The 84,328-nt window shown below is 67.3% G+C and carries 74 protein-coding genes, 1 tRNA gene, 1 rRNA gene and 1 pseudogene; 32 read left to right on the top strand and 45 right to left on the bottom strand.

What is annotated here, in order from left to right:
* Positions 1 to 271: 271 nt before the first annotated feature.
* The 7 genes from EUC46_RS06565 to EUC46_RS13385 all read left to right on the top strand — a co-directional run bounded on the left by EUC46_RS06565 (position 272) and on the right by EUC46_RS13385 (position 5,274).
* A complete protein-coding gene (locus EUC46_RS06565) occupies positions 272 to 613 on the top strand; it encodes a hypothetical protein (protein WP_128773386.1) in 342 nt (113 codons plus the stop codon).
* Positions 614 to 616: 3 nt separating this feature from the next.
* Positions 617 to 1,396: a hypothetical protein gene (locus tag EUC46_RS06560; RefSeq protein WP_128773385.1), complete on the top strand. Its 780-nt coding sequence runs from the start codon at positions 617 to 619 to the stop codon at positions 1,394 to 1,396.
* Between the two features lie 17 nt (positions 1,397 to 1,413).
* Positions 1,414 to 1,824: a hypothetical protein gene (locus EUC46_RS06555; RefSeq protein WP_128773384.1), complete on the top strand. Its 411-nt coding sequence runs from the start codon at positions 1,414 to 1,416 to the stop codon at positions 1,822 to 1,824.
* Positions 1,821 to 2,603: a ParA family protein gene (locus EUC46_RS06550; RefSeq protein WP_128773383.1), complete on the top strand. Its 783-nt coding sequence runs from the start codon at positions 1,821 to 1,823 to the stop codon at positions 2,601 to 2,603. The genes EUC46_RS06555 and EUC46_RS06550 overlap by 4 nt, the downstream gene beginning before the upstream one ends.
* Positions 2,604 to 2,618: 15 nt before the next feature.
* A complete protein-coding gene (locus tag EUC46_RS06545; RefSeq protein WP_128773382.1) occupies positions 2,619 to 2,987 on the top strand; it encodes a hypothetical protein in 369 nt (122 codons plus the stop codon).
* 87 nt (positions 2,988 to 3,074) lie between these two features.
* Positions 3,075 to 3,944, top strand: coding sequence for a tyrosine-type recombinase/integrase (locus EUC46_RS06540; RefSeq protein ID WP_128773381.1), 870 nt, complete (start codon positions 3,075 to 3,077; stop codon positions 3,942 to 3,944).
* A gap of 361 nt (positions 3,945 to 4,305) precedes the next feature.
* Positions 4,306 to 5,274, top strand: coding sequence for an NlpC/P60 family protein (locus tag EUC46_RS13385; protein ID WP_128773380.1), 969 nt, complete (start codon positions 4,306 to 4,308; stop codon positions 5,272 to 5,274).
* 135 nt (positions 5,275 to 5,409) lie between these two features.
* On the opposite strand, the gene EUC46_RS06530 is transcribed toward EUC46_RS13385, so the two are convergent.
* Positions 5,410 to 6,846, bottom strand: a complete 1,437-nt coding sequence (locus EUC46_RS06530; RefSeq protein ID WP_241655439.1) for a MinD/ParA family ATP-binding protein — start codon at positions 6,844 to 6,846, stop codon at positions 5,410 to 5,412.
* A 545-nt stretch (positions 6,847 to 7,391) separates the two neighbouring features.
* Here EUC46_RS06530 and EUC46_RS06525 point away from each other — a divergent pair.
* From EUC46_RS06525 to EUC46_RS06515, 3 genes are read left to right on the top strand one after another with little or no spacing between them, the layout of a single operon-like run.
* A complete protein-coding gene (locus EUC46_RS06525; protein WP_241655440.1) occupies positions 7,392 to 7,799 on the top strand; it encodes a MobC family plasmid mobilization relaxosome protein in 408 nt (135 codons plus the stop codon).
* Positions 7,796 to 9,550, top strand: coding sequence for a relaxase/mobilization nuclease domain-containing protein (locus tag EUC46_RS06520; RefSeq protein WP_128773378.1), 1,755 nt, complete (start codon positions 7,796 to 7,798; stop codon positions 9,548 to 9,550). Before EUC46_RS06525 ends, EUC46_RS06520 begins: the two co-directional genes overlap by 4 nt.
* A 50-nt stretch (positions 9,551 to 9,600) precedes the next feature.
* Positions 9,601 to 10,005 (top strand): DUF4913 domain-containing protein, encoded by a 405-nt coding sequence (locus tag EUC46_RS06515; protein ID WP_164918766.1) that lies wholly within the window; start codon positions 9,601 to 9,603, stop codon positions 10,003 to 10,005.
* Between the two features lie 12 nt (positions 10,006 to 10,017).
* Here EUC46_RS06515 and EUC46_RS06510 read toward each other — a convergent pair whose 3' ends face one another.
* The 8 genes from EUC46_RS06510 to EUC46_RS13455 form a co-directional block, all read right to left on the bottom strand.
* Positions 10,018 to 10,752 carry a hypothetical protein gene (locus tag EUC46_RS06510; RefSeq protein WP_128773376.1) on the bottom strand — a complete coding sequence of 245 codons (735 nt, stop codon included), beginning with the start codon at positions 10,750 to 10,752 and terminating at the stop codon, positions 10,018 to 10,020.
* Between the two features lie 28 nt (positions 10,753 to 10,780).
* Positions 10,781 to 12,442 (bottom strand): type IV secretory system conjugative DNA transfer family protein, encoded by a 1,662-nt coding sequence (locus EUC46_RS06505; protein ID WP_128773375.1) that lies wholly within the window; start codon positions 12,440 to 12,442, stop codon positions 10,781 to 10,783.
* Positions 12,420 to 13,637, bottom strand: a complete 1,218-nt coding sequence (locus EUC46_RS06500) for an ATP/GTP-binding protein (protein ID WP_241655438.1) — start codon at positions 13,635 to 13,637, stop codon at positions 12,420 to 12,422. The genes EUC46_RS06505 and EUC46_RS06500 overlap by 23 nt, the downstream gene beginning before the upstream one ends.
* A 266-nt stretch (positions 13,638 to 13,903) precedes the next feature.
* The gene (locus EUC46_RS06495) at positions 13,904 to 15,397 is read right to left on the bottom strand and encodes an SCO6880 family protein (protein ID WP_128773374.1); all 1,494 of its coding nucleotides are present in this window, start codon (positions 15,395 to 15,397) and stop codon (positions 13,904 to 13,906) included.
* Positions 15,394 to 16,644, bottom strand: a complete 1,251-nt coding sequence (locus EUC46_RS06490; RefSeq protein ID WP_128773373.1) for a TrbL/VirB6 family protein — start codon at positions 16,642 to 16,644, stop codon at positions 15,394 to 15,396. The genes EUC46_RS06495 and EUC46_RS06490 overlap by 4 nt, the downstream gene beginning before the upstream one ends.
* A gap of 56 nt (positions 16,645 to 16,700) precedes the next feature.
* The gene (locus EUC46_RS06485) at positions 16,701 to 17,384 is read right to left on the bottom strand and encodes a DUF8175 domain-containg protein (protein ID WP_128773372.1); all 684 of its coding nucleotides are present in this window, start codon (positions 17,382 to 17,384) and stop codon (positions 16,701 to 16,703) included.
* A 64-nt stretch (positions 17,385 to 17,448) separates the two neighbouring features.
* Entirely contained in the window at positions 17,449 to 17,757 is a 309-nt protein-coding gene (locus EUC46_RS06480) for a hypothetical protein (protein ID WP_128773371.1), read from the bottom strand.
* Between the two features lie 47 nt (positions 17,758 to 17,804).
* Positions 17,805 to 18,368, bottom strand: a complete 564-nt coding sequence (locus EUC46_RS13455) for a DUF6668 family protein (RefSeq protein WP_421701428.1) — start codon at positions 18,366 to 18,368, stop codon at positions 17,805 to 17,807.
* A gap of 130 nt (positions 18,369 to 18,498) precedes the next feature.
* Between EUC46_RS13455 and EUC46_RS06475 the strand changes: the two genes are divergently transcribed.
* A complete protein-coding gene (locus EUC46_RS06475; RefSeq protein WP_128773370.1) occupies positions 18,499 to 19,191 on the top strand; it encodes a hypothetical protein in 693 nt (230 codons plus the stop codon).
* A gap of 58 nt (positions 19,192 to 19,249) precedes the next feature.
* Here EUC46_RS06475 and EUC46_RS06470 read toward each other — a convergent pair whose 3' ends face one another.
* From EUC46_RS06470 to EUC46_RS13445, 4 genes and pseudogenes are all read right to left on the bottom strand, one after another.
* Positions 19,250 to 20,086, bottom strand: a complete 837-nt coding sequence (locus EUC46_RS06470; protein ID WP_128773369.1) for a hypothetical protein — start codon at positions 20,084 to 20,086, stop codon at positions 19,250 to 19,252.
* Between the two features lie 60 nt (positions 20,087 to 20,146).
* A pseudogene (locus tag EUC46_RS13520) lies at positions 20,147 to 20,338 on the bottom strand (helix-turn-helix domain-containing protein); the annotation flags it as partial.
* Positions 20,331 to 21,389: a helix-turn-helix domain-containing protein gene (locus EUC46_RS13450; RefSeq protein WP_164918765.1), complete on the bottom strand. Its 1,059-nt coding sequence runs from the start codon at positions 21,387 to 21,389 to the stop codon at positions 20,331 to 20,333. The pseudogene EUC46_RS13520 and the gene EUC46_RS13450, both read right to left, overlap by 8 nt.
* A gap of 47 nt (positions 21,390 to 21,436) precedes the next feature.
* The gene (locus EUC46_RS13445; RefSeq protein WP_164918764.1) at positions 21,437 to 21,745 is read right to left on the bottom strand and encodes a helix-turn-helix domain-containing protein; all 309 of its coding nucleotides are present in this window, start codon (positions 21,743 to 21,745) and stop codon (positions 21,437 to 21,439) included.
* Positions 21,746 to 21,827: 82 nt separating this feature from the next.
* Here EUC46_RS13445 and EUC46_RS13295 point away from each other — a divergent pair, with 82 nt between their 5' ends.
* On the top strand, positions 21,828 to 22,199 hold the full coding sequence (locus tag EUC46_RS13295) for a helix-turn-helix domain-containing protein (protein WP_338324471.1): 372 nt from the start codon (positions 21,828 to 21,830) through the stop codon (positions 22,197 to 22,199).
* Here EUC46_RS13295 and EUC46_RS06450 read toward each other — a convergent pair.
* Positions 22,159 to 22,232, bottom strand: a tRNA-Met gene (locus EUC46_RS06450). The two genes, EUC46_RS13295 and EUC46_RS06450, sit on opposite strands and share 41 nt — an antisense overlap.
* Positions 22,233 to 22,477: 245 nt before the next feature.
* A complete protein-coding gene (locus EUC46_RS06445; protein WP_128773366.1) occupies positions 22,478 to 22,639 on the bottom strand; it encodes a helix-turn-helix domain-containing protein in 162 nt (53 codons plus the stop codon).
* A gap of 64 nt (positions 22,640 to 22,703) precedes the next feature.
* On the opposite strand from EUC46_RS06445, the gene EUC46_RS06440 reads away from it, so the two are divergent.
* Complete coding sequence (locus EUC46_RS06440; RefSeq protein WP_128773365.1) at positions 22,704 to 23,588, top strand: SDR family oxidoreductase; 885 nt, start codon at positions 22,704 to 22,706, stop codon at positions 23,586 to 23,588.
* Positions 23,589 to 23,703: 115 nt separating this feature from the next.
* Here EUC46_RS06440 and EUC46_RS06435 read toward each other — a convergent pair whose 3' ends face one another.
* Entirely contained in the window at positions 23,704 to 26,967 is a 3,264-nt protein-coding gene (locus EUC46_RS06435) for a UPF0182 family membrane protein (RefSeq protein WP_241655437.1), read from the bottom strand.
* Between the two features lie 224 nt (positions 26,968 to 27,191).
* Between EUC46_RS06435 and EUC46_RS06430 the strand changes: the two genes are divergently transcribed.
* On the top strand, positions 27,192 to 27,770 hold the full coding sequence (locus EUC46_RS06430) for a PPA1309 family protein (protein WP_128773364.1): 579 nt from the start codon (positions 27,192 to 27,194) through the stop codon (positions 27,768 to 27,770).
* Between the two features lie 174 nt (positions 27,771 to 27,944).
* Here the strand turns inward: EUC46_RS06430 and EUC46_RS06425 are convergent, their stop codons facing one another.
* Complete coding sequence (locus tag EUC46_RS06425) at positions 27,945 to 29,423, bottom strand: zinc-dependent metalloprotease (RefSeq protein WP_128773363.1); 1,479 nt, start codon at positions 29,421 to 29,423, stop codon at positions 27,945 to 27,947.
* Positions 29,424 to 29,705: 282 nt separating this feature from the next.
* Here EUC46_RS06425 and EUC46_RS06420 point away from each other — a divergent pair, with 282 nt between their 5' ends.
* Together EUC46_RS06420 and EUC46_RS06415 are read left to right on the top strand one after the other, a co-directional pair.
* Positions 29,706 to 30,770 (top strand): YlbL family protein, encoded by a 1,065-nt coding sequence (locus tag EUC46_RS06420; protein ID WP_338324470.1) that lies wholly within the window; start codon positions 29,706 to 29,708, stop codon positions 30,768 to 30,770.
* A gap of 206 nt (positions 30,771 to 30,976) precedes the next feature.
* The gene (locus EUC46_RS06415) at positions 30,977 to 31,885 is read left to right on the top strand and encodes a thiamine biosynthesis protein ThiF (RefSeq protein ID WP_128773361.1); all 909 of its coding nucleotides are present in this window, start codon (positions 30,977 to 30,979) and stop codon (positions 31,883 to 31,885) included.
* Between the two features lie 13 nt (positions 31,886 to 31,898).
* Here EUC46_RS06415 and EUC46_RS06410 read toward each other — a convergent pair whose 3' ends face one another.
* Together EUC46_RS06410 and nudC are read right to left on the bottom strand one after the other, a co-directional pair.
* A complete protein-coding gene (locus EUC46_RS06410) occupies positions 31,899 to 33,995 on the bottom strand; it encodes an ATP-dependent helicase (protein ID WP_128773360.1) in 2,097 nt (698 codons plus the stop codon).
* Between the two features lie 147 nt (positions 33,996 to 34,142).
* Positions 34,143 to 35,243 carry an NAD(+) diphosphatase gene (nudC, locus tag EUC46_RS06405; RefSeq protein WP_128773359.1) on the bottom strand — a complete coding sequence of 367 codons (1,101 nt, stop codon included), beginning with the start codon at positions 35,241 to 35,243 and terminating at the stop codon, positions 34,143 to 34,145.
* 144 nt (positions 35,244 to 35,387) lie between these two features.
* Between nudC and EUC46_RS06400 the strand changes: the two genes are divergently transcribed.
* Entirely contained in the window at positions 35,388 to 36,635 is a 1,248-nt protein-coding gene (locus tag EUC46_RS06400) for a cysteine desulfurase family protein (RefSeq protein ID WP_128773358.1), read from the top strand.
* Positions 36,636 to 36,729: 94 nt separating this feature from the next.
* Here the strand turns inward: EUC46_RS06400 and EUC46_RS06395 are convergent, their stop codons facing one another.
* Both EUC46_RS06395 and EUC46_RS06390 read right to left on the bottom strand, forming a co-directional pair.
* A complete protein-coding gene (locus EUC46_RS06395; RefSeq protein ID WP_128773357.1) occupies positions 36,730 to 37,734 on the bottom strand; it encodes an Fpg/Nei family DNA glycosylase in 1,005 nt (334 codons plus the stop codon).
* A 3-nt stretch (positions 37,735 to 37,737) separates the two neighbouring features.
* On the bottom strand, positions 37,738 to 38,202 hold the full coding sequence (locus tag EUC46_RS06390) for a ribose-5-phosphate isomerase (protein ID WP_128773356.1): 465 nt from the start codon (positions 38,200 to 38,202) through the stop codon (positions 37,738 to 37,740).
* Between the two features lie 88 nt (positions 38,203 to 38,290).
* Between EUC46_RS06390 and EUC46_RS06385 the strand changes: the two genes are divergently transcribed.
* From EUC46_RS06385 to pepN, 4 genes are all read left to right on the top strand, one after another.
* On the top strand, positions 38,291 to 40,528 hold the full coding sequence (locus EUC46_RS06385; RefSeq protein WP_128773355.1) for a M13 family metallopeptidase: 2,238 nt from the start codon (positions 38,291 to 38,293) through the stop codon (positions 40,526 to 40,528).
* 302 nt (positions 40,529 to 40,830) lie between these two features.
* Positions 40,831 to 41,742 (top strand): hypothetical protein, encoded by a 912-nt coding sequence (locus EUC46_RS06380; protein WP_128773354.1) that lies wholly within the window; start codon positions 40,831 to 40,833, stop codon positions 41,740 to 41,742.
* Positions 41,743 to 41,759: 17 nt separating this feature from the next.
* Positions 41,760 to 42,836: an LCP family protein gene (locus EUC46_RS06375; protein ID WP_128773353.1), complete on the top strand. Its 1,077-nt coding sequence runs from the start codon at positions 41,760 to 41,762 to the stop codon at positions 42,834 to 42,836.
* 228 nt (positions 42,837 to 43,064) lie between these two features.
* Complete coding sequence (gene pepN / locus EUC46_RS06370) at positions 43,065 to 45,656, top strand: aminopeptidase N (protein WP_128773352.1); 2,592 nt, start codon at positions 43,065 to 43,067, stop codon at positions 45,654 to 45,656.
* Positions 45,657 to 45,818: 162 nt separating this feature from the next.
* On the opposite strand, the gene EUC46_RS06365 is transcribed toward pepN, so the two are convergent.
* Positions 45,819 to 47,180: a PTS transporter subunit EIIC gene (locus tag EUC46_RS06365; protein WP_241655436.1), complete on the bottom strand. Its 1,362-nt coding sequence runs from the start codon at positions 47,178 to 47,180 to the stop codon at positions 45,819 to 45,821.
* Between the two features lie 239 nt (positions 47,181 to 47,419).
* Here EUC46_RS06365 and EUC46_RS06360 point away from each other — a divergent pair, with 239 nt between their 5' ends.
* From EUC46_RS06360 to EUC46_RS06350, 3 genes are all read left to right on the top strand, one after another.
* Positions 47,420 to 48,193: a GntR family transcriptional regulator gene (locus EUC46_RS06360; protein ID WP_128773350.1), complete on the top strand. Its 774-nt coding sequence runs from the start codon at positions 47,420 to 47,422 to the stop codon at positions 48,191 to 48,193.
* Between the two features lie 163 nt (positions 48,194 to 48,356).
* Positions 48,357 to 48,587 (top strand): PTS sugar transporter subunit IIB, encoded by a 231-nt coding sequence (locus tag EUC46_RS06355; protein WP_128773349.1) that lies wholly within the window; start codon positions 48,357 to 48,359, stop codon positions 48,585 to 48,587.
* Positions 48,584 to 49,048, top strand: coding sequence for a PTS sugar transporter subunit IIA (locus EUC46_RS06350; protein WP_128773348.1), 465 nt, complete (start codon positions 48,584 to 48,586; stop codon positions 49,046 to 49,048). Before EUC46_RS06355 ends, EUC46_RS06350 begins: the two co-directional genes overlap by 4 nt.
* Before the next feature lie 103 nt (positions 49,049 to 49,151).
* On the opposite strand, the gene malQ is transcribed toward EUC46_RS06350, so the two are convergent.
* Both malQ and EUC46_RS06340 read right to left on the bottom strand, forming a co-directional pair.
* The gene (gene malQ, locus EUC46_RS06345; protein WP_128773347.1) at positions 49,152 to 51,311 is read right to left on the bottom strand and encodes a 4-alpha-glucanotransferase; all 2,160 of its coding nucleotides are present in this window, start codon (positions 51,309 to 51,311) and stop codon (positions 49,152 to 49,154) included.
* A gap of 382 nt (positions 51,312 to 51,693) precedes the next feature.
* Entirely contained in the window at positions 51,694 to 51,969 is a 276-nt protein-coding gene (locus EUC46_RS06340) for a PTS sugar transporter subunit IIB (RefSeq protein WP_277750482.1), read from the bottom strand.
* Positions 51,970 to 52,198: 229 nt separating this feature from the next.
* On the opposite strand from EUC46_RS06340, the gene ptsP reads away from it, so the two are divergent.
* Together ptsP and EUC46_RS06330 are read left to right on the top strand one after the other, a co-directional pair.
* Positions 52,199 to 53,896, top strand: a complete 1,698-nt coding sequence (ptsP, locus tag EUC46_RS06335) for a phosphoenolpyruvate--protein phosphotransferase (protein WP_128773390.1) — start codon at positions 52,199 to 52,201, stop codon at positions 53,894 to 53,896.
* Positions 53,893 to 54,846, top strand: a complete 954-nt coding sequence (locus EUC46_RS06330) for an acyl-CoA thioesterase (protein ID WP_128773345.1) — start codon at positions 53,893 to 53,895, stop codon at positions 54,844 to 54,846. Before ptsP ends, EUC46_RS06330 begins: the two co-directional genes overlap by 4 nt.
* A gap of 77 nt (positions 54,847 to 54,923) precedes the next feature.
* Here EUC46_RS06330 and EUC46_RS06325 read toward each other — a convergent pair whose 3' ends face one another.
* The 8 genes from EUC46_RS06325 to EUC46_RS06290 form a co-directional block, all read right to left on the bottom strand.
* Complete coding sequence (locus tag EUC46_RS06325; RefSeq protein WP_128773344.1) at positions 54,924 to 55,622, bottom strand: ABC transporter ATP-binding protein; 699 nt, start codon at positions 55,620 to 55,622, stop codon at positions 54,924 to 54,926.
* 1 nt (position 55,623) lies between these two features.
* Positions 55,624 to 56,742, bottom strand: coding sequence for an ABC transporter permease (locus EUC46_RS06320; protein WP_338324469.1), 1,119 nt, complete (start codon positions 56,740 to 56,742; stop codon positions 55,624 to 55,626).
* A gap of 110 nt (positions 56,743 to 56,852) precedes the next feature.
* Entirely contained in the window at positions 56,853 to 58,040 is a 1,188-nt protein-coding gene (locus EUC46_RS06315) for an FtsX-like permease family protein (RefSeq protein WP_128773342.1), read from the bottom strand.
* A complete protein-coding gene (locus tag EUC46_RS06310) occupies positions 58,037 to 58,915 on the bottom strand; it encodes a DUF6273 domain-containing protein (protein ID WP_128773341.1) in 879 nt (292 codons plus the stop codon). The genes EUC46_RS06315 and EUC46_RS06310 overlap by 4 nt, the downstream gene beginning before the upstream one ends.
* Positions 58,916 to 58,972: 57 nt before the next feature.
* Complete coding sequence (locus EUC46_RS06305; protein WP_128773340.1) at positions 58,973 to 59,386, bottom strand: DUF4418 family protein; 414 nt, start codon at positions 59,384 to 59,386, stop codon at positions 58,973 to 58,975.
* Between the two features lie 248 nt (positions 59,387 to 59,634).
* The gene (locus tag EUC46_RS06300; protein WP_128773339.1) at positions 59,635 to 60,324 is read right to left on the bottom strand and encodes a hypothetical protein; all 690 of its coding nucleotides are present in this window, start codon (positions 60,322 to 60,324) and stop codon (positions 59,635 to 59,637) included.
* Between the two features lie 274 nt (positions 60,325 to 60,598).
* A complete protein-coding gene (ettA, locus tag EUC46_RS06295; RefSeq protein ID WP_128773338.1) occupies positions 60,599 to 62,281 on the bottom strand; it encodes an energy-dependent translational throttle protein EttA in 1,683 nt (560 codons plus the stop codon).
* Between the two features lie 164 nt (positions 62,282 to 62,445).
* Positions 62,446 to 63,333: a CPBP family intramembrane glutamic endopeptidase gene (locus EUC46_RS06290; protein WP_128773337.1), complete on the bottom strand. Its 888-nt coding sequence runs from the start codon at positions 63,331 to 63,333 to the stop codon at positions 62,446 to 62,448.
* 431 nt (positions 63,334 to 63,764) lie between these two features.
* On the opposite strand from EUC46_RS06290, the gene EUC46_RS06285 reads away from it, so the two are divergent.
* A complete protein-coding gene (locus tag EUC46_RS06285) occupies positions 63,765 to 64,454 on the top strand; it encodes an ABC transporter ATP-binding protein (RefSeq protein WP_241655435.1) in 690 nt (229 codons plus the stop codon).
* Positions 64,455 to 65,020: 566 nt separating this feature from the next.
* Here EUC46_RS06285 and EUC46_RS06280 read toward each other — a convergent pair.
* Both EUC46_RS06280 and prfB read right to left on the bottom strand, forming a co-directional pair.
* Positions 65,021 to 66,682: a hypothetical protein gene (locus EUC46_RS06280; protein ID WP_128773336.1), complete on the bottom strand. Its 1,662-nt coding sequence runs from the start codon at positions 66,680 to 66,682 to the stop codon at positions 65,021 to 65,023.
* Positions 66,683 to 66,843: 161 nt separating this feature from the next.
* A complete protein-coding gene (prfB, locus tag EUC46_RS06275; protein WP_128773335.1) occupies positions 66,844 to 67,965 on the bottom strand; it encodes a peptide chain release factor 2 in 1,122 nt (373 codons plus the stop codon).
* Between the two features lie 78 nt (positions 67,966 to 68,043).
* Here prfB and EUC46_RS06270 point away from each other — a divergent pair, with 78 nt between their 5' ends.
* Both EUC46_RS06270 and EUC46_RS12715 read left to right on the top strand, forming a co-directional pair.
* Positions 68,044 to 68,484, top strand: coding sequence for a GntR family transcriptional regulator (locus EUC46_RS06270; protein ID WP_241655434.1), 441 nt, complete (start codon positions 68,044 to 68,046; stop codon positions 68,482 to 68,484).
* 59 nt (positions 68,485 to 68,543) lie between these two features.
* Complete coding sequence (locus EUC46_RS12715) at positions 68,544 to 68,978, top strand: hypothetical protein (protein ID WP_206645922.1); 435 nt, start codon at positions 68,544 to 68,546, stop codon at positions 68,976 to 68,978.
* 55 nt (positions 68,979 to 69,033) lie between these two features.
* Here EUC46_RS12715 and EUC46_RS06260 read toward each other — a convergent pair whose 3' ends face one another.
* Positions 69,034 to 69,945, bottom strand: a complete 912-nt coding sequence (locus tag EUC46_RS06260; protein WP_128773334.1) for a LysR family transcriptional regulator — start codon at positions 69,943 to 69,945, stop codon at positions 69,034 to 69,036.
* Positions 69,946 to 70,017: 72 nt separating this feature from the next.
* On the opposite strand from EUC46_RS06260, the gene EUC46_RS06255 reads away from it, so the two are divergent.
* Positions 70,018 to 70,362 carry a CBU_0592 family membrane protein gene (locus tag EUC46_RS06255; protein WP_128773333.1) on the top strand — a complete coding sequence of 115 codons (345 nt, stop codon included), beginning with the start codon at positions 70,018 to 70,020 and terminating at the stop codon, positions 70,360 to 70,362.
* 119 nt (positions 70,363 to 70,481) lie between these two features.
* On the opposite strand, the gene EUC46_RS06250 is transcribed toward EUC46_RS06255, so the two are convergent.
* The 7 genes from EUC46_RS06250 to EUC46_RS06220 form a co-directional block, all read right to left on the bottom strand.
* Positions 70,482 to 70,937, bottom strand: coding sequence for a pilus assembly protein TadG-related protein (locus EUC46_RS06250; protein ID WP_128773332.1), 456 nt, complete (start codon positions 70,935 to 70,937; stop codon positions 70,482 to 70,484).
* The gene (locus EUC46_RS06245; RefSeq protein ID WP_206645921.1) at positions 70,934 to 71,371 is read right to left on the bottom strand and encodes a peptidase T4; all 438 of its coding nucleotides are present in this window, start codon (positions 71,369 to 71,371) and stop codon (positions 70,934 to 70,936) included. Before EUC46_RS06245 ends, EUC46_RS06250 begins: the two co-directional genes overlap by 4 nt.
* Positions 71,368 to 71,790, bottom strand: coding sequence for a TadE/TadG family type IV pilus assembly protein (locus EUC46_RS06240; RefSeq protein WP_241655433.1), 423 nt, complete (start codon positions 71,788 to 71,790; stop codon positions 71,368 to 71,370). The genes EUC46_RS06245 and EUC46_RS06240 overlap by 4 nt, the downstream gene beginning before the upstream one ends.
* Before the next feature lie 136 nt (positions 71,791 to 71,926).
* A complete protein-coding gene (locus EUC46_RS06235) occupies positions 71,927 to 72,121 on the bottom strand; it encodes a hypothetical protein (RefSeq protein WP_128773330.1) in 195 nt (64 codons plus the stop codon).
* A 27-nt stretch (positions 72,122 to 72,148) separates the two neighbouring features.
* Complete coding sequence (locus EUC46_RS06230; protein ID WP_128773329.1) at positions 72,149 to 73,081, bottom strand: type II secretion system F family protein; 933 nt, start codon at positions 73,079 to 73,081, stop codon at positions 72,149 to 72,151.
* The gene (locus EUC46_RS06225; protein WP_128773328.1) at positions 73,078 to 73,929 is read right to left on the bottom strand and encodes a type II secretion system F family protein; all 852 of its coding nucleotides are present in this window, start codon (positions 73,927 to 73,929) and stop codon (positions 73,078 to 73,080) included. The genes EUC46_RS06230 and EUC46_RS06225 overlap by 4 nt, the downstream gene beginning before the upstream one ends.
* A complete protein-coding gene (locus EUC46_RS06220; protein WP_128773327.1) occupies positions 73,929 to 75,185 on the bottom strand; it encodes a TadA family conjugal transfer-associated ATPase in 1,257 nt (418 codons plus the stop codon). Before EUC46_RS06220 ends, EUC46_RS06225 begins: the two co-directional genes overlap by 1 nt.
* 246 nt (positions 75,186 to 75,431) lie before the next feature.
* Here EUC46_RS06220 and EUC46_RS06215 point away from each other — a divergent pair, with 246 nt between their 5' ends.
* Positions 75,432 to 76,640: a phosphotransferase gene (locus EUC46_RS06215; RefSeq protein ID WP_128773326.1), complete on the top strand. Its 1,209-nt coding sequence runs from the start codon at positions 75,432 to 75,434 to the stop codon at positions 76,638 to 76,640.
* 94 nt (positions 76,641 to 76,734) lie between these two features.
* On the opposite strand, the gene EUC46_RS06210 is transcribed toward EUC46_RS06215, so the two are convergent.
* Positions 76,735 to 80,214 (bottom strand): ATP-dependent DNA helicase, encoded by a 3,480-nt coding sequence (locus tag EUC46_RS06210; protein ID WP_128773325.1) that lies wholly within the window; start codon positions 80,212 to 80,214, stop codon positions 76,735 to 76,737.
* Positions 80,211 to 83,663: a UrvD/REP family ATP-dependent DNA helicase gene (locus EUC46_RS06205; RefSeq protein ID WP_128773324.1), complete on the bottom strand. Its 3,453-nt coding sequence runs from the start codon at positions 83,661 to 83,663 to the stop codon at positions 80,211 to 80,213. The genes EUC46_RS06210 and EUC46_RS06205 overlap by 4 nt, the downstream gene beginning before the upstream one ends.
* A 285-nt stretch (positions 83,664 to 83,948) precedes the next feature.
* Between EUC46_RS06205 and EUC46_RS06200 the strand changes: the two genes are divergently transcribed.
* Positions 83,949 to 84,164 carry a DUF3107 domain-containing protein gene (locus EUC46_RS06200; protein ID WP_128773323.1) on the top strand — a complete coding sequence of 72 codons (216 nt, stop codon included), beginning with the start codon at positions 83,949 to 83,951 and terminating at the stop codon, positions 84,162 to 84,164.
* Positions 84,165 to 84,246: 82 nt separating this feature from the next.
* On the opposite strand, the gene EUC46_RS06195 is transcribed toward EUC46_RS06200, so the two are convergent.
* Positions 84,247 to 84,328 (bottom strand): 16S ribosomal RNA (locus EUC46_RS06195); the annotation flags it as partial.

The following is an 84,328-nucleotide window of genomic DNA, read 5'->3' as shown; positions in this document are numbered from 1 at the left end:
GATCGGCTTCCCCGTCTCCTCAACGATCCGGACAGCTCCCTCACGGAACTCCCGGTCGTACTTCTTCCGCTTCTCTGACATCACCACTCCTTATAGCTGATGCCTCTACGGTCCGGGGGGAACCTCACACCAGCCCACACCCCACCGGATGGGGCACCACCCCCACCCCCGAAGAAGGCCTATGGAACCGCCGAGGCTGGGCAGGACGACCCCACTAACACCCCACGACACGCCACCTAAAACAACACGTTCTGTCCTATAACCCTCAATCATGGCGTCGCTCTTCGGGCTGACTCTTGACGCCTTCGCGCCCACCCGTGCCGCTGATGGCTCATGGACCCCCGCCCCGTACGTGCCGGGAACGCAGAAGTCCCCGGCACTTGCTGGTGCCGGGGACTCCGCTCTCGTGGCGGGGGCAGGATTCGAACCTGCGACCTCCGGGTTGCGGGCTGTGCGCGCCCTCATTTGCACCGTTGAGCACGTCCAGCTGCGGCTTTACTACTACTGCTGGCGTTTGTCCCGAACACCAGCAGTCGAGACAAACGCCAGCAATGCCGCTAACGCCAGCAATGATGCCCGCCGGCTCGCCGTGATCACCGCCAAGGGTGCGTGAGTCATGGGCACTCAGACCACCACGAAGAAGGACAAGAACCTGGTCCGCCAGCTGCTGGCGATCGCCGGCGACCCCAGCGCGTCCCAGAACGAGCGCGACCAGGCCCAACTGCGGGCATCCATGCTCATGGCCCGCCTCATGATCAACGAACTCGACCTCGACGACGGCAACACCGAGCAGATCACCACACGAGACATCATCGTGATGGGAGGACCAACAACTGCCTCCTCCACCCAGGCCGCCGCACTCCACAGGATCGCCCGCGCCGCAGGCGCCTCCACATACAGCACCCTGCGCCTCCGAGAGACGCGCGAACGGGGCCGAGGCCCCCACATCGTGGTCCACGTCGTCGGCTACCCCTCCGACCTAGACCAGCTCATGCCGCTCCTGACCGCTGTCCAGGCCCATGCCGCCGTCGGCTGGCGAGCGTGGACCCGCACCAACCCTCGCCGGTACAAGCCCATGAAGCCCGCGACCCGACGGGCCACCCGCGACGGCTACATCCTGGGATGGGGCGACGCCATCGCCACCCGGATGCGGGCCGCCCGCGCCAACACCATCGCCCAACGCGACCAGGACACCCCCACCGGCAGCGCCTCCACCGCCCTCGTGGTGCGCAGCCGCGACCAGCGCATCACCGACTACCTCAACACCCTGGGACTTATCCCCGGGAAGACCCTCAACCCCGACTACCGCGCCTACCACGACGGCCAGCGCGACGCCCAGGCCTCGGGCCTGGGAACCAACCCCAACACCATCACCCACCGTGACCAGGACATGTAACCACCCTTGGAGTCTTCATGAACCACACGACCCAGCCCAGCCGGCCCAATCCCATGGTCGGTCTCCAGCAGATCCAGCAGGCCTGTCAGGACATCGACTACCGCGTCTCTGGTGATCACTCGACCTGGGACGCCTACCACGAAGGGCAGCACGACCTGGCCGCGACCATCGAGGACATCCTCGACAGCGTCCAGGCCACCACTACCGTTCTGTCATTCATTGATGTCCTCCTCCTCATGGAGGCCGTGGACCGCCTGGCCGACGACCTACGCGCCCAAGTCGCCAACGGCGACACCAGCGTCCAGGCCGACCTGGAGCGCACCGACCATCTCAGCCACATGCTCACCAACGCTGCAAGCATCGAGCTCACCCAACCAGCAGCCACCACACCCAGCGGCACCCACAACCTCTCCAAGGAAGCCTCATGACACCACATATCCTCGCCATCGCCAACCAGAAGGGCGGGGTCGGCAAGACCTCCACCACCCTGGCCCTGGCCCACAACCTCGCCCAGGACGGCCGCGTCCTAGTGATCGACACCGACCCACAGGGCAACGCCACCGACATCCTCGACGCCGACATCAGCGCCGAGTCCATCACCCTCCACGACGTCCTAGCAGCAGTCATGGACCGCTCCGTGGACACCGGCGCCATCACCAACGCCATTACCCCCGCCTCCCCCGCCTGGAGCGGCATCGACGTCGTGCCCGGCACACGCGCCCTAGCCGGCCTGGAGGCCATCACCACCATCGGCCGCGAGGCCGCCCTGCGCACCGCCCTCGACGGCGCTACCCACGACTACTCCCATGTCCTGATCGACTGCCCACCGGCCCTGGGAGTCCTCACCGTCGGGGCACTCGTGACCGCCGACGCCGTCCTGGCCATCACCGAAGCCCGAGCCTCATCCGTGGCCGGCCTGGCCGAGCTCATGGACACCATCACCCTCACCCAGACCCACTACAACCCCCACCTCTCTCTGGCCGGTATCGCCGTCAACCGCTACCGGCCCGACCGCCAAGACACCACCGCCTGGCGCCAGGTCCTGACCGACACCTACGCCGACCTCATCCTCGGCGAAATCCCCGAGCGCGACATCGTCGCCAAGGCCGCCACCAACCGCGTCCCCGTCCCCGCTTCCGAACGCGCCGGACGCGACTACACCGCCGCCATCCACCACCTGGCCACCCGCCTCCTGCCCCACCACTGAAAGAGGACCACCCCCGTGAAAGCCCCCACGCCGCGCCCCCGCAAAGCCCCCCTCGTCCCCAAAGCCAACACCCCCGACCCCGCCCTCATCGGCGCCACCAGCGTTGCTGGCAATGCCGCTAACGCTGGCGTTGCCAGCAACGCCAGCGCCACGGCCGGCGCCCCTACGGTCAAGATCACCGTGCGCATCGACGCCGCCACCGCCGCCAAAGCCCGTACCGCCTACCGCCTGAGCCTGTCCGAGCTCGAGCAGACCCCATCCAGCTTCTCGGCCTGGGTCGCCGGCGTCATCGCCGACGCCGTAGCCACCGCCGAAGCCGCCCACGGCCCCCTGACCCCCACCCCCACCGGCGTCCTACCCACAGGCCGCCCCACCGGCCGATAACCTAATCACCAAGGAGGAAACATGAGCGCCGTGCCCTGGCCCCGCCTCTAGACCCACGCCGGCTGGCGACTTGGGATGCTGCGTGCTATGAGCACACTCCCCATCCCCGTCCCCGTGCCCTGGTTGGGGCCCTTGGAGCACTTCGAGACCACCATGCGCGCCGCCGGCATGCGCCCGGCCACTATCGCCACCCGTGCCCGCCACATCCGCCGCCTGGCCCGCACCATCGGCGCCCCGCCCCACGCCATCACCCCCAACGCCCTACTGGAATGGGCCGGCAACCAGGACTGGGCGCCGGAAACCCGCCACGCCTACTACGTCTCCATCAAAGAGTTCTACGCCGCCATGGGGGCCGATCCGTCACCCGCGGCCGTCCTGCCCTCGATCAGCCGGCCCACACCCCCACCTCGCCCCACCCCAGAGCATGTCTTCGCCCAGGCCCTAGCCCGGGCAGACGAGCGCACCAGGGCGATCCTGACCCTGGCTGGCTGCCTGGGGCTGCGCTGCGCCGAGATCACCCGCGTCCACCGCGACGACCTGGCCGACGGCCCCATGGGCGCCACTCTGATCGTCCGTGCCAAAGGCGGCCACGACCGAGTCCTGCCCTTAGACGACCAGCTCGCCTCCCTCATCCGGCGGCGCACCCAGGCCAGCCCTGAGGGCTGGGCCTTCCCCTCACGCGACGGCGGACACATCCACCCCCGCTGGGCCTCCAAGCTCGCCTCCCAGGTCCTCCCACTCGGCTGGACCCTCCACTCCCTTCGCCACAGGTTCGCCACTGTCGCCTACCAGGCCGACCGCGACATTCTGGCCATCCAGCGCCTCTTGGGCCACTCCTCCGTAGCCACCACCCAGCGCTACACCGCCCCGGCCCTCAGCGCCATGCGCGCTGCCATCACCGCCGCTCATCCCGCCACCGCGACAATCCCAGAGCCACGGGGGCGCTGGGCGAGCTGACCCCGGGTTGGTGCCGGTGGCTGGGGTCCGTAGGGCCCGGCCGGGCACGGCGGGCGGTGCCCGTAACCGGTTACCTGCCGCTGCCGCCTAGCACCCGGCCGGCTGAGCTGGGTCGTGCTCACCGACCGTCGTGGTCAGGAACAAAACCAAGTAAAGAGGCAAGGCTGACCTCGGGTGGTGGGTCACCGCCATCGCACACCTCGCTTGCCAGATCACGCACCCCCACTGACAGCACCACCGTCAGCGTTAGCGGCATTGTCGTTGTTGCTGGCGTTGCCAGCGTTGCTGGTCTTCATGATGTCTGCGGCGGTGGGGGTGCGCGCACGGAGCACGTAGGTGGTGACGTGCTTGGAGGGTCGTGATGAGAAAAGGACTGCTGGCTGCTCTTACTCCCTTGTTGTTCATAGTGCCAATGATGGTCGGTGGTAGTGCCGATGAGGGTGGCGAGAGCCTTGGTGGGGAGAAGACTTCTACTCCTTCTGCTGTCAGTGGTGTTCCTGCGGAGTATCGGGAGGCGGTTATCCGGGCGGGGGCTGTGTGTGAGCAAATTTCCGCTCCCGCAATCGCAGCCCAGATCGAAGCGGAGTCGGGGTGGGATCCCAAAGCGCAATCGTTGGTCGGGGCGCAAGGGATCTCGCAGTTCATGCCCGAAACGTGGGATAGTCATGGTAAGGACGGGGACGGGGATGGTCAGGCAGATGTGTGGAACCCGGCCGACGCGATCTGGTCCCAGGCGCACTATATGTGCGAATTGTCTGGGGCGATCGCAGAGATGATCGAGAACGGTGAGGTTCAGGGCGACCCCTTGGAGTTGACTCTTGCGGCTTATAACGCGGGTATTGGTACAGTTCAAGAGGCGCGAGGTATTCCCCCGTACCCGGATACCCAACAGTATGTTGCGGCGATTATCGAAACGATGCCTCGGTTCATGCCCAGTCAAGGTCAAGAGACTAGCGAGGCCGGCCCTGTAGCAGCTATGGCGATCAGCACGGCCCGCAACTATATTGGCCTGCCCTACGTGTGGGCCGGCGAGTCCGGTGCTGGCATGGACTGCTCGGGCCTAACCATGCTCGCGTACCGGGCCGCGGGTGTCGAGCTGACGCACTCCTCGCGTGTCCAGTATGGGGAAGGCACGCAGGTGCCGGTTGACCAGGCCCAGCCCGGTGACTTGCTGTTCTGGTCTCATGACGGGACTCAGAACGGTATCTATCACGTCGCCCTCTACCTGGGGGAAGGCCGGGTTATTGAGGCACCAACCTTTGGGATGGAGGTGCGCGAGGCAGCGGTGGACCACCAGGAGTTAATGCCCAACGCAGTCCGTCCGTACTAGAGCGGATTGAATCGACGGTGGCCGAGGCGTCTGGTGGTAGTGCGAACGCGGTTGGTCCCGCCTCGATGCGGGACCAACCGCGTTCTTCGATTACAGGGATGCAGTGTCCTTCTGGTTGGGTGTTGTGTGAGCGTGTTATCCGAGTGTTTGAGCGAGCGCGGCCGCGGCTGCGAGCCAGGCGCGGCGGGTGATGGGCGCTAGTGAGTCGAGGGTCAGTGGTCGTCCGGCCATTGCGGGGTCGTAGGGGATGCCGACGGCCGCGCGGGCGATAGAGGAGAAGGTCTTGACGAGTTCGTGCGGGCCCGGTTCGGCTTTGGAGCCTTGAGAGACGATGACCAGTGCCTGGTCGGCGAGTTGTGCCGAGTGCTGGTCGTCGCGGCTGAGTTCGTCGAGCAGGAGTCTGGCGGATTCAGCGTGTTCGGGCCGGGTGATGGTTGGGACGACCAGGGCGTCGGCCTTGGCGATCATGGCTCGCCAGGACAGTGTTGTTTCGTCGTTGCCTGAGTCGATGACGATGACGCGGTAGTAGCGTTCCAGCACGTCGTGGACGCGCAGGAACGTCGCCGCGTCTCCGTCTCCTGATGCTGCCAGGACTTCGGGGCGTGATCGGAGCACGTCGAAGCGGTCGTCGCGTTGGTGGTGGGTGAAGCGTGCGATCTCGGCGGCGCGTGCCGTCGGTGATAAGAGGTGATCAATTTCGGGGAGGAGATCGATCACGGAGTTGTCGTGAGGTCCTGTCTGGGTTCGCCAGCCCAGGGTTCCCCTGCTGGGGTTGTTGTCCCAGGCGACGACTCCTGTGCCGCTGTTACGGGCCAGGATCGCGGCGAGAAGGATTGTTGAGGGGGTTTTCCCGGCGCCGCCTTTACCGTTGACTACTGCGATGGTTCGTGGTCGTGGCCAGTGCTGGGATACTAGAGCGATGTCGGCGCGTTCGGCGCGCTCGTGTGTTGAGGGCCGCAGGTGAAGCCCGAGGGTGTTGAGGATGCCGCGCACTCCGTTTTTCGCGGGTGCTTCATTGGCGATGTCTTCCAGAAGTGTTTGTTGGCGGAGTGCTGCTTGGCGTTCGCGTCGGGTTTGGGTGTGTGCGTGGGGTGTCTCGGTGATCTCTGGCTCAGGAGATGCTGGCGACCCTGTGGCGAAGGGAGTGGAGGGTCCAGCCGAGTGGGAGGACCTGGGAGGCGAGCTTGGAGGCCCAGCGGGGGTGGATGTGTCCGCCGTCGCGGCTGGCGGGGGTGTGGCTGGGGGCGCTGCCATGGTGGTGATGGCCGGGTTGGATCTGGTGGGTGTGGTGGCGTGCGGGTCGTGGGTCTGGTCCTCGATCTCGTCCGACCCGGCCATTGGTTCGGCGGCTGAGATTGTTCCGTCCGGGTTGATGGCGATGGTGAAGTCGCCGTCGGGGTCGGTGCACGTTGCGATGATGGTCTCGTCCAGATCGGCGGCGCGGTTGATGAGAATGTTCTTGACTTTGTCGCGCGCATCGTTCAGGTCGGTTCCGCGTACCGGCCGCATGACGTCCCCGACGCTCATTGATCCGCTTCCCGCAGCGGACAGATTGATTGTTGCTTGCAGCACGGTTACTCCTTCGGTGCGTTATTTGCGTCGTGTCGGATCCGTGGGAGTCGTACGGGATCGATGAGCCCGGCGCGCGTTAGGTCCCGCTTGGCCCACCCGGCTCTCGTTGCTTGTTTCCACAGCTCTTTGTAGGTGTCGATGGCCTGGACCATTGATTCCTGGGCGGCGCTAAGGTTGCGCGCCAGTGTTGTTCGCGTCTGCTCTTGGCCTAGAAGCGCGTCAATCGGATCCATGTTTCCTTACCTTTGCTGTAGGGGTTGCGCCCACCGGGCGCGTCACCACCTACGTGCGGTGTGCGCGCACAACCCACCTGCCGGTGTGGTCAGTTGCGATAGATGCGCGCTACGGGCGCGCATCCCGGACCGAACCGAACCTCACACCCAGCCGCTGGCACGCATCGACGCGAAGGGAACCGTTACACAGAGCAAGATGGGACTTAGCACCTGTGCTAAGTCGATTTCCGGTGGACGATGATCGTCCGCCGGGGCACACTTGTCGTGTGGTCCCTACGGGTCGCTGCGCTGGCGGGAGGTTGAGTCGTGACGATGTCGAGTAGTGAGCGCAATATTGCGGCGCGTCATGATCGACGCCGCTCTCCGCGTCTGCGGGGTGGGCAGCGGCGGTCGAGGTTGACGGTGTATTTATCGCCGGCGGATCGCGAGCTTCTTGAGCTTCGCGCGCAGGTCTCGGGAGAGTCCATGGCGAAGTTCTTGGTCGATGGTGCGCTACGGCCGGTGAGCGCGGACGGGGTTGATGCTGGCCGACTGGGTGAGGTGGTCGCGCTGTTGCGCTACTATCGTCGTCAACTCGCGGGAGTCGCGACGAACCTGAACCAGGTTGCGCGTCACGCCAACACGATCAGTGAGGTTCCCTTCGACTTCGACGATGTCGTGGCGCAGGTCCACCAGCTGCATGACGACATTAACGAGATCTTGGCGAGTGTGCGCCGATGATCGCGGCAATCGTTGACGGGGGGAACACCACGGGATTGGTGTTGTATCTCGTTGGTCCGGGCCGAGCGAATGAGCACGCCTCACCACACGTCGTGTCCGGTTCCGATGTGATCATGCGCCGATGGGGATCCTGGGAGGAGCTGTCGGCTTCCCAAGGATATGAGTTGGCTCGTTTCGTCGACCAGTTCATGACCGAAACTGGCACTCGACCGACCGGCCCGCGGCGCGGGTTTGATCACGACGCCGGGCGGCGCGTGATCAGTAAGGCAGATGCCCCCAACCATGTGTGGCATTGCTCGTTGTCGCTCTCACCGCAGGACGGACCTTTGTCGGATGATGCGTGGCGGCAGATCACCGCCGAGTTCATGGAATCCATGGGGTTCACCGGCGTTGACGGGAAGGCGCCGTGCCGATGGGTGGCCGTGCACCACGGACGATCTAAGAACGGTGGGGATCATGTCCACATCGTGGCCAATATCGTGCGCGAGGACGGGACGAAGTGGTCGAACTGGCAGGACCAGAGACGTGCCGGTCGAGCCGTCAATGCGATCGAGCACCGGCACAACCTAACAGTCATCGAGGCTCGCGAGCATTCCCGTGGTGCGCGCGCCGATTCCACTGCTGATCTGCGGGTCAGTGCGCGTCGCGGCGAGGAGCGCACCGACCGTCAGGTGTTGGAGCATCGTGTGCGAGCCGCTGCGACCGCGGCGAGGAGCGAACGCGATTTCGTGCTGCGTTTGCGCGGGGTGGGTGTGCGTGCCAGGCCCCGGTTCGCGCGCGGGCGGACCGACGTCGTGGTCGGTTACTCGGTCGCGCTGCACAGGCCTGACGGGCAGGCCCAGTGGTACGGGGGTGGGCGCGTCGCCCGTGACTTGACACTTCAGCGTTTGCGCGCCAGATGGCCGGACACGCCGCACTCGGCACAGCAGGCCGTCGACGCGTGGCGTGATGCGTGGCGGGGCGTGCCGCGCCGTACCGGCATCAATCGTTCCCAGGTCGTGGCCACGGCGCGGGCCTTGAACACTTATGCGGATACGCTTGGCGGTATTGACGCGACCGATCCGGTCGTGCTCGCTGACGCGACCCGTGATGTGGCCGGATTGCTGTCCGCGCAGGCGCTTGCCGAACGTGATCCCAAAGCCCGTAGAGTCCTGGAGCGGGCGGCCCTCACCGCGGGTCGGGCCGCGCAAACCCATCATCGTCCGGCACCGGTGGCGCCGGTTCCGGGCGCGGTGGCCATGGCGGCGTCGGTGGCCATGTCAGCCACGATGAATCGCCAGGCCAATCCTGCGGTCCTGGCCGTCCAATCCCTAGCGCTACTGCGGTCGTTGGCCGATCTTTACCATGCCGCACAGCAGGCCAGGACCGCCCAGCAACTGCTCGCCGAAGCGACCACAGCTTTAGAAGCCGTGAGCAACGCACCCTCCAGCACCCATGTCGTCGCAGCCGTCGGGGCGCCGTCCGCGCCGCAGCGCGCCGGCCGGGCGCCCGACCCCCAGCCGGAGACCACACCACCACACCGGCAGGAGCAGGACGCGGCAGCTGGTCAGCGCTCGCCACAGATTGCCGGCGGCCCACCGGTGAGCGGGGTCAGCCAAGCACACGCCGACCGCATCCGTCGTATCACCGAGATCGTCGGGGCGCCGTCCGCGCCGCAGCGCGCCAGCCGGGCGCCCAGCCCCCAGCCGGAGACCACACCACCACACCGGCATGGTGACGGCGTGGTGAAGAAGAACAGCCGGCGCAGATGACCATCCTGCTCGCTCGCCGAGATCGTGCGCCCACGGAGCACGAGCAGAGTATGAGCGAGACGAATGAAGCAGACACGGTCGACGATGCGCCGATTCCCGAGCTCCAGTTCCCAACACTCGATAAATTCGTTGAGAACTTCATCTGTGTGATTTATGAGAGAGGGGTGAGTCCCACCAGCGGGTGCTGGTGCCCTCAGTGGTGGAACCACCCTGAGGCCCATTTCCGTCTCATGAGTCTGTGGCAGGCATGGGAGCACATGCACGCCAACAACGGACCGTTAGCGGCCGCCCAGTGGCTGGTGAGCTACGCTGACCCGATCATGAATCAGCTTGTCAGTCCCCGAGGACCATTCCGATCGTGCTCCCCGTCCAAGGGGCACAACCAGTGGCCCGAGCACCCCGACGGGATTCTTCCCTGCGACGCGCCACCGAAGGGGCTGTTCACCCCCCGGTGAAACACCCTTCCATCACGCGCGCCGTGTTTGAGTCCTCGATTGGTGGGGTGAACTCTTCTCGGGGCTCTTAACCTTGGCCGCTGGCCTCGCCGGGGCGCTGGCCCGGTGCGCCGGCTCGTGCAATGCACGGTCGCCAGCCACCGCCGAGCGCACTGCTTGGGGATCATGACCCTCTTTCAGCTTCTGTTTCGCCCACGCATCGCGAGCAGCCGTCGAATCCCAATTAGTATTGGACGATACTTGCGGTTCGGCGGGCTCCGGCATCATCTCTCGTGGCTCGTTGTCGAGAGCTTGATTCGCTTGCTTGTTCTCCTCATCGGTCAGTGTCGGGGAGACCTCGGCGATCATGCTCGCGGGCACGTCGCGCCTGTGAACGGGCGTCAGCGAGGTCAGTTCTGTGCCCCATCGCGCCAGCGCCTCCTTTCGGCATCGCTGGGCCACCTGACGCGCCAAGGGGTCGATGTCCTCGAACCGGGTGGCGAGTCCGTGGATGAACGCCGCGTCCTGGGGTTTGGCTTTGTCCCAGAACTTGTCATCCAGACCGGTGCGTAGGGCGGCGCTGGCCATTATGCGCTGTTGTCTGATGGTTTCTTGGACCCGTCGAGCCTGCGCAAGTGAATCACGTCGCGCATTGTCGAGTTGCTGGCGGCGTTTCTCAGCGAAGAAGCGACCGATCTGCATTGCAACTTGGAAAGCCATGCGCGCCTCACGGGCAACCGCTGGCGTCACTTCATCATGTTCACTCATTATTGTTTCTTTCTTGAATCTCTTTCAATCAGAGTTCCCAGTACGGGATAAGACTCGTCAGCACGGGCTTGATGCCTGACGCCAGGACCCAGGCCCTCCCGGCAGGGAGGGACTGGAGGTCGGACACCGTGGCGATCTGCCGTTGCTGAGACTCCTTGGTAACAGTTTTCGACCATCCCTGACGCGATCTGTTGATCTGTTTCGAGTCGATCCAATATGACCCTAATAGTTCGGAAAGGTCTGCGAGGAACACCTTCTCGGAAACACCGCCGCCGTAGACTTTGACGTTCGCGGCACTCCATAGTTTCTTGACTCCATCCTCACCCCATACTGAGGCCCCCTGGGACCAAGATTGTAGAAGCGTATCCACACAAATCCCCCTGGACCCAAAATGGGAATACATGCTCGGCAGTTCGCTCCAACGGCAGACGTTAGCGGCCTCGTCGAGCATGATGAGCAAAGGCGTGGTCAGCCGGCCAGTGGAGCTTTTTCTAGCGTCATTGACGGCCGCTTCGGTGACGGCGACGGTCAGGGCCGTCACGATCGGTGCGGCGCTCCGGCGGCCTTCCTGGCTCAGACAGTAGAGCGTGTCATTGCTCCTGACGAGATCTCCTGGATCGAACTGGGTGAGGAAGGGCTGAGGGGTAACCCAACGCATCGCCTGCTCGTTGAGCAGGAAGTTCATTATGGTCGAGGCCGACCCGAATACCCCAGAACGGGTCTCGGGGACCAGGTTGAGGATACCGTCAACGGTTTGCGCCATAAGGTCCTCGCCGGCGTCACGCAGAATACGGGCTGGCTCCCGGTCGGTTTCGTCGTTGAGCCACCGATGCAGCTCAGTGATGGGGCGCCCTGCACGTGCAGCCGCCAGGAGCAGACCGGAGATGAGGTTCCGGGCGGCGGCGTCGAAATACGCCGAGACCTGAGCCCCTGGTTCTCTGGTAGTGTCGGAGAAAATCTTCGCCAGTGCTTCAGCCTGCATGGCATCAGTGACATAGGCCATGATGTCCCACCACCACTGCTGACCAGTGTCGGCGAGCCCCTGCGGGTCGAAGACCCACACGGTGCCTCGCCGACCACGCGCTGCCTTGGTAGCATCGAGGATGTCCCGTTTGTTCGACGTGGCCACGACGGCCCCGGGAGCCTTGAGAATTCGCGGCACCACCCACCGCGTCGTTTTGCCCGTGCGCGGGCCGGCGATCACCACACAGACGTCTTCGAACGATGACCAAAGCCACCTGGCGCCAGCCACCGCTCGCCCGATTGGCAGACCGATTCCCTTGTCCACGTCGACGCCGAGCCGGCGGGCCTTGGCCGTCACGTCCCGCTGATTCAACGGTGCCGTGTCCACGCTCCGCCCCGTCAAGCGCGCTGCACCGTCGCCGCGGCGCCGGCGCTGGCGCCGACCACGACGCGCCACACGCCACACCATCGGCGCCGCAGCCATCACCACGCCGATCGTAATTACGCATCCCCACAGGCCGGATGTGGGCGTGATCTGTCCCCGTGCCAGGACGACGATCGCCGCGAACGGGTTCAGCGGCATACTCGCACCCGCCCACCAGGCCCACACCTGAGACCCCAGCATGAAGGAAACTGTCATCCATGCACCGACCACCAAGCCGTAGGCGATCGCGATGCTCGATGGCGCCCACCCACCCATCTTTTCACGCATCGTCATGGTCGCCATCGAGTTGTTGTTTCGCCGCCCACCGCTTATTGGTATCCGATAATGTTCGCTCCGGCTGAGCGAAATCGACTTTAAACGATATCCCCGGCGCACCCGATGTTTTCATCAGGAATTTTCCCAGTCCGGCCGGTGGCAGCGCATCCTGGCTGAACGGGTCATATCCACCTTGAGCGCTCCAACCACTCAGACGATCCTGCTCCGCCTGTGAGAACTCGAACACACCCGTGAGCAATGGCATTTCTTTGGCCGGCAGGGCGCCCAAGAACAGCATTTTCGAGCGCTCAACGAATCCTTGTGCTTTGACCCTGTCCTCCTCAGACGCCAGGGTCGAGAAATCAGCCATAGAATGCGTAATCATCATCTGCCCGATCCCGATGGTGCGATTCAAGCGGGTCAAGGAATCGACCCGCTCGACCATGCCGGAGGAGGCCTGGAGGATACGCCACAATTCGTCCATGACCAGCGAGTAGCGACGCCGTGGCGCCGCTCCAGCATCGGCCAGGGCCTGAGAAACCTCAACAGTCGCAAAACCATAGGACCAGCAGGACAACAAAACCGCCGCTTGGATGTCGGAATGCTCGTGCATGAGCCCATGCACATCGAAAACTACGGAGCGATCCATCCGCATCGGGACGGTCTCGCGCGCAGCGAAGATGCCTCCCATCCGTCCTCGCAGGAGCGCCATCAACGAGACTTCGAGTTCCTCGGTCACTTTGCGATACCGTTTGACGTCACCCCGATCCAGGGCCACCTGTCTCAGCTCGGCCGGCGCATCTCGAATGACTTGCAGCAGGTCAGACAGAGCCGGTCTGTCCCCGCGCTGCTCCAAAATGTTCACTGCTTCATCGATCACGATCTCCTCCCGGTTCCCGGGAGGTTCTCGACGCATGATCTGAATCAGAGACAGGACCATGTTCTTCTTGCGCTCGTGCGCGGCCTTAAGTAGCGCCGACCGTCGGTCGGAATCACCTCCCAGCGCCTGGGCAGCGTGATCCACGTTGCCGGCATCGAGCGGGTTGATCCCACCCTGGCCGTGACCGATCGTGATCACTTGCCCCCCGAGCGCTTCAATCAGATCCACATAATCGGGCTTAATATCCCCCAAAATCATTGAGTGAATCCCCATATCGGCATGGGAGGCAACAATGCGTCGCACCAGGGACGATTTACCGACCCCGTTCAGGGCCAGGACCATGGCCGACGGTGCTGAGATCAGGCCGCGCTCAAACCATGAGATGTGATCGGCGCACAGGAATCCCACTCCGTCCAGGACCCGCCCCAGGGGCGCCCCGACCGTTGGAGGGGCGCCCCCACTAATCAGTGGCCACAATCCGCACACCTGAACCGATGTGCCCCTCCACGGCTCCATCCTCGGCATTGCCGCCACGCGCCCACTGCCCGGCCCCGATGGCTCTCGACGCCTATCGGCCGTCCCCAGCAGCCAACTGCCCAGGTCCACGCTCACCACCCCCCAATAAGACGCTGTCGTGTCGGCGGCATCCCCAACGGCAACCCCATCGCGAACGCGGCGTCTTGAGCCCCATAGGCGGGGCGCACCAGCAAATGAGAGCCCGCAGCCCCAGCCACAACCGCCGCTGAAGCGGTCTCCAACCGATCGGTGTCGTCCGGACCCGACGACACCGTCGCCGTGATCACCACCCCGAAATCGATGACCGCCGCCCCGGCCGATTCCTCCTGAGACGTCCTGCGCGCCTGAGCGACCTCCCGCTTCATGCGCTCGGTCGGACGTTTAGACATGCGCTGTTGAGCCTCGGCCTTGTCCACATCGCTCTCCACCACATCCGGCGCCCGGGCAGGATCCATCGGCTGATACAGCACAGTGACACGTTTAATCTCCACGTCCCTGCTGACCTCGAGGACACGCTTGAGGACCCGCGCCTGAACGACCCCACGCGGAGGCCGGCTCATCACCCACGACCGCGACACACCGGAGTCGTGCCGGTAATGGTCCCAGCCGGCCTCCGCGCTCACCGGCCCGGCCTCCGACCAATCCAGGTCGATCACCCGCCCAGCCGTCACGGCCTGCTCGAACACCATCGATGACTCAGGATCAAAAGCCTCACGCACCAGCCGCACCATCTCCGCGGCCCTGAGCAGGTGAACCGCCCCATCCCCGGACTCGACAAGATTCTGCGTCAAACCCGGCAGGCGTGTGGCAATGTCCTGAACAGCACGAGCATGCCCTCCCCGTCCAGTCATACTCCCAGGATCGAACGACAACGTCACCCACGTGCGAACCTCGACCCCAGTACCGGCCGCGGCCGCCACAACGTCATCAACTATTTGGCGCCCCAGCACAGGACCCTCAGGGTCACGGCGCGCGGTGACCTCACGGCGCAGACGCTGCCCCGTGTCAGGACTCGTCTCCACCGTCACGGTCGCTCCCACGATCCCCGTCTCGTTGGCCAAGTCCGCCAACTGCAACCCCCACAAGGCAACCTTGCGCTCGATCGCATCCCGATCGACCAGGTCCTCTCCCGCCGGAGCCAACGCCATCGGGACCGTCAAACGTCCATCACCATGCCGAATCACGGTGAAAGGGCGCCCCCAAGCATCCTCATGCTCACTCACGGTCAAGGCCCCGAGCAGCCCGGGCAGCCGGCACTTCCCCGAGCTGTGCCTGGACGGGTCCAGCAAGCCCGCACGAAAAATATTCGTTTTCTTCCGGCGAGCCCTTCTAAACACGGCCCGTTCCTTTCGTCTGTCAAACCAACTCAGCCCGAACTTGTCTCGGATCGTGGCCAGAACCGCGACCAGAACCACCGGCGCACCCAAAATGAACAGCCATCTCATCCCCATCGTGATCTCAACAATCACTAAGACCACAGACGCAGCGAACAAGACCAAGGTCTGCCCCACCGTGAACTTAGCCAGACCAGCAGGACGGCTCACACGCCAGCCGCCGTACGTGACCACCGCTGTCTTGTCGCTCATCTGGCTACCTCCCCGGCACCCGACGCACTTTCACCGGTGGCTTCCTCGGTCGTGTCCACAACCACATCCGCCCCCTTCTGAGCCACCTGCAACCCGGCCATCACCACCATGGCAGCGCCCCCAGCCACACCCCCGCCAGCCGCACCCGACGCACCCGCACTCGAAGCGCCCGAAGCGCCACCACCGCCCGCGCCAGCCGCACCCGACGCACCCGCACTCGACGCGCCCGAAGCGCCTCTTGCAGTACCAGAAGCACCCGATGAGGCATCCGCTGAACTACCACCGGCGCCGGGCCGGCCCCTCGCCCCAGTCGGTCCACTGTCCCCGTCGTCGCCTGACGAGCCCGACGATCCCCGCCCCGAGGACCCTCCCGATCCACCGCTGCGAGTAACATGCACCGCACCGGTCGCCACCGCGCCGGCTCCACCAGCCAGCACTGCAGCGCCCGACCCCGACGCAACCGCGCCAGCCGCAGGCACGACGAACTTCACCAAGGCCGGCAACGCCATGGCCGCCATCACCATCAAAATAATTCCCTGGATGAAACTACCCAGATCATCCATTGCCGTGATCGAGTTCGAGGTCACTAATTTAATCGCGACCCCATAAATAATCGCCGCCGCCGGTTTCATGAGCGCGAACGCCACGGTCCAACCGATGATCTTCGATAGCCACTCCTTCCCCCAGTCAGTGAGCGCCGCCGCACTCGCCAAAGGAATAATACCGGTGATCAACACCAGCATCGCCGACCGGACAAACATCAACCCCATCTGGATGAGGTTCGCAATAATCCCGCAAATCCCACCAAGGATGATCGTCAGCCACCCGACCCCAGTCGGAGACACGCTCGTGATCACCAGCAGCTTCGTGGCGAAACTACCGTTCATGTCATCAACGGCCTCGGTAAGGAACCACGTACTCAAACCATCCGAAATGTTAATCGCTAACTGTGTCACAGTGGCCGCAAGACCACTGATAATGATCATGCGCAGAACACCGCCCACTATTTTGCGGATCTCCTCACCGCGCATATTCCACATCACGTAAATGCTGGCAACCATGATCGACCCGATAAGAAGCACGCCGGATATCCATTCGGTCGAATCAACGACATAAGCTGTTGCCGACGACTCCGACGACACATCCGGGGTTTCCATGTCCACCCAGAAGGTGCCAACCTTCGCTAACGCCTTGTCCAACGCCTCAAGGGTCGACCTCCCCCACATCGCGACAATGTTCTCGGCCACCTTCTCAGCAGTCTCTTCGGCTTTGCACTCAACTTGCCAAAACCAACAATCCGACATTATCGGACTACCCAGGCTGTAAAAGCGTCCGTAGACGTCTCTGCTTGTTCGCCCCACGAATCATTCGCAGGAGTCTCCACCTTCCAGTCCCCAGATTCCCACACCATGACCAGCGGCCACGACACGAGTTGGAGAACATCAACCGATTTCGACGTCAGGACCGTGACCAGAACCTCGTCACTGCTCCTGACCTCGACCTTGTAACCCATAATCGCAAACGGAGAGGACACCGACCCGTCCCACCCCACCTCAACCTGAGACGCCAACCGATCCCGATCAGACCCGGGGACCATGAGGGCCGTGATCACGTCCGGAAGCTTTTCCCGCGCCGAGAACCACCTCATGAAATTCACGGCCGCAACAACCGCACCCGTTGGCGAATGAGCAAAACAATGACTCACCTCACCATCCTCAATAACACCCGGACCAACACCCTCAACCACCGGCGCCGTGACCGTCTGACCGACCCTGACCGACTTCATAGGCAACGGCCCAGTAGGAATGGACTGATCACCGGCATCCAGGCCGCACTCCGACACCGATTCAGGCGCCGTTGACTCGGTAGCCAACTCCACGGACTCTTGGGTCCCCTGCTGACCACCAGCACGGGCGCCCCCGCCGTCCGACGCTCTTGGATCAAAGACGATCCACACCCCCATACCCACGACGAGGACGACAAACACGAGACCCGCTATGAATCCCCGACTCTTGAACAACTCCGCTAACGGCCCACTATTCGAGCTCATATCACACCCCCGTCAACGCATAACCGATGCCGGTAGCCCCACCGAGGAGCCCGGCGCCAATCGCCACGAGCCCGATCCTGTTAATAATCTCCTCAGCGCCGCCACCAATACGACCCGTAGCGTTCAGAATAAAAATTATCCCGATCGTCACAATAGCGACGACACACGCAATGCCACCACCCCACATAAGGTACCCCAAAACCGTCTTAACATCAGCCGCGATGCCCGGCGGCTCCACGGGAGAGGCATCAACCAACGGAGCGACAAAAGCATAAAGCGTAAGCGCCGCCCTGGGAATACTACTGATCATGACTGTCATCCTTCCTTCTCCTGTTCTGACAGCGACTAACAATTGCACTATTGAATTGCGCTAAGAATTCTTAGCGCCCGCTTCGGAATCGACGAGGTCTGCACCCCACCCTCACGCCACGCCCCCACCCAGGGAACCATCAGGCTCGACGGGAAAGCCCCCGAAATCAGCGCCTTGTCCTCGCGCAGGACTCGTGGCAGACGCCCAGGCGCATCGGCGACCCACACCACACCCGCCAAGTCCACCCCGGGCACACCACCACCAGCCCACTGCACCGCAGCACTTTGCGCCGCACGCATCCCCGCATGATTCGTGCGCGCCACAATCCACACCCTGGACACACCCTTAGCCGGCACCGGCCAGCCCGTGCCCGCCTCAGCCACACCCGAAACCAACGCCACCGTGCTCGTCCCCGCACCCCCATGAGCCCCAACCACCCACACACGCCCCTCAGCCACCTCGACCAACGGCAACCCATCATCAACCTCAGGAACCTCAGCCACCGGCAACCACGAACGCACCCGCACCCCGGGCTCCTCCAAACCCGCCCGCCCGGGCTCCTCCAAGCCCGCACCCGCATCCTCATCCAGATCCAGCCACGGATTCACCATCGTCATCAGGGGCCACCTCCCTATAACCCCACGTAGACCGTGCGCGCACCACACCCGCCAAGAATCAGACCAACACCCAACACCGTCGAGTACCGTGACACCAACAGGCGAATAAACTAAGGAGAAACAAATGCTCGGGGACGAATCAGTCGGCAGCGTCGCCACGATTCACCACAGCTGGGCAGTCACCCACGGACCCCACCCGAGCACCACCGCCTACTGCCCCCTCACCCAAGCCCGCCACGGCGCCGCCCGCACCGAGTTCCATCGCCTCCTCCAACCCATCCCCGATGACGCGACCGACCTCTACACCCGCCTCGCCGACATCGCCGTCATGATCCCCAAGCAGTGCGCCACCTTCTGGTACCGCCTCACCGCCATCATCGAAACCCCATGGGTTCGAGCCGATCACACCCCCCAGTCCCAACTCCTGGCCATCGCGCACCAGCAGATGAAAACCCACACCAGACCCACCATCATCGGAGACCACCCGAACACCACGGCCCCGATCACCCCCGACCTCGACCTCGCATCACGCAACCTGTGGCTCGTCACCCTCGACGGAGACGACCCCAACGGCCCCGACGACATCTGGTCCAGCCCCATCGTCGACCACGACACCACAACTCTCACCCAAGCCCGCACGCTCTACATGTCGATGGCCGAACAGATCAACGAGGACAACCCCCCAGACCCCGACCCCGTCGACGGCATCATCTTCTGGCACAGCATCCAAGCCAGCGCCGAGACCCCATGGATCCCCGAGACCCACCACGTCGACCCCCTCAACCTCATCACCCAGATCCACACCCACCACCCCTAATATGACCTACATCACATTCTGTGCTGAGTGCCACAATGTCACCCAGACAATTGTGACGTCACTCACGCTTGCTGTAGGCACGAGCGACCCTGCACGCACCCATCGCTAACTCATCCTCACTCATCTGCACCACCGGAACCTGCGCACCCCGACGAGAACCCACCAACAACGTCATCCACGCCCGCGCACACGCAGGAGACGCCCCCAAATCCTCCAAACGCGGATCCTCACCCGCCAACGTGTGCCGCCGAGACGCCCCACGAAGCGACAACTCCGCGACCCGCCGCGTCCCAGCCCACGCGATCGTCTCACTCATCCCAGCCCCCACCAGGGCCGCCACAACACCAGACAACACGGTTTCGAAATCATCCAACGCCACCACCGAGCGCCGAACCACCGCCCCCGGAAGATCCACGCCACCGTCGGTCAGCAACGCCGGATCCACTGTGGAGACCGACACCCCGTCAGGCAATCCTTCATCCCGACCACGACGCGCCTCCCGACGAGTCAGCGCCGTCCACATCGCCCACGGCCGATCCGCCATCACCACACGACGCGTCTCCAAACGCAAAACCTCCCACGCCGAAGACATCGTGTCCGCCTTCGCCTCATCCCGACTCAACCGAGCAAACCGGATCCCGTCCCTCACCGCCCCCGACAACTGACGCTCAACCGCGCGATCCAAACTCCGGCACACCACCCCAACATCCTCGCCACCAGCCCAATCCTGCGCGACCGCCCCGACAATCGCGTCCCGCAAACCCTCATCATCAGCCGTCGCGACCCACCGACCCTCCGGATCAATCTCCGGCAAAGCGAACCGATACACCCTCACCGCCGACTCAGCCTCCTCGACCTCATCCAAAGGCTCATCAACAGGCAACAACCGCAGCACCGACGCCGCCTGCCGCCCACCAACACGCCGCCGGCGCCGCTCCAACACACCCCGAGCCTCCAAACCCGCCAAAGCCCGCAACACCGACCGACGCGACCTACCCGTCGCACCAGCCAAATGATCAACCGCGACAATCGCCTCACCACGCCAATCCGCTAAACGCGCCAACTCACCAACCACCAGGGACTCCGAGGGCGTCAACCCCACCAAACCCCTCGCCCACACAAGCCACGACACACGCACATCACTCATCACAAACTCCCACACGAAGAATGTCCGCAGCCCTCCGAGCAAGCGCCAAATGATCCGCACCCGGCATCTCAAGCCGAGCCTCCTCAAAAGCCCGGCCAAAAGCCGGATCCCCCCGACGAGGCCGCTCAGCAGCCAACGCCTCCGACCGACGCCGCGCCAACGCAAAACGCTCATCATCAGACATCCCCAACCGATCAACCGCCGGCGATCCCCGCATCGGCGCCAGATCCGGCGCCACATTCACCCGCAGCCGGTGCGCCACCAACGACGACAAACGCCCCACCGACGCCGGCAGCCGCTGATCCATCACCCGCATGATCTCCTCCGGACGCCACCCCGCATCCAACCGCTCAACCAGCAGCCCAGCCACCACCCGAGCCCCCTCAGGATCCAGAACCCTCATCCGCTCAGGCAGGCACGAACCCAGCAGGTGAACCGCCCCACCCGGCCCCGCCGGAGCCGGACCCCGCCCACCAGTCTGGGACGAATGTCCCGGGTCCTCGGGTGCCGGACCAGACCCAACCAACGGCGCCCCGCGCGCTGGAGACTCCTCGCGGTCAAGCTCGGTCTGGTCTGGTGGTTCTAATGGTGGTTCTTCCTTTATAGGTAGCAACCGGCCACTGTTGGCCGGTTGCGACCGGCCAACAGTGGCCGGTTGCGCAAGAGGCCAATCTGGCCGGTTGCGCAAGAGGCCAGATTGGCCTGTTGCCGGAATCTCAACAGAAACACACCCCCCGGGCGAGTTATCCACAGACTCGTCGTCCGACGAGTCATCGCAAGAGGCCAGATTGGCCTGTTGCCCGGATTCCAACGAATTCTCACCAGCATCCACCACGGCACCCACATGAAGCTGATACCCATTCGACCGCCGACCCCACGACGAAGACCTCGCCACAGGGGTCAAAAGTCCCAGACTCCGGAGCGTCGCGATATGCCTCCGCACTGTCCGCTCGCCCATCTCACAACGCTCCGCGATCGCCGCCTGCGACGGCCAGCACCAACCATCGTCATCCGCCTGATCCGCCAACGCCGCCAACACCAACTTCGGCATCGGACCCGCCCCCATAACCGACCACGCCCATGCCGACGCCACCACACTCACGACGGATCACCCCCACCAGCAGGCGACGACATCGCCGCCGACCACAAGCGACCCTGTCCAGGCATCTCAACCGGACCCGCAGCATCAGCCGACCCCGCAGACGCAGCAGAGGCGACCACTGGCGTCAGCAGAGCCTCAATGTCGGCTCGTCGGAAGTACTTGCGTCCGCTCGGAAGCTTGACGAAGGCGAGTGCGCCCTGCCGAGCCCACCTCAAGACCGTCTGCGCTGACGTGTCAGGGAGGAGCTCAGCGACTTCAGCCGCCGTGAGCAACTCGCCTTCTCCGTAAGGATTCTTAACTGCCATGAACATGATGGTACACGGCTACATGCGTAAGATCCATCACGAGGATGTTGACGATCTTAATCGTTCATGACAGAGTTGAACCATGATGAACGAACGGCTCCTCACCCCTCCTGGCACACTGAGCGCCGACGCGGCGCTTGGTATGACGATCAACCAGGTGATGTTTCACCAGGGCATTACTCGCGCAGAGCTTGGGCGGCGCATCGGTATGTCCGGTCCGTCGATCTCCCTCAAGCTCCGAGGGCAGGTGGGATGGAGCCTGGCCGATCTGTATGCAACCGCTGAGGCTCTTGGGGTCAACGTCGACTCGCTCATGCCGTCTTACAGCGCGCAGGCAGGTTTCACGCCAGCGCCCTACGTGCCGGGAACGCGGAAGGCCCCGGCACCTGATGGTGCCGGGGCCCCCGGTCTCGTGGCGGGGGCAGGATTCGAACCTGCGACCTCCGGGTTATGAGCCCGGCGAGCTACCGAACTGCTCCACCCCGCGTCGGCCAGATAACAATAGGCCAACCTCGCTGCCGGCCTCAAGTCTGAGGTACGTGCTTTGCCTCACCTTCAATCGGCTGCGGCCGAGCGGCCCCATTGCCGCGCCCCTCAGATCGCCTCCGGCACAGTCACGCCCCATAAGGGCGCTCGCCGCTTCCAGCGCCTGTTCCTGACCCAAACCTCCTAAAAGCTGCCGGCCGCTGGTGATGCTCCTATGGGCGTCAAGGGGTGGTGAGGCGATAGTGATTAGTGGCGGTAGATGTTGGCGAGGATGGTGCCGAGGCGGGTGCCGCGTTCAAGTTCGCTAATGCGGGCCGGTGAGGTGTTCAGGTCAGTGGCGGCCTGGGCGAGGGTCGGGCCTCGTTGGTGTCGTCGGCCACGTAGGTCGTCGGTAGGCGGGGTGGTCACAAACGAGCAAAATGTCGCGAAATGCGAGGGAGGTTATGCTCGCCGTCTGAAGGAAGGAACCCTCATGACTCAGATCACCGTTGTCATCGGATCCGGATCCATCGGGCAGGCGATCGCCCGCCGCGTCAGCGCCGGACGTCACGTCCTGCTCGCCGATGTGCGACAGGAGAACGCCGACGCCGCGGCGCAGGTGCTCGCCGACGCCGGCTTCAAGACATCCACCGCCGTCGTGGACGTCTCGTCCCGGGAGTCCGTGCGCGCCCTCGTAGAAACGGCGAACGCGCTCGGCGAGATCACCGGCGTTGTCCATGCCGCCGGTGTCTCGGCCAGCCAGGCCTCGATCGAGCAGATTCTTCACGTCGACCTCTACGGCACCGCGCTCGTCCTGGAGGAGTTCGGCCGGGTGATTGCCGCGGGCGGCTCTGCCGTGGTGATCTCCTCCCAGTCCGGCCACCGCCTGCCCTCACTCAGCGCCGAGGCGGACCGCGCTCTCGCGACCACCCCGGTCGACGAACTGCTCTCACTGCCCCTGCTCCAGCCCGGGCAGCTGCGCGACGGCCTGCACGCGTACCAGATTTCCAAACGCGCCAATGTGCTCCGGGTCCAGGCCGAGGCCGTGCGATGGGCCGAGCGCGGGGCGCGGGTCAATGCGATCAGCCCCGGCATCATTATCACCCCGCTCGCCCTCGACGAGCTGAACGGCTCCAACGGTGCCGGGTACCGGCGCATGATCGAGCTCTCCCCGGCCGGCCGTGCCGGGACCCCCGATGAGGTCGGCACCGTGGGCGAACTGCTGATGAGCGACCGCGGCTCGTTCATCACCGGCAGCGACATCCTCATCGACGGCGGCAGCACCGCCTCCCATTTCTACGGGCCCCTCGCAGGCCTCGCACCCACACCCGGCAGCGGGGACGAAGACCGGCCCGGGGAGAAGAGCAGTCGACGCTAGTTCGGGCGTTTGGCGACAATCCGCTCGTAAATGACGTGCCTGGTGTCCCCAACAAGACTTTCTTGGGGACACCAGGCACGACCGGCGCTGCAGCGCAGCGGCCCGCGCGGGCGTCTTACCCGCCCATGCGCTGTTGAGCGTCGATGGCTCTGGTAATGGCGTCGTCGAGCTTGTCCTGCGCCACGCCGTAGGCGGCCCAATCGCCATTCTTCAAAGCGGTGTCCGCTTCGGTCATTGCCGCCTGGGCGTCAGCCAGGGCCGTATCCAGGTCGGTCTTGGGGTCCCCCGTCCCGGCTGAGGCGGAGGCGGCGGCGCTAGGGGTGGGCGTCGGGCTCGGGGCGGTGCCGGCGGCTGCGCTGGGGGCGTCCGTGGGCGCAGTCTCAGCCCCCTGAGCGACCGCGTCGGCGTCAGAGGTGTCGTTCGCGGCTCCAGCGTCGCCGTCGACAACCTGCTCCCCAGTTGTCGCGCCGGAGTCCCCGCCGAAGATCTGGTCGAGCGCCTCTGAGAGCGTGTCCGCGAAACCGACCCTGTCGCCGAAGGCCACCAGTACCTTGCGCAGCAGCGGGTACTGCGTGCCCTGGGATGACTGGACATACACCGGTTGGACATAGAGCAGTCCACCGCCCACAGGCAGGGTCAGCAGGTTGCCCTTGATCACCTGCGAGCCTTGTTGGGAAAGCAGGTTGAGGGCCGGTGAGGCCACTTGGTTGGAGTCGAAGTTGTTCTGCACCTGACCCGGGCCCGCCACGTTCGAGGAACGCGGCAGCTCCAGGAGTCTCAGCTTGCCGTAACCGGGGTTGCGCACCCCCGGTTGGCCCGTGGCCGTCTCGGAGTCCACCGCCAAGAAACCGGTGAGCACATTGCGGTCGGTGTTCCCGCCAATGATGTAGACGCTGGACAGGGAGAAGGAGGCGTTCTCCTGGTCCGGCATCTTCAAGGTGAGGTAGTAGGGGGCCTGGGCGCCGTCACCATCCTTAGTGGGGTCGTCGGGCACCTTCCAGAAGTCGCCGCCGGAGTAGAAGTCCTCAGGGTCGGTGACGTGGTACCTGGCCATGACAGTGCGCTGAACCTTGAACAGGTCCTCGGGATAGCGCATGTGCGCCATGAGGTCGGCACTCATCTCACTCATTGGGGTGATCGCCCCCGGGAACACCGACTCCCAGGCCCGCAGGATCGGGTCGTTCTCATCCCATTGATAGAGGGTGACCGAGCCGTCGTAAGCGTCCACCACGGCCTTAACAGAGTTGCGCACGTAGTTGGACTCCGCGGGCGCCCCCAGCAGGGCAGTCGAGCCGGTGGTGGCGTCACTAACGGTGTCCTCAAGGGATTCGTGCTGGGAGTAGGGGTAGTTGTTGGAGGTGGTGTACCCGTCAACAATCCACACCACGCGCCGCGGGGTATTCGGGTCATCATCGTCGTCAACGACCGCGGGGTACGGGTTGCCGTCCAGGGTCAGCCACGGCGCCACCTTGGCCACTCGCTCGGCCGGGTTGCGGTCGTAGAGGATCTGGGAGCCGTCCCGCACCTCCTGGGAGAACAGGATGTTCATCTCCTGGAACTTCACCGCGTAGAGCAGACGGTTCCAGGGGTTGGACACATCCGGTCCGCCGTTGCCGGCGAAGGTGGTGTTGACCTGCCCCGACTGCGCTGTGTCGTCGGGGTAGTCCAGTTCGCGCGGGTTGCCGCCGTCGTCGCCCCCGACAATGGAGTACGACGGGGAGCTCTGGCCGAAGTAGATTCGCGGCTCGTAGTCCCCCAGGTCGCCGGTGGAGGGGATGCCGCCCTCCCAGAAGGAGGGGACACCGCCAGAGGCCACGGTATTGCCGTAGGCGGTGACCACACCGTAGCCGTGGGTGTAGACGGTGTGCTCATTGATCCATGTGCGCTGCCCGGCGTCCAGGCCATCGAGGTTGAGTTCGCGCACCGCAATGACGGTGTCGCGGCTGCTGCCATCGACGACATAGCGGTCCACGTTCAGGGACGATGAGAAGGAGTAGTACTGCTTGTTCTGCTGAAGCTGGCGGAAGGTGGCGGACACCAGGTTGGGATCCAGGAGCCGAATGGAGGTGGTGGATTCCGCGTCGGCCAGGAGCTGGCCGGCCTCGGCGGTGGTAGTGGCGTCGTAGGCGGTGATCTCAACCCCGTCCAGGCCGTAGGCGGCCAGGGTGGCCTTAATGTTCCGGTCGATGTACTGGGCCTCTTCACGCTGAGCGTTGGGGTCCACGACGAACTTCTGCACCGCCAGCGGGTAGACGACCCCAATCAGCAGCGAGGAAACGACCATGACCGCTACGCCGGTGATCGGCAGCCTCCAGGACGAGGAGCGCACCGAGAATACGAAGAGCACCGCGATAACCACGGCGATCGCCGCAAGGATCCCGTTGGCGGGGATGACGGCGTTGACATCGGTGTAGGTGGCGCCGTCGAACTTGGGATTCGAGGCGTACAGGGCCGTGTAGCGCCCCAGCCAGTGCCTCGCCCCCTCCAGCAGGGAGAACAGGGTGAGGAAGACCGCCAGGTGGACGCGGGCCGCACGAGTGAAATGGGGCTGGCGCACCACGGAAATGCCGCCATACAGGTAGTGGACGACGACGCTGGCGAGCCCGGCGAAGATCACCACGCGCGAGAGATAGCCCACCAGGATGGAGAGCACCGGCAGGATGAAGACGTAGAAGGACACGTCCAGACCGAACTGGGGGTCCTTGACCCCGAAGGGCTCGGCGTTGAGCGCAAGCAGGATCTCCCGCCAGTGAGGCGCGAGCTCCCAGGCCGCTCCCAGCAGCGCCAGGACCGCGGGTACGCCCCAGCCCAGGGGGCGGCGCAGCGGTTCGATGGCGGTGCGGTAGGCCTCCAGGTTCCGGGCCGCCTCATCGGTGGGGAGACTTATTTCGCGCGCCCGGTAGGCGCTGAACATGGCCCCCAGGATGGCCAGGAACATGACCAGGAAGCCGACAATGAAGAGCACGCCGGTACTGATCCACTGGGTCCACAAGACGCGGGCGAAGCCGAGCTGGTTGTACCAGAGCACCTCCGTCCAAACCTGGGACAGGAAGACGATGATCACCCCGGCGGCCAGGAGGATCCCAATAGTGGTGGCCAGGGGGCCCGGCTGGCGCCGGTCGGGACCGCGGCCCGAACGGGGGGTGCGGGGCCCCGAGGGGGATCCGCCCTTGGGCTCTTTCTTCTCGGACTTGGAGCCGGAACCCTGCCGGGCGCCAATGCGCGACCAGGCCTCCGCCCGGGCGAAAAAGCCCGAGCGGACCCGATCCTCACGACTACTGCTGGCTCGGTCGTCCTCAGTGCCGCCCTCATCACCCTCGCCGTCAGGCGAGGTGGAGTCGGGCAGGTCAGTGGGCTCGTCGTCGGACCATCTGCTCACGGTCACGCTCCGTCTCAGTTGTACGGCTCTGGTACAAGATCCTCCGACGCCGGGGACGCCGGACCCGCACATCGTCCCATAGGCGGTCAAGGTCACAAAACTCGGATGGACAGCACCTGCCTCTGGGATGCGCCGGCCGGGCGGCAGTACTCCCCTCGACTCCTCCCGCCCCACCGGCTTCGAGCCTCCACAGGGGCGCGCCAACTGATGCGACCATGGGGTGCATGGCTGATGATCCTCTCCCGCCTCGCCCCATGTCCGCCCCTGCTCGCCAGGCGGCCCTTGTCCGCTGCGTGGTTGATATTGAGGAGTACGTCGCCCAGCGCGGTTGGGACGCCGCCGTCGGTGTTTTCGCGCTGGTGCGCACTGCTGGGGCACTGGCGGCCGACCCCCGCCTCGCCGGGTTGTTGGACCGTTCGGCGCGGGAACAGGCCGCGGTCGACCCAGAATCGTTGACCGCCATCGAGCAGGAGGAACTGCCCGCCTCAACCGACCTGGAGGATCTGCTCGGGCAGCTGGCGTGGCCCAACACTGTCGATGGCGCGGCCCTGAGCGTGGAGCGGATCATTGTGCCCCCGGCCGCCGAGAAGGAGGCCGCCTCAATCACCGACGCCCAGGAACGCCTAACTTTTCTCACCTCCCATCCCGGGCGCGACGAGGTGCGCATAGTTGTGGGCGTCCTGCGGGGCGGCCCGTCCTGGTGCGCCCTGCGCACCCGCTCCCACGACTCCCCCGGGCAGGTGGTACAGGGCCCCGACGTGGTCCCGGGCCTGGTTGAGGCGCTGCGCGCCACTCTGGCCTGAACCCCACCCGCCTGGGCCCATGCCCGCTTATGACGGGTTATGACGGGCGCCCGGAACTGGGGGCGCGCGGCGTCGCGATTACGGTGGCCACCGAGCGGCCCTGACGGGTACCGGGACCGGGAGGCGGGGCGGGCCCCGGGAAAAGCAACCGGCCGCCTCCCAGTCTCCTTCTGGCTACTCGCCCGGGGCCCGCCCGGGAGGATCCTCGGGCCCGTCCAAGCCCTCGGAGGAGTTCTCGTCAGCCTCCTTGGCGCCCTCGGCATACCCCAGGGTCCCATCCAGCAGGGAGGCGAGATCGGCGTCCATCTGCGCATCCATGTCCTGGGCGGCCCGGCGCAGCACGAGGAAGTCGTTGGGGTTGGTCAGCTCGGCCGCTGTGGGGATCACATCGGGATGGCGCCAGTAGGCGTCCCGCTCCGCTTCCCCGACCTCGGCCCCCAGCAGCCGCCACAGTTCGGCGGCCTCCCGGGCGCGCCGGGGCCGGAAGGTGAGCCCGATGAGCCGGGAGAAGACCTGCTCGGCGGGCCCGCCCTGAGCGCGGCGTCTGCGCACCATCTCCTGCAGGGCCATGGCGTGAGGAAGGTGGGGGGCGGTGGCGCGGGCGGTGACCACCTCGACCCACCCCTCCACCAGCGCCAGCAGGGTCTCAAGGCGCTCCAGGGCGCCGCGTTGGGCCGGTGTCTCCTGGGGGGCGAACATGCCGCCCTCCAGCGCCGCCCGCAGTGCCTCAGGATCGTTCGGGTCGACCTGGGTGACCGCCGCCTGGACGGCCTCGTGGTCAATGCGGATTTCGCGAGCATAGGCCTCGACCGCCCCGAGGAGGCCCCCACGCAGCCAGGGCACATGGGCGTACAGGCGCGCGGCGGCCGCCTCACGAACAGCGAGGAACATGCGCACCTCCTCCTCTGGAGCCTCTAAGCCTTCGGCAAAAGCAGCCACATTGGCGGGCACCAGGGCGGTGCCCGGCTCCCGTGTCAAGGGCAGGCCCACGTCAGTGGAGGCCACCGCCTCACCGGCGAGCTCACCAATAGCGTGTCCGAGCTGGAGACCGAAGGCGGCACCGGCCATGGAGCGCATAATCGATCCCAAGGCCCCCATTTGGCGGGCGGCCTCGCCCATGGACTCGGGTATCTCCCTGATCTGGTGCTCCAGGGCCTCTGCCAGGGCCCTGGTGGCGGCTCCGGCCACGGGAGCGCACACTTCCCGCCACACCGGCACGGTCCGCTCCACCCAGTCCGAGCGGCTCCAGGCCTCACGTGCGCCAGGGGCCGGCATAAAGTCGGTGACGGTGTCCAGCCACAGGTCTGCCACGGTCAAGGCCTGACGGGCGGCCTGGGCCTGGGTCGCGGTAATGGCCGGGTCGCCCTTCCCCCGGGCCTCCTGGAGCGCCAGGTCCTTGCCCATGGTCCAGTTGACGGGCTCAGAGTCAGCGGAAGCGAGCATCTGCTGGAACTGGGCTTGTAGGGCCATGCGCTGGCCGGGGCTGAGTTGAGAAAGGTCCCCCATGCCGCTCATGCGGGCCAGGTCGGCCGGGTCCACACCTGAAGAACGCAGGGCGCCTACGGCGTCAGCGGCCGTTTGCTCACCGAAGAGGGAGGAGAGTAGCTCCTCGATCTGGGCGAAGGGGTCCTCGCCGTGGCGGTCTTCGCTCATGTGGTTCCTCTCCTTGGATGGGCTGGAGGTGGTGAAGGCGGCCACCAGGCGCCCCGACGGCGAGCGGCCTCCTTATGCACCCACGATCCTGCCACGTCTTCCTGAGCGCAAGCCGTACGCCGACTGTGACCGCCGATGGATTGTGATCGCCGGTAGGGCTTTCCATACCTCATGGGCCATGATGGAACCGTGAGTGACGAACCGGATAGTACCGATACCCACGCTCTTGAGAATTCTGGTCCGGGGCGCCCACCTCGCCGGTGGCGGTTCCTGACACTGCTGATGCTCGTCAGCCTCCTGGTTGCCGGGCTGGTCGTCGCGGCCGCCACAATCCCGGTCAACAAGGTTATTGAGGCTCCCGGCCCCACCTGGAACGTGCTTGCCGACTCGGGGACCGAGGGCGAGGGGGACCTGCTGACCGTTACCGGCACCACCACCTATCCCGCCGAGGGGGCTCTGCGCATGACAACGGTTTCGGTGCTGGGGTGCCCCGGCTACCCCGTGACCACGTTCGACCTGATCAGGGCCTGGTTGGACCCTGATGCGGTGATCCTGGACCGCGACGAGGTCTGCCCCCAGTCCCTGACCGCCGAGGAGATCAACGAGGTCAATCAGGCGCAGATGACCAACTCCCAGGACGACGCGGTCATCGCCGCCCTCATGGAGAGCGGCGCGGCTACCTCGATGACCCTGACCATTGAGAGCGCCTCCGCCCAGGAGCTCCAGTCCAAGGTCGTTCAAGGGGACGTGCTGACCTCGATAACACCCGCGGGAGGCGAGACCACCACCATCACCACCTACGCTCAGCTGCGCGCCCTCATGGAGACCATTGATCCGGGCACCGAGGTGGTCCTGGGCGTCACCCGCCAGGGGCAGCCCCTCGGGATCACACTGACCACGCAGACCCCGCCCGCGAAGGATGGGCGCTCGGGATCAATCCTGGGGATCAACCTGTCAGTCAAGGTCGACTCCGAGATCAACGCGACCTTCTCGCTGTCCGACGTAGGCGGGCCAAGCGCCGGCACCATGTTCGCCCTGGGGATCATTGACAAGATCACTCCGGGCTCCCTGACCGGGGGCCAGGACATCGCCGGCACCGGCACCATCACCATTGACGGCACGGTGGGGCCGATTGGCGGCATTGTTCAAAAGATGGCCGGAGCCCGCAAGGACGGCTCGAGCTATTTCCTGGCGCCGGTGGACAACTGTTCGGAGGTCGTGGGACATGAGCCCGACGGCCTGGAGGTCTTCGCCATTGCAACGCTCCACGATGCAGTCCTCGCCGCCCAAGCCATTGCCGAGGGCGACACCTCCTCCCTGCCAACCTGCCAGTCGACCGGCGGCTGACCATCAATCGACCGGCCCAATTAACCCAATTGACCGGCCGGGACTGCCTCACCCCGGCCGGGACTGCCTCACCCCGGCCGGCGGCGTCGGCCACCGTCGTCAGGAGTTTTCCACAGGCCACGGTTTGAGGCTGGCGTACTGCGCCCCATTGATGTCAAGCTCCTTCCAGCGGTCCTCCCCTGCGGGCTGCCGTGAGGAGAACAGTGATGCGCGTCCGCGGAAACACCCCGGTCCTATGGCGCGGCCAGGGCGAGAGCCAACTCGGCGCTGAACCCGGCACGGCCCTGGTCCTCACCGGCCTGTCCCCCCGCGAGCAGCAGTTCCTGGACCGCCTCCACAACAGCCTGGAGCCGGCCGCGCTTTACCGCAACGCCCGTTGGGCGCGGATTCCCGTGGCCCGTGCCCGCGAACTCGTCGCCGAACTGACGGGGGCGGGCGCCCTGGCGGACAACACCGAGGAGCCCGTCTCACCCGACGAGGTCTACTGGGACCGTCTAGTAGACAGCCACCGCAAGCGCAGTGCCGCCCTGGAGGGGGCTGTCGTGGCTTTACTCGGCGTCGGGAGCCTGCTGCGGGAGACCGCCTTGCTATTGGCCGAGTCGGGGGTCGGCACCCTGCTGACCGATGACCGGCCCCTGGGAGCCGCCCTGGCGGCTGACTGGCCCTTGGTCAAGACCCGGGCCCCTCTGCGCCATCATCCTGACCTGGTAGTCACCCAGGAGGCGCATGTCATAGATCCAGTGCGCGCCCGCGGCCTGGCTCAGGCAGGGGTGGTGCACCTGCCGGTGACGGTGCGGGAGGTCAGTGTGCGGGTGGGGCCCGTAATCCGTCCGAATGAGCCGGTGTGTTCGACCTGCCTGGACTTGTGGGAGAGGGATGCCGACCCGAGTTGGCCGGCACTGGCCACCCAGCTGCGCACCATGGCCCCGCCTGCCACCGAGCGCCTCCTGACCCACCAGGCGGCGGCCCTGGCGGCACGGGCGGTCATTGAGGTGCTCACCACTCCGGGGGCCTCCTGGCGGGGAAGAAGCGTGGAACTCAGCGGCGCCGAGCCATTGGGGGTGGTGCGCGCCTGGGACCCTCACCCTGAGTGCCTGTGCTCCTCCCTGACCTGAGCCGGCCCCGCCTTCACTGCTGGGCGGCGTGCTCGCCAATGAGGGCCAGAACCGCCGGACCGTACTCCTGGAGCTTGACGGCCCCGACTCCGCGGATGAGGGACAGCTGCGGCAGGGTGGCGGGCTTGGCCACGGCGATGGAGCGCAAGGTGGCGTCGGCGAAGACCGTGTAGGCGGGCCTGGAACGCTCCTTGGCGGCCTCGGCCCGCCAGGCGCGCAGCACCTCGAACAGGGCTATGGTGGCCGGGTCATTGTCCTGTTCGAAGTCGACGGCGGCCTGTTTGGCGCGGGCCCTGGGGGAGTCTCCGCCGGCGCCGGGGCGCCGGGGCCTGCGGGCGCCCGGAGCCGGCCAGATGCCATCCAGGAACCGGGTGGGTTTGCGGCTGGCCCGCCCGCCCGGAGTGCGGGCCCGGGCACAGGAGATGACCAGGTGCTCCCGAGCCCGGGTGACCCCCACGTAGAGCAGGCGCCGTTCCTCCTCCACGGCTGCGGGCGTCTCCGCCAGGGAGATCGGCAGCAGACCTTCGCTGGCGCCAATGAGTAGAACAGCATCCCACTCCAGCCCCTTGGCGGCGTGCAGGGAGGACAGGGTGACGCCCTCGACAGTGGGGGCGTTCTGGGCGTCAGCGCGCTCGGCGAGCTCGGCCACCAGGGCCTCCAGGGTGGCGCCGCGCTTGGCGGAGAGCTCATCGGCCAAGACGACCAGGGCGGCCAGGGAGTCCCAGCGCTCACGCACGGCGCCCCGGGGGGCGGGTGGTTCCTCGCTCCATCCTTCACGGGCCAGGACCATGCGAACGTCGCGGCCCAGGTCGCCTGTCAGAGACGCCTTCTCAGTGCGGGCGGCACCGCGCAGCACCACCATGGCGCGCTTGACCTCCTCGCGCTCGAAGAAGCGCTCGCCCCCACGTACCAGGTAGCCGATGCCGGCCTGGGTCAGGGCCTGCTCGACGGCCTCGGACTGGGAGTTGGTGCGGTACAGGACGGCGATCTCGGACAAGGGCACCCCGGCGGCGCGCAGGCGCTGCACCTGGGCGACGACCCCGGCGGCTTCGGCGACGTCGTCGTTGTGGGTCTCAAAGCGCACGTCCGGACCGCTGGGGCGCTGGGCGACGAGCTCGACGGAGCCCCTGGGCAGGAGTGGGCCGCCGGTGCCCCTGCGGGAGCGGGCCAGCACCCGGTTGGCCAGAGATACCACCTGGGGGGTGGAGCGGTAGTCCCGACTCAGGCGGACCGTGCGGGCGCCCTCGTAGCGGGAGGCGAAGCCAGTGAGGAACTCGGGGGTGGCGCCGGTGAAGGAGTAGATGGTCTGAGAGGCGTCCCCCACCACGCACAACTGGCGGCGGCGACCCAGCCACAGGTCCAGCAGGCGCTGCTGGAGCGGCGAAACGTCCTGGTACTCGTCGACGACGAAATGCTTGTACTGGCCGCGCACCTGGGCGGCAATGTCCTCGCGGTCCAGCAGAATGCCGACCATGAGAAGCAGAACGTCCTCAAAATCTATGACGCCGCGCTCGGTTTTGGCCTCCTCGTAGGCCGCCAGGACCCCGGCGACGGTGGCGGCGTCCAGGCCGGCGACCTCGGCGCGCCCCGCTGCGGCGGCTGCCTGGACATAGTCCTCGGGCAGGGTCATGGTGACCTTGGCCCACTCAATCTCCCCGGCCAGGTCCCTCATGAGGGCCCGGTCGCCTCCCAGCCCCAGGCGACGGGCCGCAGCACCCACCAGGGAGGCCTTGTGGGATTGGATTGCGGGGCGCCGCCCGCCAATGGCGGTGGGCCAGAAGTAGGTGAGTTGACGCAGGGCCGCGGAGTGGAAGGTGCGGGCCTGAACCCCGGGCACGCCCAGGTCCGTCAGGCGTGAGCGCATCTCCCCGGCGGCCCTGGCGGTGAAGGTGACTGCCAGCACCTGGGTGGGCTGGTAGGCGCCAGTGGCCACGCCGTGGGCAATGCGGTAGGTAATGGCACGGGTCTTGCCGGTGCCGGCGCCCGCCAGGACGCACAAGGGCCCCTCCAGGTGCTCAGCGACCTGGCGCTGGTCGGGGTCCAGGGCTTCCAGGAGTTGGCTGGCGCTGGGCAGGGGGTGCGAGGCCCGGGCGGGCGGGTTCTGGCTCATCGCCCCCAGCCTGCCACGAGCCTGCGACGCGGGCCGTGGACTGGGAGCGGGCCTGAGGCGCTGTAGGCCGGGCGCGCCCCATCGGCCGTCTCCCCCGGTCTGTCCGGCTGGTCCGGGCCGGCGCGGCGCTGGCGGTGGAGTGTCGCGTCAGCCCTTAATGGGCCCGCCATACCAGTCCTCAATGAGGAGGCGGGCGATGGAGGTCGCCCCCGGCAGGACGATGCGGCGCTGCGCTACGGCCTCGGTCAGCTCCTCACGGGAGACGACGACGGCGTCGGTCACCTCCCGCCCGTCAGGGCGGGCCAGGGGCTGGCCGGGAGCCAGCCGAGCCCGATAGCCGAGCATGAGGGAGCGTGGGAAGGGCCAGGGCTGAGAGGCCACATACTCCACGCTGGCCACCGCCAGCCCAGTCTCCTCGGCCACCTCTCGGACTACGGCCGCCTCCACGGACTCCCCCGCCTCCACAAAACCGGCCACCACGGAGAACCTTCGCTTCTCCCAGGCGGCGCCGTGGACCAGGAGGATCCGGTCGTTGTCGTCCGTGACAGACATAATGACGGCGGGATCCGTGCGGGGGAAGTGGAGGGCGCCGCACACGGCGCAGCGCCTCGCCCAGCCGGCCTGAACAATGCTGGTGGGCCCGCCGCAGGCAGGGCAGTGGTGGGACACGGCGTGCCAGGCCGCCAGTGCGGCGGCAGCGGTGGCCAGGCCCGCGTCGCGGGCTCCCATCTGGGCGCCGACGCCCCGCAGCGCGGACAGGGGGTGTCGCACCAGGAGCGCCCGCAGGTCCGGGTGGCCAGCCGCGGCGCCCTCAGCGTCGGCGCCCCCGACCGGGACGCGTGGCGCCTCGGGCACCTCCAGCTCCTGGGGGACGACCACGGCCAGCCAGCGAGTGCCTGAGGCGCTGCCCTCCTGAGCCCGCCCCGCCTGGCCGCTGCCGCTCTCACAACCCAGGTAGAGGGTCGTTAGGCCGCTCAGGTCCAGCGCACTGGCGGAGATCTCCGGGAGCTCAATGGCCGCCGGTGAGGCGCCCTCCCAGACGTCGTCCAACGTGGGGGGAGTCAGTCCGTCGTCGGGCAGGTCCGGATGCTTGGTGGGGCCGGTCAGGGCCACACGGCCGCGGGCATCAATGAGCAGGACCCGAGTGGCCGGGTCGGCCGCCAGGGCCTCCAACAGGCCCGGGTCCAGGCGGCGCTCGGCGTCACGGCTGGTGGTGGAGCGGGACAGGGCCAACTGGTGGGAGAACATGCAGCCACCCTAGGCCCGCTGCGGGCCGGCTACTGACTGACCAAACCCCGCCGCTCCTTCTCGCACCAGGCCGCAGGCCCGGGCCTTGAAGCACAGCCCGCCCAGGAGGAGGCTCGCACAGCGCGGCGCGCCTATGGTTGAGCAGTGCGCACCTACCTGGATCATGCGGCGACAACGCCGGTACGCCCCGAGGTCTCCTCCCAGGTCGCAGACGATCTGGCTGAGGGTTTGGGCGGTTGGGCGAATCCGGCGGCCCTGCACTCATCGGGCCGGCGGGCCGGGGCGCTCCTGGCGCAGGCGCGCGCCCGCCTCGCGGACGCCCTGGCCGTAGACCCCCACGAGGTGCTCTTCACCAGCGGCGGCACAGAAGCGGATGCGCTGGTGGTGACCGGTCGAGTACTGGCGGCCCGGGCCGCGCACCCCAATGCGGCGCCTCACCTGGTCGTCTCCCCCATTGAACATCCGGCGGTCCTTCAGACCGCGCGCGCCGCCGTGACCCATCTGGGGGCGCACCTGAGCGAGCTCGAGGTCGACGCCGCCGGACGGGTGGCGATTCAGTCCCTGACCCGTGCCGTGACGCCGGGCTCCGGGGCCGGGGGCCGGCGCCGGGGGGAGTGGACGCCGCCGGCGCTGGTGAGCGTCATGGCCGCCAACAATGAGACCGGGCTGGTCCAGGACATGGCCGCCCTGGTAGGCGCGGTGCGCGAGGCCACCGACGCGCCTTCCCCCCGCAACGCGGGGTATGTGCCGGTCCACAGTGACGCCGTGGCCGCCCTGGGGAAGACGACGGTAGATCTCCACGGCTGGGGTCTGGACGCCATGAGCATTACCGGCCACAAGATTGGCGCCCCCGTCGGGGTCGGTGCGCTGGTGGCCCGCCGCGACCTCGACCTGGTGGCGGTGTCCGGGGGCGGCCGCCAGGAGCGGGGCCTGCGCTCGGGCACGCAAGACGTGGTGGCCGCCCGGGCCCTGGCACTGGCGGTCGAGTTGGCGGTGACCGAGCGCCGTGAGGAGGCCGCCCGCCTGGAGGCGCTGCGCACCAGGCTCCTGGAGGGGGCCTGCGCACTGCCCGGCGTGCACGCCACTCTGCCCGCCGACGCCGCCCACCTGGGGGCCATCGCCCACCTGTGGTTCGAGCGGGCTGATGCTGAGGCCCTGCTCATGAGCCTGGACCTGGCGGGGGTGGACGCCTCGGCGGGCTCAGCCTGTCACGCCGGAGTGGCGGGCCCCAGCCACGTGCTGGAGGCCATGGGGCTGGGGTCTGACGCGGCCCGCGCGACGCTGCGCTGCTCCTTGGGGGCGACGACGCGCCCTGAGGACATCGAGCGTCTTCTGGCGGTGCTGCCCGGGGCCCTGGCGGCCGCGCGCAATGCTGCGGCCGCCCGCCGCTGATCCCGGCCGCACCACGTCCCGCAACGTTCCACCACGCCCGGCAACTCGCCCGCCACTGGCGCTCACGCACCTGGACGGGGCCGGCGGACGGGCCTCAGTGGGCCTGGCAGGCCGGGCACCAGAACAGGCGGCGTGAGGCCGTGTCGCGCGATCGCACCGGGGTGCCGCAGCGCAGGCACGCTCGCCCGGCGCGGTGGTAGACGTACCAGCGGCGCGCCTCGGGGTCCGTCTCCTCCAGAGGCTCGGGCACGTCCACAGCATCCACCGTGGTAATACGCCCAGTGGCCTTGCCCTGGGCCATGATGAGGGCCAAGTCGGCCCAGATGGCGTGCAGCCGGGCCCGACCGACCCGGTTCCCGGCGCGGAAGGGGCTGACGCCCACGCGGAAGAGGGTTTCGGCACGGTAGATGTTGCCGGCCCCCGCCAGCACGGACTGGTCCAGAAGCAGCTCACCCAGGGGACGACGACGGCGCCGCACGGCCGCCACAAAGGCCTCCGGATCGGCGTCGGGGCGCAGCGGGTCGGGTCCTAAACGGCGGCGCACCGCAGCCACTCCCGCACCGTCCAGAAGCTCGCAGGCGGCCGGACCGGTCAGGTCGGCGACCCCGTGCTCACCCAGGAGCCGGAGGCGCACGGCACCGCGCGGCTCCGGTGGCTCCCACAGGTCGGGCGGCGGAGCGGCCGGGGCCGGCCCGTCGTCGGCCGCCGTGGCCTCCGGAGCCCCGCGCAGGCCCGAGAGCGCCGAGCCGCCACCGTGACGCAGGACCGACTCCCCTTTTTCACCCACCCTCCGTCGGGGGGCGCCAATGGAGTGCGGGGCGGTGAAGCAGGTGTCGCCGTCGAAGGTCCACGACCCGTACAAGCCCAGGTGGACACGCAACCAGGTGACGGCGTCATGGTCCACGGGGATGTCGGCGCTCGGGGCAAAAGGCACGAAAAGATGCTTACCGTGCGCTTGGGAGCCCAGGAGCACCTGGCCGTCAAGGCGGGCCGCGCCGTCGGCAAAACGCCCCTGGGGGGAGAGGGCCCGCAGGCGTTGCCCCCCGTACAGCTCGAAGAGAGCGGCGGCGAGCCGGTGAATCGTGTGGCCCTCAGGCACCTCTCAGACCTGGCTGCGGCGCTCGCGGCGCTCGTAGTCGGTGATTTGAGCGATGCGGCGGGCGTGCCGCTCTTCACCGCTGAAGGGTTCGGCGATGAAGGCGTCAATGATCTCCAGGGCCTCGGCCGGGGAGTGCATGCGCCCACCCACGGCCACGACATTGGCCCGGTTGTGCTGGCGCGCCAGGACCGCGGTTCGAATCGACCACGCCAGGGCGGCGCGCACGCCGTCGACTTTATTGGCCGCAATCTGCTCGCCGTTGCCGCTTCCACCCAGGACAATGCCCAGGGAGTCGGGGTCGGCGGCCACGGACTCGGCGCAGGCGATGCAGCAGGCGGGGTAGTCGTCACCGGGGTCGTAGACATGAGCGCCGTGGTCGGTGAGTTCGTGCCCAGCGGCGGTCAGGTGCTCACTGACCGCGGTTTTGAGCTCGTAGCCGGCGTGGTCGGCGGCAATGTGGATGCGCATGGATCAGATTGTGCCTCACGCGAACACCCTGACGCAGCCCTGGGCGCCCGCGGGACCGGCCCGGGAACGGCGGGCTAGCGTGATCGGCATGACTGAGACCACCTCCACCAACGACGCCGCACCCGTGCTCGCCGGGGTCTACGAGACCGCTTGGGTCGACAAGACCATCCGCCCCCAGGACGACCTCTTCCGCCACGTCAACGGCACCTGGCTGTCCACCGCCGAGATCCCCGCGGACCGTCCGGCCACCGGCACCTTCACCGTGCTGCATGACGCCGCCGAGTCGGACTGCCGGGAGATCCTGGAGGAGGCGGCCGCCCCCTTCACGGCCGTCAGCGCACAGGACGATGACGCACCCGCCATGGCGCAGCACCCCCTGCCCGCCACCAACCGGGGCAAGATCGGCGCCCTGTACGCGGCGTTCATGGACCGTGAGCGCATTGAGGCCGTGGGGGCCGCTCCCCTGAAGGTCGAGCTCGCCCCAGTGCTGGCAGCGGACAGCAAGGAGGAGCTGGCGAGTGCGCTCGGCGCGGGCCTGGCGGCCGGGTTCTGCGGCGCAGTGGGAGTCGATGTTGAGAACGACCTCAATGACCCGCAGCGCTACACCACCTGGATGGGGCAGGCGGGCATTGGCCTTCCCGACGAGTCCTACTATCGGGAGGAGGCGCAGGCCGAGGTCCGCGCCGCCTACGTGGCGCATGTGGCCCGCATGCTCGACCTCGCCGGCCTGGACTCCCGCCTGGATCTTCCCCAGGGGGTGACGGTGGAGGAGAGCCCCGTGCACGGCGCTAAGGCGCCGGAGTCGGGAACCACCAGCCCGGACCCCAACGAGGGCGCGATGGCCTCCCCCCGGGCCATGGCATTGGCCGGCCGGGTCATGGCCGTGGAGACGGCCCTGGCGCGAGGGCATTGGGACCGCGTGCGCGCCCGTGATGTCGAAGCCATGAATAACCCCATGACCTGGGAGGAGCTGACCGGGTCGGCCTCCTCCTTCCCTTGGGAGGCCTGGCGCCGGGGTGTGCGCGCCACCGCCGCGGCGGCGGGCGTAACCAGCACAATCCTCCTGGAGGAGGTCATTGTCACCCAGCCCGACTACCTCCCCCACCTGGCCCGGGTGTGGATCGACACCGACCTGGAGGACCTGCGCGCCTGGGTGGCATGGCACGTGGTCCACGGTCGCGCCACGCTTCTGTCCAGCGCCTTCGTGGAGGAGAACTTCAACTTCTACGGGCGTACCCTCCAGGGCACTGACAAGCTGCGTCCCCGCTGGAAGCGTGGCGTGGGCCTGGTGGAGAGTTGCCTAGGGGAGGCCCTGGGCGAGGTCTATGTGGAGCGTCACTTCCCCCCGGCCCACAAGGAGGCGATGGAGGCGCTGGTCACCGACCTTATTGAGGCCTACCGCCAGTCCATCTCCGCCCTGGAGTGGATGAGTCGGGCTACCCGTGACCGGGCGCTGGCCAAGCTGGCCCTGTTCACTCCCAAGATCGGCTACCCGAGCCGGTGGAAGGACTACTCGGCGGTGGTAATCGTGCCCGGGGACGTGCTGGCGTCGGTGCGCAGCGTGGAGAGCGTGGAGTTGGCGCGCCGACTGAGGAAGCTGACCGAGCCGGTGGACCGCGAGGAGTGGCACATGACGCCGCAGACGGTCAACGCCTACTACAACCCCACCATGAACGAGATCGTTTTCCCGGCGGCCATCCTGCGGCCCCCCTTCTTCGATCCGGCCGCGGACGACGCCGTCAACTACGCGGGAATCGGGGCGGTGATCGGCCACGAGATCGGGCACGGCTTCGACGACCAGGGCTCGACCTTCGACGGCACCGGCAAGGTGGTGAACTGGTGGACCGAGGAGGATCGAGAGGCCTTTGCGGCACGCACCCGCGCGCTTGTCGACCAGTACAACGCCTGCACCCCTGCGGCCCTCCTGGAGCGCGCCCGGGCCGCGGGCACCCCGGCGGAGCAGGTGCCCCACGTTAACGGGGCCCTCACCATTGGGGAGAACATTGGCGACCTGGGGGGCCTGGGTATAGCCCTCAAGGCCTACCGGCTGGCCTTAGCTCGCGCGGGGGTGGCCTCCTTCGCCGAGGCACCGCGCATTGACGGGTTGACCGCCCTGGAGCGCTTCTTCTACTCCTGGGCGCGGATCTGGCGGGGGAAGAACCGGGACGACTACGCCGAGCTGCTGCTGACCGTCGACCCGCATTCACCGGCGGAGTTCCGTTGCAACGAAATCGTGCGCAATGTGGACGCCTTCTACGAGGCTTTCGGGGTGAGCCAGGAGGACGCCCTGTGGCGAGACCCCGCCGAGCGGGTCACCATCTGGTGAGCCACGATTGGGGCAACTCCTTAGGTCCTTTCCTTAGGTCCTTGGCGGGGCGCACCCCAGACCACTCCGGTCATTCACTCCGGTCATTGAGGCCATTGAGGCCCCTGGCGGCGCCGGAGCCAGGGGGCCGCGGCTCTGCGGATGACGCCCTCCCCGAGGTCCAACGCCGCAATAATGTCAAGCAAAATCACAGCGCGATCACACTGGAAGCATTGCCTGCGTCACGACTTCCTTGTAGTCTCCCAAGGCACGCACGGTCCCACCGCTGTCGACCCTTCATCCCCTACCGCTTGGAGAACCCCATGGGCCTCAAACGCTCCCTCGCGGCGATCGCCTCCGGCGCCGTCCTGATCGGCGCCTCGATTCTGGTCGCCGCCCCAGCCACGGCACAGACCTACGAAGACGGCAACTTCACAGTCACGGTCTCGTCGAACACGGTGAGCCCCAGTGACACCACCTACCCGGTCTCCGGCACCGGATGCGCCGCCATAAACGACAAACCCTCCGAGGTGTTCGTTGCGGCCTACAACGAGGTCAATATCCCTCTGGTCCAGAAGAGCGTCACCCCGGAGGCGGACGGAAGCTGGTCCCTCGACCTGGACCTGACCCTGCCCTCCCCGCAGGAGAACGACATCTGGACGATCGTCGCGGAGTGCGTTAGCTACGACAACGTCACCCAGCAGGCCGTCAGCTTCCCCCTGATCTTCGACTCCACCCCCTTCAATGGCACCTTCACCATTGAGGGCGAGCCCGGAGCCCAGAACTTCAGGATTGAGGCCACGGGCCTGACTCCCGGTGAGACCGCGACCATCAATCTGGTGAGCGCCACCGACCCGACCGTCACCTACCTGGTGGGCACCGTTGTGGTGGATGCCAATGGCAGTGTCAACGCGGTCTTCGCGGCCCCCAATGTCCCCGACGGCACCTACTACCTGGAGATCTTCGGCGACCACCACGGTGAGGGCGGCCAGAGCGCGGACCGCATTAAGGTCTCCAATGGCGTCTACAGTATTGATGACGGCAACAACAACATTGTCCCGCCCACGACCGACCCGGCCGACCCGACCGCAGCTCCGAGCGCCGCACCGACCGCAACTGCTCAGCCCGCCCTGGCCAAGACCGGTGTTAACGGCACTACCCTCGCCCTGGCAGCCCTAGGCCTCACCGGCCTCGGCGCCGCAGCCGCCTTCGTGGCCTCCCGCCGCAAGGCCTGACCAACCCCCTCTCGGCAATGGCCGAGCCGACTCCACACTCCTCCGCCGGTGAGACAGCCCCCCAGGCCGTCTCACCGGCGGAGAACCGTCTCACCAGCCGAGCCGACCGACGCCCATCCCGGCGGTGGTCGGCCCGCTGGAGCCGGACCGCAGTATCCATTGCCGCCCTCGTACTGGCGTTCGGGGGCGCTGCCGCCGTCGACACCGCAGTACTCATGGGACGCCCGGCCAGGGTCGAGATCGCCATGCCCTCCCCACTCGCAGCCGCCCCTGAGACCTGGCTGATCCTGGGCACGGACTCCCGCCAAACAGTTCCCGACGGCCCCAACCGCTACGGCACCACCGAGGAGGTACCGGGCTCCCGCGCTGACGTCGTCGTCCTCATTCAGCGCTCCACCACGGGGATGAGCGTCCTCGTTATCCCGCGCGACCTGACACTGGTGGACTCGAACTACCGCCACCACCGGCTGGCGACCAGCTACCTGGAGGGGCCCCAGAACACTGTGGATTTGTTGTGCACCACTCTGGGCGTGCCCGTCTCCCACCTGGTCACCATTGACATGGCGCAGTTCGCCCAGGTCGTGGACGCCCTGGGCGGGGTGGAGGTCAGTATCTCCGAGCCGGTCAGGGACACCTACGCCGGGCTCAACCTCACTACGGCCGGGACCCAGCACCTCAACGGCATTGACGCCCTGGCCTTGGTCCGCTCCCGGCACCCCGAGGTCCTGCGCGAGGGCACCTGGACCGCGTTAAGTGAGACTGAGGGCTCCCAGCGGCGCAGCGAGTTCTCCGGGCTGATCATGCGCGCGGTCCTGGAATCCTTGGCCGCCAAGGCCCGCAACCCGCTGGCCGCGCACTCCCTGGCGCATCAGGTGGCGGGCGACCTGACCATGGATGAGGGCACCGGCATCCTGGATCTGCTGGCCCTGGCCCGCTCCGCGCGCGCCGCCCAGGGCGGCCAAGGCATTGAGACGGTCACCGTGCCCGTGACCTCCCTGGAGGGGTCCTTTATCGCCACGCCCCAGGAGCAGACCTTCACCGTCCTGGCCCAACACGGCTACGCGCCGGGAACATGCGCGCCCGCCGCCCCGTGAGCTCCCGGGCGAGCCGGGCCGCCGGCCGCAGCCGATCTCTGCCGGCGGCGCCGGCCCAGGGCCGCCGACGGCGACGCCCCCGGCTTGACACGGTTGTGCCGGCCCCGCCCGTTTCAGGGCCGTCCGTACCAGTGCAACAATCGGCCCCAGGCCCGGAGGCTCTCCGGGAGGGCGCAGGCCACAAGCCCATGCGCCGTCAAACCGTTCCCATACAGAACAGGAGTCTTCATGCCCGGGCAGAACTTGACCCGCATTGAGGCGGCCGAGCGCGCCGCGATTATCCGCACGGAGTCCTACGACGTCGTCTTGGACCTGACGCGCGGCGAAAAACACTTCAGCTCCACCACCACGGTCCGTTTCGGCGCCCGCCCCGGCGCCACCACGTTCATTGATTTGGTGGCCCCCGCCGTCCACGAAATCACCCTCAACGGCCGTGCCCTGGATCCGGCCGGGGTCTACGCCGACTCCCGCATCACCCTGGAGGGACTGGCGGAGGTCAATGAGTTGACGGTGGTGGCGGACTGCGCCTACATGCACACCGGCGAGGGCCTGCACCGCTTCACCGATCCGGTTGACGGCGCCACCTACCTCTACTCCCAGTTCGAGGTCCCCGACTCCCGCCGGGTCTTCACGGTCTTCGAGCAGCCCGATCTCAAGGCCACCTTCACCTTCACAGTCATCGTCCCGGCCGGGTGGACGGTCTTCTCCAACTCCCCCACCCCTGAACCAGTGGCCGTCACCGGAGCCGAGGGCCAGGACGCCAACCGTTTCGCCTTCGCACCCACCGAGCGCATGAGCTCCTACATTACGGCGATCGTGGCCGGCCCTTATGCGGGCGCCGCCGACGAGTACCGGGCCGCCGACGGGCGCGTTGTGCCCCTGGGCGTCTACTGCCGCGCCTCCCTGGTTGAGCACATGGATTCCGAAGAGATCCTGGAGATCACCAAGAAGGGCTTCGCCTACTATGAGGAGCTCTTCGGCACCCCCTACGCCTTCACCAAGTACGACCAGGTCTTCGTTCCCGAGTTCAACGCCGGGGCCATGGAGAACGCCGGGTGCGTCACCCATCGCGACGACTACATCTTCCGCTCCCGCCCCATCCGGGCCCGGGTGGAGCGGCGGGCGATAACCATCCTCCACGAGCTGGCCCACATGTGGTTCGGGGACATGGTGACCATGAAGTGGTGGAATGATCTGTGGCTCAATGAGTCCTTCGCCGAGTACACCTCCACCCTGGCCACCGCGGAGACCACGCGCTTCACCGACGCCTGGACCACTTTCCAGACCATTGAGAAGGGCTGGGCCTACAATCAGGATCAGCTCTCCTCGACCCACCCCGTTGCGGCCGAGATCAATGACCTGCACGATGTCGAGGTCAACTTCGACGGCATTACCTACGCCAAGGGCGCCTCCGTGCTGGCGGCCCTGGTGAGCTATGTGGGCCGGGACCAGTTCTTCGCCGGAATCAAGAACTACCTGGCCGCCCACGCCTACGGCAACGCCGAGCTGGCCGACCTGCTGCGCGAGCTGGAGGCGGTCTCAGGACGGGACCTGTCGTCATGGACGCGCCTGTGGCTCCAGGAGGCCGGGGTCACTACCTTGCGCACCGAGGTCGCCGTGGACTCCGAGGGCGTCATTACCTCTGCGGCGATCCTCCAGGAGATCCCCGGCTCCTCCCCTGCCTCCCTGCGCCCCCATAGGGTGGTGCTCGGCTCCTATTCGCTGAGCCCGGACGGTGAGCGCCTGGAGCGCACCGGCCGCATTGAGCTCGATGTTGACGGCGAGCGCACCGACGTGCCCGAGCTGGTGGGCACGCGGCGCGCCGACGTCCTTCTGCTCAACGACGAAGACCTTACCTACGCCAAGGTGCGCCTAGACGAGGCCTCCTTGGAGGCGGGCCTTGCGCATGTGGGCGCCTTCACCGAGTCCCTGCCGCGCTCAGTAGTCATGGCCAGCGCCTGGGACATGGTGCGCGACGGCGAACTCGCCGCCTCCCACTACCTTCGAGGGGCGCTGGCCGCCCTGACCGTGGAAACGCACTCCTCAGTGCTCCAGGGGCTGCTGGCCCGTATCGCCACCTGCCTGGGCCTGTACCTGCCCCCTGCGGAGCGCGCCATCGCAGCCCCGCCCACCGTCGGGGCCCTGTGGGATCTGGCCCGCCAAGCCGAGGCCGGCAGCGACAAGCAGCTCCAGTTGGTGCGCGCGGTGGCCGCCCACGCCGTGACGGCCGAGCAACTCGATGCCGTTGCCGCCCTCCTGGAGGGCGGCCGGGAACTCGCGGGCCTCGTGGTGGACCAGGATCTGCGCTGGGAGCTGCTGACCGGCCTGGTGGCTGCCGGTCGCTACGGCGAGCAGCGGATCGCCGCTGAAGAGGCCCGGGACATGACCGCCACCGGCCGCGAGCGCGCCGCTGAGGCCCGGGCCGCCGTACCGACACCGGAGGCGAAGGCCGCCACCTGGCGGGCGCTGGTCGAGGATAAGGCCATGCCCAATGAGACGCAGGTGCGCGTGCTACGGGGCTTCACCTCGGTGGAGCGCAACCCCGAGTTGCTGGTGCCCTTCATCGACGAGTATGTCAAGGAGGCCGAGGGCATTTGGGCCTCACGCACCTTCCACATGGCGGAGAACCTACTCAGCCGCCTGTGGTCCTGCGCGACCGTGGGCCTGGCCGGGGCCGACCCGGCGGCGGCCTTGGAGAGCTGGCTGGCGTCCCATGAGCACTCCCCGGCGGCGCTGCGCCGGATTGTGCGTGAGAACCTTGACGACACCTTGAGGGTGACTGGGGCGCAGGCGGCGGAGACCGCAGCCCGGGGGCGCTGAGCCTCGGGGCCGTTCCTTGCCGCTGACAGTGTGGGGTGACAACCATGGTTGTCACCCCACACCCGGGCTTGGCGCACTGGAGCAACGGCCCTCGCGGCCCCGGCTGCACTCGCCCCGCCCCATTTGGGGCAGCCGGTGGGTTGGCCGGGGCGGAGGGGCCGCTCAGCGCTTGCGGGCCGCCTCGGCGTTCTTGCCGGTGGACTGGGCCGCCTGTTCCTGCGCAGCGGCGAAGGCGTCGGCGTCGTCCTCCTCACGACCAGGGGTCTTAAAGCCGAACCTGGCAATGAGGAAACGGAAGAGGAAATAGTAGATGGCCCCGTAAACCAGGCCGATAACCACCAACAAGATCGGGCCCTGGATCGCGCCACCGGACAGGTCGGCGGACTTACCGAAGTTCAGCACGTAGTCAATGGCCCCGGCGGAGAAGGCGAAGCCGTCCTTAATACCCAGGAGGTTGACAACCGCGAGGGCGGAACCGGTGAGCACCGCGTGGATGGCGTAGAGCGGGAAGGCCACGTAGGCGAAAGCGTACTCCAGGGGCTCGGTAATGCCGGTGAGGAAGGCCGTCAGGGCCACGGAGATCATGAGCGCCCCCGTGGCCTTGCGGCGCCGGGGCAGGGCCGAGTGCCAGATGGCCAGGGCGGCACCGGGCAGGGCGAACATCATAATGGGGAAGAATCCGGTCATAAAGCCGCCGGTCCAGGCATTGGTGCCGTCCACGCCGGAGAAGAAACAGGTCAGGTCGCCATGAGCGGTCTCGCCGGCGGCCGTCGTGCACTCACCGAGCTGGAACCAGGGGATGGAGTTAAGCAGGTGGTGCAGGCCGAAGGGGATGAGCAGCCGGTTGACGGTGCCGAAGACGAACGCCGCAATAGCTCCGGCCGGGCCGCCCTCCGTGCCGGCGTGCATGAGCCAGCCGCCGAGCTTGTCGTTAATGAGCCAGTTAAAGGCCGGGTAGACGGCACCCAGGACGACGGCAATACCCACCGCCCACAGGGAGGTGATAATTGGGACGAAGCGCCGGCCGCCGAAGAAGGCCAGCCAGTCCGGCAGCTTGGTGCGGTAGAACCGCTGCCAGAGCAGGGCCGCCACAATACCAATAATGATGCCGCCCAGGACCCCGTAATTAATGGTGTCGGGCTTGTCGGCGCCATCGCCGCCGGCCCCCCAGTAGGGGGCCAGAACATCCAGGACGCCCTTGAACACGAGGTAGCCGAAGAGCCCGGCCACCCCGGTGGAGCCGTCTGCCTTCTTGGCGAAGCCCACGGCCACGCCGACGGCGAATATGAGTGGAAGGTTGTCGAACACGGCTCCGCCCGCGGCGGCGAAGACGTCGGCCACCGGCTGCATCCATGGCAAATGCGAGGATAGGCCGCCGCCGGCGCCGTCGGAGCCGAGCATGTCCCCTTGGCCCAGGCGCAGGAGGAGGCCCGCGGCCGGGAGGGTGGCGATCGGCAGCATGAGCGAGCGCCCGAGTCGTTGTGCGGCTGCGAATGCGCCGCCTGACCTCTTCTTGTCAGACACGATGTACTCCAAAGTGAGGGAGGTGCGGCCTGCCAGCCGCAGTGATGGGAAACCGCTGAAGGGGCGGCCTGTCATGACGGCTCGACGTCGAACTCGTCTGGACCAGTGGTACTAGCGAAACGGATCGGATATCAGATGTCAAGTGCTCGCCCTCCGCCCCCGACTCGGCGTGCGAATCCGCCTCCCCCCAAGGCACAATGGATGCGTCCGCCTCCAGCACTCCCAGACCGGGGACAACGATGCCAGCCTTGAGACCACCGGCAAAGTACATGGTGGTACGAGACCACCTCCTGTCCCTGATCGAGGGCGGACTGGAGGCCGGCGCCCCGGTGCCCTCCGAGCGCGAACTGTGCCAGACCTTCGGCGTCTCCCGCATGACCGTGCGCCAGGCCATTGACACCCTGGTCGTTGACGGGATCCTGGAGCGCCAACAGGGCCGGGGCACCTTCGTGGCGCCCCCCAAACTCGACCTGCAGCTGCGGCTGACCTCCTTCACCCAGGAGATGCGCCGGCGCGGAATGGAGCCGGGCGCAGTCTTCCTCCTGGCGGAGACCATCGCCGCCCCGCCCAATGCCGCCACCGCCTTGGAAATCGAGACCGGGGCCAGGGTCTACCACCTGCGCCGCCTGCTCACCGCGGACTCGACGCCCATGTCCATTGAGGAGAACTGGGTCCCGGAGGCGCTCCTGCCGGGACTGCTCGACGACGGCCTGGGCTTTTCAGTCTATGAGCGGCTCACGGAGGCCGGGCTGACCCCCGAATGGGGCGAGGACGTCATCGCCGGCCATGCCGCCACCCCAGAGGAGGCCACCATCCTCTCGGTGCAGCCGGGCGCGCCGACCTTGGACATCACCCGCCGTACCTTCCACGGCCACCAAGCGGTGGACTACTCGCGTTCGGTTTACCGCGCCGACCGCTACACTCTGTGGGTGCCGGTGGCCGCCCCCCGGCCGCCGTCAACACGCAAGGGGGCGCCGCGCCGCAAACGCCCCCGCGAGTCTTCCGCCCCTTGAGGACGACGCCACGGCAGACCGGCTGGACAGCGGCGCTCAGGTCTGCCAGGATGACTACTGGTATGGACCACTCGTCGGTCTGGGGCATTGCCGCCCGAGTACCGCATCCCTGCCGTACCCCAGCCAGGGCCGGTTGACGCCGGCACAACCCAGGAGAGCACCCATGTCCCAAGCCCAGAGAATCGTCGACGCCCTCGGCGGCTTTGACAACATTGTCGAGATCGAGCCCTGCATTACGCGCTTACGCTGCGAGCTGGAGGACGCCGACGCCGTCGACGGGGCGGCCCTGCGGTCCGCGGGGGCCCACGGGGTGGTCACGGTCGGGAACATCGTCCAGGTTGTTGTCGGCCCCAATGCCGACACCGTTGCGGAGGATATCGAGGACCTTCGATGAGCATCCCCGTCCGGGCACCACTGGCCGGCCGGATCGTGCCTCTCACCGAGGTCCCCGATCCGGTCTTCGCCGGCATGCTTGTGGGACCCGGCCTGGCCATTGACCCTACGCGCGATGACAACCACCAGGAGGTCACGGTCACCGCCCCGGTCGATGGCCGGATCGCCAAGCTGCACCCGCACGCTTTTGTCGTTGCTGCTGATGACGCCCGCTGCGTCTTGGTGCACCTGGGGCTGGACACCGTCACCCTCGCCGGAAAAGGGTTCTCCCTGCATGCGACCCCCGACCAGGAAGTGCACGCCGGTGATCCGATAGTCACCTGGAGCCCGGCGAGTATCGAGGCCGGCGGGCTGAACCCGATCGTGCCCATTATCGCCCTCCAGGCCGAGGCCTCAGCCCTGAGTCCAACGGCCGGCGGAAGGGTCGTGGAGAACGGAGAGGTGGTCATGACCTGGTCCTGAGGCGCCCCGACCACCCCGTCGAGGCACCATCACACCATCCGTCCGGACAAGCGCCGCGGTGGGGCGGGATCGAAGAAACGATCCCGCCCCACCGCGCCTCGTTTCAGGACTGCCGGAGCTCGGAGCGCACCGCCGCCAGGAGGCTGCTCAGACGGGCGTTGTCCGGCAGATCCTCCACCAGGACCACCTCCCCCGCGGAGTCCGCCAGGGGAATCTTCCAGTTCGGGTACTCCTGATCGGTGCCCGGCTGATTCTGGCAGCGCCGCTCACCCACGCCGTCAACTAGGGCCACCCCCACCAGGGCGGAGGGGGTGCGCACAATGTAGCGATGCAGGGCCTCAACGACCTCGCGCTCAGTGGGGTCCTTCCGCAGCAGGCCATGCTCCCGCAGGCGGGCCAACATGCGCTCGCGCTCAATACGGGCCTCGACCCGCACCTGCTCAATCGGTTCGGTGAGCAAACCCAGGCGCTCGCGCAATTCAACGTGCTCGTCGGCCAAGTAGCCGGCAGTCGGCGGCAGGTCGTGGGTATTAACCGTGGACAGGGCCAGGTGCCGGTAAGCCTCCGGCTCAAGGGGCCAGCCGTCATCCTGCTTCTCGAACCAGAGCACCGAGGTGCCCAGGACCCCCCGGCTGGCGAGGTAGTCACGGGCCCAGGGCTCGACTGTGCCCAAGTCCTCGCCAATAATGACCGCCCCGGCCCGGTGGGCCTCCAGGAGGAGGACGCCGACCATGGCCTCATGGTCGTAGCGCACATAGGCGCCCTGGTCGGCCCGCATGCCCTCGGGGACCCACCACAGGCGGAACAACCCGATAACGTGGTCGACGCGCAACGCGCCGGCATGGCGCAGCACCGTGCGGACCATGTCGCGCAGCGGGGCGTAGGAGGTTTCGGCCAGGCGCAGCGGGCTCCACGGCGGCTGGGACCAGTTCTGCCCCAACTGGTTGTACATGTCCGGCGGGGCGCCCACCTCGGCACCAGTGGCAAAGGCCTCGGGGTTGGACCATACATCGGCGCCATAGGGGTGGACCCCCACGGCAAGATCATCCATGATGCCCAAAGACATGCCGGCGGCCTTGGCCTGGGCCTGGGCCCGTTCCAGTTGCTCGTCAACAATCCACTGGAGCCACGCGAAGAAGTCAATGCGCTCCTGCAACTCATGGGTCTCGCTGACCACCTGGGCCGAGTGCGAGTCGCGCAGGGCCTCGGGCCACTGCGACATCTCACCGTATTTCTCGGTCAAGGCGCTCCACAGGGCGAAGTGCTCCAGCCCTTCGCCCTGCTCGGCGCGGAAACGCTCGAAGTCGCGCTGGCGGGCGCGGGAGCGGCCGGCCGCGAAGATGACCTCAAGGGCTTCTCGTTTAGCGTTCCAGGCGGTGTCGCGGTCAATGGGCTCGGCGTTCAGGTTGGCCTCTTGAACCTCCTCCAGACCCCACTGCACCAGGGAGCGGCGCGGCCCGGACAGGCGGGATGACTCCAGAATGTTCTCCGGGCGGATGTAGATGGGGTTGACAAAACGGCGGGTGACCGGCAGATAGGGCGATGGCGTCATCGTGCCGGCGGGCTCGGCGGCGTGCAGGGGGTTAATGAGAAGGAAGTCGGCCCCCTCGTCCCCCAGGAAGCTGGCGAGTTCAGCCAGGTCATCGGCGTCCCCCACACCCCAGGAGCCGCGCGAGCGCACCGAGTACAGCTGTGCCATAACACCCCACCCGCGACGCCCCAGGGACGCGGGCAGTTCCAGGTGGTCAGGGGTGACGGCCAGGCTGGCGGTTGCCGTGCGCACATTCTCCTCTCCCTCGACCCGGACCCGAGCCACCAGGGTGTGCCAGCCCAGGGGCAGGTCCAAGGGCAGGGCGAAGGTGGCACGGCCAATGAGGACGTCGTCGACCTCACGTGGTGAGGTGCGGTCCTCAACCCGGGTCAATTCGCGGGTGCCACCGTCCTCGAGTGCGACCCCCAGCTCCACGCCCGCGCCCTCGGGGGCGTGGACGGCGACGGAGGCCTTCGTGCCCTGGCGGGCGACGACGGTGGGCGGCAGGATCCTGCGCCAGGGGGCGAGGTCGGCCTCGGTAATGGAACACTCAATCTGCTCGTCGCTACTGGCGTCCACTCCCAGCGCCGTGAGGACGGCGACGAGTGTTTCACGCGAGGGCGCGGCGAGGTTGCCATGATAGTCCCAGTATTCAGTGGAGACTCCATGGATTTCGGCGAGGTGCTTGAGTCGCTCTCCGGCGGGCTCGTGAGCGTTTCTCTGCTCTGTCATGTCGTGGATCGGCCTTGCATTCGGTCGCGCACATGCGCGAGGAAGCGCCACCGCGGATGCGGTAGCGCTGGGGACGTGACGGGAACGAGTGTGCCTGAATCCTCAAGGCGACGCAGCTTTGACTCGCAGGCAGGTCCACTCATTTCTGCAAGGATTTCACACTCGGGCGCCGCCATGCCAGCGGAGCGCCCATCAAGAAGCCGTAACCATGAAAAAACTGTCACCCGGCCGGATGCCTTTACACGCAGGTGCGCGCCGGCCGGCACCGCCGGCGCCGCGACCGCAGCGCCGGCCGGCGCCCGACCGCGGGCCTCCGCACCCGGCCCCGGGGTCCTGGCGGCAGGGGGCGCTCTTCGCCCGTCTGCCGGCCCTGCCGGCCCTGTCAGTCGAGCGCGGCGATCTCACTGGCCAGGACGTCCGCCGTCGGGCCGACGACCACCTGGACTACCCGCCCGGAGCGCACAACGCCGAAAGCGCCGCTGGCCCGCAGGGCCTGCTCATCGACCTTCTCCTGGTCCACGACCTCCACCCGCAGCCGCGTGATGCAGGGCTCAAGGTCGGTAATGTTGTCCCGGCCCCCCAAGCCGGCAACGATCTCGGATGCTGTGCTCATATCTGCTCCTTCTGGCGCTCGGCGTCCACCCTGGTGCCGCTGCACACCCGGGCGTGTCCGGGGCGTGCGGGGCGGCCAGCGCTGCTCGTGTTCGATATCACTTTATCCCAGTGCGACAGCACCCACACCTTGGCCGGGCCGGTGGCGCAGGCGCGCAGCCGGGCCGGTTCCCTGTCAAACGTTGTTCATCCCTGGGCGGAAACGCCACGCCGATTCCGACTCCCGTGCAGAATGGGGTGTGACACCCGCCTCCGTCGATGTTGAGGAGCACCGAATGGTCCCGTCCGACGCCAATCCCACTTCGCTGACCGGCATCGGGGTCAGCCCCGGCCTTGTCGCCGGTCCGGTCGCCCGCATGGCCCCCGGTATCAGCGAGCCCGAGATCGCCAGTCTTGATGCCAGCCGCGACATCGAGAAGGAGTGTGAGCGCATCGCCGCTGCCGCGCAGACCGTCAAGAAGGGCCTCGTGCTCTCAGCGGCTGAGGCCAAGGGCGAGGGCCGCACGCTTCTGGAGACCACGGCCCAGATGGCCGCAGACCCCACGCTGACTTCGTCGGCCCAGGCCATGGTCCGTGAGCGCCGCCTCGTCCCCGAGCGCGCAGTCTGGGAGGCCGCCGGCACCCTGGCTTCGATGCTGGAGTCCCTTGGCGGCTACATGGCTGAGCGCACCCGAGACGTCGCCGACGTGCGCGACCGCATTGTCGCGGTCCTCACCGACGCTCCCATGCCCGGCATCCCGCGCCTGCCCGAGCCCTTCGTTCTGGTGGCCGAGGACCTCGCCCCGGCGGACACCGCCCTGCTGGACCCCGAGAAGGTCGTCGCCTTCATCACCTCCGAGGGCGGTCCCACCTCCCACACCGCGATCCTCGCCCGCGCGCTGGGCATGCCCGCAATCGTCGGCACTGGGAACAAGGTCACCGACCAGCTCCACGACGGCGACATTGTCCTGGTGGACGGCACCAAGGGCCTGATCACCGTCAACCCGAGCGAGGATGCTCTGCGCCGGGCCCGCGAGCTCGCCCAGCGAGTACGCGTCTTCAACGGCGACGGCGCCACCAAGGACGGCCACGAGGTCCAGCTGCTCGCCAATGTCGGCGACGCCGCCGGCGCCCGTTCCGCCGCCGAGGCCAATGCCATGGGTGTGGGCCTGTTCCGCACCGAGTTCTGCTTCCTGGACCAGCCGGAGGAGCCCAGCGTCGAGGATCAGGTCGAGGCTTACCGCGGTGTGCTGGAGGCCTTCCCCGGCAAGAAGGTTGTGGTGCGCACCCTGGACGCAGGAGCCGACAAGCCTCTGCCCTTCCTCACCGACGCCACCGAGGCCAACCCCGCCCTGGGCGTGCGCGCCTACCGCACCACCCGCCGCGACCCCGAGGTCCTGGAGCACCAGCTCGAGGCCCTGGCCAAGGCCGAGGCCGAGACCAACGCCAAGGTATGGGTCATGGCCCCAATGATCTCCACCAAGGATGAGGCGCTCGCCTTCACTGAGAAGGCCCGCTCCTACGGCCTGAAGACCGCGGGCATGATGATCGAGGTCCCCTCGGCCGCCCTCATGTCGGACAAGCTCTTCGAGCACGCGGACTTCGCGTCCATTGGCACCAACGACCTCACCCAGTACGTCATGGCCGCCGACCGGCTGCTCTCCTCCCTGGCGGATCTGTCCACTGCGTGGCAGCCGGCCGTGCTGCGCCTGATCAAGCAGGCCTGCGACGGCGCCGCCCCCAAGGGCCGCCCGGTGGGCGTGTGCGGTGAGGCCGCCGCCGATCCGGCTCTGGCCGTGGTCCTGGTGGGCCTGGGGGTGGCCAGCCTGTCCATGACCGCCCGCGCCCTGCCCGACGTGGACGCGGTTATGAAGTCCGTGACCCTTGATGAGGCCAAGCGCCTGGCCGAGATTGCCATTAACGCCGGCACCGCCGAGGAAGCTCGCACCGCTGTGCGCGCCGAGCTGCCCATTCTGGAGGACCTCGGCCTGTGACGACGCCGTACCCCGTCCCCTCCGCCACCGAGGAGCCCCTAGGTTCTGTTACGCGGGTCCTCGCCCTGACGGAAGGGGACGGGGTCGACTCGTTCCTGGGGACCTCCTTACCCCAGATCTCAGGGCGGATCTACGGTGGTCAGGTGGTCGCCCAAGGGCTGCTCGCCGCCGCGGCCACGCTTATCGACGACGGCGATGGCGAGCGCCTGCCCCACTCCGTTCACGCCTATTTCATGCGCGGCGGCGACCCCAATGAGCCGGTGGCTTTCAACGTTGAGCGCCTCCACGACGGCCGTTCCTTCTCCCAGCGCCGTACCACGGCGTCCCAGAACGGCACTCCGATCCTGGCGATGATCTCCTCATACCAGGAGGAGCAGGAGGGGGCCGAGGTTCAACTCCCCGCCCCTGACGTCCCGCGCCCCGAGGAGATTACCAGCGCATTGGAGATCTTCCGCACTATTGACCACCCGGTGGCCCGGTTCCTGGGGCGTACCGCGGCCTTCGATCTGCGGCACGTGGAGGGCAGTATCTATCTGCGGCCCGCCCCGGAGGCCACCGGGGTGCAGCATCTGTGGATGCGCGCCCGTGGGCGGGTGCCCGAGCAGGCGGCGCAGACCGTGCATCGGGCCCTGTTGACCTACGTGTGCGACCAGGTCATGCTGGAGCCGGCGTTGCGCAGTCAGGGCCTTTTTTGGCGCAGTGAGGGAATGAGCCTGGCCACCCTGGACCACGCCCAGTGGTTCCACCGGGACGTGGACGCCGGCGATTGGATGCTCTTCGTACAGGACTCGCCGAGTTCCCAGGGAGGGCGGGCCGTGGCCCGGGCGCAGGTGTTCGACTCCTCCGGCAGGCTGGTGTCGACCATTGCCCAGGAGGGCATGATCCGCACGCCCACCACGACGACGCGGGGCTCGGGTCGCTGGGGCATCCGCGTGGACGGGGAGGACTGAAGCGCGGAGAGAGCCGCGAGATCGCAATTGAGGTCCCAATGTCCTGGGAGGCCTGGGGCCACCCGCGGGTTCGGCGCTCAGCCCTGCGTCTCTGTCTTCCGGTCCCGCGGCCGCAGGCGGCCCGCCTCCATGGTGAGCGTGCGGTCAGCGAACCTCATTGCCTCGTCCTCATGCGTCACCACCAGCACGGCCGCACCGTCGTCCGCCGTCTCGCGCAGCAGCCTGAGAACATCCGCCGTGCTCTCATCGTCGAGGCCGGCGGTCGGCTCGTCGGCGAGGACGGCGCCCGGGCTCATGAGCAGGGAGCGGGCGACAGCCATGCGGCGCAGTTCACCCCCGGATAGCTCATTCGGTCTGGCTGGCGCCAGTGATGCGATGCCGACCGCTTCCAGCAACTCCTCCGCACGCTGCAGAGGTGGGGGCTGCCTGGAGTACAGGACTGCCGGGAGCAGGACGTTCTCGAGCACGGTCAGGCTGCGCAAGGCGGTGTGTCCTTGTGGGACAAGGCCGATCCGTGCGTTGCGCAGCCGCGACCTGGCCCTCTCGTCCAGCGAGTACATATCCGTCTCGTCCACGGACACGACGCCCGATGTCGGAGTGAGCATGCCAGCCAGCATGCTCAGCAAGGTGCTCTTGCCGCTCCCGGAGCGCCCGGTGAGGACGGTCAGGTCCCCCACCTTCAGATCGAGGTCCAGCGGCCGCACCGCGGCGAGAACATCACCGCTCTTACCCGCGCGCGGGTAGTTCTTCGAGACGCCTGTCGCACTAATCCTCATCTCACTCGCCCTCCGTGAGCACGAGGCTCGGGTCCGTTCTGTTGATGATCCTCACCGAGACCCATGCCGACACCACCGCGGCGAGGCCGACGCAGGCCAGCGAGAGGACAGCCAGTGCCACGATCATGCCGGCAGGAGGCAGGACGAAGGCCCCGAGGACCTGCCTGACCAGGCCGTGGAAGGAGTAGAGCAGGACCGCCGAGACAACGATGCCGACCAGGCCACCGCCGAGGTCCGCAGTCATCGCCTCCTTCACGACTATCCGCGCGATCGTACCGCGGGCGGCCCCCATCGCTGTCAGGGAGGCGAACTCCCTGCGTCGCTCGTGGGTCATCTGGGCGAAGACGAGGACGGTCATCGTCAGGCCGGTCACCCAGGCGATAGCGATGAGGACCGCCACCGTGTGTGAGATCGTGGCCAGGCTGTCCGCGATGCTCGAGACCATGTTCTTGGAGGTAACGGCGGTGACGCCATTAACCTGACGCTCGATGTCAGCAGCGACAGCATCAATATCGTGTCCGGGCCTGACCCTGATCGACACCGATGAGATAACGTCCTCGGAGGCGACGTAGCCGTACTTGTTGAGATGCTTGTCAAAGGAGGACTTCAGGACGGTGCTGAAGGTAGTGAAGTTCATGTAGACCGCATTGTCCAGCGTGGATCCCGTGGGCGCGAACTGCCCGACAACGCGCAGGTCGTTGTCGAACAGGCGAATAGTACCGTCGTCGGAGGTCACGTTGCTTCCGATAACAATGTCCATGTTACCGATCTCGCCGTCGCCCAGGGTGTCGGCGATCCACGGCTGGACCGTGAAGTCGGTGGCGGGGTCGAAGGCGATGATCTGGACTCTTGCCGAGCAGCAGCTCGCCCGGGTCGAGGCGAGGAACAGCTGGGCCGAGGCCCGCTCGACGCCGTCGACCGCGGCGGCCTGGTTGAGCTTGTCGGCCTCCATGTAGAAGTACCCCGGCTCGGCCTGGACCAGGACGGTCTGCGCATCAAAGTCGTCGCGAGCATCATCTGGGATGACGAGGATATCGGCACCCAGGCGGGCCTGGACCGTCTCCAGGCTCTGCCGGACACCTTGGACGAGCATGGTGCCGCTAAAGATGACGATCGTCATAAGCGCCGTGAAGGTAACCAGGGTCGCCGTGCGCGCTGGGTACCCGCGCAGGTTTCTCCACGGAAGTCCTCTGAGTGACAGCACGCGATTCACCTCTCTCAGTCTTGTCCTCAAGCCGTCAGGAGCTCCTGGCCACCCTGTGCGCGCATGACCCTTCTGACGGTCAGCCACGTGCTCGCGGATCCGAAGGTCAAGGAGACGAGCAGTGTGGTGCCCGCCGCCATGAGTGCCCATGCCGGGGTGAGTCCGCCGCCGCCGTCGAGCAGGCCGTCGCTGACGGCGAGCAGGCCGCCGGCCAGCGCTACTCCCGCGCAGGCCCCGAGGGTGTGAACGATGAGTGCCTCGTACAACATGACTCGTTCAACTGTGGCGCGCGATGCCCCGATCGTGTGCCACACGTGGAGCTCTTGCCGCCTGCCACCTATGAACAGGGACTGGGCGACGGCCAGGGCAACGAGCACGACCAGCCACGCCAGGGCCGCTATCGAGGCGACCACGCCCGTGTGGTGGTGGATGCCGGAGGCGGTGAGGGCCAAGCCCTCGTCGGCGTTCACAGCAGTCACCTTCCGCACGTAGGTGTTGATCCAGGCGGCTGTACTCTCCGCGCGGTCCCGGTCGGCCAGGCGCACCAGCGCGACGGAGTAGTCGCACCGGGGGTCGACGGAGGCGTAGGTTTCGACCCCCTGGGCAGTCGAGGCATCAATGAGCCTGCTCAAGGTGTCCATGCTGACCATGACAGCGCGGTCCAGGTCAGAGCCGGTCCGCGCCAGATGGGCGGTCACGGGCAGCTCTCGACCGAACAGCGTGACGGTTCCAGGGCCATCAGTGAGCACCTCGCTGCCTGCGACAACGCCGTCGCCCGGCTCTGCGTCGGCCCCCTCCTCCAACCAGGGGGCAATGACGAAGTCAGTCTGCGGATCGTAGCCGACGATCCAGATCGTCTCCCCGCCCGGCAGAACGCCCTTGATATAGACCTGGTAGGAGACGGACTCGATGTCGTTGTTGAAGTCCATGCGCGAGAGCACAGACCGGTCCTGGTAGGACTCCACCGGGGTGCCGAGCATGGTGATCCGGTCCTTGTGCAGCGTCTGGAGGGCGGAGGTCGGGTAGACCAGGAGGTCGGCGCCCAGTCGTTGCTCCGCCAGGGCGAGCTCGTGGCGAATGCTCTGGACAAGTGTGAGCCCGCTGAACAGGCAGGCGGCCTGGGTCAGGGCGAGGACGAGGACCACGACGGCGCGCACGGGGTGGGCGCGGATGCTCCGGAAGGGGATTCTGCGCAGGGACAGGAGTCTGCTCACTGCCGGTTTCTCTCCGCTTCGGCGACGCTCAGCCACAGGGCGGGGCGCACCGCGAACTCCACGTCCGCGGACGCCCCGGCAACAGAGGGTGTCCCGGAGACGCTGACGTACTGCGCGGCGTAGGCGTACGTACCCGGCGAGCGCAGCCACCAGTCCGCTGTGCCGCTGTCCGGATCGACATACAGCCGCCCTCTCGTCGCGTACGCGCTCGCAGGGGCGCGGCCGACGGAGTACCGGTCCTCCTCACCGCCCATGTAGATGAGGGCCTGTGTCTGGCTGAGCGCGAACACGTGGTCGGTCGTCGCCGCCCCACCCTCCGTCCCGACCACGGTCTGGTCGTCGTTCTCATTGTGCGTGGGCACGATGATGCTCCGCTGGTCCTGCGTGAACGCCGCCCGCAGGAACTCACCGTTCAGCCACGCGCGCAGGTCACTGGTCTCCCACGTGACGGCCTCGAAGGGGGTGCGGTGGTAGGGGCGGCTGTCCAGGCAGTCGGCGGCGAGCAGGAGCAGTTGGTCCTCGATCCTGTCAAGGACTATCCACCGGATGGGCTCGGCGCCGTTGGACAGGTCCCCATCCTGCTCGTAGGTGCCCAGGAGGACCGTGTCGTCCTTCTGGGCCGTGCGGTACGGCAGCGCCGGGTCGTCAGCGACCAGCTCCGCCGCCCGCTGCGCGGAGTCGCGGTAGCCACCGAGCCCGCTGAGGATCCCATATGCCTCATCGGTCCACCCGGCCTCTGCCAGGCGAAGCGCCTGTGTGTAGCAGGCCTGCCTGTGCACGCCCCATCCGACGAGGGCCGCTATCACGACCAGCGACACCAGCGACACCAGGGTCGTGGATCTGGTGCCGGTCGCGCGGACACCGCGACTGGTCATGACAGGCCGCTCCTTGTCTCGTGCTGTGTTCCTCGATGTGCCCGCGTGCCGACAGCCTCAGGCAGGATCCCCAGACCGTCGCAGCAAGGCGGCCAGGGCACCGACGCCGGAACTGGCGATGAGGACGGCCATGATCCTCACATAAGGCTGGAAGACCGTGTAGCAGCGCATGGTGCGCATCATGCACATCGGACAGATGACACCGGGGACGAAGAAGACGACGACGGAGCCGACGACGGCGAGCGCCTGCACGACGATCCTGACGATCCTGTTGGTGACCAGGAAGGAGGCACCGAAGAGGAGCCCCAGCCCGCCGCCGCTGGCGGCTACGGTGTTCTGACAGCTGTGGCAGTGCATCCAGGTGCCGTCGGGCCTCTGGTCGCACGCGGAGAAAAACGTGGTCACCCCGAGGGCGAGCAACAGGCTGAGTCCCGCAGGGACCAGCGGTACAAGGCGGCTCTTGTTCGACATAGAGTGCGCTCCTCAGGGGTTATCAAGGTGTCGGTCGAGAGTGTTCGGCGACCCGGGGCATCACTTTCGCTGGCAGTTCCGGGCAACCGCCACCGCCAGCACCAGGTAAGCCTACCCTAACTTAAAGGCGTACTGGGAGCCACTGGCGACCGCACACCGCAAGGCGCTCATCAAGCACGCTGGGCGATGCAGCCGATCTCAACGAAGAGGCCAGCCAGCCCCATCGGTCAGTCCCAGGGGTCCAGCATCTAGCCCTGGCGCCTGCGGGAGCCAAGGTTCCTTCCGTGGCGCCAGGAGAGCACGGCGAACGCCACGAACATTGCGGCCACGATGAGCCGGGTGGTCAGTGAGTTATTGGCGGCGTTCTCCGGGCTGGGCTCGAGTGCCTCGATCGCAGCGGTACCAGCGAAGAAGACCGCCATGACGTACCAGACGCCCTGCCTGCTCCACAAGCGCGGCCTGGTCGTGAACGAGCCAGGAGCTGGCAGAGACACAGGCGTCAGCGAGGAAGGAGGAGGTACGGGCGCTGCTGCCACTGGGAGCGGTCCTGGGGCTGTGTACGGCGAGGCCGTCGGCGGCGGGACTGCCCCGCGCCTTGCCAGCAGCAGTCCCTGGGCCCGCCCATTGACTGGAACCATGTCCGCGCCCTGCCGCTCGATAAACAGGGCCAGGCCGTGAGCGTCCGCAAGCGCCACGGCGTCGTCGGCGTAGCCAGCACGGGCGAAGACCAGGCGGTTCTTACCGACCATCGAGGCCGAGCTGCTCGCAAAGCGCATGAGGTCTGCGCCGGTAACGAGCTGAGCCCCGGAACGAACCTGGGCTACCGCGCTCACGGCGATGATATCGACTCCGGTATCAATCGTCGGGTCGTGAACCGTGGCGTCAGGGAACCCGTTCACCCGCATCCACGCCACCGCCGCCTGCTCCTGGACAGACATGTGAACCTCCTGAGCACTACCGGTACCGACCACCAAGCCGACCCCAAGAAGCCTATGTATCAAGCCAGTCCCGAGTCTGCCGTAGGCACATATCAAAACGGTCACAGCCACCCCGGGACCGCTCAGCCACGGGCCGACGGCGGAGACCACCTGGTGCGGTCTCCGCCGTCGGCCGTGAGTAGACGCCCTCGGCTCCTCAGTCGCGTGTGTTCGGGCACGGCCTCCAACACGCTCAATCGCCTCGGACGCTCGAGCAAGCTCGGCGCCGCTCGGCTCAGTCGCGTGTGAGCCTGCGGTAGGTGACGCGGTGGGGGCGGGCGGCCTCGGCGCCCAGACGAGCCACCTTATTGTCCTCATAGGAGGCGAAGTTGCCCTCGAACCAGTACCAGCTGGCGGGGTTGTCCTGCGTGCCCTCCCAGGCCAGGATGTGGGTGGCCACGCGGTCGAGGAACCAGCGGTCGTGGGTAATGACCACAGCGCAGCCGGGGAACTCCAGCAGGGCGTTCTCCAGGCTGGAGAGGGTTTCCACATCCAGGTCGTTGGTGGGCTCGTCCAGGAGGATGAGATTGCCACCCTGCTTAAGGGTCAGGGCCAGATTGAGGCGGTTGCGCTCACCGCCGGAGAGCACGCCCGCGGGCTTCTGCTGGTCGGCGCCCTTGAAGCCGAAGGATGCCACGTAGGCGCGCGAAGGCATTTCGACATTGCCGACTTTAATGTGGTCCAGGCCGTCGGAGACGACCTCCCACAGGGTCTTCTTCGGGTCGATGCCGGCCCGAACCTGGTCCACATAGGACAGTTTGACGGTCTTACCGATCTTGAGTTCGCCGCCGTCGAGCGGCTCCAGCCCCACGATCGTCTTGAATAGGGTCGACTTGCCCACGCCGTTAGGGCCGACCACTCCCACTATGCCGTTGCGCGGCAGCGTGAAGGACAGGTTGTCAATGAGGGTGCGCCCGTCGAAGCCCTTGCTCAGGTGGCTGGCCTCGAGGACCTGGCTGCCCAGGCGGGGGCCCGGTGGGATCTGGATCTCCTCGAAGTCGAGCTTGCGGGTGCGCTCAGCCTCGGCGGCCATCTCCTCGTAGCGGGCCAGGCGGGCCTTGGACTTGGCCTGGCGGCCCTTGGCCGAGGAGCGCACCCACTCCAGTTCCTCCCTGAGGCGCTTGGCGAGCTTGGCGTCCTTCTTGCCCTGGACCTCCAGGCGCTTCTCCTTGGTCTCCAGGTAGGTGGAGTAGTTGCCCTCGTAGGGGTAGAGGTGGCCGCGGTCGACCTCGGCGATCCACTGGGCGACGTGGTCGAGGAAGTAGCGGTCGTGGGTCACCGCGATAACAGCGCCCTTGTAGGAGGCCAGGTGCTGCTCGAGCCACAGGACGGATTCGGCGTCCAGGTGGTTGGTGGGCTCATCGAGGAGAAGCAGGTCGGGGGCCTCCAGAAGCAGCTTGCACAGGGCCACCCGACGGCGCTCACCACCGGAGAGGTGCTTGACCGGTGTGTCCGGCGGCGGGCAGCGCAGTGCGTCCATGGCCTGCTCCAGCTGGGAGTCGAGGTCCCAGGCACCTGAGGAGTCCAGGGCGTCCTGGAGGGTTCCCATTTCAGCCAGGAGGGTGTCGAAGTCGGCATTGGGATCGGCCATGGCCGCGCTGATCTCGTTGTAGCGGTCCAGCTTGGCCTTGATCTCAGCGACGCCCTCCTCAACATTGCCCAGAACAGTCTTGTCCTCGTTGAGCGGCGGCTCCTGCAGGAGGATGCCGACGGTGTAGCCGGGGGCCAGCCACGCCTCTCCATTGGAGGGCTGGTCGATGCCGGCCATGATCTTGAGAATGGAGGACTTGCCGGCGCCATTGGGGCCGACCATGCCGATCTTGGCTCCGGGCAGGAAGGCCATGGTGACGTCGTCAAGGATCACCTTGTCACCGTGCGCCTTACGCGCCTTAATCATCTGATAGATGTACTCAGCCACAGGTCTGTACGCCTTTCGTCAGGATGTGAGCTGGACGGGTTGCGCGCACACCCCAGAGGCATCCAGGGAGGCCGACAGCGCGCACTGCCGCCCAGCCTAGGCCAGGGCCGGGCGAGCGGCGACGACCAGCGGGGTTAGACCGCGCACGCTCGCCGCCTCCGCCCCTACACGCGGCTCAAGCGGCCGCTGCGCACACCGATGAAGAGGATGGCGGCGCCGACGACGGCCCACAGCAGGCCATTGACGATCCACGTGGTCGGGCCGTTGGGAACACCCAGGTGATGACCCAGCATGTTGTTGGCCAGGTGGAGACCTCCATGAACGCCGATGGCCGCCCAGGTTGTGCCCGAGACCATGCGCACCGTCATGGCGGCGATGGCGAATCCGCACGGCATGATCAGATAGATGATGTGCTCGGCCACTCCCTGCTGCCCGCCCTGGGAGATCAGATGGATGAGGGAGAAGGCCAATACGCTGATGATCGCCGCTTTGCGGGTGCCTCCCAGGGAGGAGAAGAGCCAGCCGCGCCAGATCAGCTCCTCTGGAACTCCTTGCAGGAGGAAGCCCACGGCAATGCCGGCGATGATCTGGCCCCAGGCGGAGTCGCCCGAGGGTTCCAGTACCTCTCCGCGGGCTCCCAGGATGTGGGTGATCCCCGCGGTTGCGCACAGCACAGCCGCTGCTATCGCCGCCATCACCAGCATCCACGCGATGGCGCGCCCGCTGGGGCGCATGCGCAGATCGACGCCGCGCCCGCGATCCAGCGTGCGCCACAGGAGGCAGCACATGACCAGGGCGGCTACGGTGGCCAGGGCAAAGGCCGCAGTGCCCACGGCATAGGCGACCACGAGTCCCGTAGTCCCTCTCCCTATAACATCCCCATTGAGCAATTCGCGGATTCCAGGAATAGCGGTCATGAGAGAGGGGGCCATGGCTGCGATAATTGTCACGGCGATGGCAATGACCACGCGCAGGATCACGCCGCCCGGACCGGGAGTGTTCGTTGTTGCTGCCGGGTGATCCGCCGCTCCGCCGTCAATCATCTCTGACATCTGTGAATGATGGGCGCCGGATTCTTCTCGACTTCCGCGATTCTGGACCCGTGTGACCGACTGATGCACATCTTTGTGATATTCGCTCATGGCCACCAAGTTACGCCGGCATCGGAGTCGCCCCAAGAGGACGGCGCGTGAATCAGGGGCTCACCGCCAGATTCCAGGGCTGACTCAGGGCGCTCCCTGAGCAATCGGAGCGCCGCCTGGGGCCGGGAGACCCTGCACATGTCGGCGGCCGCGGCCCGGGGGCCTTGGGGGACGCTGTGGCACAGCGACACCACGGTGACCCCCACCTGCCGGCCCGCCGTTGAGCGGCACCTCCAGCCCCGGCTCCGACGAGAAAAACTCAGTGATATTCTCATATCTGTCAGCAACACGAATGCGGAGGGTTGAATGAGCAATGGATTAGCTCGAAGGTCGGGCCGGTAATGGCCGCCCAGGCGATGCACGTGCTTGAGACTCGACAACTCCTCATTGGCTACGCGGGACGCGCATTATGCGCTCCCATCGACCTGAGCGTGAGCCCTGGGAATGCGGTCTTCGTCGTTGGGGTCAACGGGGCCGGAAAGTCCACGTTTCTGCGCACCTGCCTGGGGCTGCACCCTCCGATTGACGGGTACGTCCGACTCATGGGGAAGAACCCGAATCCAGCCTCGCCCTCGCAGCGTACAGCTGTTGCTCGCGACCTGGGCGAGGAGGCCTTTTTTCCGGCTCTCAGCGTCCAAGAGCACCTGAGCATGGTCTGCTTCGGGCATGGCGTTGATGAGGGGCCGATCCTGGACCCGCTTCTTTCCGCATTGGGCCTCGATGCAGTCAGCGACGCGATTCCGGATCGGCTCTCGTCAGGACAACGACGCCGTCTGGCTCTTGCTGCCGTGCTCGTCCGCCCCAGAAGACTCCTCGTCCTCGACGAGCCGGAGCAACGCCTCGACATGTCTGCTCGGGCGGTCTTGGCCGAGCGCCTGCTCTTAGAGCGCGAGGCCGGCTGCGGACTGCTCATCGCCTCCCACGACCCCGCGCTCGTCGCAACATGCGCCAGCACCGTCCTGCTCCTCGGCAAGGAGAACCATGTGCTGAGCGCGGACCAGGGCGCCGAGGCGCTGAAGGAGGGCGGATGAGCCGCGCCCCTGAGACCTCAACGCCCCCCGGGCTCCTAGCAGTGCGCCGCTGGACGCGCGCTCGGGTGCGCGCCAGGCGCCGAGCCACTCGGTCCGTGAGCCGGGATCTTGGGGATCTGTACAACACGTTGTTGGGCGTTGTGATCGCCGCGACGTTGCTCATTCACGCCGTCGACAGTTCCTGGGGCGTCGGGCGGGCCGGCATCTCTTGGCCCCGGGCAGGAAAGCCATGGTGATGTCGTCAAGGATCACCTTGTCACGGTGGGCCTTGCGCGCCTTGATCATCTGGTCGATGTACTCAACCGCAGCTTCACCGCGCCTTAATCGTCAGGTGCGGGTGTGGGGTGCCTGCACGACGACGCCGCCCGACCCTCGGGACGACCTCGCGCGCGCTGCCACTAAGCCTAAGGGAGCAGGCGATGGCGACGGAGCGCGGGCATGAGCCCGCGCACGCGGCCCAACGACGGTCCTGAAGACCACCTGGACGACGGTCCCGAGGGCGCAGGACGCCAAGAGCGCGGCCAGGGGCACGGGGCCCGGCACGACGTCGTCCCGGCCAGGCACACCTACTGTGCCACCTCGATCTCCCGAGACTGCGCCGCCTCAATCTCCCGAAGCTCCCGACGTGCCTCGACCATATGAGGTTCCTTCTTCACCTCGTCTTCAGGGACGTACATAACGGTGGCCAGGAGGTCAGCAATGTGTTCCGCGGCCTCACTGTAGCTGTCACTGAATGACAGGTAGAGGTCATTGTCACGGTCCCTGTTAAGGACGTCGATCTTCGAGAGGTCATCCGCGGCCACGAACCGCATGTAGCGCACATTGTCGAGCGGGATCCTGTGACCAAGGACGCCTTTGTTTTCCAGGTCGCGTCGACGCCCCCAGCGAATGCACTTAGATGTCACTGCAATAACAAAAGGACCTCTGGTGGCGACCGATCGCTTAAGTCCATCCATCTTTCCCTTAACCCCCTCTCCTACCACCGCACCGCAACCCGCAACGAGTTCCTTGACCAGCGCTACCTCAAGCGGTCTCTCACCCCGCTCCAGAACCCAGCGCACCGCCTTGAGGACGCCGTCTCCCGCCCTTTCTACCCTGTCCTTGACATCATTGTCAGGGAGATCCGGAAACCCTACACCGACCCTGTCGGCCATCTCGGCAACGTCCCCTAACAGCCTCTTGAGGCGGTCGCCGTCACCGTGATCTTCTTTGCTGTCAGAAGCGCCTTTGGACGACAGGTCGGCCATAAGGCCAATCCGGCAGCCCAGCCCCCTCAGGAGGTTCTGAGCATCTTTCAGCGCCCGACCGTTCTCCTCCTCCGCTTTCCCGATCCTCACCTCAAGGCGATCCCTGTCGCCCTTGGTCCGCTCCTCCTTCCTCAGGTGCATGCAGCACAGGGCGTCGGCCATGTACTTCGCCTCCCGCATGGCAACCATAAGACGGATGTCCTCGCACACCACGTCCCACTTCTCGACTGCATATTTCCTGGCCTCCTTTAGGTCCGCTACTCCCACCTTCTCCCAGTGGGCACTGACCGCCTGGATGCACGAGTCCAGGCCGGCCCTAAGGCGTTCCAACTTGTTGTCGATCTTGCGGAACATTTTATCGTCAACGAAACCGAGAGCGATCGCCTCGTCAATGGTGTTGACGACCTCCTGGTACCTGCTGCGCAGGCCCGTGAGGCGCTCCTTACGATTCTCCTCCTTCAGCTCCTCAATGCCGCTGGCGACCTCCTTCACCCGCCTTGAGAGCGACACGAGCTGGCACTGCGCCGCCACCAGGGCCAGCGCAGGAGCAACGGCTGACAGCGCCAGCACCGCCTGAGTGCCTGTCGCGGGCAGCCAACGCACCTGGGCGGCTATCCTCCCGTTGACGGAGAGCGCCCCAAGGTTCCACCCGCCCGACGTGAGGGGAACCATACCACTCTTGATGCTGGCCAGTGTCTCCGGTGCGAACCTGACCAGCCCCTGCGCACTGGCGGCGGCCCCCGCCCCCTGGGCGGCCACGTTCGCACCACCCGCGGCGACCGGGAGCGCGTCCACCAGCCCGGGCCACCTGTCCAGGTCCTTCTCCTCCACGGGACGGATCCCGAGGATAGCAAGGTTCGCCGTCGGGTACCTGCTCAGGAGAACCGCGTAGCCTGAACCTGGTTCTATCTCAACCAGCTCCACCGACGTCTCCTCGCCCGCCGGCAGCCCGTCGACGTCCTTGTCCTGGGTCTCTGACACCGCGCCTCCTGAGCACGAACCGGCCACCCGACACCCCGACATCAGGTGGGCCTACGCTAGCCCGCCCATACTACTCCGCCGGCCTCTTACGCACCCCTCGCTCCCGCCGTCGGAGCCAGCGCCCCAGTGCTCCCTGGCAAGAGTATGGAGGCAGACCTCCCTCAGTCCGCGGCAGCCTCCTGCTGCCGGCGCCAGCGGATGCCGGCGTCAATGAATCCGTCAATGTCCCCGTCGAAGACGACCTCGGGATTACCGACCTCGTAACCTGTGCGCAGATCCTTGACCATCTGGTAGGGGTTGAGGACGTAGGAGCGCATCTGGTCGCCCCAGGAGGCCTTGACGTCCCCGGCCAGTTCCTTCTTCTTGGCGTCCTCCTCCTGCTGCTTCATGAGCAGCAGTCGCGACTGGAGCACGCGCATGGCCGCGGCGCGGTTCTGGATCTGGGACTTCTCATCCTGCATGGAGACCACGAGCCCGGTGGGCAGGTGGGTGATTCGCACGGCGGAGTCGGTGGTGTTGACGGACTGCCCCCCCGGGCCCGAGGAGCGGAAGACGTCGACGCGAATGTCGGATTCGGGAACGTCGATGTGGTCGGTGGACTCAATGAGCGGAATGACCTCAACGGCGGCGAAGGAGGTTTGGCGGCGGCCCTGGTTGTCGAAGGGGCTAATGCGCACCAGGCGGTGAGTGCCGCCCTCCACCGAAAGAGTTCCGTAGGCGTAGGGGGCGTGAACCTCGAAAGTCACGGATTTCAAGCCCGCCTCCTCGGCGTAGGAGGTGTTGAGGACCTTAATGGGATAGTCGTGGCGCTCGGCCCAGCGGGCGTACATGCGCAGGAGCATCTCGGCGAAGTCAGCGGCGTCCACGCCCCCGGCACCGGAGCGGATGGTGACCACGGCGTCGCGCTGGTCGTACTCTCCGCTCAGCAGGGTGCGGATCTCCAGGTCGGCGAGATCCTGGGAGATGGCCGCCAGGTCGGCGTCGGCCTCGGCAAGGATTTCGGCAGCGTCCTCGCCCTGCTCTTCGCCGGCGAGCTCGACCATGGCCTCAAGGTCATCAATGCGCTCACCGAGCTGCTCGACACGGTTGAGGTCCGCCTGGGCGTGCGACAGGGCGGAGGTGACCACCTGCGCGGCCTCGGGGTTGTCCCACAGATCGGGGGCGGCGGCCTGCTCGCTCAACTCGGCGATCCGGGTGCGCAACGCCTCGGGGTCCGTCACCGCAGCGATGGAGGTGAAGGTGTGTCGGAGTCGCTCGATCTCGGCGGGGAAGTCTGTGGCCACCGGGCAAGCCTAGACGATGAATGGACCTGCCCAGAATGCACCCTTACCACGACTGTACATACCTGTTATAAACAGCATGTGCACATTGTTCTGTCCCGGACCTCTGGGGTCCCCATGTACGAGCAGATCGTCGAGCAGATCCGCACGGCGATCTGGTCGGGGGAACTGGCGCCAGACACCCCTTTGCCCTCGCTGCGCTCCCTGGCCAGGGAGCTCAAGGTCAGCCTCATCACCACGACCCGCGCCTATAACGACCTCGCGGCGCAGGGGCTCATTGTCAATCAGCCGGGGCGCGGCAGCTTCGTCCTGGCCCAGGACGACGGCGAAACCCGCCGTCGTCTCACGGCCCGCCTAGACGAACAGATCGACGAGGTCGTCGCCACGGCGCGCCTGGCCGGGATCGACCACAACGCGCTCCAGGAAAGGGTGACTGCCTCATGGAGACAGGCACAGCAGCAGGCGCAGGACCGGGCCCCGCGAACGGCGCCGACACGAGCGCCGGGAGCGGCACTGACGTGAGCACCGGCTCAGCGCCGGCCGCATTGTCAGCATTGTCAGCATGGTCAGCATCGTCGGCGTTGTCGGCGCAGTCCGGCGGCGGGGCGGCCATTGCGCTGCACGGGGCCACGCGCCGCCTGGGCCCCTTCACCTTGGGGCCACTTGATATGGGGATCCCCACGGGAATGGTCACCGGCTTCATCGGACCCGATGGCGCCGGGAAGACAACGGCCATTAAAGCGATGCTGGGATGCTGCCCCTGGATTCCGGGACGGTCACGGTCCTGGGGATGGACCCGCTTCGTCGGACCGCTGACCGAACTGACCGAATCCTGGGCGATGGCCCGCGGCTCGACCGAGGACCTGTCCCCCGCCGCCAGGGCGGCCATGACTGAAGCCGTCTTGAGGTCGGCGACCTCCGGGTGGGCCGCAGCCGCCGGTTTCCTCACCGCACTCGCGCTCATGGCTCTCTCCGGCGTCGTCTCGGTCCGGCTCTACGAGCGCCGCAGCCCGTAACTCCTCGGGACCAGCACCGGGTGGGCGGCCTGCTCGGGTTCCGGAGGCGCGTATCTCAGCCCAGTTCCAGGGCGGCACAGCGGGTGCGCAGGGCCTCGAGCACCGCCGTGGTGGCCGCACCGGGCTCAGTGCGGGTGGCGCGGTGGCGCACGACGATCTGCCTGGTCCCCAGACCGGGCAGGCGCACCACTGAGACGCCTTCAGGCACCGAGCCGGAGTAGACGGCAAGCTCGGGCAGGAGGGCGTACCCCAAGGAACGGTCCACCATGGCCAGCACGACGTCGTAGTCGTAGCCGACGTGCCGGGTGGTCAAAGGCGTGCCCAGCTGATGAGACAGGCGACTCAGGGCTGAGGCGCCGGCGGTGGAGGGGTCGGTGTCAATCCAGGTGGCGCGCACGAGCTCGGCCAACGTGGAGGGCAGGAGGTTTCCAGGCGGGACGACGACGAGCCAGGACTCGTCCAGCAATGGCACGTCCCCCATGCCACGCGGCGGTGGGGGCAGGGTATGGGAGTCGCGCTCAATAAGAACCAAGTCCAGCTCACCGCGGCGCAGCCGGGCCAGGCCCGTGCGCTCCTCGACCTCCTCAATAATGAGCTCCAGCCCGGGACGGCTCTCACCCAGTTCCAGGAGCAGGGGCAGGAGCAGAGCGCGCACGGCAGTGGCGAAGGACCCCACGCGCACCACTCCGGTGGGGGCGTCGTCGTCGAGCCCGGCGAGTTCGCGGCGCGCGGCAGTGATCTCGCCCTCGATCCGTTCGGCGGCGTCAGCCAGAACATGACCGGCCTGGGTGAGCACCGCCCCGGTGGGAGTGCGGTCCAGCACGCGAGTGCCGGCCTCCTTCTCCAGGAGGCGGATCTGCTGAGAGACCGCCGAGGGGCTGACGTGCAGGGAGTCGGCGGCCGCTACGACTCCCCCGCAGCGGTGGACGGCCAGGAGCACGGAAAGCCGATGCGCCGAAAGATCCATGAAGTAAAACTACATGCCCTATGCAGATAGATGCGATTGATCTTCATGCCCGCCCGGCTTCATCATGGATTCGTGAACGAGCTCCTGCCTTCTCTCATTGGTCTCGGCGGCTGGATCGGCGCCGCCGAGCTCCTGGCCGCCTACGCCCTGGTGTCCAAAGGCAGCATTGCCGGGGATTCCTTGAAGTACCAGGCCCTCAACATCACCGGTTCGATCCTGCTCATGGTTAACTGCGCCTACACCGGCGCCTGGCCCAGCGCGATCGCGAACCTCTTCTACCTGGTGGTGGGCATCAATATTCTCCTGACGGTCAAGCGCACCTATATCGCTCAGTTTTCACGACGGCGGCGTGACGCCATGGCTGCGCGACTGCATCTGCGCCGTCCCACAGCGAGCCTGGCAACCCGCCCGAGTTGAGCCGTCTGTGCTCACGGAGCGCATTAGGCCCAGGCCCCCGCGTCAGCAGGTCACTCAGACCGGGTCAGCTACCTGCACCTGGCCCGGACGGGCCACTCATTATGCGCGCACCATCGGGTTCACTGAGTAGTGACGGCTTGGGCGCTCCCCGTGGCGGTCAAGGCGAAACCATCAGCGGGGATAATCCCCCACGGCAGGAAAGGGGGCTGGGAGCGGGCGGTTAGGGTGACTGAGACAGTCTCCCCCTCCACGGTGGCGCTGGTGACCACCACCTGCGATAGCCCCCCATTGGGTTCCTGGAGGGCGAGGTCCTGGACGGCAGCAGCGTGCGCCGTGCTACTGGTCCGGGCGCCGGGCCCACCTTCTTCATTATCGAAGTAGACCGAGTCGTCCAAGGTGGCGGCGCCGGCTGCGGCGGCGGAGTCAGCCAGGGAGGTCAGGTGCTTGAGATCGAGGTAGATGGCGGTCGCTGAGGCAATGACCAGCAGCAGCGCCAGAATAACGGTGACTAGCCCGAGCCCCAGCAAAAGTGTTTGGCCGTCCTCCTCGTGCATGATTCGGCGCAGCAGCTTCATGGCGCCTCCTCCTCGGCCATGTCAATGACGCGAGTGGCCTCCAAGACGACAATGTCCTCGCCGATTCCCGTTGAGGCGAGCAGGGGCAGGCTCACGGTGGCCTCAACGCGCACGAAGACCTGCCCGGTGCAGGTCGGCTCGGCGCACTCCACATGCAGCGCTTGGACGGGATCGGCGTCGACGCCCTGATCAGACAAGGCCAGGCCGACGGCGGCCTGGGCGTGGGGCAGGGCTCCGGGCCCCTCTTGGACCTCCAGGATCCGGGCGGCGGCGTCAGCGGCGGAGGCCACTGCGAAGGAGGCGGCCTGGACCTGGGCCAGGGCGACAAGCAGGTAGACCACGGGCACCACCAGCAGAAGGGTCCATCCAATGAACTCCACCGAGGCATTGCCGTGCTCCTGCGACAAGGCGCTGAGGGCCTGCTGGCGCCTCATGGCTGCTCGGCCCTCAACTCGACCAGCGCGGCCTCGTCGACGGCGTGACCGGAGACCTCCAAGGTGCCGGCTGGGCCAAGTAGGCCCAGGACGGGGAAAGGAGCGCTGACGCGCACCTCGACAACATCAATGCCGTCCATCCGGGTGCGAGTGACCTTCACTGAGTCGACATAGCCCTCGGATAGGGCGGCCCCGGTTAAGGCGTGGACGCGCTGCACGGCCTCTGCCTCAGTCCCCCCGACCAGAGCGGCCCGGCGGGCGCCCTCGCCGGCGGCGTCGATCAGAATGTTGCGCACATGCAGGCCCAGGGTGAGCTGAAGCAGGGCGACCGAGACAATGATGACGAGGGAGCCCACCAGGACGAAGTCGACCACGGCTGAGCCCCGCTCCCCCTCCATCCTCCTCCGGGTGCCGACCATGCGCCTCCTTGCTGCACGCAGGAGGCGCATGCGCCGCCCTCTGGCGGAAGCGGTAGGGGGTGGGCCGCACGGATGGCGGTCGGCGCAGGACGCAGACCGCCGTCCAGCCGGGCCCCGGCAGAGGGGCCGCAGTGTCTTAGATGGCACCGGTGACCTTGGCAATGGCGTCGGTGAACACGGTGGTCAGGGCGGGGCCCGCCACCGCCCACAGGGTGACGACGAGCCCGGCGGTCATGAGAGTGACAAGCACCCACCCGGGGACGTCGCCGCGCTCCTGGGCGGCGACGGCGAGCAGGCGGCGAATCCGGGAGGTAAGGGAGGCGGGGCGCATAACAAGATTCCTTCCACTTGGTGAGGATCAGAGTCCGAGCCTGAGGACGAATAGGCCGGGGAAGAGCACGAAGACGACGGTCACGGGCAGGATGAGAAAGACGACGGGCACCATCTGGGCAATTTCCCGTTTGCCTCCTTCTTCCATGAGGGCACGGCGGGAGGCCTCTCGAGCGTCAGCGGCCTGAGCGCGCAAGACCTCGGCTAAGGGGGTTCCCCGCTCCAGGGCCACGGAGATGGCCTCGCAGAAGCGGGTGACCTGCGAGGAGGCCACACGCTCCTCCAGGTGGACTAGGGCGGTGGTCAGGATGGTGCCGCTGCGCAGGTCGGCCAGGGTCTCGGCGAGCTCCTCAACAAGCTCGCCGTGACCAATGTCCACGACCCTTTCAATGGCTGCCACGGGCCCCTGGCCCGCACCGACGACCAGCGCCAGAAGCTCAACAATGTCGGGCAGTTGGCTTTCAATGCGGCGGCGACGCCTGTCCACGGCGCGGCTGAGCCACCAGTCGCGGGCGGCGGCCCCTCCCAGGGCGGAGACCAGCGCCGCCACTATCAGGATCGGGAAGGACACCGGCCGGACGGTGGACAGCAGAAGTCCAATGGTCGCGGTGACGGCCAGGGCGCCCCCGGCCCAGGAGAGCTGCTGAAGACGCAGCTCCTCGTAGGTGAGCTGGCCCCCACTGCGAGCCAGGCGGCGTTTGACCGAACCGGCCGAGGAGCCCATGGACTCCAATACCCGTCCAGCGCCGGTAATAGCGCTCAAAAGCAGCCCCGTCATGGTGCGGCTATTCCCTGAGGGGGCCGGCGCTCCCAGCAGTGGGGAGGTTGTGGGCCGTTCATGAACGTAGGGCTCCAGGCGGCTCATGAGAGTGGGGCGCCGTCGTGCCACGGCCGAGCAGATCAGGAGGATGCCCCAGGCGGCGAGCAGACCGACAAGGGCGCCGAGAAGGCGGGCGCTCATCGCAGAATCCTCTCGTCCTCCGGGAGGCGTCCCAGGCGCAGCATGAGCCGGTAGGCGACAATGCTGGCCACTCCACCCCCGGCTAGAACAAGGGCACCGGCGGTGGTGGCGTAGGCGGTGGCGGCCTCCGCCCGGGTGGCGAGCAGGGCCAGGATCAGCCACGGGGCAGCCACAGCCACCTTGGCGCCGTTGACGGTCCAGGACTGGCGAGCCTCCAACTCTCCACGGGTGCGCATATCCTCGCGCAGCATCCGGGACAGGGCCTGCAGCAGCAGACTCAGGTTGGTGCCGCCGGTTTCATGGGCCAGGCGCAGCGCCTCGACAATGCGGTCGGCAACAGGGTCGGCAAAACGGTCTTTGAGCCGGTTGAGGCAGGCGTCGAAGCGCGCGGTGGACGCGTAGTCGATAGCGAAGGCAGTGAATTCAGCGCGCACGGCTTCCGGGCCCCGTTGTCCCAAACTGGCCAGCGCCTCGGGCAGGCTCATGCCGGCGCGCACGGCTGACACGAGGGTGTCAATGGCCTCAGGCCAGATCTCCCGCAGGCGGGTGCGCCTGGCGCGGGCGCGCGAGGAGATGAGCATCCAGGGCGCCCAGGCGCCAATGGCCCCGAACGCCAGGGCTATGGACCAGGCCTGTGAGACACCCAGGAACACCAGTGCGACGACGAGGCCCAGGGCGGCACTGCCCGCCAGGAATAGGGCGGGACTGGTACGTCCGGCGCCCGCTTGGACAAGCAGATCGGAGAGGCGGCGGGCGCGCTCGGAGCGCCATTGGGGTGGCTCGCTGGTAGCGGCCATGCATATGAGCAGCAGCCCAGTTCCAGCCAGGAGGCCGACGATAGCGCCCATCAGCCCAGCCTCCTTTCACGCCTACGCTGGTCCTGCCCGCTCAGGAGAGCAGGCAGGTCGTAGCCGGCACGGGAGAAGCGCTCGGAGGCGCGCGGGGTGCCCGGACCACGCACGAGGCGGTCCCGGGCATCGCGGTGGAAGACGTCGGCCAGTTCAATGGTGCCATCCTCTACACGCCCGGACAGGGCGGCGATCTCCCTGACGGTGCGGTGGCCCTGGGCGTCCAATCCGAGGTGGACAACCAGGTCAATGGAGGAGGCGACAGTGGGTACGACGAAGGCGGCTGAAACGTTCTCCCCGGCCAGCAGCGGCAGGGTGCAGATCTTCACCAGGGCCTCCCGGGCCGAGTTGGCGTGAAGGGTGGACATGGCCGGCAGACCGGAGTTCATGGCGATAAGCAGGTCAAGGGCCTCAGCCTCTCGGACCTCCCCAATAACGATCCGGTCCGGGCGCATGCGCAGTGCCTCCTTGACCAGGCGGCGCAAGGTGATTTCGCCGGTTCCCTCCAGATTGGGGGCGCGGGTCTGCATGGACACGCAGTCGCGGTTGCGCAGCGCGAGCTCGAAGACCTCCTCGCAGGTAATGATGCGTTGCCCTGCGGGGATGGCGCCCGCCAGGGCCCGCACCATTGTGGTCTTGCCCGCCTGGGTGGCACCGGAGACCAGGATATTGAGGCCGGAGGCGACGGCGGCGTCCAGGAAAGCGGCAGCGTGGCGGGGCAGGGACCCTAGGCGCACCAGGTCGGCAGTGCGGGCGGCGCGGGCGGCGTGCTTGCGGATATTGACGGCCCAGTGGCGGGAGGTGATGGGCGGGATGACCACGTGAAGACGCTCTCCACCGGGGAGTTGGGCGTCAACGAAGGGGCTGGACAGGTCCAGGCGGCGGCCGGTGGTGCGCAGCATGCGCTCGACCAGAGCCCGTAACTCGCCGTCGTCCAGGAGGGTGGTGGTCAGTTCCGGGCGTCCTGAGCGCGCCACGAAGACTCGGTCGCTCGCATTGATCCAGATCTCCTCGACGGTGTCATCGTCAAGATAGCGTTGTAGGGGGCCGAGTCCGGCCAAGGCGTCCAGGGCATCGGCGCCAGCGCGCTGGGGGTCTGCTAGGGGTGGGACGAGCCCGGCATCGGCACGGGTGAGGTAGTCGTCGCTGACCTCGGCGACGAGGGCCTCGAGGGCTGCAGTCTGGGTCAGCGGGTCAATGCCGCGGCGGCGCACGAGTTCGCGGATCTCATTGTGCAGCAACGATGCGGCATCCATGGGGCCTCGCAGGGTCAGAGCTGGTTGTGTGCACGCTACGCCTGGACGGGAGCGCCGAGTGCAGCGCCGCGGTGGGTGCCGTCACGCCATGAGCCTAGGTCACGATGTGGTGACAATGCCAATGAGCGGCCCTCACCTGTGGAAAACTCTCAGGATGCGGGTGACCGCCGACCGGAAGGGCGCAAATGCCCGTATGATTGGCGCGCCAGCCCCTCACGTGAGGTCTATCTCGCCTACGGTTGGGTTATGTCTCAGCCCCCGGAGTCCTCCAGCCCGACCTCCGCCGAGCACAATGGCTCGCCACCGGCTACCGTCTTGCACCCTCGGCCCCGCTCCGCCCTGGCGTTGGCGGCACTGGCTGCTGTGGCCGTACCGGGCCTGGACCCGGCGCGCCTGGCCCTGCCGCAGACTGAGAGCAAAGAACTGCGCGTCACCGGCATCATTGACACCAAGGGGCGCTATTGGGAGGTTCTGGAGGCCCGCGACGACGCCACGGGCGCCTCCTTGGAAGCTGAGGCCGAGGTGCTGCGCCGTATTGCACGAGTGGTTGACGACGGGCGCATTGGCTTCGATGTGTCCCGCCCGGCGGGCACATTGCGCCGCAAGGACGTCCACATTCAGGTCCGCTCCCATGTTCAGGGCCGGCCGGTGGATGTGGGCGCCCTGCATCCCGGCCCGGGGCTGGCGGCGGGGGTGGGGCGCGCGCTGGGCGAGTTGCACGAGTTGCCGACAGCGGTTATCTCCGAGGCCGGTATGCCGGTCTATGACGCTGAGGAGGTGCGTCAGCGGTGGCTGAGCCTGCTTGATGACGCCGCCTCCACCGGCAAGGTGCCGCCTTCCCTGCTCGCCCGCTGGGAGACGGCCTTGGAGGACACGGCCATGTGGCGCTTCCGGCCGGTGGTGGTCCACGGGGATCTGGCTGAGGAGAACATGTTGACTGCCGGGGGCGCGGTGGTGGCCATGCGCGGGCTTTCCCAGGCGCACGTGGGCGATCCGGCCGAGGACCTGGCCTGGGTGTACTCCTCGGCGCCGGTGGACTGCCTGGCTTCGATTGAAGCCGCCTACGACCTGGCGCGCAGCGAGGGTGTTGATAAGCATCTGCGCGACCGCGCGGAGTTGGTCAGCGAGCTGAGCCTGGCCCGGTGGCTCATGCACGGGGTGCGTGTCGGCGACCGCGCGATTGTCGACGACGCGGTGGCAATGCTGGCCGACCTGGCCAACCAGGTGGGCGACGAGCCCCTCGTGGAGCCGCGCACGCCGCGCCTGGCACCGGTGCCCAGCCCCCGGGTGAGCGCGGGCCCTGATGAGACCACCAGCGAGGTCGAGATGGTGGAGATTGGCGATGACGGTAAGCCAGTGAACTCTAAGAAGGAGCCGGTGGTGCTGCGGGACGCCTCCTTGGGATCTGGTGACGACGCCGCGGGAGGGTCGGGAAAGGATCCGGGTCGCGGCTAAGCACCGTAGGGGCCATTGTGAATGGTTGCGGGCACGGGCCGCTCCAGGATAGTGCGGCGGGTTGGTGGGCCTCTTGCCAAGAGTCTTACGAATCTTACGCTCCGTCATGTCGCGGTGGCGGGGTCGGTTCGGGGGCCTCTGCACGGAGTGCTTGGGCGAGGACCTGGAGCGGTAAGAGATTGTCTTGACTGAGTTCGACGACGACGCCGTCCTCAACATAGGCGTAGGCGGCGCGCACGGCGCTGGGGTCAATCCCTTGGGAGGTGGCCCAGGCGTGCACGTATACGCTGAGCTGGTCCACGGGGGCGCGGGTGCGCCCGGTCTTCCAGTCCACGATGAGCCACGTGTCCTTCCCGGTGCGGAAGACGGCGTCGATACGGCAACGCACCGTGGTGTCCTCAATGGTGAACTCGCGGTCGATCTCGGTGCCGTGGAGGACCAGGCCCGCCAGCAGGGGCAGGTTTTCGGCGGTGGTCAACCAGCGTTCAATGCGGGCGCGGTCAGCAGGGGCGAGGGTGTCGGGGATGCCTGCCTCCGCCAGGGTGAGCAGGGCGCCGCGGGCGGAGAGCCTTTGGGCGATGGCCTCGTGGAAGACGGTGCCCAGGCGGCCTGCGGCTCTGGGCTGGGGCGGCAGGGGGCGGCGTAGGCCCAGGGCGAAGGAGTCTCGATCCTGACGCAGGTCGTCCAGGCTGGTGGCGGCCAGGTGGGCGGGCATGCGCACCTGGGGGACCCGCGAGACGTTCTGGTCGTTCTCGGCCAGGAGGAGTTCGACCTCCTGCCACCAGCGCTCCACCAGTGGGTCGCCGTCGGCGGCGCCCGGGCCGGTCCTGCTGCTGGTGCGCCCGCTGGTCCTAACGCCGTCACCGGCGTTCTTGACGTCATAATGCCCGCTGCTGCTGTCCACTGTGGCGCCCTGGCTTCGGGCACTGGGCGTTGCCTCGGCCCTGGCTCCTGGTGCAGCGCCGGTAGTGGCGTCGGCGCCTGGGCGCTGCCGTCCCGCACCCCGCCTTCGGGCAGCGTCGACTGCACGGGCGGCTCGGCGGCGGGCCCGCCATATGTGGGCCTGGGGCCCGTCGGCCGGGGTGGGGGGCCAGGGGGCGGTCAGGACGCGATCTGTGGCGGGGTTGGGCGAGTCAGGGTCGTAGTCGACCCAGCCGGGCCCGTAGTCCTTGGTGAGCCCGTGGCGGCGCAGCTCGGCCAGGAAGCGGGAGGCGGGGCGGGGTTTGGCGGCGCTGCCGGTCAGGTGCGCCCCGGTCAGGAGCAGGCTGTGGCGGGCGCGGGTCATGGCCACGTAGGCCAGACGGCGCTCCTCAGCAATGACGTGGCGCCCCAGGGCGAGCCGGTATTGGTTCCACATCTCTTTGAGGTCCGTGCCGGTGAGTGCGGCGGGCTCAACGCCGCCGAGGTCGAAGGGGGGCAGGGTCTGGGCGTCGGCCCGCAGGGGATAGGGGAAGATGGAACGTTTGGTCATCCACCCCGACTCGGCCAGAACGAGGTCGGGTTTGGCCCGGGAACTGTAGGAGGGGAAGACCTCCTCGTTCATGCCGGTCACGGCCACGGCATCCCACTCCAGTCCTTTGGCGGCGTGGATGGTCAGGATCTGGACGGCGCCGGGCTCGGGCTCGACCTCAGGGGCCTCCATGCCATTCTCACGCTCCTGGGCCGCCTCCAACCATTCCAGGAAGCCTGCGAGCGTGGGGGCCTCCATGTCTGCGGCGTACTGCTCCGCGGTGGCGCGGAAGGCGTCCAGGCCTCGGCGCCCCAGGGGATTTCCGACCCTGGCGACGAGTTCAATGTCTAAGTCGAGGGCATGTTCGGCCAAACCCACGATCTCGGGCAGGGGCAGCGTCAGTCCTTCGCGCACGCGCCGCAGGGCGGCGCCCAGGCGCAGGGCGATGCGCCTCCCGGCCTCGGAAAGCCCGGCAATGTCCCGGCCCTCCCCTGCTTCGTCCCAGCGCAGGATGGTCTCAAGAGCTTCGGACAGCAGGGGGGCGTCTGGGGTTTCCTCCCCGGTTTCGGAGTCCTGCCCCAGGGGGGCGCGCACCTGTTCGCGGGCCAGGGCGTGCAGTGCGAGCAGATCGGCGGCGCCTATGCCCGCGCCGGTCAGTAAGCGCATGAGGCGGTCCCCGCGCTCGGGGTCTGCTGCTGCGGTGATTAGGGAGCGGACGTCGGCGACCTCGGGAACAGTGAGCATGCCGCCCAGTCCAATGACGCTCACAGGTAGGCCCTTTTCCTCCAGGGCCTCAGCTATGGCAGTGAACTGGCCGCGGGTGCGGCACAGGACGGCCAGCTCGGCATCTGGGTTCCACTGCTCGGCCATGAAGTCGGCGACGACCTGCGCCTCGGTGAACTGGTCTTGGGTGAAGGCGGTGAGCACCTGTCCGGATGCGAGCCCGGCGTCCTGTGGCCGCGGCTGGAGGGACTGGACGGGGATGTGTTCGACTGCGCAGTCACCGGGTTCAGGATTGTGGGCGCGCAGAGGCGTGGAGACGGCGTTGGCGGCTTTGAGGATGGCCAGGTCGTTGCGCCAGGCGGTGGACAGGGGGAGGACGGGGGTGTGTTCTTGGGGGTCTCCTCCGGTGGCTAGGGCGGCGGTGCCGGCGGGGTTGAAGTGGGTGTGGAAGGTGTCCAGGGCACTGGCGCTGGCGCCGCGCCACCCGTAGATCGCCTGGTTGGGGTCTCCGACGGCGGTGACGCCGCTTCCGGCGAACAGTGCGGCCAGGAGCCTGGTTTGTGCCACGGAGGTGTCCTGGAACTCATCGAGGAGAACGGCGGGGTACTGGGCCCGCACGGTGGCGGCGGCCCCGGGGATTTCCTCGGCAATGCGACAGGCCAGGGCGATCTGCTCGCCGAAGTCGAGCAGACTGCGGCGCCTCTTGTAGGCACGGTATTCCTCGACAACCTCCAGCATGCCTCTCCACTGGCTCATGACCTCGGGGGCCTTGCCGACCAGGGTTTTGCAGCGGGGCACCTCCTTGAGGCGGGTGAAGAGCCCGGTAAGGTCCTCCAGGTCCTCAGCCGCCTGCTCGACGCTCAGGAGGTTGTCGGACAGGGCGCCGTCCAGCACCAAAGTAGTGGTGACGGCGGAGGTAAGGGACTCCAGGGGCAGGGCGCTGGTGCGCATTTCAATAAGGGAGGTGACGATCTGCCAGGCGCGGGCTTCGGTAATGAGAGTGGAGTCGGGGTCGACGCCAATGAGCAGACCATGGTCGCGCACAAGACTCCCAGCGAAGGAGTTGTAGGTGGCGATGGTGGGCTCGGGGGCGTCGTCATCGAATTCAATGAGTCCGGAGCCCGCCAGGCGGGCTAGGGCGGCGGTGACCCGCTCGGCGAGCTCGCCGGTGGCTTTGCGGGTGAAGGTCAGGCCCAGGATCTGGTCGGGGCGGACAGCACCGGTGGCTACCAGGTGGAGGACGCGTTGGGTCATGGTGGCGGTCTTGCCGCTCCCGGCGCCGGCAACCACGAGCAGGGGGCTCAGGGGGTGGGCGATAATCCGGGACTGCTCGGTGGTGGGCGTTAGCTGTGAGCCCAATGCGCGGGCGAGCTCGGCCGGCGCCAGGGTGGTGGTGCTCATGCGACGGTCCTCCGTCCTTCAGGCTGGGCGGGGCAGGAGTCTTTGACGGGGCACATGCGGCAGTGGTCCCCGGTGGATGCGCTCAGGTTGGGGCCTCGGGCGGCGAGGGCGGCGGTTACCAGAAGCTCGGTGGCCCAGTCGGTGCCCTCGGTGTCGGGGCTGGGGGCGAGGGCGGCACCGTCGGGCAGGAGAATGGTTTTCTTGTCGGCCTTGGGTTCGGCCCCCAGAAGGATGAGGGCGCCGCCGTCAACCCGCTGTCCCCTGGCCTCCAGGGCGAGCCGGTAGGTGGCGAGCTGGGGGTGACGGGCGGGGTCCGTTTTGGAACGCGCGGGCTTCTTGCCGGTTTTGATATCCATGACCCTGACGGCGCGTTCTCCTTGGGGGGTGTGGGCCGCTTCGAGTCGGTCGATGCGCCCGGTTACCCGCACGGGAATGGTGGTGGCCCCGTGGTGGAGGTCGAGGTCGGCAGTGATGGCCTCCTCGACGCGGGCCGGCTCCGTACAGGTGGCCAGGTAGTGGTCCAGGCGGGTGACCATGTCGCGGGCGCGTTGGGCGTCGAGGTCGCCCAGCCAGGTGGGGGGGTAGCCCAGGGTGGGCAGAACCTCCTCGAAAGCGTCCGTAAGAGCGGCCCCGCGCAGGTGCTCACGCTCGGCCCGCTCCGCGAGGGCGTGGATAACGGTTCCCAGGACCTGGGCTCCGGTGGGCGGGGTCGAGCCGCCATTGCGTCGAAGGAACCACCGCAATGGGCACTGGTTGAGGTTCTCGACGTCGGAGGGCGAGATGCGGATCCTCTCACCGGGTGCGGCGAGGGGGGCGGTGGAACTGGGGCCGGTCAAGCCGGCCCAGTGGCTGGGATCAGCGCCGTGGACGCCGGCGTTCGCGAGGTGGGCGAGGATGTTGGCGGCGTGAGCGGCCCGCTGTTGCTGTATTGGGGTGGCCTGGGGCAGGCTGCCGAGGCTCAGGGCGTTGCGCAGCTCCCCCGTTAGGCCGCGCAGGGTGAGGTCGCCGACATCCGGAGCCACGATGATGTTGCCTTCGGCGTCGCTGACAGGGATATGGGCGGCTCGGGCGATCTCGTGAAGGAAGGTGGAGGGGGCGTGGTCGGCGTCGTAGACGGCGGTGGCGATCAGGCGGCGGCGTGCTCGGGTCAAGGCTGCCAGGAGCATGCGGCGCTCATCCCCGCGCACTTGGACGACAGCGGAGGCGGGGTCGTCCTGGGGGTTGGGGCCGCCGTCGGCTCTGCTGGGGAGTCGCCCGGTGATGGCGTCGACGAGGAGCCCGGTGCGGGTCAGGGAGTCGCGCAGGCGCAGGTCGGGCCAGGCGTCGCGGTTCAGGCCCACGACCGCCACGACATCCCAGTGGCCTCCAGCGGCTGCGGCGGCGGTGAGGACGGCGACACCGTCGGGTCTGGTGCCATGGGGGGCAACCGAGTCCGTGGGCAGGACCTCCCCGGTCAGCTCGTCCAGGAAGTGGGAGGCTGGGGCCCCGGGATGGCGTTCGGCCCAGACCTCGGCGCGTTTGAATAGGGCGGTGACTACATCAAGGTCGTGTTCGGCGGCATCGGCGAGCAGGGCCGTGGAGCGGGAGGCGGTGGTGTCCCCGGCCAGGGCGATGGTCCGCCATCGCTGAGCACAGCCCGATGCGTCCCAAACAGCCCACAGGAGCGCCTCGACATCAATGACTTGGCCCGCCTCCGGGCTTTCGGTTTCAGTGGTTTCGGGCCGTGCGCCCTGCTGTGGAACGCTGTCACCGACCACCGCCCGAGCCCGGTCGATAATGCGGGCGGCGCGGACCAGGAGCCCGGCTTGCTCGGCCAGGGGCTCACAGGCGAGCCGCTCGGCCAGGGAGTCCGCCGCCTGGGGGGAGGACAGGGTGCTCAGGAGATTACTGTCCGGGGTCTCCTGAATGGGGTGGTCTGCACGCAGGCGCCGGCGCAGTCGTCGCAGGTCCAGGGGGGTTAAGCCAATGAGGGGGCTGGTGAGGAGTTCAACGGCCTCGGCCCGTTGAGGCCGGCTCCCGGGTTGGCCGAGGCGTCCAGTCAGTGCCGCGCGGGCGACGTCCAGAATGGCGCCTGCGGCGGGCTCGGCCCGCAGCAGGACGGCTGGGGTGGAGGCCGCCAAGGGCACGCCGCGACGGCACAGCTCGCGGGAGACCGCATGAGTGCGTGCCGTGGAGCGGGTAATAACGGCCATGGCGGACCACGGGGTGGCGTGGTGGATGTGCTCGGCCCGCAGGAGGCGGGCGACGTGTGCGGCCTCCTGGACCGCACTGGAGGCCACGAGGGCGGTGGCGCCCCGGGGGGCGCCCGGCGCACTGGTCCTCAGGAGCTCAGGGGAGGGGCGGGGGTGGCGGTGGGTGGCCACCCCGGTCACTGGGATCCGGTCAGCTTGGTCCGCCCAAATGCTGGCCAGCAGGGGGGTGCCCCGGTGGAGGGTGTCAAGGGTCAGACGGTCGGCGGCCAGACCGGAGTGAGCCTCGGCTTTGACTAGGAGGCTCGGGGCGCCGCCCCGGAAGGTCTCGACGGCAACATCCGGATCTCCTAAGACAATGACCTGGGCGCGGTGCCCGGCCGCGTCGGGGGTTGCCAGGGCGGCCAGCAGCCGGGCGGTGGCGGCAGTGCAGTCCTGGTAGTCGTCGACAACCACGAGGTCGGGGACTTTGGGAGGCTCTGTTATGTCATCGTCCTCCCAGGCCTTTAAGGCGTCCACGGCCCGGTCCTGGAGGCGCGCGGTGTCCATCTTGCGAGTCTGGCTACGCCTGCACGCCGAGGGGCGACCCTGCGCATCCCACATGCGCAGGAGGGCCGAGGCGGGTTTCCACAGGGGCACGTCGAGGTTCTGGGCGAGTTCAGCAAGCTCCTCGGCATCAACACCGAGTTCTCCGGCGCGCGCCAGAAGGTTGCGCAGCTCGGAGCGGAAGGCACGGGAGACGACGGTCTCCGGGGGGAGACCGGGCCACTGCTCAGGGCGGATCATGGCCGCCAGGGCGGCATCCTCCTCCGCCCCGGCCAGGAGGACGGGTGGAGGCAGAGGGTTGGGTCGGTGGGTCAAGAAGGTTGTGAGGATGGCCAGGGCCAGTGAGGTCGGGGTGCGCACACGCACCGCTCCCCCACCTGCGTTCCTCAGAAGATGGGCCGCGCGCTGACGCAAGGCGTCCGCGCGTGCGCGGGTGGGGGCCAGGACAATGGCCTCCCGCCCAGCCGCGACAGCGTTGACCAGCAGCCTCATGGCCACAGTTGTCTTGCCGGTGCCGGGAGCCCCTAGGACGACGAGGTTCCCCCCGTCTCCGGCACGCTCCAGGATCCGTTCTGCGGCCGTGTCAGGCTCGGGCAGCGCTGGTGGGGGCGTCGCCAGCAGGAGCCTGACGCGTAGGGGCGCCGCCTGGCTGTTCTGACCAGGCTCACCCACTGCGGTGCCGTGACTGCGCTGCCCGCTCCTGTCGCTGTCCATGGATCCATCACACCATGGGGCTGCGACATGAATTGGAGGCTTCCCGGGAACGGCGCGGGCGGAAGCGAACCCCGACTCCGCTCTCCAGAGCAAGACTTCCCGAGAACGGTGCGCGCACGGGGCCCTCCCGGTGACGTCCGCGCGGCGCGAAACGGCGAAGATCAGGGCGGCCTGGCAGGAGGCGCCGTTAATGCCGCGCCCTAGGATCGCCTCAGGAACAGCCCGGCTTAGGCACCCGGACAGCACCAGGGCGTCGCGGTGCCGGCCCCAGACGAAGGAGCTCCCATGCAGGTCACTATCGGAATCAAGCACGCCACCCGCGAGCTCCGTGTGGAGACGTCCGCCTCCCAGGAGGAGGTGCTGGCCACGGTCGCCCACGCCGACACCCAGTCAGTCATTCTCACCGACAACAAGGGCCGCAAAGTGTTCGTACCCGCCGGCTCACTGGCCTACATCGAGGTCGGCGAGGCCGAGCCCAGGCGCGTCGGCTTCGGCATCTGAGCACCGCGATACCACACTCCGCGCGCATGCAGTGGCGGCAACACGACAATCAATATCGCGGTGATGCTATTAGGCTCCCTAGAAAGGAGGTGATCCAGCCGCACCTTCCGGTACGGCTACCTTGTTACGACTTCGTCCCAATCACCAGCCCCACCTTCGACCGC

It is taken from the genome of Actinomyces oricola (genome assembly GCF_004104015.1).
GTDB lineage: Bacteria > Actinomycetota > Actinomycetes > Actinomycetales > Actinomycetaceae > Actinomyces > Actinomyces oricola.
This window is presented reverse-complemented; position numbering and strand designations above follow the sequence as displayed.

Excerpts from the sequence above, each read along its gene's own strand:
- EUC46_RS06310 (WP_128773341.1), bottom strand. The coding sequence starts at position 58,915 with ATGACCAGTCGCGGTGTCCGCGCGACCGGCACCAGATCCACGACCCTG.
- EUC46_RS06560 (WP_128773385.1), top strand. The coding sequence starts at position 617 with ATGGGCACTCAGACCACCACGAAGAAGGACAAGAACCTGGTCCGCCAG.
- EUC46_RS06565 (WP_128773386.1), top strand. The coding sequence starts at position 272 with ATGGCGTCGCTCTTCGGGCTGACTCTTGACGCCTTCGCGCCCACCCGT.
- EUC46_RS13385 (WP_128773380.1), top strand. The coding sequence starts at position 4,306 with ATGAGAAAAGGACTGCTGGCTGCTCTTACTCCCTTGTTGTTCATAGTG.
- EUC46_RS06520 (WP_128773378.1), top strand. The coding sequence starts at position 7,796 with ATGATCGCGGCAATCGTTGACGGGGGGAACACCACGGGATTGGTGTTG.
- EUC46_RS06415 (WP_128773361.1), top strand. The coding sequence starts at position 30,977 with ATGCGCGTCCGCGGAAACACCCCGGTCCTATGGCGCGGCCAGGGCGAG.
- EUC46_RS06245 (WP_206645921.1), bottom strand. The coding sequence starts at position 71,371 with ATGAGGCGCCAGCAGGCCCTCAGCGCCTTGTCGCAGGAGCACGGCAAT.
- EUC46_RS06355 (WP_128773349.1), top strand. The coding sequence starts at position 48,357 with ATGTCCCAAGCCCAGAGAATCGTCGACGCCCTCGGCGGCTTTGACAAC.
- EUC46_RS06235 (WP_128773330.1), bottom strand. The coding sequence starts at position 72,121 with ATGCGCCCCGCCTCCCTTACCTCCCGGATTCGCCGCCTGCTCGCCGTC.
- EUC46_RS06230 (WP_128773329.1), bottom strand. The coding sequence starts at position 73,081 with ATGAGCGCCCGCCTTCTCGGCGCCCTTGTCGGTCTGCTCGCCGCCTGG.
- EUC46_RS06300 (WP_128773339.1), bottom strand. The coding sequence starts at position 60,324 with ATGTCTGTCCAGGAGCAGGCGGCGGTGGCGTGGATGCGGGTGAACGGG.
- EUC46_RS06500 (WP_241655438.1), bottom strand. The coding sequence starts at position 13,637 with ATGGTCCTGGCCCTGAACGGGGTCGGTAAATCGTCCCTGGTGCGACGC.
- EUC46_RS06440 (WP_128773365.1), top strand. The coding sequence starts at position 22,704 with ATGACTCAGATCACCGTTGTCATCGGATCCGGATCCATCGGGCAGGCG.
- EUC46_RS06250 (WP_128773332.1), bottom strand. The coding sequence starts at position 70,937 with ATGAAGCTGCTGCGCCGAATCATGCACGAGGAGGACGGCCAAACACTT.
- EUC46_RS06285 (WP_241655435.1), top strand. The coding sequence starts at position 63,765 with ATGGCCGCCCAGGCGATGCACGTGCTTGAGACTCGACAACTCCTCATT.
- nudC (WP_128773359.1), bottom strand. The coding sequence starts at position 35,243 with ATGTTCTCCCACCAGTTGGCCCTGTCCCGCTCCACCACCAGCCGTGAC.
- EUC46_RS06410 (WP_128773360.1), bottom strand. The coding sequence starts at position 33,995 with ATGAGCCAGAACCCGCCCGCCCGGGCCTCGCACCCCCTGCCCAGCGCC.
- EUC46_RS06430 (WP_128773364.1), top strand. The coding sequence starts at position 27,192 with ATGGCTGATGATCCTCTCCCGCCTCGCCCCATGTCCGCCCCTGCTCGC.
- EUC46_RS06390 (WP_128773356.1), bottom strand. The coding sequence starts at position 38,202 with ATGCGCATCCACATTGCCGCCGACCACGCCGGCTACGAGCTCAAAACC.
- EUC46_RS06375 (WP_128773353.1), top strand. The coding sequence starts at position 41,760 with ATGGCCGAGCCGACTCCACACTCCTCCGCCGGTGAGACAGCCCCCCAG.
- EUC46_RS06360 (WP_128773350.1), top strand. The coding sequence starts at position 47,420 with ATGCCAGCCTTGAGACCACCGGCAAAGTACATGGTGGTACGAGACCAC.
- EUC46_RS13445 (WP_164918764.1), bottom strand. The coding sequence starts at position 21,745 with ATGGCAGTTAAGAATCCTTACGGAGAAGGCGAGTTGCTCACGGCGGCT.
- EUC46_RS06240 (WP_241655433.1), bottom strand. The coding sequence starts at position 71,790 with ATGGTCGGCACCCGGAGGAGGATGGAGGGGGAGCGGGGCTCAGCCGTG.
- EUC46_RS06480 (WP_128773371.1), bottom strand. The coding sequence starts at position 17,757 with ATGATCAGTAGTATTCCCAGGGCGGCGCTTACGCTTTATGCTTTTGTC.
- EUC46_RS06200 (WP_128773323.1), top strand. The coding sequence starts at position 83,949 with ATGCAGGTCACTATCGGAATCAAGCACGCCACCCGCGAGCTCCGTGTG.
- EUC46_RS13295 (WP_338324471.1), top strand. The coding sequence starts at position 21,828 with ATGATGAACGAACGGCTCCTCACCCCTCCTGGCACACTGAGCGCCGAC.
- EUC46_RS06290 (WP_128773337.1), bottom strand. The coding sequence starts at position 63,333 with ATGTCAGAGATGATTGACGGCGGAGCGGCGGATCACCCGGCAGCAACA.
- EUC46_RS06205 (WP_128773324.1), bottom strand. The coding sequence starts at position 83,663 with ATGGACAGCGACAGGAGCGGGCAGCGCAGTCACGGCACCGCAGTGGGT.
- EUC46_RS06495 (WP_128773374.1), bottom strand. The coding sequence starts at position 15,397 with ATGAGCGACAAGACAGCGGTGGTCACGTACGGCGGCTGGCGTGTGAGC.
- EUC46_RS06475 (WP_128773370.1), top strand. The coding sequence starts at position 18,499 with ATGCTCGGGGACGAATCAGTCGGCAGCGTCGCCACGATTCACCACAGC.
- EUC46_RS06510 (WP_128773376.1), bottom strand. The coding sequence starts at position 10,752 with ATGAGTGAACATGATGAAGTGACGCCAGCGGTTGCCCGTGAGGCGCGC.
- EUC46_RS06350 (WP_128773348.1), top strand. The coding sequence starts at position 48,584 with ATGAGCATCCCCGTCCGGGCACCACTGGCCGGCCGGATCGTGCCTCTC.
- ptsP (WP_128773390.1), top strand. The coding sequence starts at position 52,199 with ATGGTCCCGTCCGACGCCAATCCCACTTCGCTGACCGGCATCGGGGTC.
- EUC46_RS13450 (WP_164918765.1), bottom strand. The coding sequence starts at position 21,389 with ATGCCGAAGTTGGTGTTGGCGGCGTTGGCGGATCAGGCGGATGACGAT.
- EUC46_RS06215 (WP_128773326.1), top strand. The coding sequence starts at position 75,432 with ATGTCTCAGCCCCCGGAGTCCTCCAGCCCGACCTCCGCCGAGCACAAT.
- EUC46_RS06325 (WP_128773344.1), bottom strand. The coding sequence starts at position 55,622 with ATGAGGATTAGTGCGACAGGCGTCTCGAAGAACTACCCGCGCGCGGGT.
- EUC46_RS06260 (WP_128773334.1), bottom strand. The coding sequence starts at position 69,945 with ATGGATCTTTCGGCGCATCGGCTTTCCGTGCTCCTGGCCGTCCACCGC.
- EUC46_RS13455 (WP_421701428.1), bottom strand. The coding sequence starts at position 18,368 with ATGGTGAATCCGTGGCTGGATCTGGATGAGGATGCGGGTGCGGGCTTG.
- EUC46_RS06220 (WP_128773327.1), bottom strand. The coding sequence starts at position 75,185 with ATGGATGCCGCATCGTTGCTGCACAATGAGATCCGCGAACTCGTGCGC.
- malQ (WP_128773347.1), bottom strand. The coding sequence starts at position 51,311 with ATGACAGAGCAGAGAAACGCTCACGAGCCCGCCGGAGAGCGACTCAAG.
- EUC46_RS06305 (WP_128773340.1), bottom strand. The coding sequence starts at position 59,386 with ATGTCGAACAAGAGCCGCCTTGTACCGCTGGTCCCTGCGGGACTCAGC.
- pepN (WP_128773352.1), top strand. The coding sequence starts at position 43,065 with ATGCCCGGGCAGAACTTGACCCGCATTGAGGCGGCCGAGCGCGCCGCG.
- EUC46_RS06505 (WP_128773375.1), bottom strand. The coding sequence starts at position 12,442 with ATGGCGACCATGACGATGCGTGAAAAGATGGGTGGGTGGGCGCCATCG.
- EUC46_RS06540 (WP_128773381.1), top strand. The coding sequence starts at position 3,075 with ATGAGCACACTCCCCATCCCCGTCCCCGTGCCCTGGTTGGGGCCCTTG.
- EUC46_RS06210 (WP_128773325.1), bottom strand. The coding sequence starts at position 80,214 with ATGAGCACCACCACCCTGGCGCCGGCCGAGCTCGCCCGCGCATTGGGC.
- EUC46_RS06555 (WP_128773384.1), top strand. The coding sequence starts at position 1,414 with ATGAACCACACGACCCAGCCCAGCCGGCCCAATCCCATGGTCGGTCTC.
- EUC46_RS06320 (WP_338324469.1), bottom strand. The coding sequence starts at position 56,742 with ATGACGATCGTCATCTTTAGCGGCACCATGCTCGTCCAAGGTGTCCGG.
- EUC46_RS06515 (WP_164918766.1), top strand. The coding sequence starts at position 9,601 with ATGAGCGAGACGAATGAAGCAGACACGGTCGACGATGCGCCGATTCCC.
- EUC46_RS06385 (WP_128773355.1), top strand. The coding sequence starts at position 38,291 with ATGACTGAGACCACCTCCACCAACGACGCCGCACCCGTGCTCGCCGGG.
- EUC46_RS06420 (WP_338324470.1), top strand. The coding sequence starts at position 29,706 with ATGCTCGTCAGCCTCCTGGTTGCCGGGCTGGTCGTCGCGGCCGCCACA.
- EUC46_RS06380 (WP_128773354.1), top strand. The coding sequence starts at position 40,831 with ATGGGCCTCAAACGCTCCCTCGCGGCGATCGCCTCCGGCGCCGTCCTG.
- EUC46_RS06550 (WP_128773383.1), top strand. The coding sequence starts at position 1,821 with ATGACACCACATATCCTCGCCATCGCCAACCAGAAGGGCGGGGTCGGC.
- EUC46_RS06225 (WP_128773328.1), bottom strand. The coding sequence starts at position 73,929 with ATGGGCGCTATCGTCGGCCTCCTGGCTGGAACTGGGCTGCTGCTCATA.
- EUC46_RS06525 (WP_241655440.1), top strand. The coding sequence starts at position 7,392 with ATGTCGAGTAGTGAGCGCAATATTGCGGCGCGTCATGATCGACGCCGC.
- EUC46_RS06425 (WP_128773363.1), bottom strand. The coding sequence starts at position 29,423 with ATGAGCGAAGACCGCCACGGCGAGGACCCCTTCGCCCAGATCGAGGAG.